This is a genomic window from Arthrobacter sp. CDRTa11 (assembly GCF_026427775.1).
Lineage (GTDB): Bacteria > Actinomycetota > Actinomycetes > Actinomycetales > Micrococcaceae > Arthrobacter.
The window spans coordinates 4,238,144-4,351,355 of sequence record NZ_CP044532.1 but is presented as its reverse complement, the minus strand read 5'-3'; the positions used below and the strand labels follow the sequence as shown (position 1 = coordinate 4,351,355).

At 64.6% G+C, this 113,212-nt stretch carries 107 protein-coding genes and 1 tRNA gene (2 of these 108 cut by a window edge); 49 read left to right on the top strand and 59 right to left on the bottom strand.

The window, feature by feature from the left end; translation table 11 throughout:
• Positions 1-476 carry the beginning of an L-2-hydroxyglutarate oxidase gene (gene lhgO, locus F8G81_RS19780; RefSeq protein WP_267276336.1) on the bottom strand. 760 nt of this gene lie to the left of the window's left edge, so the window shows 476 of its 1,236 coding nt (coding positions 1-476); it begins with the start codon at positions 474-476; its stop codon lies beyond the left edge, outside the window.
• Between the two features lie 142 nt (positions 477-618).
• On the opposite strand from lhgO, the gene F8G81_RS19775 reads away from it, so the two are divergent.
• From F8G81_RS19775 to F8G81_RS19760, 4 genes are all read left to right on the top strand, one after another.
• Positions 619-1,653, top strand: coding sequence for an LLM class flavin-dependent oxidoreductase (locus F8G81_RS19775; protein WP_267276335.1), 1,035 nt, complete (start codon positions 619-621; stop codon positions 1,651-1,653).
• A 100-nt stretch (positions 1,654-1,753) separates the two neighbouring features.
• A complete protein-coding gene (locus F8G81_RS19770) occupies positions 1,754-1,957 on the top strand; it encodes a hypothetical protein (protein WP_267276334.1) in 204 nt (67 codons plus the stop codon).
• A 213-nt stretch (positions 1,958-2,170) separates the two neighbouring features.
• A complete protein-coding gene (locus F8G81_RS19765; RefSeq protein WP_267276333.1) occupies positions 2,171-3,268 on the top strand; it encodes a ferredoxin reductase in 1,098 nt (365 codons plus the stop codon).
• Between the two features lie 13 nt (positions 3,269-3,281).
• Complete coding sequence (locus tag F8G81_RS19760; RefSeq protein ID WP_267276332.1) at positions 3,282-4,451, top strand: fatty acid desaturase family protein; 1,170 nt, start codon at positions 3,282-3,284, stop codon at positions 4,449-4,451.
• Positions 4,452-4,555: 104 nt separating this feature from the next.
• On the opposite strand, the gene F8G81_RS19755 is transcribed toward F8G81_RS19760, so the two are convergent.
• The 5 genes from F8G81_RS19755 to F8G81_RS19735 all read right to left on the bottom strand — a co-directional run bounded on the left by F8G81_RS19755 (position 4,556) and on the right by F8G81_RS19735 (position 8,476).
• Positions 4,556-5,392 carry an alpha/beta fold hydrolase gene (locus F8G81_RS19755; protein WP_267276331.1) on the bottom strand — a complete coding sequence of 279 codons (837 nt, stop codon included), beginning with the start codon at positions 5,390-5,392 and terminating at the stop codon, positions 4,556-4,558.
• 102 nt (positions 5,393-5,494) lie between these two features.
• On the bottom strand, positions 5,495-5,692 hold the full coding sequence (locus F8G81_RS19750) for a hypothetical protein (RefSeq protein ID WP_267276330.1): 198 nt from the start codon (positions 5,690-5,692) through the stop codon (positions 5,495-5,497).
• A 98-nt stretch (positions 5,693-5,790) separates the two neighbouring features.
• Positions 5,791-6,528, bottom strand: coding sequence for a fumarylacetoacetate hydrolase family protein (locus tag F8G81_RS19745; RefSeq protein ID WP_267276329.1), 738 nt, complete (start codon positions 6,526-6,528; stop codon positions 5,791-5,793).
• Positions 6,529-6,572: 44 nt separating this feature from the next.
• Positions 6,573-7,595 carry an NAD(P)-dependent oxidoreductase gene (locus F8G81_RS19740; protein ID WP_267276328.1) on the bottom strand — a complete coding sequence of 341 codons (1,023 nt, stop codon included), beginning with the start codon at positions 7,593-7,595 and terminating at the stop codon, positions 6,573-6,575.
• The gene (locus F8G81_RS19735) at positions 7,595-8,476 is read right to left on the bottom strand and encodes a cyclase family protein (protein ID WP_267276327.1); all 882 of its coding nucleotides are present in this window, start codon (positions 8,474-8,476) and stop codon (positions 7,595-7,597) included. The genes F8G81_RS19740 and F8G81_RS19735 overlap by 1 nt, the downstream gene beginning before the upstream one ends.
• A 263-nt stretch (positions 8,477-8,739) precedes the next feature.
• On the opposite strand from F8G81_RS19735, the gene F8G81_RS19730 reads away from it, so the two are divergent.
• The 9 genes from F8G81_RS19730 to F8G81_RS19690 all read left to right on the top strand — a co-directional run bounded on the left by F8G81_RS19730 (position 8,740) and on the right by F8G81_RS19690 (position 18,115).
• Positions 8,740-9,540 carry an IclR family transcriptional regulator gene (locus tag F8G81_RS19730; protein ID WP_267276326.1) on the top strand — a complete coding sequence of 267 codons (801 nt, stop codon included), beginning with the start codon at positions 8,740-8,742 and terminating at the stop codon, positions 9,538-9,540.
• A gap of 130 nt (positions 9,541-9,670) precedes the next feature.
• Positions 9,671-11,176, top strand: coding sequence for a sugar ABC transporter ATP-binding protein (locus F8G81_RS19725; RefSeq protein WP_267276325.1), 1,506 nt, complete (start codon positions 9,671-9,673; stop codon positions 11,174-11,176).
• 7 nt (positions 11,177-11,183) lie between these two features.
• Entirely contained in the window at positions 11,184-12,290 is a 1,107-nt protein-coding gene (locus tag F8G81_RS19720; protein WP_267276324.1) for an ABC transporter permease, read from the top strand.
• Positions 12,291-12,380: 90 nt separating this feature from the next.
• Positions 12,381-13,526: a substrate-binding domain-containing protein gene (locus tag F8G81_RS19715; protein ID WP_267276323.1), complete on the top strand. Its 1,146-nt coding sequence runs from the start codon at positions 12,381-12,383 to the stop codon at positions 13,524-13,526.
• 168 nt (positions 13,527-13,694) lie between these two features.
• Positions 13,695-14,633: an NAD(P)-dependent oxidoreductase gene (locus F8G81_RS19710; protein WP_267279305.1), complete on the top strand. Its 939-nt coding sequence runs from the start codon at positions 13,695-13,697 to the stop codon at positions 14,631-14,633.
• Complete coding sequence (locus F8G81_RS19705; RefSeq protein ID WP_267276322.1) at positions 14,630-15,400, top strand: SDR family oxidoreductase; 771 nt, start codon at positions 14,630-14,632, stop codon at positions 15,398-15,400. The genes F8G81_RS19710 and F8G81_RS19705 overlap by 4 nt, the downstream gene beginning before the upstream one ends.
• Entirely contained in the window at positions 15,400-16,560 is a 1,161-nt protein-coding gene (locus F8G81_RS19700) for an L-idonate 5-dehydrogenase (protein ID WP_267276321.1), read from the top strand. Before F8G81_RS19705 ends, F8G81_RS19700 begins: the two co-directional genes overlap by 1 nt.
• Entirely contained in the window at positions 16,557-17,087 is a 531-nt protein-coding gene (locus F8G81_RS19695) for a gluconokinase (protein ID WP_267276320.1), read from the top strand. Before F8G81_RS19700 ends, F8G81_RS19695 begins: the two co-directional genes overlap by 4 nt.
• Before the next feature lie 17 nt (positions 17,088-17,104).
• Positions 17,105-18,115: a sugar-binding transcriptional regulator gene (locus F8G81_RS19690; RefSeq protein ID WP_267276319.1), complete on the top strand. Its 1,011-nt coding sequence runs from the start codon at positions 17,105-17,107 to the stop codon at positions 18,113-18,115.
• Here F8G81_RS19690 and F8G81_RS19685 read toward each other — a convergent pair.
• A complete protein-coding gene (locus tag F8G81_RS19685) occupies positions 18,105-19,148 on the bottom strand; it encodes an FAD-dependent oxidoreductase (RefSeq protein WP_267276318.1) in 1,044 nt (347 codons plus the stop codon). The genes F8G81_RS19690 and F8G81_RS19685 overlap by 11 nt on opposite strands.
• 36 nt (positions 19,149-19,184) lie before the next feature.
• Entirely contained in the window at positions 19,185-20,699 is a 1,515-nt protein-coding gene (locus tag F8G81_RS19680) for a GntP family permease (RefSeq protein ID WP_267276317.1), read from the bottom strand.
• Between the two features lie 255 nt (positions 20,700-20,954).
• Here F8G81_RS19680 and F8G81_RS19675 point away from each other — a divergent pair, with 255 nt between their 5' ends.
• Positions 20,955-21,521: a VOC family protein gene (locus F8G81_RS19675; protein WP_267276316.1), complete on the top strand. Its 567-nt coding sequence runs from the start codon at positions 20,955-20,957 to the stop codon at positions 21,519-21,521.
• 162 nt (positions 21,522-21,683) lie between these two features.
• On the top strand, positions 21,684-22,241 hold the full coding sequence (locus tag F8G81_RS19670; protein WP_267276315.1) for a DUF488 family protein: 558 nt from the start codon (positions 21,684-21,686) through the stop codon (positions 22,239-22,241).
• 99 nt (positions 22,242-22,340) lie between these two features.
• Here the strand turns inward: F8G81_RS19670 and F8G81_RS19665 are convergent, their stop codons facing one another.
• A complete protein-coding gene (locus tag F8G81_RS19665; protein WP_267279304.1) occupies positions 22,341-23,084 on the bottom strand; it encodes a GAF and ANTAR domain-containing protein in 744 nt (247 codons plus the stop codon).
• Positions 23,085-23,379: 295 nt separating this feature from the next.
• Here F8G81_RS19665 and F8G81_RS19660 point away from each other — a divergent pair, with 295 nt between their 5' ends.
• Both F8G81_RS19660 and F8G81_RS19655 read left to right on the top strand, forming a co-directional pair.
• The gene (locus F8G81_RS19660; protein WP_267276314.1) at positions 23,380-23,958 is read left to right on the top strand and encodes an adenylate kinase; all 579 of its coding nucleotides are present in this window, start codon (positions 23,380-23,382) and stop codon (positions 23,956-23,958) included.
• Between the two features lie 50 nt (positions 23,959-24,008).
• Positions 24,009-24,881 carry an NAD-dependent epimerase/dehydratase family protein gene (locus F8G81_RS19655; RefSeq protein WP_267276313.1) on the top strand — a complete coding sequence of 291 codons (873 nt, stop codon included), beginning with the start codon at positions 24,009-24,011 and terminating at the stop codon, positions 24,879-24,881.
• Between the two features lie 3 nt (positions 24,882-24,884).
• On the opposite strand, the gene F8G81_RS19650 is transcribed toward F8G81_RS19655, so the two are convergent.
• The 9 genes from F8G81_RS19650 to F8G81_RS19610 all read right to left on the bottom strand — a co-directional run bounded on the left by F8G81_RS19650 (position 24,885) and on the right by F8G81_RS19610 (position 33,199).
• Complete coding sequence (locus F8G81_RS19650) at positions 24,885-25,547, bottom strand: GntR family transcriptional regulator (RefSeq protein ID WP_267276312.1); 663 nt, start codon at positions 25,545-25,547, stop codon at positions 24,885-24,887.
• Between the two features lie 43 nt (positions 25,548-25,590).
• Entirely contained in the window at positions 25,591-26,274 is a 684-nt protein-coding gene (locus tag F8G81_RS19645; RefSeq protein ID WP_267276311.1) for a GntR family transcriptional regulator, read from the bottom strand.
• A 75-nt stretch (positions 26,275-26,349) separates the two neighbouring features.
• Positions 26,350-27,480 (bottom strand): FAD-dependent oxidoreductase, encoded by a 1,131-nt coding sequence (locus F8G81_RS19640; RefSeq protein WP_267276310.1) that lies wholly within the window; start codon positions 27,478-27,480, stop codon positions 26,350-26,352.
• A gap of 71 nt (positions 27,481-27,551) precedes the next feature.
• Complete coding sequence (locus F8G81_RS19635) at positions 27,552-28,484, bottom strand: ABC transporter substrate-binding protein (RefSeq protein ID WP_267276309.1); 933 nt, start codon at positions 28,482-28,484, stop codon at positions 27,552-27,554.
• A 46-nt stretch (positions 28,485-28,530) separates the two neighbouring features.
• Positions 28,531-29,937, bottom strand: coding sequence for an NAD(P)/FAD-dependent oxidoreductase (locus F8G81_RS19630; RefSeq protein ID WP_267276308.1), 1,407 nt, complete (start codon positions 29,935-29,937; stop codon positions 28,531-28,533).
• A 34-nt stretch (positions 29,938-29,971) separates the two neighbouring features.
• On the bottom strand, positions 29,972-30,706 hold the full coding sequence (locus F8G81_RS19625) for an SDR family NAD(P)-dependent oxidoreductase (RefSeq protein WP_267276307.1): 735 nt from the start codon (positions 30,704-30,706) through the stop codon (positions 29,972-29,974).
• Between the two features lie 50 nt (positions 30,707-30,756).
• Positions 30,757-31,860, bottom strand: coding sequence for an alanine racemase (locus tag F8G81_RS19620; RefSeq protein ID WP_267276306.1), 1,104 nt, complete (start codon positions 31,858-31,860; stop codon positions 30,757-30,759).
• Between the two features lie 142 nt (positions 31,861-32,002).
• Complete coding sequence (locus F8G81_RS19615) at positions 32,003-32,488, bottom strand: RidA family protein (RefSeq protein WP_267276305.1); 486 nt, start codon at positions 32,486-32,488, stop codon at positions 32,003-32,005.
• Positions 32,489-32,503: 15 nt separating this feature from the next.
• A complete protein-coding gene (locus tag F8G81_RS19610) occupies positions 32,504-33,199 on the bottom strand; it encodes a haloacid dehalogenase type II (protein ID WP_267276304.1) in 696 nt (231 codons plus the stop codon).
• A gap of 372 nt (positions 33,200-33,571) precedes the next feature.
• Here F8G81_RS19610 and F8G81_RS19605 point away from each other — a divergent pair, with 372 nt between their 5' ends.
• The gene (locus F8G81_RS19605; RefSeq protein ID WP_267276303.1) at positions 33,572-35,386 is read left to right on the top strand and encodes a S8 family serine peptidase; all 1,815 of its coding nucleotides are present in this window, start codon (positions 33,572-33,574) and stop codon (positions 35,384-35,386) included.
• Between the two features lie 121 nt (positions 35,387-35,507).
• On the opposite strand, the gene F8G81_RS19600 is transcribed toward F8G81_RS19605, so the two are convergent.
• From F8G81_RS19600 to F8G81_RS19575, 6 genes are all read right to left on the bottom strand, one after another.
• Positions 35,508-35,723, bottom strand: coding sequence for a hypothetical protein (locus F8G81_RS19600; protein WP_267276302.1), 216 nt, complete (start codon positions 35,721-35,723; stop codon positions 35,508-35,510).
• 14 nt (positions 35,724-35,737) lie between these two features.
• On the bottom strand, positions 35,738-35,947 hold the full coding sequence (locus tag F8G81_RS19595) for a hypothetical protein (RefSeq protein WP_267276301.1): 210 nt from the start codon (positions 35,945-35,947) through the stop codon (positions 35,738-35,740).
• Between the two features lie 208 nt (positions 35,948-36,155).
• Complete coding sequence (gene mmsB, locus F8G81_RS19590) at positions 36,156-37,466, bottom strand: multiple monosaccharide ABC transporter permease (RefSeq protein WP_267276300.1); 1,311 nt, start codon at positions 37,464-37,466, stop codon at positions 36,156-36,158.
• A 5-nt stretch (positions 37,467-37,471) separates the two neighbouring features.
• Positions 37,472-39,001 carry a multiple monosaccharide ABC transporter ATP-binding protein gene (gene mmsA, locus F8G81_RS19585; protein ID WP_267276299.1) on the bottom strand — a complete coding sequence of 510 codons (1,530 nt, stop codon included), beginning with the start codon at positions 38,999-39,001 and terminating at the stop codon, positions 37,472-37,474.
• 113 nt (positions 39,002-39,114) lie between these two features.
• A complete protein-coding gene (chvE, locus tag F8G81_RS19580; RefSeq protein WP_416377071.1) occupies positions 39,115-40,239 on the bottom strand; it encodes a multiple monosaccharide ABC transporter substrate-binding protein in 1,125 nt (374 codons plus the stop codon).
• 279 nt (positions 40,240-40,518) lie between these two features.
• Complete coding sequence (locus F8G81_RS19575) at positions 40,519-41,643, bottom strand: DNA alkylation repair protein (protein ID WP_267276297.1); 1,125 nt, start codon at positions 41,641-41,643, stop codon at positions 40,519-40,521.
• A 215-nt stretch (positions 41,644-41,858) separates the two neighbouring features.
• Between F8G81_RS19575 and F8G81_RS19570 the strand changes: the two genes are divergently transcribed.
• The gene (locus tag F8G81_RS19570; protein WP_267279303.1) at positions 41,859-42,563 is read left to right on the top strand and encodes a phosphatase PAP2 family protein; all 705 of its coding nucleotides are present in this window, start codon (positions 41,859-41,861) and stop codon (positions 42,561-42,563) included.
• A 6-nt stretch (positions 42,564-42,569) separates the two neighbouring features.
• Complete coding sequence (locus F8G81_RS19565; RefSeq protein ID WP_267276296.1) at positions 42,570-42,881, top strand: MmcQ/YjbR family DNA-binding protein; 312 nt, start codon at positions 42,570-42,572, stop codon at positions 42,879-42,881.
• Between the two features lie 17 nt (positions 42,882-42,898).
• Here F8G81_RS19565 and F8G81_RS19560 read toward each other — a convergent pair whose 3' ends face one another.
• The gene (locus F8G81_RS19560; RefSeq protein ID WP_267276295.1) at positions 42,899-43,219 is read right to left on the bottom strand and encodes a MerR family transcriptional regulator; all 321 of its coding nucleotides are present in this window, start codon (positions 43,217-43,219) and stop codon (positions 42,899-42,901) included.
• Positions 43,220-43,357: 138 nt separating this feature from the next.
• On the opposite strand from F8G81_RS19560, the gene F8G81_RS19555 reads away from it, so the two are divergent.
• The 3 genes from F8G81_RS19555 to F8G81_RS19545 all read left to right on the top strand — a co-directional run bounded on the left by F8G81_RS19555 (position 43,358) and on the right by F8G81_RS19545 (position 44,950).
• Complete coding sequence (locus F8G81_RS19555; RefSeq protein WP_267279302.1) at positions 43,358-43,780, top strand: Hsp20/alpha crystallin family protein; 423 nt, start codon at positions 43,358-43,360, stop codon at positions 43,778-43,780.
• 187 nt (positions 43,781-43,967) lie between these two features.
• Positions 43,968-44,513 (top strand): J domain-containing protein, encoded by a 546-nt coding sequence (locus F8G81_RS19550; protein WP_267276294.1) that lies wholly within the window; start codon positions 43,968-43,970, stop codon positions 44,511-44,513.
• Between the two features lie 59 nt (positions 44,514-44,572).
• On the top strand, positions 44,573-44,950 hold the full coding sequence (locus F8G81_RS19545) for a hypothetical protein (RefSeq protein WP_267276293.1): 378 nt from the start codon (positions 44,573-44,575) through the stop codon (positions 44,948-44,950).
• Between the two features lie 87 nt (positions 44,951-45,037).
• On the opposite strand, the gene F8G81_RS19540 is transcribed toward F8G81_RS19545, so the two are convergent.
• Entirely contained in the window at positions 45,038-46,567 is a 1,530-nt protein-coding gene (locus tag F8G81_RS19540) for an AAA family ATPase (protein ID WP_267276292.1), read from the bottom strand.
• Positions 46,568-46,832: 265 nt separating this feature from the next.
• Between F8G81_RS19540 and F8G81_RS19535 the strand changes: the two genes are divergently transcribed.
• Positions 46,833-48,389, top strand: a complete 1,557-nt coding sequence (locus F8G81_RS19535) for a glycoside hydrolase family 1 protein (RefSeq protein ID WP_267276291.1) — start codon at positions 46,833-46,835, stop codon at positions 48,387-48,389.
• Positions 48,390-48,443: 54 nt separating this feature from the next.
• Here the strand turns inward: F8G81_RS19535 and F8G81_RS19530 are convergent, their stop codons facing one another.
• The 3 genes from F8G81_RS19530 to F8G81_RS19520 all read right to left on the bottom strand — a co-directional run bounded on the left by F8G81_RS19530 (position 48,444) and on the right by F8G81_RS19520 (position 51,157).
• Entirely contained in the window at positions 48,444-49,589 is a 1,146-nt protein-coding gene (locus tag F8G81_RS19530; RefSeq protein WP_267276290.1) for an App1 family protein, read from the bottom strand.
• Between the two features lie 100 nt (positions 49,590-49,689).
• Complete coding sequence (locus F8G81_RS19525) at positions 49,690-50,421, bottom strand: DUF72 domain-containing protein (RefSeq protein WP_267276289.1); 732 nt, start codon at positions 50,419-50,421, stop codon at positions 49,690-49,692.
• A 1-nt stretch (position 50,422) separates the two neighbouring features.
• Entirely contained in the window at positions 50,423-51,157 is a 735-nt protein-coding gene (locus F8G81_RS19520; RefSeq protein WP_267276288.1) for a GAF and ANTAR domain-containing protein, read from the bottom strand.
• 159 nt (positions 51,158-51,316) lie between these two features.
• On the opposite strand from F8G81_RS19520, the gene F8G81_RS19515 reads away from it, so the two are divergent.
• The 3 genes from F8G81_RS19515 to F8G81_RS19505 all read left to right on the top strand — a co-directional run bounded on the left by F8G81_RS19515 (position 51,317) and on the right by F8G81_RS19505 (position 54,251).
• Positions 51,317-53,125 (top strand): glycoside hydrolase family 15 protein, encoded by a 1,809-nt coding sequence (locus tag F8G81_RS19515; protein ID WP_267276287.1) that lies wholly within the window; start codon positions 51,317-51,319, stop codon positions 53,123-53,125.
• A 191-nt stretch (positions 53,126-53,316) separates the two neighbouring features.
• Complete coding sequence (locus F8G81_RS19510; RefSeq protein ID WP_267276286.1) at positions 53,317-53,532, top strand: hypothetical protein; 216 nt, start codon at positions 53,317-53,319, stop codon at positions 53,530-53,532.
• The gene (locus F8G81_RS19505) at positions 53,532-54,251 is read left to right on the top strand and encodes an HAD family hydrolase (RefSeq protein WP_267276285.1); all 720 of its coding nucleotides are present in this window, start codon (positions 53,532-53,534) and stop codon (positions 54,249-54,251) included. The genes F8G81_RS19510 and F8G81_RS19505 overlap by 1 nt, the downstream gene beginning before the upstream one ends.
• Positions 54,252-54,284: 33 nt before the next feature.
• Here the strand turns inward: F8G81_RS19505 and F8G81_RS19500 are convergent, their stop codons facing one another.
• The 5 genes from F8G81_RS19500 to F8G81_RS19480 form a co-directional block, all read right to left on the bottom strand.
• On the bottom strand, positions 54,285-54,638 hold the full coding sequence (locus F8G81_RS19500; protein WP_267276284.1) for a hypothetical protein: 354 nt from the start codon (positions 54,636-54,638) through the stop codon (positions 54,285-54,287).
• 155 nt (positions 54,639-54,793) lie between these two features.
• Positions 54,794-55,606 (bottom strand): bifunctional allantoicase/(S)-ureidoglycine aminohydrolase, encoded by an 813-nt coding sequence (locus tag F8G81_RS19495; RefSeq protein WP_267276283.1) that lies wholly within the window; start codon positions 55,604-55,606, stop codon positions 54,794-54,796.
• Positions 55,607-55,622: 16 nt separating this feature from the next.
• A complete protein-coding gene (locus tag F8G81_RS19490; RefSeq protein WP_267276282.1) occupies positions 55,623-56,897 on the bottom strand; it encodes a DUF6986 family protein in 1,275 nt (424 codons plus the stop codon).
• A gap of 3 nt (positions 56,898-56,900) precedes the next feature.
• A complete protein-coding gene (gene aceB, locus F8G81_RS19485) occupies positions 56,901-58,514 on the bottom strand; it encodes a malate synthase A (RefSeq protein WP_267276281.1) in 1,614 nt (537 codons plus the stop codon).
• Between the two features lie 75 nt (positions 58,515-58,589).
• Positions 58,590-60,047, bottom strand: coding sequence for an NAD-dependent malic enzyme (locus tag F8G81_RS19480; RefSeq protein ID WP_267276280.1), 1,458 nt, complete (start codon positions 60,045-60,047; stop codon positions 58,590-58,592).
• A 204-nt stretch (positions 60,048-60,251) separates the two neighbouring features.
• Between F8G81_RS19480 and F8G81_RS19475 the strand changes: the two genes are divergently transcribed.
• Both F8G81_RS19475 and F8G81_RS19470 read left to right on the top strand, forming a co-directional pair.
• The gene (locus F8G81_RS19475) at positions 60,252-61,007 is read left to right on the top strand and encodes an IclR family transcriptional regulator (protein WP_267276279.1); all 756 of its coding nucleotides are present in this window, start codon (positions 60,252-60,254) and stop codon (positions 61,005-61,007) included.
• Positions 61,008-61,155: 148 nt separating this feature from the next.
• Complete coding sequence (locus tag F8G81_RS19470) at positions 61,156-61,404, top strand: SCO4226 family nickel-binding protein (protein WP_267276278.1); 249 nt, start codon at positions 61,156-61,158, stop codon at positions 61,402-61,404.
• 90 nt (positions 61,405-61,494) lie between these two features.
• Here the strand turns inward: F8G81_RS19470 and F8G81_RS19465 are convergent, their stop codons facing one another.
• Both F8G81_RS19465 and pucL read right to left on the bottom strand, forming a co-directional pair.
• On the bottom strand, positions 61,495-63,000 hold the full coding sequence (locus tag F8G81_RS19465; RefSeq protein WP_267276277.1) for a nucleobase:cation symporter-2 family protein: 1,506 nt from the start codon (positions 62,998-63,000) through the stop codon (positions 61,495-61,497).
• Between the two features lie 199 nt (positions 63,001-63,199).
• A complete protein-coding gene (gene pucL / locus F8G81_RS19460; RefSeq protein WP_267276276.1) occupies positions 63,200-64,108 on the bottom strand; it encodes a factor-independent urate hydroxylase in 909 nt (302 codons plus the stop codon).
• 358 nt (positions 64,109-64,466) lie between these two features.
• Between pucL and F8G81_RS19455 the strand changes: the two genes are divergently transcribed.
• Positions 64,467-64,664 carry a hypothetical protein gene (locus F8G81_RS19455; protein WP_267276275.1) on the top strand — a complete coding sequence of 66 codons (198 nt, stop codon included), beginning with the start codon at positions 64,467-64,469 and terminating at the stop codon, positions 64,662-64,664.
• Positions 64,665-64,806: 142 nt separating this feature from the next.
• On the opposite strand, the gene ligD is transcribed toward F8G81_RS19455, so the two are convergent.
• Together ligD and F8G81_RS19445 are read right to left on the bottom strand one after the other, a co-directional pair.
• Positions 64,807-66,051 (bottom strand): non-homologous end-joining DNA ligase, encoded by a 1,245-nt coding sequence (ligD, locus tag F8G81_RS19450; RefSeq protein WP_267276274.1) that lies wholly within the window; start codon positions 66,049-66,051, stop codon positions 64,807-64,809.
• Positions 66,052-66,174: 123 nt separating this feature from the next.
• The gene (locus F8G81_RS19445) at positions 66,175-67,548 is read right to left on the bottom strand and encodes an 8-oxoguanine deaminase (protein WP_267276273.1); all 1,374 of its coding nucleotides are present in this window, start codon (positions 67,546-67,548) and stop codon (positions 66,175-66,177) included.
• A gap of 416 nt (positions 67,549-67,964) precedes the next feature.
• On the opposite strand from F8G81_RS19445, the gene F8G81_RS19440 reads away from it, so the two are divergent.
• From F8G81_RS19440 to F8G81_RS19410, 7 genes are all read left to right on the top strand, one after another.
• A complete protein-coding gene (locus F8G81_RS19440; protein WP_267276272.1) occupies positions 67,965-68,459 on the top strand; it encodes a nucleoside deaminase in 495 nt (164 codons plus the stop codon).
• Between the two features lie 14 nt (positions 68,460-68,473).
• Positions 68,474-69,973: an NCS2 family permease gene (locus F8G81_RS19435; RefSeq protein WP_267276271.1), complete on the top strand. Its 1,500-nt coding sequence runs from the start codon at positions 68,474-68,476 to the stop codon at positions 69,971-69,973.
• Between the two features lie 107 nt (positions 69,974-70,080).
• Positions 70,081-71,424: an XdhC family protein gene (locus F8G81_RS19430; protein WP_267276270.1), complete on the top strand. Its 1,344-nt coding sequence runs from the start codon at positions 70,081-70,083 to the stop codon at positions 71,422-71,424.
• Positions 71,415-72,353, top strand: a complete 939-nt coding sequence (locus F8G81_RS19425; RefSeq protein ID WP_267276269.1) for an FAD binding domain-containing protein — start codon at positions 71,415-71,417, stop codon at positions 72,351-72,353. The genes F8G81_RS19430 and F8G81_RS19425 overlap by 10 nt, the downstream gene beginning before the upstream one ends.
• A gap of 3 nt (positions 72,354-72,356) precedes the next feature.
• On the top strand, positions 72,357-75,239 hold the full coding sequence (locus F8G81_RS19420; protein WP_267276268.1) for a molybdopterin-dependent oxidoreductase: 2,883 nt from the start codon (positions 72,357-72,359) through the stop codon (positions 75,237-75,239).
• A 7-nt stretch (positions 75,240-75,246) separates the two neighbouring features.
• Positions 75,247-76,227 carry an aldo/keto reductase gene (locus tag F8G81_RS19415; protein ID WP_267276267.1) on the top strand — a complete coding sequence of 327 codons (981 nt, stop codon included), beginning with the start codon at positions 75,247-75,249 and terminating at the stop codon, positions 76,225-76,227.
• A gap of 3 nt (positions 76,228-76,230) precedes the next feature.
• Positions 76,231-76,881, top strand: coding sequence for a uracil-DNA glycosylase (locus F8G81_RS19410; RefSeq protein WP_267276266.1), 651 nt, complete (start codon positions 76,231-76,233; stop codon positions 76,879-76,881).
• Here F8G81_RS19410 and nboR read toward each other — a convergent pair whose 3' ends face one another.
• Complete coding sequence (nboR, locus tag F8G81_RS19405; protein ID WP_267276265.1) at positions 76,882-77,496, bottom strand: nicotine blue oxidoreductase; 615 nt, start codon at positions 77,494-77,496, stop codon at positions 76,882-76,884. It abuts the gene before it with no gap.
• A gap of 134 nt (positions 77,497-77,630) precedes the next feature.
• On the opposite strand from nboR, the gene F8G81_RS19400 reads away from it, so the two are divergent.
• The gene (locus F8G81_RS19400) at positions 77,631-78,392 is read left to right on the top strand and encodes an SDR family oxidoreductase (protein ID WP_267276264.1); all 762 of its coding nucleotides are present in this window, start codon (positions 77,631-77,633) and stop codon (positions 78,390-78,392) included.
• 9 nt (positions 78,393-78,401) lie between these two features.
• Here the strand turns inward: F8G81_RS19400 and F8G81_RS19395 are convergent, their stop codons facing one another.
• From F8G81_RS19395 to F8G81_RS19385, 3 genes are read right to left on the bottom strand one after another with little or no spacing between them, the layout of a single operon-like run.
• A complete protein-coding gene (locus F8G81_RS19395; protein ID WP_267276263.1) occupies positions 78,402-78,779 on the bottom strand; it encodes a sterol carrier family protein in 378 nt (125 codons plus the stop codon).
• A gap of 42 nt (positions 78,780-78,821) precedes the next feature.
• Positions 78,822-79,838: an asparaginase gene (locus F8G81_RS19390; RefSeq protein ID WP_267276262.1), complete on the bottom strand. Its 1,017-nt coding sequence runs from the start codon at positions 79,836-79,838 to the stop codon at positions 78,822-78,824.
• Between the two features lie 36 nt (positions 79,839-79,874).
• Positions 79,875-81,452, bottom strand: coding sequence for a molybdopterin-dependent oxidoreductase (locus F8G81_RS19385; RefSeq protein ID WP_267276261.1), 1,578 nt, complete (start codon positions 81,450-81,452; stop codon positions 79,875-79,877).
• A 91-nt stretch (positions 81,453-81,543) separates the two neighbouring features.
• Between F8G81_RS19385 and purD the strand changes: the two genes are divergently transcribed.
• Positions 81,544-82,857 (top strand): phosphoribosylamine--glycine ligase, encoded by a 1,314-nt coding sequence (gene purD / locus F8G81_RS19380; protein WP_267279301.1) that lies wholly within the window; start codon positions 81,544-81,546, stop codon positions 82,855-82,857.
• Position 82,858: 1 nt separating this feature from the next.
• Positions 82,859-83,812 carry a phosphoribosylaminoimidazolesuccinocarboxamide synthase gene (locus tag F8G81_RS19375; protein ID WP_267276260.1) on the top strand — a complete coding sequence of 318 codons (954 nt, stop codon included), beginning with the start codon at positions 82,859-82,861 and terminating at the stop codon, positions 83,810-83,812.
• Between the two features lie 6 nt (positions 83,813-83,818).
• On the opposite strand, the gene F8G81_RS19370 is transcribed toward F8G81_RS19375, so the two are convergent.
• On the bottom strand, positions 83,819-85,084 hold the full coding sequence (locus F8G81_RS19370; protein WP_267276259.1) for a helix-turn-helix domain-containing protein: 1,266 nt from the start codon (positions 85,082-85,084) through the stop codon (positions 83,819-83,821).
• A 132-nt stretch (positions 85,085-85,216) separates the two neighbouring features.
• Here F8G81_RS19370 and F8G81_RS19365 point away from each other — a divergent pair, with 132 nt between their 5' ends.
• Entirely contained in the window at positions 85,217-85,432 is a 216-nt protein-coding gene (locus F8G81_RS19365) for a hypothetical protein (RefSeq protein WP_267276258.1), read from the top strand.
• A 187-nt stretch (positions 85,433-85,619) separates the two neighbouring features.
• Here F8G81_RS19365 and F8G81_RS19360 read toward each other — a convergent pair.
• From F8G81_RS19360 to F8G81_RS19340, 5 genes are all read right to left on the bottom strand, one after another.
• Positions 85,620-85,696, bottom strand: a tRNA-Pro gene (locus F8G81_RS19360).
• A 90-nt stretch (positions 85,697-85,786) separates the two neighbouring features.
• Positions 85,787-87,622, bottom strand: coding sequence for an ABC transporter ATP-binding protein (locus F8G81_RS19355; protein WP_267276257.1), 1,836 nt, complete (start codon positions 87,620-87,622; stop codon positions 85,787-85,789).
• A complete protein-coding gene (locus F8G81_RS19350) occupies positions 87,619-89,439 on the bottom strand; it encodes an ABC transporter ATP-binding protein (protein WP_267276256.1) in 1,821 nt (606 codons plus the stop codon). The genes F8G81_RS19355 and F8G81_RS19350 overlap by 4 nt, the downstream gene beginning before the upstream one ends.
• Positions 89,440-89,581: 142 nt before the next feature.
• Entirely contained in the window at positions 89,582-90,529 is a 948-nt protein-coding gene (locus tag F8G81_RS19345) for a metallophosphoesterase (RefSeq protein WP_267276255.1), read from the bottom strand.
• 6 nt (positions 90,530-90,535) lie between these two features.
• The gene (locus F8G81_RS19340) at positions 90,536-92,809 is read right to left on the bottom strand and encodes a transglycosylase domain-containing protein (protein WP_267276254.1); all 2,274 of its coding nucleotides are present in this window, start codon (positions 92,807-92,809) and stop codon (positions 90,536-90,538) included.
• Between the two features lie 37 nt (positions 92,810-92,846).
• On the opposite strand from F8G81_RS19340, the gene F8G81_RS19335 reads away from it, so the two are divergent.
• The 3 genes from F8G81_RS19335 to F8G81_RS19325 are packed head-to-tail and all read left to right on the top strand — an operon-like array spanning position 92,847 to position 94,464.
• On the top strand, positions 92,847-93,002 hold the full coding sequence (locus F8G81_RS19335) for a DUF4177 domain-containing protein (RefSeq protein WP_011693223.1): 156 nt from the start codon (positions 92,847-92,849) through the stop codon (positions 93,000-93,002).
• Positions 93,003-93,004: 2 nt separating this feature from the next.
• Positions 93,005-93,538, top strand: a complete 534-nt coding sequence (locus tag F8G81_RS19330) for a RidA family protein (RefSeq protein ID WP_267276253.1) — start codon at positions 93,005-93,007, stop codon at positions 93,536-93,538.
• A 14-nt stretch (positions 93,539-93,552) separates the two neighbouring features.
• Positions 93,553-94,464, top strand: coding sequence for an NUDIX hydrolase (locus F8G81_RS19325; protein WP_267276252.1), 912 nt, complete (start codon positions 93,553-93,555; stop codon positions 94,462-94,464).
• Between the two features lie 5 nt (positions 94,465-94,469).
• On the opposite strand, the gene F8G81_RS19320 is transcribed toward F8G81_RS19325, so the two are convergent.
• The 3 genes from F8G81_RS19320 to F8G81_RS19310 form a co-directional block, all read right to left on the bottom strand.
• Positions 94,470-95,642 (bottom strand): pyridoxal phosphate-dependent aminotransferase, encoded by a 1,173-nt coding sequence (locus tag F8G81_RS19320; protein ID WP_267276251.1) that lies wholly within the window; start codon positions 95,640-95,642, stop codon positions 94,470-94,472.
• 37 nt (positions 95,643-95,679) lie between these two features.
• Positions 95,680-95,847 (bottom strand): hypothetical protein, encoded by a 168-nt coding sequence (locus F8G81_RS19315; RefSeq protein WP_267276250.1) that lies wholly within the window; start codon positions 95,845-95,847, stop codon positions 95,680-95,682.
• A gap of 262 nt (positions 95,848-96,109) precedes the next feature.
• Positions 96,110-96,787, bottom strand: coding sequence for a Crp/Fnr family transcriptional regulator (locus F8G81_RS19310; RefSeq protein WP_214961308.1), 678 nt, complete (start codon positions 96,785-96,787; stop codon positions 96,110-96,112).
• A 263-nt stretch (positions 96,788-97,050) separates the two neighbouring features.
• Between F8G81_RS19310 and F8G81_RS19305 the strand changes: the two genes are divergently transcribed.
• Positions 97,051-98,235 carry a MarP family serine protease gene (locus F8G81_RS19305; RefSeq protein WP_267276249.1) on the top strand — a complete coding sequence of 395 codons (1,185 nt, stop codon included), beginning with the start codon at positions 97,051-97,053 and terminating at the stop codon, positions 98,233-98,235.
• Positions 98,236-98,280: 45 nt separating this feature from the next.
• Here the strand turns inward: F8G81_RS19305 and F8G81_RS19300 are convergent, their stop codons facing one another.
• From F8G81_RS19300 to F8G81_RS19275, 6 genes are all read right to left on the bottom strand, one after another.
• Positions 98,281-99,357: a DUF2332 domain-containing protein gene (locus F8G81_RS19300; protein WP_267276248.1), complete on the bottom strand. Its 1,077-nt coding sequence runs from the start codon at positions 99,355-99,357 to the stop codon at positions 98,281-98,283.
• A 3-nt stretch (positions 99,358-99,360) separates the two neighbouring features.
• Complete coding sequence (gene aroQ, locus F8G81_RS19295) at positions 99,361-99,825, bottom strand: type II 3-dehydroquinate dehydratase (RefSeq protein ID WP_267276247.1); 465 nt, start codon at positions 99,823-99,825, stop codon at positions 99,361-99,363.
• A gap of 95 nt (positions 99,826-99,920) precedes the next feature.
• The gene (locus tag F8G81_RS19290; protein WP_267276246.1) at positions 99,921-102,155 is read right to left on the bottom strand and encodes an alpha-galactosidase; all 2,235 of its coding nucleotides are present in this window, start codon (positions 102,153-102,155) and stop codon (positions 99,921-99,923) included.
• A gap of 134 nt (positions 102,156-102,289) precedes the next feature.
• On the bottom strand, positions 102,290-103,630 hold the full coding sequence (locus F8G81_RS19285; RefSeq protein WP_267276245.1) for an ABC transporter substrate-binding protein: 1,341 nt from the start codon (positions 103,628-103,630) through the stop codon (positions 102,290-102,292).
• A gap of 85 nt (positions 103,631-103,715) precedes the next feature.
• Positions 103,716-104,660 carry a carbohydrate ABC transporter permease gene (locus F8G81_RS19280; RefSeq protein WP_267276244.1) on the bottom strand — a complete coding sequence of 315 codons (945 nt, stop codon included), beginning with the start codon at positions 104,658-104,660 and terminating at the stop codon, positions 103,716-103,718.
• Positions 104,661-104,670: 10 nt separating this feature from the next.
• On the bottom strand, positions 104,671-105,546 hold the full coding sequence (locus F8G81_RS19275) for a carbohydrate ABC transporter permease (RefSeq protein WP_267279300.1): 876 nt from the start codon (positions 105,544-105,546) through the stop codon (positions 104,671-104,673).
• 301 nt (positions 105,547-105,847) lie between these two features.
• Between F8G81_RS19275 and F8G81_RS19270 the strand changes: the two genes are divergently transcribed.
• Together F8G81_RS19270 and F8G81_RS19265 are read left to right on the top strand one after the other, a co-directional pair.
• Positions 105,848-107,050 (top strand): Gfo/Idh/MocA family protein, encoded by a 1,203-nt coding sequence (locus F8G81_RS19270; RefSeq protein WP_267276243.1) that lies wholly within the window; start codon positions 105,848-105,850, stop codon positions 107,048-107,050.
• A 14-nt stretch (positions 107,051-107,064) separates the two neighbouring features.
• Positions 107,065-108,084, top strand: a complete 1,020-nt coding sequence (locus tag F8G81_RS19265) for a LacI family DNA-binding transcriptional regulator (protein WP_267276242.1) — start codon at positions 107,065-107,067, stop codon at positions 108,082-108,084.
• Here the strand turns inward: F8G81_RS19265 and F8G81_RS19260 are convergent.
• A complete protein-coding gene (locus tag F8G81_RS19260) occupies positions 108,081-108,869 on the bottom strand; it encodes a DeoR/GlpR family DNA-binding transcription regulator (protein ID WP_267276241.1) in 789 nt (262 codons plus the stop codon). The genes F8G81_RS19265 and F8G81_RS19260 overlap by 4 nt on opposite strands.
• 94 nt (positions 108,870-108,963) lie before the next feature.
• Complete coding sequence (acs, locus tag F8G81_RS19255) at positions 108,964-111,039, bottom strand: acetate--CoA ligase (RefSeq protein WP_267279299.1); 2,076 nt, start codon at positions 111,037-111,039, stop codon at positions 108,964-108,966.
• 411 nt (positions 111,040-111,450) lie between these two features.
• Here acs and F8G81_RS19250 point away from each other — a divergent pair, with 411 nt between their 5' ends.
• Positions 111,451-112,902: a hypothetical protein gene (locus F8G81_RS19250; protein ID WP_267276240.1), complete on the top strand. Its 1,452-nt coding sequence runs from the start codon at positions 111,451-111,453 to the stop codon at positions 112,900-112,902.
• 188 nt (positions 112,903-113,090) lie between these two features.
• Positions 113,091-113,212, top strand: partial view of an endonuclease III gene (gene nth, locus F8G81_RS19245; RefSeq protein ID WP_267279298.1) — the beginning only. The gene runs 649 nt beyond the window's last position; the window shows 122 of its 771 coding nt (coding positions 1-122); its start codon is at positions 113,091-113,093; its stop codon lies beyond the right edge, outside the window.

The window sequence follows — 113,212 nt, the reverse complement described above, 5'->3', positions numbered from 1 at the left end:
AGCTCTGCCAGCTTGAGTGCCAGCGCCCGGTAGTCCACGATTCCGGTGCTGGGAATCAGGAGGGCACCAAGTCCGGCTACATGGGGCTCGCGCCGCGCCAGCTCCGCCTGGTCCAGGCGCTCAGAGCCGAGGCCGTGGATGGCCGCCCGCTCTTCCAGGTCATCCAGGCGCCGCCGCTCCAACTCCGTGGTGGCCACCAGCAGCTTGCCCGGCTCCTGGTACCGCAGGCCGTGCTCGCGGCAGAACTCCCGGGTCTGTTCCGCGCCGGCCTTGCTGAACCGGGCCTTCAGGCTGCCCGGCGGGTAGTAGATCCCGGAGTGGATGACGCCGCTGTTGTGGCCGGTCTGGTGCGAGGCCAGGGTTTCGGCAGCTTCCAGCAGGACCACGGAGGCGCCCGGGTTCTTGCGGAGCAGCTGGTAGGCCGTGGCCAGTCCAACAATGCCTCCGCCCACCACACAAAAGTCGAAGTGCGCCACAGGCCAACCACCTTTCCACGGCACGGCCGCTTTCCCCAGGTTCTTCTCCGTTGCCGATGCTCCTGAGATTCTCCTGTACCCGGGCAGGGATGGGAATGGCTGGCGCGGGAATGCCTGGCGGCCCCTGAAGGTTGGTCCTGACATGCAGCGCATCGGATTCCTCTCTTTTGGCCACTGGGGCCCCGGCCAGGGTTCCCGCACCAGGACCGCGGGCGAGGCCCTGGTCCAGGGCATCGAACTTGCCGTCGCGGCGGAGGAGCTGGGCATCGACGGCGCGTTCTTCCGGGTCCACCACTTCGCCCGCCAGCAGGCCTCCCCGTTCCCGCTCCTGGCTGCCATCGCTGCCCGCACCAGCCGGATCGAAATGGGTACCGGCGTGATCGACATGCGCTACGAAAACCCCCTTTATATGGCAGAGGAAGCTTCCGCCACGGACCTGATCAGCGGAGGCCGGCTTCAGCTCGGTATCAGCCGGGGTTCACCCGAACCGGCCCGCAACGGAGCTGCCGCCTTCGGGCACCTGCCGGAGCCCGGCGAGACCGACGCCGATATGGCCCGCAGGCACACAGACCAGTTCCGGCATGCCATTAGCGGCGCAGGCGTGGCGGAGGCGGATCCGCGCTATGCCGGTGGTGCCAGCGGGCTGCTGCCCGTCCAGCCGCAGTCGCCGGGGCTGCCGGAACGCATCTGGTGGGGAGCCGGGAGCCGGAAGACGGCAGTGTGGGCGGCCGGTAAGGGGATGAACCTGATGAGCTCCACCCTGCTGACCGAGGACACAGGGGTGCCCTTTGACCAGCTCCAGGCGGAGCAGATCCAGCTGTTCCGGGAGGCCTGGGCGGCGGCAGGCCACAAGCACCAGCCACGGGTTTCGGTCAGCCGCAGCATCCTGCCCATCGTGGACGAGGAAGACAGCCGCTACTTTGCAGGCAGTGCGCTCCGGGACACCCGGGACCAGGTAGGCATCATCGACGGGCTGACGGCGCGGTTCGGAAAAAGCTATGTAGGGGCTCCGGACGTCATCGCCGCGGAACTCGCAGGCGACGCCGCTGTGCAGGCGGCGGACACCCTGCTCGTCACGGTCCCCAACCAGCTCGGCGTGGACTTCAACGCCAAGCTGCTGGGCAATATCGCCCGGCATGTCGCGCCGGCCGTCGGCTGGAGCCGGGCCGGCTCCTGACAATTGCTGAAACGGCTGGGTGTTCGGTGAAACAGGGAATATCCTGAGAGGGTTCGCGCCACTGCGGCCGGGCAATCCGTGACGACCCCGGGAGGCACCCATGTCTGACAAGCTCCATCTGACGCCGGAAGAAGATTTTCCGGCAGACCTCTCAGCAGTGCCTGACCTGGAGCTCCAGGTTCTGGATAGCCAGGTCCAGCGCCAACTCGACTATGAATACGTGTCTGAAGGCGGGCCGAACCCCGAGACAGAGTTCCGGCACTTCGATCTCGATGAGGAATTCGAAGAGCGCGACGCCCGCTGATCACCGACGCCAGTGCTGTCCGGCCGACCGGGAGTGCATGTTTGGATTTTGATCAGTTGGCTTACTAATATCAATGGGGGAACCATCGGCGGATGGAAGCCGTTAGGCTTATAGCGGCTTTGGGGGCTTAGCGTCCACCATTACAGCGTGACTGCGGAACGGTCATGTGACGGGAGAGAGAAATATGGCTCGCGCCGCTTTAGGAACAACGGCATGATCCGGCTGCGTCAGCTGGCCCAGGCGGCCTCGGTTTTGACCACGCCCTTGGCGCCCGAAGATATCCTTGCGCTCTTTAATCCGGTCTTCTCCGCCCGGCAGCTCCGCGGCGTGGTGACCCGTGTTGTCCAGGAGACGGCCCAGTCCGCCACCATCTTCTTCCGCCCCGGCCGCGGCTGGCATGCGCACCTGGCAGGCCAGTGGGCGCGCATCGGCGTCGAACTGGACGGGGTCCGCCATTGGCGGTCCTACTCGCTCAGCGCCCCCGCCGGCAAAGATCCCGCCATCACCGTCACCGACGTCGGGGCAGTGTCCGGGACGCTGGTCCGCACTACCCGTCCCGGGGACGTCCTGTTCCTGGCCCCACCGCAGGGTGACTTTGTCCTCCCGGAGCACCCCCGGCCCCTGCTGATGGTCACCGCGGGCAGCGGCATCACTCCGGTGATGTCCATGATCCGTACGCTGGTGCCGCGCCGCCCGGATGCCGACGTCGTCCTGATCCACTCTGCCCGTACCCCCGGCGAGAGCCTCTTCCGGGAAGAACTGGCCGAACTTGCGGACCAGTTCCCCAACTTCCGGCTTGCCCATTGGTTTACCGGGCAGCAAGGCCGCCTGGATTTCACCACCACCGCCGAGCTTGAGGAGATCTGCCCGGACTGGAAGGAACGTTCGGCATACGCCTGCGGCCCGGACAGCTTCCTGGACGACGCCGAGGCGCTCTGGAAACAGGCTGCCCTCACAGCAGGTGCCCCCGGTTCGGATGTGGCGCTCCCCGGCGACCCGGGAAACCTGATGATCGAACGCTTCAATACCGCCTTCGCCGGCGGTGTGGGGCACGACGGCGGCCTTGTCACCTTTGAAGCGTCGGACCGGGAAGTGGACGCCGACGGCGATACTCCCCTTTTGGACGTGGGTGAGGACGCCGGGGTACTCATGCCCAGCGGCTGCCGGATGGGCATCTGCCACAGCTGCCTGACCCCGCTCCTGGCCGGACAGGTCCGGGACCTCCGCACCAACGAGGTCCATGGTGAGCCCGGCCAATTGATCCAAACGTGTGTCTCGGCAGCCGCCGGACCCGTCAACCTCGAACTCTGAGGAGCAGCACCGTATGTCAGTAATTTCAGCAAGCAAGGCAACCTCGACCGGCGGGACACGGACACGCCCCGGAGCGTTGGCCGAGTCCGGCAGTCCTACGGTGCGCCCGCCCGCTGCGGCGCACCTGACAGACGAACAGGTAGCTGAGCTGGGCCGCGAACTCGACGCCATCCGCGACGAGATCCTGGCCAAGCGCGGAGCCTCGGACGCCGCCTACATCCGGCGCATGATCAAGATCCAGCGCGGGCTGGAGATTTCCGGCCGCGCGGCTCTGCTGGTCAGCAAGAACAAGGCCGCCTGGGTTACCGGCACCACGCTGTTGAGCCTGGCCAAGATCCTGGAAAACATGGAGTTGGGCCACAACATCCTGCACGGCCAGTGGGACTGGATGCGGGACCCGGACATCCACTCCACCACCTGGGAATGGGACTTCGTCACGCCGTCGCGCTCCTGGCAGCACACCCACAATGACCTGCACCACCGCTGGACCAACGTGCTGGGCAAGGACAACGACGTCGGATACAACCTCCTGCGCATGGACGAGAACCAGCCGTGGAAGCCCATCAACCTGGCCAACCCGCTGTTCAATGCCATCCTGGCGCCCATTTTTGAGTGGGGCATTGCCATTTACGACCTCGAGCTGACCGAGTACAAGGAAGGCACCAAGTCCAAGGAAGCACTGCATAAGGACCTCAAGGCCCTGGGCCGAAAGGTGATCACGCAGTTCACCAAGGACTATGCGGCCACGCCCGCCGTGGCAATGCTCACCGGATCCGGCAAGCAGGCACTCTATGGAACCCTGGCTGCCAACGCTGTCCGCAATGTGTGGGCCCACGCAGTGATTTTCTGCGGCCACTTCCCCGAGGGCACGGACACCTTTACCGAGGAGATGGTGGAAGGTGAAACACGCGGCGACTGGTATGTCCGCCAGATGATCGGCTCGGCCAACATCTCAGGTTCCAGGTTCATGCACCTGATGACGGGCAATCTCTCCCACCAGATCGAGCACCACCTCTTCCCCGATCTGCCGTCCAACCGGTACGCCGAAGTGGCGCCCCGGGTCCGTGAGATCTGCCAGCGCTATGGCCTGAAGTACACCACCGGTCCGCTGCTCAAGCAGGTTGGATCCTCCTGGGCCAAGGTGTTCAAGCTGGCACTGCCGCCCAATGCTGCCAGGGCCTGACCAGGCAGCAGTTTCCGCACCAGCAGCAGAGGGGCCCGGTTTTTGTGAACCGGGCCCCTCTGCTGTGTCGCCGGATGCCTTTCCGGCGGCTTGCCTGCTACATGCTATTTGGCGAGGAACCGCAGCAGGGCCTCGTTGACCTCAGCGGCGTGCGTCCACAGCAGCCCGTGCGGCGCGCCGTCGATCTCCACATATTCAGCGCTCGGGAGGGCCTTGGCGAACAGCCGTCCGGTGGAGTCGATGGGCAGGATGTTGTCCGCCGTGCCGTGCAGAATCAGCGCCGGAACCTTGATGTTGGGAATGTCCGCCCGGAAGTCGGTGAGCCAGGTGGGCTGGGCTTCCACGGAGGCGGTGGCTCCGGAGGCTGCCGCGAGGTTCCAGCTGGCGCTGAGCGCTTCCTGGCTGAGCCGCGGCGTGCCCAGGAACGTATCGGTGTTGTAGAAGTTTTTGAAGAACTCGGTGAAGAACGCGTAGCGGTCGGCGGTGACGGCCTCGGTGAGCCCGTCGAAGACAGACTGCGGAACGCCGTCAGGGTTGTCCTCCGTCTGCAGAAGGAACGGTTCCAGTGATCCCAGGAAGGCGGCCTTTGCCACCCGCGCCGGACCATGGGTGGTGAGGTAGCGGGCAACCTCGCCGGTGCCCATGGAGAAGCCGACCAATACGGCGTCGTTCAGGTCCAGGGTGGTGAGAAGGGTATTAAGGTCGGCGGCGAAAGTGTCGTACTCATAGCCCGCCGTCGGCTTGCTGGACTTGCCGAACCCGCGCCGGTCATAGGTGATAACGCGGTAGCCGGCGTCGAGGAGCGCGGCAGCCTGTTTCTCCCACGATGAACCGTCCAAAGGGTACCCGTGGATCAGGACCACCGGCTGGCCCGTGCCGCGGTCTTCATAGTAGAGCTCGATGTCAGTGCTGTTTTCGGTTCCAACGGTGATGAAAGCCATCGCGGCGGTCCTTTCGAGACTGGAGGATCGATTCGGGTGCGGACGCGGCCGCACCCGGCACTCCCTACTCTAGGGAAGGATCACCGAAGGCACACCCAACAGCTACTGTGACGGCTGAGGCAGTTCACACTGAATCTGCGGGTTGGCTCCCATGTAATTCAGCGGTCCGGCGACGATGGTCACCGCCACGGTGCCGATCTCCGCGCAGGTGGTGCCTGCTCCGCCGAAGTATCCGCGCTGCCAGGCGGCGAGGCCTCCGATGATCAGCCAGATAACAATGAGCGCTCCGAGAATCCGCATGGTGTCCTCCTCTGCAGGCCGCCGCCTGTGGATTCAATTATGCGCCGTTAACCGGAATCGTCACAGGCCACCCACACTCCCTCAGGTGTAACGTGCGTTTACGCGACCCTGTTGGAAAGCCTTCCGATGCCGCCCAGGTCGATGTCCACCCGGTCACCTGGCTCGACCGCGACTGCGGTGCCGGGAGCGCCGGTCATCACCACGTCTCCGGGCTCGAGGGTCAGCCATGATGTCACGTAAACAAGGCACTCCTCCACCGACGACGGCAGGTTGAACGAGCCCGACTTCGCCTTTACTTCGCCGTTGACAATCACATCAATCCCCACCAGTCCGGGATTCGGAATGTCGGTCTCGATCCAGGGGCCAAGCGGGGTATAGTTGACGCCGGCCTTGCCCTGGAAGTTGCGCTCGTCCACCGCACCCTGGTCCACGTTGGTGACGTCGTTGACGCAGGTATACCCGAGGATGTGCTCCAGGGCGTTCTCCACGGTCAGGGCCGTGGAGGTCTTTCCGATGACGACGGCGAGTTCCCCCTCAACGTTCACCGTGCCCCGCCCGCGTGCGGCCAGGATCGGAGCGTCCGGGTCCGCGAGCGTGTGGACCGATTTGAGCCACGCCTGGATGGGCAGCGGGTGGTTGTTGTTGGTGAGGTTGTGGGCAATCCCAACAATGACTGCCGGCCTGACGGGCGCAAGGAAGACGGCGTCGGCGTCGGCTGTTGAGGCCCCGGTATAGGTCAAAGGCCGGGCAAAGGGATCGGCTATGTGGTCCCAGCTGCCGTCGCGCAGGATGGCGTGCTGCGGACCTTCCGGTGTGGTTATTCGTGCGATGCGCAAAGAGGGCTCCTCGTGGTGTAAGTGCCCCTTCAAGGGGCAACGGCCTAGCGTGCCTGGAGGCTGAGCCTGTCCTTAAAGGCCGCTGAATCCAGTACCTCCCGGTTGATGACAAATGTAGGGGTTCGCCCGTTGGCAACATCCACGATGGCCCGCACGCAGCTGCCGCCGTTACCCAGGGACATCTCGTCGGTCCAGGACAGGCAGTGCGGCGACAACGTGACATTCTCCAGTCCAAGGAGCGCATTGTTGACGGGTTCTTCTTCGAAGACGTCCAGCCCGGCCCCTGCAATGCGTCCGCTCTCCAGTGCAGCAATGAGGTCAGGCTCGTTGATGATGGGTCCGCGCGCCATGTTGATGACAACGGCGGTGGGCTTCATCCGGTCCAGGATGCCGGCGTCGACGATGTGCCGGGTCTGGTCCGTCAGGACGGCCATCACAACCAGCGCGTCGCAGCACGCCGCCACGTCTTCGAGTTCCATCAGTTCAACGCCGAGTTCGGCGGCCCGCTCCGGCGGGCAGAAGGGATCATAGCCAACACAGCGGACGCCGAACGGGGCGAGCAGGCGGATCAGTTCGCCGCCGGTATTCCCGACGCCGAGCAGGCCGACGGTCTTTCCCGTCAGGCCGGTGCCCATGAAGTTCTCCCGCAGATCCCAGCGCTGGTCCCTCACCAGCCGGTCCTTGGTCACTGTGTGGTGCAGGACTGACAGGAGCATCGACAGGGTGGCAGTGGCCACGGGGCCGCGGGCGCCGTCGGGGGTAATGGTGGCAACGGTCCCTGCTGCGGTGCAGGCGGCGAGGTCCACGGCGTCATAGCCGACGCCGAACCGGGCCAGGATCAGCGGTGGATTACCGACGCCGGCGAAGGAATCCGCGGTGACGGCGGGCGCGGCGTAGAGGATGGCATCGTACTGTTCCATCTGGGCCGGCATGAGCGCTTGGGCCTTCTCCTTCATGTACTCCCACGCGATGCCGGCCTGGTCGAGGCCCGCCAGGCCGATGTCGCCCCAGACGTTGTTGCCGGCGGTGTCGAGGAAATCGGGGGAAATTCCTACTGTGAATTTCATTAGAAGACCGCCAAGGGGTTTACGGGCGAACCTGTGCCGCGGGGAATGTTGAGGGGTGCAACAACGAACATGAACCGGTAGCGGTCCTCTTCGGCGCAGGCCGCGCCGAGTGCTTCGAGGTCGAGGTTGTCCAGGAGGGGCAGGCCCATCGCGGTGATGGCCAGGATATGGATGGGCGAGTGGATGCCCGGGGTGGGGGAGGGGCGGACGTCCGAGTCGCCGTCGCCGCCCAAAACGCTGATGCCGCGCTCGGCCAGCAGCGGCATGCAGTCAACGTGCAGTCCTGCGCTCAGCTCTGAGGAGTCCCAGATGCCCAGCTCGTGGGCGCGGCGGAAGTGCCCTGTCCGGATCAGGACGGCGTCGCCGGCGGTGATCTTCACGCCAAGCTTTGCCTCCGCGGCGAGGATGTCCTCCGCGTGGATGGCGGTGCCGGGTTCCAGCCAGGGAACGTCGAACAGGACGGTGAAGTCCAGCAAAACGGCCGGCGTGACCAGGGAGCCCAGTGAGCTGACCGAGCCGAAGTCTGCGCCCGTAGCGGTGACAACCTCCTTGGAGGTTTGCCCGTCGTAGAGGAGGCCCTTGTAGGCAATGTGGCTCAGGGCATCCAGGTGGCTGACGGCCTTGCCGTGGTAGTCGACGCCGATGAAGTCCTTGTTGCAGGACGGCTCCGGCGCCTCCCGCACGCCCAGGTCCGTCATGTAGTGCAGCGCAGGATTGGCGTTGGAAGGTCCGCTGACTGTGTTCCAGGGCAGGGCGGTGGGAACCACCCGGCCGCTGCGGACCAGCGAAGCCGCTTCCACAATTGAAGCAGGCGTGACTGTTTGCCACGCCCCGGCAGACGGGTCCGGGTAGGTGCCCCAGGTCTTCACCTGTTCGAACACCTCTTCAAAGGCCTCTTTGCCAACAGGGGGCCCATTCCTGGCCTCGGCTGGGTAAAGTGGACTAGGCCTGATTTCTTCCGCGCACACGGTGTACTCCTTGAAATTTGGGAACCATTCCGGACTGCCGGGCTGGACGCCGGCGAAACGCCCGGGCGGCCATACAAGGTGCCACCTGTCCCGCAGAAGGGCGGGGAGGGGTGACTCCGCAATGATAAGCCAATATACTGGCTGAAAGTCAATATTTTGGATAGGGGCAGGAAAGCATGACGGCAGAGACGGCAACAGAAGCGGGCGTCAGCGGGCAGAGCTCGGTTCCGGCAATCACACGGGGGATGGCCATTCTGGAACTGGTCGCGGCAGCCGGACAAGCGGGCGCCAGCGTTCCTGAGCTCGCAAAGTCAATGAATCTCGCCAAGTCTTCCACCGCCAACATCTGCGCAGCCCTTGAAGGCGAGGGCATGCTGAGGCGCTCGGACGGCCGCCTGACCCTGGGGCGGCGGATCCTTTCGCTCGCCGGAGACTACCTCCGCTCTGCCGACCAGCTCGCCGAGTTCTATGCGTTGTGCCGCCGCTCCCGGCTGATATCCCGCGAGGCCGCGCGCCTTGCACTGCTGGACGGCACCGATGTCCTCTATCTCGCCCGCTATGAGGGCACTAATCCCATTCGGCTGACTGCCAACATCGGCGACCGGTTCCCCGCCCACGTCACAGCCACGGGCAAGGCGGTGCTGGCTACCCTTCCGGACGCCGTGGTGGAAGACCGGTACCGCGGCAAGACCTTTGTGCCGTTCACGCCGAAATCCCTGACCAGCCTGACGGACCTCATGGGGGAGCTTCAGACGTCCCGGCAGCGCGGTTATTTCATGGACGACGAGGAAACGAACATCGGCGTCGTCTGCTTTGCGGTGCCAGTGGTGAACCTTCCCGGCGAGCCGGCGCAGTTTGCCATCAGTGCCACCCTGCTCAAGGCCCGTGCTGACGAGCTGGATCATGCCGAAATCGTTGGCGAGCTGCAGCATATTGCGCGCGCACTCGCCAATCCCTTGAGTGCCCACTCGCTCTAGGCGGGTTCCCCAGGGAACACTTTCTGACCAAGCCTTGACCAATATGTTGGTCTTAGTACAAGATGTTGGTCAGCAGGTCATTGGTGACCACCCAGAAATTTAGGCAGCACTGGGGCTGCAAGGAGCGAACATGGGACTCAACCCTCCCGCGATGCCGCTGATTCAGATCGACCAGTTATCCAAACGCTTTGGCGTCAATGCGGCCCTGCAGGACGTCAACCTCACGCTGGAAGCCGGCAGCATCCACGCCTTGCTTGGCCAGAACGGCGCAGGCAAGTCCACACTGATCAAGATCCTCTCGGGGCTCTACACCCCCACCAGCGGCAGCATCACGGTGGCGGGCCATCCGCTGGGAACGCCGGAAGCCAGCGCCGGCATGGCCTTTATCCACCAGGACCTTGGGCTGGTGGACTCCATGACCATCGCCGAGAACATTGCCTTGGGCACGGGCTTTGGACGCAGGGGCGGTTTTATCTCCTGGCGCCAGGTGCGTGACAGCGCCGCGAAGGCGCTGCAGACCGTGGCCTCGCACCTCGAGCCGGACCGTTACTTGTCCGAACTGACCAGGGCAGACAAATCCCTTGTCGCCATTGCCCGGGCGCTGGCCTCCAACGCCTCGGTCATCGTCCTGGACGAACCAACGGCGAGCCTGCCGGCCGCGGATTCCCGCCGTCTCTTTGATGTCCTGGAGAAACTGCGGAGCAATGGGCATGGCCTGTTGTACGTCAGCCACCGCCTGGACGAAGTCTTCGCCATCTCGGACACCGTCACGGTGCTGCGCGACGGCCGGCTCATCCACAGCGGTCCCATCGGCGAGAAATCCCCACGCGAACTTGTGCTGGATATCGTGGGCCACAAACCCGTCAGCTACACGTCCGGAAGCGGCATCCAGCAACAATCGGTCCGCCTGGAAGTCAACGAACTGACCACCTCGCAGACAAGGGCCATCTCCTTCTCGGTCAGTGCCGGCGAAGTTGTGGGAATGGTAGGGCTCACCGGCGCAGGGCACATGGAGCTGGGACGCGCACTGGCAGGGGCGCACAGGATGACCTCCGGGAGCGTCCTGCTCGACTCAAAAGACTTCCACCCCCGGACACCGGCGGAAGCCGTGGACGCCGGCGTCGGATTCGTCACCAGCAACAGGATGGAAGAGGGCTGCGCTCCCGAACTGTCGCTCCGGGAGAACTTCCTGCCCAACCCGAGGATCCGCTCCCGGAACCCCTTCGCCTGGACCAGTCCCCGCAAGGAACGGCAGCTGGCAGCGGAGCTCGTGGAGCGTTACGGAGTCCGGCCTGCCCTGACGGAAGTGGCGATTGCCACACTGTCAGGCGGCAACCAGCAGAAGATCATGATCGGCCGGTGGCTCAGCACGCGCAGGAAGCTCATCATCCTCGAGGAACCCACCGCCGGAGTGGACGTCGGCGCCAAGGCAGACATCTACACGCTGCTGGAAGAGTCGCTGGCTGCCGGCCTTGCCGTCCTGATGATCTCAACCGACTTCGAGGAAGTCGCCAACGTCTGCCACCGTGCACTCGTTTTTGTCCAGGGAACCGTCACCGCGGAGCTGTCCGGCGCTGACCTGACCATTTCAAATCTCACTGCGGCGGCCTCCGGTGCTGCTCTCACTTCGGAGTAATCCTCACATGACCCAGCTAAAGACCAACCGCCAGCGCGGCGGCGCGGCGCACCTCCTCGGGCCCTATGGGCTCGTCCTCATCCTGGTGGTGCTGTTCGCGGTATTTGCCCTGATCCTGCCGCAGACCTTCCTCTCCGGCCGCAACTTCAACGCCATCCTCAGCAACCAGGCGATTCCGGCACTGCTGGCGCTGGGCGCCATGATTCCGATCGCCACGGGAAAGTTCGACCTCTCCATCGGCTACGGCCTCGGGCTCTCCCACGTCATTGTCCTTAAGCTCATCGTGGACGGAAGCATGCCGTGGGGCATCGCCGCGCTTGTGGCCATTGCGGTGATGGCACTGGTGGGTGTGATCAATGGGCTGCTGGTGGAATTCGGACAGATCGACTCCTTTGTTGCCACCCTGGGAACGGGAACCGTGCTGTACGCCATCACCGGAGCCATCACCAACGGTGCCCGGGTGGTGCCGGGTGACGGCGGCCTCCCGGTCTCCTTCAAGGACCTCTACGATTCCAAGATCGCCGGAGTGCCGATCGTTGCCGTGTACCTGCTGATCGTCGCCGTGATCCTCTGGATCCTCTTCGAACGGCTGCCGCTGGGCCGCTACTTCTACGTGCTGGGTTCCAACCCGCGGGCAGCTGCCCTGATGGGCATCCCCACCAAGCGGTACTCCATCTACGCCTTCGCGTTCTCGGCAGTGGTCACCGGCGTGGCCGGCGTGCTGCTCGCCTCGCAGCAGCAGATCGGAAACCCCAGCGTCGGCATGGACTACCTGCTGCCGGCGTTCGTCGGGGCGCTGCTGGGAGCCACCGCCATCAAACCGGGACGTGCCAACGTCATCGGCACCCTGGTTGCTGTGATCACCCTCGCGATCGGCTTGGCCGGCATTTCGCAGCTGGGCGCCCAGTTCTGGGTCACCCCGCTTTTCAACGGCGTCACCCTGCTGATCGCCGTCGGCCTGGCCGGTTACTCAGCCCGGCGCAAGCTCCGGGCGGGTGCTGTTGCCGCCCCGCCGCCCACCCAGCCCAAGGCGGACGACGCCGGACCCTCGGCTCCCGCCGGACCGGCCAGTACCGCCGCACTTCCGCCGGCTCCGGCCACCACTGCTTCCTGACCAGCACGGCTTCCTGACCAGCACTGCTTCCTGACCACCTGCACCAAGGCATCACCTCAGGCACTTTCCTTATGACCGAAAGGCTTCACCATGAACCAAACCGCTCCCCGACTGCTGCTTGCGGCCGGCGCCATCATGGCCCTGGGGCTCACAGCCTGCACCAGCGGTTCCTCCGAATCCGCCTCGGCGGGCTCAGCTGCCGCGGGGGACAGCGGCTGTGCAGACGTCGTTGCCACGGCCCAGAAGGCCGTAGATGCGGCATCCAAGACCGATACCCCCTGGGACGGACCCACCACAGGCCCCAAGGCTGTGGCGGGAAAGACCCTGGTCTATGTGGCCCAGTCCATGACCAACCCCGGCGTGGCAGGCGTGGCGAAGGGCCTGCAGGAAGCTGCCACGGCCATCGGCTGGAACGTCAAGGTCATCGACGGGCTCGGCACGCCCGCCGGGATCCAGAGCGCATTCAGCCAGGCCCTCACCACCAAACCCGACGGCATCGTGATCGGCGGGTTTGATCCCAAGACCACCGCCGCCCAGGTGGCCGAGGCCAACGCCGCCAATATCCCGCTGGCCGCCTGGCAGGCGCTCTCCACACCGGGTCCCAGCACCGACCCGCTGCTGTTCACCAACATCACCACCAAGGTAGAGGACGTCGCCAAAATCAGCGCCGATTACGTGATTGCGAAATCGAACGGCAATGCCGGCGTCGTGATCTTCACGGACTCTTCCATCCCGTTTGCCGAAGGCAAATCGCAGATGATCAAGAAGGAACTGGAAACCTGCTCCGGCATCAAGGTACTGGAATACGACAACGTCCCGCTGTCCGACGTCAGCGCCAGGATGCCCCAGGAGGTGTCCTCGCTGCTGAGCAAGCACAACGAAGCCTGGACCTACTCCCTGGCCATCAATGACGTCTACTACGAAAACGCGGCGGCAGCCCTGCGCGCCGGCGGCGTGAAGGCCGGCGGCGCACCGTTCAACGTGGGCGCGGGCGATGGCGACTCCTCAGCCCTGCAGCGGATCAAAGCCGGCGAATACCAGACCGCCACCGTTCCCTCGCCGCTGAAATCCGAGGGGTGGCAGATCGTGGACGAACTCAACCGGGCCTTCAACAATCAGCCCGCCAGCGGTTACGTCCCCCAGATCCACGTCTCCACCAAAGAAAACACCACTGTCACCGATGCCTGGGATCCAGTAGGTTACCAGGACGCTTACCGCACCATCTGGGGCAAGTAAGCCCCGCATTCCAGTAAAGGCGTCACTCCAGTAAACGGGCCCCGGCCCGAGAACCAAGGTTGGAAATTGCACAACACTAACAACCCCCAGGCCCCCGGCCCGACGGACAGCAAGGCCACTGCCTTGAACGGCACAACACGCAGTGCCGGCTTCGTCGGGCTGGGGCTGATGGGTGCTCCCATGGCCGCCAATCTGCTGAAAGCCGGGTGGGCGGTCTCGGCCTGGAACCGCTCCCCGGAAGCAGTGGACGACTTCGTGCTGCTCGGCGGAACCCGCGCGCCAAACGTCGCAGCCCTTCGGGACCAGCCGGTGATCATCTTCATGCTCCCGGATCTGTCCTTCATCGAGGACGCGGCGTCCGCTCTCCTCGATGAATGGCGGCTGGTCCCGCCGGCACCGGGAACCCTGGTGGTAGTGATGAGCAGTGTGTCCCCCGTGGGGGTCAGGGCCTTCGGCCTTGCCGTTGCGGAGGCCAGCGGCGGGAACGCCACCGTGCTGGACGCGCCGGTCAGCGGCGGCACCGAAGGTGCACAGCTCGGAACCCTGGCCATCATGGCCGGCGGCCCGGCCGAACATTTCCTGCGCCTCCGGCCCGTCCTGGAGGCGATGGGCACCACCGTCCGGAGGCTGGGCGGGCTGGGTTCCGGGTCGCTCGCCAAGGCGTGCAACCAGCTGATTGTGGGAACCACGACGGCGGCGCTCGCCGAGGCTGCAGAACTCGCCGAACACTCGGGCATGGACGTTGCATCACTCTTTGAGGTGCTTTCCGGCGGCCTCGCAGGCAGCCGGGTGCTGGATTTTGTGGGCCCCCGCCTCGCTGCGAAGGACTACGCGCCCACCGGACCGGCAAAGTTTATGCACAAGGATCTTTCCTTTGTGCTGGCGAGTGCCGCCGCTGTGGGGGCGTCCGTGCCGATGGCGACAGCCGCCGTCGGACTGTACGGCGAACTGAAGGACCAAGGCTTGGGCGATCTGGACCTGGCCGTGGTGCGGCAAACCATTGCCAACCTCAGCGCCTCCGCCGCAGTTGACGCCGCAGTCGACGCGGCGTCAGCTCCCGCTGCAGCCGCCCGCAGGACAGCAACCGTTCAGGAGACAACACCATGAGTTCACTTTTTGACCTGACCGGGCGGATTGCCCTGGTGACAGGTTCCAGCAGGGGGATCGGCAACGCCTTGGCCCGCGCCTTGGCGGATGCCGGAGCCACGGTGGTGCTGAATGGTATTAACGCCGAGCGTCTCAAGGCCGCCGAAGTTGCCCTCGCCACGGATTTTGCGCCGGGCCGGATCCACAGCTGCGCTTTTGACGTGACAAAGGATTCTGAGGCCGCCCGCGGTGTGGCCTGGGTCGAGGAGAATGTTGGCCCGCTGGAAATCCTGGTGAACAACGCGGGAATCCAGCACCGGGTGCCGATGCTGGACCTTGACGTTGCGGACTGGGAACGGGTCATCAGCACGGACCTCACCAGCGCCTTCCTGGTGGGACGTGAAGCCGCGCGGTTCATGATCCCGCGCGGACACGGGAAGATCATCAACATCTGCTCGGTCCAGACAGACCTGGCCCGTCCCACCATCGCACCGTACGTTGCCGCGAAGGGTGGGCTGCGGAACTTGACCCGTGCCATGACAGCGGAGTGGGCTGCCTCGGGTTTGCAGATCAATGGCATAGCTCCGGGCTACATCCACACCGAGATGACCCAGAACCTAGTGGACGACGAGCAGTTCAACTCGTGGATTTTGGGCCGCACCCCGGCGAACAGGTGGGGCACCGTCCAGGACCTTGCGGGCCCCGCGGTGTGGCTGGCGTCGGATGGCTCAAACTTTGTGAACGGCCAGACCATCTTCATCGACGGTGGAATGACGGTGGTGGTCTGATGGCGACGCCTGTACAGCTTCCCTCAGCCGGGCTGCTCCAAGCACCGCTGCCTGAATCCGGTCCGGCCGTGGTGGCCCACGCCGCCGGGGACCTCCGGATTGAGAACATCCCTTTGACTTCACCACACCCTGACCAGGCTGTCGTCGAAATAGCTTATGGCGGCATCTGCGGCTCCGATTTGCACTACTGGCTGCACGGAGCGGCCGGGGAGTCGGTGCTGAAGGCACCCATGGTGCTGGGGCACGAAATAGTGGGTGTGGTGGCCCGCGCGGCGGCAGACGGATCAGGTCCAGCAGAGGGCTCCGCCGTTGCCGTGCACCCGGCAACGCCGGGTATAAGCGCGGGGCCGGGAGCCGGCCCCGGCGTCGTCAAATACCCCGAGGACCGGCCGAACCTGTCCCCGGGCTGCACGTACCTGGGCAGCGCAGCACGGTTCCCGCACACTGACGGGGCCTTCAGCCGCTACGCCAACCTTCCGTCCCGCATGCTGCGCGTCCTGCCGGAGAGCCTGGACCTGAAGACGGCCGCGCTGATTGAACCCGCCAGCGTGGCCTGGCACGCGGTGTCCCGCGCCGGCGACGTGCGCGGCAAGACTGCTTTGGTGATCGGCAGCGGGCCCATCGGCGCGCTGGCCGTGGCTGTCCTGAAGCGGGCCGGCGCAGCCCGCATCGTGGCGGTGGACATGCACCGCAGACCGTTGGAGATCGCGCAGGCGGTGGGCGCCGATGAGGTGTTGGAAGCCGCAGCGGTGGAGGCCATTGAAGCCGTGCAGGCCGACGTCGTCATTGAATCCTCCGGCAGCCACCACGGCCTGGCTTCTGCCATCAAGGGTGCGGTGCGTGGTGGGAAGGTGGTCATGGTTGGGCTCCTGCCGTCAGGGCCGCAGCCGGTCCTGATTTCCCTTGCCATCACCCGCGAGCTGGAGCTGCTGGGATCGTTCCGGTTCAATGACGAGATCGACGACGTCATAACGGCCCTCGCGGACGGTTCCCTGGTGGTGGACCCGGTTGTCACCCACGTCTTCCCCTTGGAACGCGGCCTTGAAGCGTTTGAAACGGCCAAGAATTCCGCCGAGTCCGGCAAGGTGCTGCTCAGCTTTGCACCAGCCGGCCAGGGGCAGGACCCGCAGGCCTCCTCCAGGGGTGGGGGAAAGCCATGACCGGGGGACTCCGGCCCATGGTGGTGATGGGTGTTTCGGGAAGCGGCAAGAGCGTCCTGGGGAAAGCCCTGGGCGAAAGCCTTGGCATCCCCTTCATCGACGCAGATGATCTTCACCCGGCATCAAATAAGGCCCTGATGGCAGCCGGTACTCCGCTGACCGATGCGGACAGGATCCCGTGGCTTGGGGTGGTGGGGTCAGCCATCGCCAAGGGGGTGAGTGAGGGCCATGCCAGCGTGGTGGCCTGCTCTGCCCTCAAGCGGTCCTACCGCGACCTGCTCCGAAGCCACGTACCTGATCTGCTCCTGGTTTACATTGACGGGGCCGCGGAAATCATTGCCCGCCGGCTCGAAACCCGGGAGCACGAATTTATGCCCGCCACGCTGCTGGCATCGCAGCTGGCAACACTGGAACCGCCCCAGGCCGACGAGGCACACATCCGGGTTCCGGCCGAGCTGACGGTGGAGGAGGCCGTGGAACTCATACGAAGCACACTTCAGCTGTCCGCGTCGCCTCCGCCGCGCTGACCCCGGACTGACCGGGCGTGGGCCGGGCGGACGAGGACCTGCACGACGACCTCCTGGCACGGGTATCGCGCAGCTACTTTGTTGACGGCATGCGGCAAAACGATATCGCCGCGGCGGAACATCTGTCCCGTCCCAGCGTGTCGCGCCTCCTGGCGGAGGCGCGCTCGCGGGGCGTGGTCCAGTTCAGGATTGGCCCGCCGGTGGACCGGGTCCAGGAGCTGGAAACGGAATTACGACGGCGGACGGGCCTGCGCCGGTGCCTGGTTGCCAATGGAAAACCCCGGGCGCTTTACGGGAATTCGAGCAGGCTCGGCTACGTGGCGGCCCGTTACCTGGAATCCCGGCTTTCAGGCGAAGTACTCCTGGGGGTGGCGTCAAGCAGGTCGTTGTCCTCTGTGCCCGATTCCATGGCCGCCGCCCACCGCCCCGACCTGACGGTGGTTGACCTTCTGGGCTGCCTGCCGGGAGGGAGACCGGTTGGTTCCGGCAAAGCGGGGGAAGCCGGCCGTGCCCCGGATGGCGGCGGACCCAACACGGCAGAGCTTATTGCGGTGCGCCTGGGTGCTTCCTTCCGGGCCCTCCCGGCACCATTCGTCTACCGGTCCGGATCCGCACGGGACGCAGCCCTGGACTCGGAGGAGGTCCGTGAGTCGCTGGAACTGGGGCAACGCTGTGACCTGGCCCTGGTAGGAATTGGATCCATGCAGCGTTTTGACGGCACCGGCGTCTACAGCCCGGTGCCTGCCGAGGAACTGGCAGGGCTGGCGTCGCAGGGTGCCGTGGGGCATTTGTGCGGCCATTTCCTCCGTGCGGACGGCTCACTGATTGACGCCGGGCACGCACCGTTCCTGCTGGGCATCGGGGCCGATGAGCTCCGGCATATTCCGCAACGGATCGCCGTGGCCGCGGGCCGGCATAAGGTGGCTCCGATAGCCGCAGCCATTAGTGGAGGCATGATTTCCGAACTTGTCACGGACAACACCACCGCCGCCGCGCTGCTGGCACTTCTGCATGAGATCAGGAAATAAGCGGCTTCATCAGCTTCCCGATCGTACCGATTACCGCGTTTCGGGCCTGAACCCCGGTACGCATCATGGCGAATCTCCCCATCAGGCGTGAGGAACGCACCAGCCGCTGCGACCGCGCGCGCCGCGCCCTGTCGTAGGCGGCCAGGCCGGCGTCGAGCGTGGAGGCCTTCGCCACGGCCCGCCCAAGCGCGGCCCCGTCCACAATGCTTTCGCACGCACCCCGGCCAAGGAAGGGGGCCATGGCATGGGCAGCGTCGCCCACCAGTGCAGTGTTCCCCCTGGTGAACGACGGCAGTTTGGGCGTCTCGAAGAGCCCGTGATGCAAAATGCCGTCTTCCTCGATCCTGTCCATCACGTCCCGGACGGTGCCACGCCAGGATCCAAAACGCTCCGTAAGGCGCGGCAGGTGCGGAGCATCAAACGTACTGTCCGCGTTGATGCAGGCATACCAGTTGGTGGCATCCGGACCTGCCGGCGTAATGCCGAACAGGGCACCAGGCGCCCAAATCTCGCCGTGTTCCCGGACGCTTCCAGGGACTGTGCCCCGCCAGGCGACAGCTCCCAGCGGACGGGCGCTGAAGCGGTCCCCGAACATCCGGTGCCGGCTGCGGCTGAAGGTGCCATCCGCGCCGACAACCAGGTAGGCATCCTTGTACAGGTCCGGGTCATCCACCCGGGTATCAAAGCTGATGTCCACGTCCCTGGCCAGCGCGGCCAGGAGTGCGGGCCGGGCGACCAGGTTCAGGTCTGCACCGCCGGGGGCGGACATCAGAGTCCGCCCCTCGGGGGTCCACAGCCGGGTGCCGGCACCGCCGGAAATATGGGCCCAGCCCCCGCTGCTGCGTGCGGCTTCGCCCGCGCCGATGGCGTCAAGCGCGCTAACTGCCTGTGGCCACATCCCCAGCATGGTGCCGGTGCTTGGCAGGGCGGAAGCCTGCTCGAGCACTGTGACGGACCAGCCGTGGCGTGCCAGGGACCGGGCCGTGCTCAGGCCGCCTATTCCCGCACCGATGATGACCGCTTCGTTTCGCACAGCCCAAGACTACTGAACCACGCTACTGAACCGCGGTCAGGACACCGCAAGCCACAGGAGCGAGGCGATGGTTGCCGTCACGCAGCCCATGATGGTGACCCCCACGGTCCAGGTCTTGAGCATGACCTGCTCGCTGATCCCGAAGTAGCGGGAGAGGACCCAGAAGCCTGCATCGTTGAAGTTGGACAGGCACATGCCGCCTGCGGAGACGCCTACGGCCAGCAGCGCGAGCTGGCTGGGGTTCAGGCTTGTGGTGTCAAAGGACTGGGCCAGCAGCACCGCCACAAAGGTGACCGCCGCCGTCGTCGTTCCCAGCGTTGCCCGCAGGATCGCGGCGAGCACAAATCCGAACAGCACCAACGGAAGGTGGATGTCCGCCAGGGTGTCCAGGAGCTGCTTGCCCACACCGGAAGCGCCGATGATGGAGCCGAACGCCACGCCGCCGCCGGTGGAAACCAGGATTTCACCCACCGGCTTCATGCCCTGCATTCCGAAGAACGAGATGCTCTCCCCGCGCCGTACCTTGGGCGTCAGCAGCAGTCCGTAGGCACAGAAGACGGTGATGGTCAGAGCCAGCCAGGGTGTGCCCAGGAACGCGAGGATATCCAGCACCGTCTGGGCCGGGCCGCCGATGCGGAAGGAACCGGCCAGGGTCTGGATCAGGATCAGCACGATGGGGAGCAGCAGGACAAACAGCAGTTTCCCGACGGCGGGACGCTCGTGCCCTTCCAGCGCCGTCAACGTGGTGGACCGGGCAGGCGCCGTCGCGATGGCTGTGGTCCCCGAAGTAGTGTCCGCGCTTCCTGACGGCGCACCGTCAGTCCCGGAGACCGGCGTCGTGCCTGGCTGTTCTGTGCTTTCCTCCGTCCCTTGGGCGGTTCCGCCGTCGTACGCCGCGTCCAGATCGATGGTTCCGTTCGCCGTCAGTTTCCTGGCCGCCCACTGGGAGTAGAGGAACGCGATGGCCACGCCGGGCAGCATCGCCAGCAGCCCGTACATGATCAGCAGCCCGAAGTTCACGTTCAAGGCGGTGGCGATGGCTACCGCGCCGGGGTGCGGCGGGACGATGGAGTGCATCCCCAACACGGCGATGGCCATGGGGATCGCGAAGAAGATGATGGACTTCTTTGATTGCCTGGCGACGGCTATTGTCACGGGAGCCAGCAGGATTACCGCGGTGTCGAAGAAGATGGTGCTGCCCACCAGGAGGCCGCACATGGTCATCGCCAGCGGGCCGCGTTTGTTGCCGATCCGCTGCAGCATCTTTTCGCCCAGCACTTCACTGCCGCCGGAGCGGCGGATGATTTCGCCAATCACGCAGCCGAGCGCAACCAGGGGCACCATGTGGCCCAGCTGTTTGCCCATGGCGGGTTCCATCACGGCGAAAATGCCGGTTTTGGGATCGATGAGCGGCACTCCCATCGCCAGGGCAAGGCCGACGGCGACAACCGTCATGGTGATAAAGGGGTGGATCTTGAGCTTCACAATCATGAAGAACAGGACAACGATGCTGAGGACCACCATCGTCATGGAATACCAAATCGGATACATATCGCTCCTTCGCGACAAGGCGGCGGCCCGGTGGCTGCAATGCCATTCGGACGCCGAAAGAAGGTTTCGGGCCGACCTGATCCAACTCCCGGCAGCACAGCGTGGTCAATCATTGGCCGGGAACCTGAACATCGGTTCCAAAACCTCCCAATTTGGTCCTGCCACAGCACGATCCGGTTCCCGCGAGCCAATACTGGAGGTTCGTTTTACCCGCCGGCCTCACCGACGAACCGGCTGAAACAGGAAGGATCCTCCATGCGCCAAAACCAGCTGTTGAAGACCAGGACCAGGGAACTGCCGGCACGGACCATGAGCATGCACCACGTGTGCCTTGTGGTCTCCGACATCGCAGCCACCCGCGACTTCTACATGAACGTCCTGGGGTTCGAGGAGATCCACCGGCCCACCGACTTTGTCTTTCACGGCGCGTACTTCCACAACGGCGATGTTGAAGTGCACGTGGTCCAGGAATCCCAGCCAGGCCGGCTTGCCCGTCACGCCCCCGAGTGGGGTGGCGAGGAGCTGCGCACGGGCCTGTGCCACCATTTTGCCGTCATGGTGGACTCGTTCGAACCGTTCCTGGCCGCCATGCAGGAGCGAGGGCTAGAGCGGGTAGGCGGGCCGCGGGTCCGCGATGACTACGTGGAACAGATTTACATCGCCGATCCTGACGGCCACGTCATTGAGCTGCTGTACCAGCACAGCCCGGAGGCCGGCCACGCCCGGCGGATCGAGATCTTCGACCTTGGCATCGCCGTTCCTGTCGCTCCGGGCCACCATGTCCTGGACCCGCGCGCCAAATACGGCCTGTGGTCGGCCTGACCTAGCCCCAGACGCTCTCTCACTTAATGCAGAAAAACGGCGATCCCTCTCTCACCGGGTGAGAGAGGGATCGGGGAAAACCCGCATTAAGTGAGAGAGCGTGCCACTGGGCCGACGGCGGGCGGGTCGCCATTGGGGGGTGCCCTGTGGAAGGGTGGGATCATGGCGGGAACGACCATGGCTGACATGAAGGTGCGGCTGGCCACGGTAGGCCACGGAACCTCCAGCGAGGAGGATTTCGGAAAACTACTGGCGGCGGCGGGGATCCGCTTGCTGGTTGACGTCCGCATCGCCCCCGGAAGCCGGAAATTCCCGCACTTTGGTAAGGACCTGCTGGCGCAATGGCTGCCCGCCAGGGGGATCGCGTACCGCTGGGAAAGGCGGTTGGGCGGCTTCCGGAAGCTTCCGCCGGATTCGCCGGACACCGCCCTGCGCAACGATTCGTTCCGGGCTTACGCGGCCTACATGCGGTCTCCGGATTTCTCCCATGCCCTCGGGGAACTGATCACCGAGGCTTCTGAGCGGCAGGTGGCGATCATGTGCAGCGAAACCCTCTGGTGGCGCTGCCATCGCCGGCTCATCGCCGACCATGCCCTGCTGCTGGACGGCGTCGATATCCGGCACCTGATGCCCGGTGGAAAGCTGGTTCCGCACCAGCCGACGCCGGGCGTCCGGGTGGCAGGAAATGACCTGGTTTATGACGTGGTGCCCGACGCCTGAGCCTGGGCAGCCGGCCGTTCGCCGGGATTTCTTCCGGTCCTTTGACCGTACATCGAAGGGCGGTGGCCGGGCTCCCCCCAATAGGAGCCCGGCCGTTCGCTACCCGTCGTAGTGGGTCCGAGCAGGCCCCTGGCCCAGCGCGTTGACCACCGCTGCCGCCACGTCATGGAGTTTGGAGTTGCGGGTACTGGACGCCGTCTTGAGGATCCCGAAAGCTTCGTCCTGGCTGCACCGGTTCTGGGCCATGATGATGCCCACAGCCATGTCGATCACCGTGCGCGACTCAAGCGTGGCCCTCAGGTTCGCCGCCGACTCGCTGTAATGCGCAAAGCGCACGGCCAGCCGCAGCGCCAGGGAGGTCTGGCTGACGAAGTCCTCGGCGAATTCCAGGATCCGCCCGCTGAAACGGAACGAGCGCTGGGAGTAAAGCAGGAGGGCGGCTTTGGTTTCCCCCTCCAGCTGGAAGGGAAGGGCCAGGACCGAGCGGACACCCTGGGCCAGGACAGCGGCGGAATACTCGGGCCACCTGCCGTCATCCTCGACATCGGGCAGATGGACTGTCACCTGTTCCACCGAGGCGGCCATGCTGGGACTGTCACTGAACTGGTATTCCACTTGGCCTATCGCCTGTGCCTCCGGGCCGCTGCTGGCCACGGTGGCCGCCTTCCGACGACGTAAAAGGGTAATGCTGCAGAGTACCTCGTCATCCGGCTCGGACAGATTACGCGCGGATACGCGCGCGAGCTCGTTAAGGAAGTCCTCAACGTCGGAGCTGTTGAGGACCAGTTCATGCAGGTGCTCGGTGATGGATGTATCAGTTTTAGCTGTTGACTCGCTGGCCACGATTCTTGGTGCCATTCGCTCAGGTCAAACGAGCCGGCAACCTACTGCCCCCTCCGCGAACGGAATAGGGGTGATAGAGGTCGCTGGATCGACGAACTTCCCAACGGCCTGCTGCTAAACCGATATCGAGAAGTATATACGCGCCGGGAGTGTCCGAATGGTCACACTGCCGCCATCCCGCTGGAACTCAAGGCTGGCGGTGCGCACATTCTTGTGGGCAGAATAAATAACGCGCCGGCGCTGCCTGCGACGGACCCGAAAACAGCGGCAGCCGTGCCGTGAAGGGACGTAGAAGATGACCAGACTGCTCATTATCGGTCCGCCCGGCTCCGGCAAAGGCACGCAGGCCGAGCACATAGCACGGCATTTCAACATCCCGGCCGTATCAACGGGGGAGATCTTTCGGACCAATGTCAGCCAGGAGACCCCCCTCGGCAGGGAGGCGGCCAGGTACCTGGACGGCGGGGACTTCGTGCCGGACCACCTCACCAACGCCCTGGTCAAAGAGCGGCTCCGCGACTCGGACGTGCGCCCCGGCTTCCTGCTTGACGGCTATCCGCGCACCGCGCCGCAGGTCTCGGAGCTGGACAATATGCTGGCATCCCTGGGGCAGCGCCTTGACGCTGTCATCGAACTCCTGGCGCCTGATGCCGAGCTGGAACAGCGGATGCTCCAGCGGGCCAAGGACCAGGGACGCAAGGACGATACCGTGGAGGTATTCCGGCGGCGGCTGGACCTCTACCACCGTGAAACGCATGAGGTAGTCTCTGTTTACGCGGGCCGGGGGCTAGTGGTGTGCATTGACGGCAGCGGCGAACCCAGCGAGATCACCAAACGTGCGATTGCCGCCGTCGAAAAGTTCCTCACAACGTAGCTGGCCAGGCACTGACGCCGCACCCAAACCCACCACAACAGGAGTTCCTTATGAAGATTGCCGTAACCGGTGGCAGCGGAAAGCTGGGACGCCACGTCATCCGCAGGCTGACCGGGGACGGCCACACGGTGCTGAACCTGGACCGGGCAGGGGAGCGCAGCCCGGAGCTTGCCATCGTGGACCTGCGCAACTACGGCCAGGTACTTGATGTGCTCCTGGGCCTTGATGACAGGCACAGCGGTTTCGACGCCGTGGTGCACCTGGGCGCAGTTCCGGCGCCAGGGATCATTCCGGACGCTGCCACCTTCGAGAACAACATGCTGTCCACTTACAACGTGTTCCAGGCGGCCCGCCGGGCGGGCATCAAAAAAGTGGTGTACGCCTCCAGCGAGACGGTGCTGGGGCTGCCCTTCGACGTCGACCCTCCCTACATCCCGGTGGATGAGGAGTACCCGGCCCGGCCGGAGAGCACGTATTCGCTGGTCAAGCACCTGGAAGAGCAGATGGCCGCGGAGCTCACGCGCTGGGATCCCGAGCTGAGCATCGTGGGGCTGCGGTTCTCCAACGTGATGGACGTGGAGGACTACGAAGCGTTCCCGTCGTTCGATTCCGATCCCAGGCTGCGCAAATGGAACCTGTGGGGCTACATCGACGGCCGCGACGGCGCACAGGCAGTAGCGCGGGCCCTGGATAATGGCCGGCCCGGTTTCGAGGCCTTCATCATCGCCAACGCGGACACCGTTATGAGCCGTTCCAGCGCCAGCCTCGCCGCGGAGGTCTTCCCCGACGTCAAGGTGACCAAGGACCTGGGCGAGCACGAAACCTTGCTGTCCATTGGGAAGGCCCGGCGGTTGCTCGGATTTGAACCCGAACACTCCTGGCGCACCTACCACTCCAACCGGACGACACCCACCGAAGACTGACGCCTATGATTGGTTTTGGCTTTCGCCGCTGAGCGCGTTGTGGAACTGGCTGGCCATCTCCTGACGGAACGATTCGATGTCACCGTTGAGGGCAAGTTCGGCCAGTCTCTCGTGCTCGACGGCGATTTCATGGAGGTTGCTGTACGTCGGATGGTCCGCCGCGAAGTAGAGCCGCAGCTTGTTCTCCCAACCGTTCCACAGGCTTTGCAGTGCGGAGTTCCCCGAAAGTTCGTAGAAGAGCCTGTGGAAGCGAAGGTGGGCATCAACGCTTGCCGGGATATCGTTGGTGTCCGTGGCCCGGTACAGTTCCTCGATGGTCTGCTTCAGCCGAAGCCGCTCAGGACCACGCAACGTTGGTGCCGAGAGCTCAGCAGCGTAAGGCTCCACAAGCATGCGGATCGAGGCGATCTCGGCGACGTCGCGGGCACTTACCTCCACAACGAACGATCCCTTGAAGGGGATCTTCACCACCAGCCCCTCCTCTTCAAGCTTGGTCAGCGCCTCCCGCAGCGGGGACCGGCTGATCCCCAGATCGGCAGCAATGTGCGTCTCGCGCAGCTGTTCCCCTGGAGCCACCGTGCCGTCCAGGATGGCTGTACGCAGCACGCGGTAGACGCCGTCCGGTGTCGTCGTCCGCTGTTCCTGCCATGCGAATTTGCCGTCCATGGTTCCCCCTCTTGTCGATTGTCGATTATACACCGCACGCACATCATGGCTTGTCTTGCCGAGGTGTCGTGAGGTCCTCGACGGCCGTTTCCAGGTGGCGTTTGATGGCTTTGTCGAGTCCTTCCTTGTTCCCGCTTTCGAGCAGATCGAGCAGCATCTGGTGTTCCTGGACCAGGACGTCCATGCGTGGATAGGCGACGGCCAGGTTGAGGATGCACATCCTGGATTCCGCTGCCAGTGTTTCGTAGATCCGGATCAGGCGTGTGTTGCCTGCCCCGGCCACAAAGGAGGTGTGGAATTCCATATCGAGCCGGGCAATCGCCTGCCAGTCCGAGACCGCGACCTGCTTGGCCATGTCAGTGACAATGGCCTGTAGTTCCCGGCAGGTGTCCTTGACCTGGTCCTGGCCGGCATCGAGCAGCACGGCAGCGGCAGTTGATTCCACAGCTTGGCGGGCTGCGTAGATCTCCCTGATGTCATGGGAAGTCAGCTCAAGGAGGAAGACACCCTTGTTATGGCGTCTGACCAGGATTCCCTCCTGGCACAGCCGCTGCAACGCTTCACGGACAGAGCCCCGGGAAGTGTCAAGCTGGCTTGCCAGGACAGATTCATTTATCTGCTCTCCGGGACGGAACGCACCCTGAACGATTTGTTCACGCAGCTGATCGGCGATCAGCTGCGCGGTGGGCCTTCCCTCCAGTGCAAGGAGTCCTTCCGATGCTGCCATGGATGTCCCCTCATTCCTTCGTTGCTTACTGCATGTTTGCTGCGGGTTCTTAGGCGGTAGCCGCTGCGGACTGGTCTAGGTCTGAAACCGTTGGGGCCGGACGAAGTCCAGGCCGTCAAAGGTGCGTTTGCCGAGGGCTTCGTATGCGGCGATCTGGCCGTAGCCGGTGGCATTTTTGAAGCCGCCGCCGGAGAAGCCGGTGGCGCAGTAGACCCTGCTGCCATCGCTGAACCGGCCCACCAGGGGGTTGCGGTCGGTGGTAAAGAGGTCAGGAAACGCGTCCGACCGCACGATGTTGGGGATGAGGCCGGGGAGGAAGTCGGTGACGGTTTCGGTGGTTTCGGCTATTTCCGCGGGCGTCAGTTCTCTGGGCAGGGCGCCCGGGTCCGGTGTTGGTCCGCCGCGGCCGTCCAGGGTCGCCTTGACGGTGACCCCATCCACCGCGGGCGCCCCATACATGGAGCGGCCCTCGTGCACACGGCTGAAGGTGGGGAACTTCTCCGGGGTAAATTCGGCCCCGTCTTTGGCGACGAACCAGGTCAGGAAGAGCCGTTTGGTTTGCGTTGCTGCCTTCAGGTAGTCGGGCATAAGCTTCCGGGACCAGCCGCCGGAGGCGACGATCACGTTCTCGAAGGTCCAGGACTTCTCGCCGGAGGTGATGAGGACGCCGTCGGCGGTTTCGGTGATGCTGTCGATCGGGGTGTTGCTGTGGATGGTTGCACCGTTGGTTTGGGCTGCGGTGATGGCGGCCGTGACGGCGCGGTCGGTGCGCAGGGCACCGGCGTGGGGGTCGTAGACGGCGATGTCGTCCGGGCGGAGGTTGTGCTGGGGGTAGCGTTGGGCCATTTGTTCGCGGCTGAGGATTTCGTGCTCGGCCCCGGTTTGTTGGGTGGTTTCCAGGAGGGCTGACAGGTAGGGGCCGTTTTTGGTGCCGATGGAGAGTCCGCCGGTGTGGGTGAGGATGTTTTGGCCGGTTTCGGCTTCGAGTTCGGCCCAGAGCTGGCGGGAGCGTTCCAGGATGGGGTAGAGGCTACGGTTGCCGCGGTAGATCATGCGGAAGAGCCGGGTGTCCCCGCCCACGGCGCTGCGGCCGTGGGCGGGGGTGTGGGCTTCGAAGCCGGTGACGTTGTCGGTGAGTTGGCTGGCTTGCCAGAGGGCCATGGAGCCGATGCTGCCCAGGCCGATGACTGCGAGTTTTCCGTCCATGGCTTAGAGCACCTGTTCCAGGAAGGCCTGGGTGCGGGTGAAGCCCATTTCGTGGCTGATCGGGTCAGCCATTAGCGGATTGCGGCTTCGGTGATGGCTGATTCGCCCAGGCCCCAGTACTCCAGGGATTTCTTGTATTCGGGGGTTTCCAGGACGGACTGGATGGCCTTCTGCAGGGCCGGGGTCAGCGCTGAGCCCTTTTTGACGCCCATCGCGACGTTGGTGTTGGTGCGGGTATCCATGCGTGGTTCGAGGATTTTGAAGTGGTCCGGCTGCTGTTCGTTGGCCCAGGCCAGGGCGGAAGCGTCGTAGAAGACCCCGTCGATCCGCTTGGAGTCCAGCTGGGTCAGGGCTTCCTGGACGTTGGGCAGGGTGATGGCGTTGATGGCGGGCTGGCCCTTTTCCTCACAGGTCCACTTCGAGACGTTGGGCAGGTGCTTGAGCTGCTGGGTGGAGCCCTTGGTCACGCCGATGTTTTTCCCGCACAGGGTGTCGTTGGTCAGGTTGTTCGGGTTGCCCTTGGGTACGGCGACGGCCGAGCCGCCCTTGAGGTAGTTGATCATGTCCAGGACCTTGAGCCGATCTTCGGTGGCGGACATCGTGGTGGCGGTGAAGTCGTACCGGCCGCCGTCGATCCCGGGAATGATCGTATCGAACGCGGTGTTTTCGAACTTCAGCTTCAGGCCCAGCTTCTTCGCCACGAGCCGGGCGAGGTCCGGGTTCAGCCCGATCGGGGTGGTGTTGTCCTCGGCGAGGAACGTCATCGGCGGGGAACTCAGATCCATCGCGACCGTGATCTCGCCCTTGGACTTGAACGACTCAGGCAACAACGCCACCGCCGCCGGATCCGGCTGGACACCCTCAGAAACATCCCGGGTGTTCTGCGTCTTCGAAAGTTCCGCCGCGGGTGCTGAAGTGCCCGTTGCCGCGCCGCCACAAGCGGACAGGACCAACACAACGGCGAGCCCGGCAGCCGCCGTCTGGAATTTATTGATGGTCTTCATGATGCTTCCTTCTAAGGGGGTTCAGGTGAAAGTTTTGGTTGGTGGACTATTCGTGAAGTCCGGCGAGTCTGCTGCCGAATTTCGCCAGCAGTGAGGTTTTGGGGGAGTCCCGGCGTTCTTCCCATTGGTCGGCAAGTCCGAAGAGCCGGTACATGCCGTGGACGCCGAGCCAGCGGAGGGGTTCGGGTTCCCACTTCTGTGAGCGGTAGCCGACCCAGGGGAGTGTTGTCCGTGCTGTTTTTTGTTCGAATGCGAGCTCCGCGAGGGTCCTGCCGCCGACGTAGGCTGCCGTGACGCCGTGTCCGGCATAACCGGTGGAGGATCCAATTCCAGTCGCCTGGTCCCAGTGCACGCCGCCGTTCCAGTCACGGGTAACCCCGAGGACTCCGGACCAGGCATGGTCCACTTCGAAGGGGATACCCGGGAAGAAGGAGCGAAGCTTAGTGGAGATCAGGTCAATGGTGGACTGGGGTGTTGAACCGGCGCCTCCTGTGCCTGAGCCGTAGCGGTAAGGCGCTCCGCGGCCGCCGATGGCGATCCGGCCGTCCGCTGTTCGCTGCGAATAGATGAAAGTGTGCGCGGAGTCGTTTAGGCACTGCGGCCCGTTCCAGCCGATCTGCTGCCATGCCTCTTCCGAGAGCGGCTTGGTCACGATCATTGAGGAATTGATCGGTATCAGGGTCCTGCTGCCAAGCAGCTCTCCGGAATACCCTTCGGTGCAGATGAACGTCTTGGCCGCGGTCACCCGCCCGTTGTTCACAGTGAGGGTCTTGTTCTCGACGCCGGCTACCCGGCTGCCTTCATAGATGCTCACCCCCATTGAGGTCAGGGTCCCAGCAAGACCGTAGACAAGCTTCGCCGGATTTATCCGCGCGCAATGCTTGTAGAAGAGCCCGCCGTGGACGGTGGAGATGTTGATCTCGCTCTGGAATTCGTTCCGGTCGAGCAGATGGACATCGTCTTCGGTCAGCCCGTACTTCCAGTCGGTGTCACGCCTGGTCACCAGCCGGCCCAGCCCCGCCCTGGTGTGGGCAGCCACCAGCGCGCCGCCCTTGTTCTGATCCGCATCAATGCCCTCGGCCCGGAGAATATCCAGGACGGAATCGACGCCGGCGACAAACTCCTGCTGCAGTGCAATGCTGGCGTCCATCCCGCCGCCGGATACGCGGGCGAAGGTGGCCCGGTTTCCGGGAGGCATTGCTGAGAGCCAGCCGCCGTTGCGCCCGGAGGCGCCGTAGCCAATCTGTTCTGCCTCAAACACCGCCACCTTGAGTGAGGGTTCGAGTTTCTTGGCGAAGTATGCCGCCCACAGGCCGGTGTAACCGCCACCGATGATTGCCAGGTCCACAGAGTCCTGGCCGGTGAAGCGGGGGTAGGTGGGCCTGCTGTCCGCGAGTCCGGCCATCCAAAAGCCGAGCTCTCCGTTCCGGGGAGTAGCCGCAAGAGCTGTCATGAGTTGTCCTTCTTTGTCTGGGAATCGTTGGTGTTCAGGCGGCGGTGTATCCACCGTCGACGGGCAGGACCGCGCCGGTGATGTAGGACGATTCCGGGGACGCCATGAAGAGGATGGCGTCGGCGATCTCTTCGGGGGTGGCCAGGCGCTGGAGCGGGATCTGACCCTCACGCTGGGCACGGTAGGACTCGGGGTCCTCCCTGCGCTGGAACGATGCTTCAATGATCGGGGTCGCAGTCAGGCCCGGTGCGACGACGTTGACGCGGATGTTGCGTGACGCCCACTCAATCGCCGCGCCCTTGGCGAGCATGATCAGGCCACCCTTGGCCGCGGAGTACAGGACTTCATCGGGCTTGCCCACCATGCCCAGCCTGGAACTAACGAGGACGAACGAGCCACCCGTAGCGGGCATCAGCGGCGCGAAGTGCTTCATCACCAGGAAGGAACTGAGCAGGTTGCTGTGGAGCACGTTCTTCGCATCCTCATAGGCCATTTCCGTCAGCGGGCCGCTGACCTGCAGGCCGTGGTTAAGGACGACGACGTCCACGGTGCCGAAGGACTCGGCCGCCTGCCGGGCGAGTCCTTCGACGAACGCCTCGTCGTTGAGGTCTCCGGGGACGTACAGGTCATCGGGCTGGGCGCTGTCGAGGTGCTCCCTGCGGCCGGTGAGCAGCAGCCGGGCACCTTCGTTACGGAAGTGGGAACATACCGCCTGCCCGATTCCGCTGTTGGCGCCGGTGACCAGGGCCGTGGTCTTATCAAGTCTCATGTCAGTCACTCCATCGTGGGGTTGGTTCTTGGGGTTGCGGCTGGGGGCAGTCAGTTGAGGAATCCGCGGGCGTCGACAGGCCACCGTTCCAGCGTTGCGCCCGTGCTGTCAGTGACGATGTATTCCTCGAAGTTCACGACGACGGGGCAGACGTGGTTGGGGACCACCGGAAGCACTGTCCCGATGCTGGGGCGGAATCCGGCCGGCAGGGGAAGGAATCCGTGGTATTCGTTGAGCTTGGATAGGACGGCGTTAGTGCCGGCAATGGCGCCGTAGCCGATATCGGGCTTGCCTTCGCGGCCGAGGGCTTTGGTGCCGATATCGAGGATGACCTGATCAGGGACCCAGTCGCTGACCACAGTGCCGGCGACGAACAGCGCGATCTGATCCTCGGTGCAGGCACCGAGCCTGGTGTTGTTCAGGTCGTTGAACACGTACTCTCCGGGCCTGATCTCGGTGATGACACTATTGGTGGCGAACTCCACGGTGGGTGTGGAACCGGCACTGACCACCGCCGGAGTGATCCCCACTGCGCTGAGGCTGCGTACCGCCGTGACGAGCGCGGCATTCTGGTCCTCCGCAGCACGCTTGCGGGCGTCCGGACCGGCGCTGCCGTGCCCCGGGTAGGTAAAGACGCCAGCCGGGACCAGGCCGCGGTTGCGCGCCGCAAGGGCGAGTTCGCCCGCTGCCTCGGCAGGAGCCCCGGAACGGCGCGCCCCGCAGTCGACCTCGATCACGACCTGCAGCAGCCCAGGGTTGTCCCCCATCGCGTCGGCGAGAGCATTGATCGCCGCAACGTTATCGACGCCGACCCGCAGCCGGGTGGTTTCGGCCAGTTTGCGGATCCGCGGACCTTTCGTTCCGGCGGCCCAGACCGGGTAGGCGATGAAGATGTCATCGAACCCGGCCGCGGCGAAGACCTCGGCCTCACCCACGTTGCCCGCGGTGATTCCAACAGCCCCGGCCTTGACCTGGCGCCGACCGATTTCCACGCACTTGTGCGTCTTGACGTGCGGCCTGACGTCCAGGTTGTTCCGGGTAGCGAAGGCCTGCATCCGGTCGATGTTCTCCTGCATCACATCGGCCAGCACGATCGGTGCCGGGGTGTCGATCCGCTCGAGGAGAGCCTCGAGTGCTGATTGAATGCGGTTCACGCTGTACTCCTAGTAATTCTGTTTATGAATCGAGGACCGCGTGCTGGCTTCCTCGAATGCTGAATGTGCGGGACCCGCATCAGCGGGCCCCGCACACCACCACCGCCGCCGTACCGCCGCCGTACCGCCGTCGTGCCCGTGGCTAAACGGCCGTGCAGATCATCTGGATCTCGACCGGAGTGTTCAACGGCAGCCCGGCGACACCGATAGCGGTGCGGGCGTGCCGCCCGTTCTCACCCAACACCTCGATGAGCAGTTCACTGGCCGCGTTGGCGACCTTCGACTGCAGACCGAAGTCCGGCCCACTGGCCACGAAGACCAGCATCTGCACGATCCGGACCCGGTCCAGATCTCCCACCGCCTGCACAGCGGCGGCCAGGCAGTTCAGCGCGCAATGGCGGGCGAGCTCCTGCGCCGTCTCCAGGTCCACGTCCCGGCCCACAACCCCGGTGCCCAGCAGAACGCCGTCCTTGAACGGCAGCTGGCCCGAGATATGGATGCTGGAATCCACCGCCCGGTGGTCCACGTAGTACGCGTTATCAGCGAGGACCGGCAGCTCCAGACCAAGGGCCTGGAGCCGATCCAGAGCCGAGTCGCCCTTTACGGTTTGAGGCAGTGGCAGACTCATCTGTACAGGTCTCCCTTAGGAGGCAGCGGGACGCGGCAGTCCGAAAAGGACGGGCAGTTCGGCGATGTCGGTGATCCGCTCGTAGCCGAGCCAGTGCTCGTCGTGCTCGAAGCCGCGGTCGACATACACCTTGTTCTTGATGCCCAGGATAGCCGCGGAGCGGTGGTCGTACATCGGGCTCGCGGAGACGTGCACGATCTCATCCGGGGTCACGCCGAGCTTGTCGAACATGTACTCAAACGCACCGAGCCGCGGCTTGTACATCCCCATCTCCTCGGCGCTGATGATGACCTCGAAGGGGGCCTTGAGGTTCGCCGCAAGGAGCGCAGCATCCGCGGTGTCGCTGTTGGTGATGATGACCAGCGGGATTTCTTCAGCCAGGCGGTTCAATGCCTCGGTGACCCCTGGGTACGGGCCCCAGGTGGGGAGAATCTCGTAGACCGCCTGGGCATCGGCCTCACGGTACTCAAGGCCGAGTTTGCGCGAGGCGCGTTCCATGGAGTTGGCGATGATCTGGCGGAACGGCTTGTACTCGCCCATGCATTCATCGATGCGGTACGCCTTGGTGGCCTGCAGGTACTCGTCGGCGATCTCGGCCGGCAGCCGGTCGCCCAGGACCTTACGGGTGGCGTCGGCGATAGCGAACTTAATCAGCGTTCCGTTCATGTCGAACGTAGCGAACTTCGGCTTGGTTTCGAATTCGAAAGCCATGTGATCCTCCAATTGCTCGATGTCTCGTCGATTGTCGACGAGAGCTTTAGGTGTGCTACGACTCTAAGGGGAATGCTCTACCGCTGTCAAGAGTTGATAACTGAACTGTTCAACAGTTGCAGCTGTCGGTCCAGGAGCGGCCAGAGGGCCGGCACACCTAAGTTTCGACGTGTAATGGCGCAGGAATTTCGCCAGGTTCTCGCGGGGAAATCGCAAGAGTCCAAGGGTTGCCGCAGGATCCTGCAAAATCCCTGTTATGGCGGTGGCGGGCTCCTATTCTTTTGATAAGGCCAGTGGACGTCCCGCCCCTGGCAGCCCGACCGCCAAGTCAGTGCCCATACAGAGGACCCCGAAATTCGCAACTCATATTTTGTGCTGCCCGCCGCCGTTTTGGCTACCGCCGCTGCCCTGGCAGCATCGGCTGTTCCAGCCGCAGCAGTTGCCCCGGCAGATGCCGGGGCCAGCTCCCGTTACATCGTCAGGTACTCGGCGGATGCGGACCCCGCGGCCGAGGCAACAGCCCACAAGTCGCAGGGCATCGGGGTGGGCCGGACGTTTTCGCACGCCTTCAAGGGCTCGGTGGTGACAGCAACACCGGCACAGGCTGCGGCGCTGGCCCGTTCAGCCCGCGTCGCGGCGGTGGAAGCGGACGCCCCCGTGAGCATCTCGGGAACCCAGCAGCCCGCTCCCTGGGGCCTGGACAGAGTGGACCAGCGACCCCTTCCCCTCTCCGGCTCCTACACCTGGACGGCGTCCGGAGCCGGCGTCAGCGCCTACGTGGTGGACACCGGCGTCCTGCCCTCCCATGCCGAGTTCTCGGGCCGGACCACAGCAGGCTGGACAGCCGTTGCTGACGGCCTCGGCTCGGGTGACTGCAACGGCCACGGCACACACGTGGCCGGCACGGTGGCCGGCTCCACGTACGGCGTGGCCAAGAGCGCAACCGTGGTTCCCGTCCGGGTCCTCGATTGCAACGGATCAGGCTACAACTCCGACGTCGTGGCCGGGCTCGACTGGATCGCTGGCAACCACACAGCGGGAACGCCCGCGGTGGTAAACATGAGCCTCGGGGGAGCAGCCAGTGCGGCCGTGGACTCCGCACTCCAGAGCGTTATCAACGACGGCGTAACTGCCGTCGTTGCCGCAGGCAACTCCGCCGTCGACGCGTGCGGAAGTTCCCCGGCGCGCCTCTCCGCAGCGGTGACCGTGGCGGCCAGTGATTCCGCCGACAGGCAGGCTTCCTTCTCCAACTTCGGCTCCTGCGTGGACCTTTATGCCCCCGGTGTTGGGATCGTCTCTGCCCACCACACGTCGGCCTCCGCCACTGCTTCCATGTCCGGTACCTCCATGGCCGCACCCCACGCTGCCGGTGCCGCTGCCGTCCTCCTGTCCCAGAATCCGGCACTCACCCCAGCCCAGGTCGCGGGAACCATCGCCTCGAACGCCACCTCCGCCGCCATTACTGCCGCCGGACCCGGCACCCCCAACCGGCTGCTTTTTTTTGCGGGAGCGGCTCCGGCCAGCACCGAGCCTCCCCCCAGCGCCGTCGCCCCTACCGTCACGGCAATGTCACCGGCTCCCGCTTCGACGTCGGTGGCTGTTGGCAGCAACGCAACAGCAGTGTTCGGCACCGCGGTCCAGGGGGTGGGGGCAGGAACTTTTGTCCTCAGGAACTCCGCCGGCACCATCATCCCCGCCACTGTCAGCTACAACGCCACCACACGCACCGCCACCCTGGACCCAACATCGAGCCTGGCTGTTGACGGCACGTTCACCGCGACCCTGGTGGGTGGGACCGCTGCCATCCGAGACGCTGCGGGAACCCCCTTGGCCACCACCAGCTGGACGTTCGTCACCGGACCGGCTCCAACGCTCACCGCCTTGACGCCCCGGATCAACGACACCCTGGTACGGCGGAGCAACAACGTCACCGTGACGTTCAGCGAGGCGGTCCAGGGGGTGGGCACCGGAACCTTCACGTTGAAGAACGCTGCAACAGGCGCAGTGGTCACGGCGGCTGTGGTGCGTAATGGGAGCACCAACCAATGGATCCTGGATCCGCAGCAGGCCTTGGCCGCGAAGACCAAGTACACGGTGACCGTCTCCGGCGGACCGGCCGGGATCCGCGACCTGGCCGGTAACCAGCTGGCCACCAGGACCTGGCAGTTCACCACCGGCTCGTTTTAGCCGTACTGTCCCGGCAGGTTGGTGACTCGGGCATTCCTGACCGGCATTGGGGGCGGACAGGAAAAAGGAGGCCGACGGCGGCAGTTGCCTGCCGCCGTCGGCCTCCTTTGCGGGAAGCTTCCTACGTCCCGAGGCCGGTTTCGCGAATCGGCAGGACTTCATAGCCGTCCGTCTTGGCCACCATCTGGCGTCCGTGGTTGCCGTTGAACCTCAGCCACATCACTGACGAGTCCGCCGTGGCAGTCTCAACTTCGCCGGTGCGGATGACGCTCCCCCCAGAGCGCAATTCCACCCAGCTGCCAATGAGCTGATGCCAGTCTTCAGTCGGCTCGTCCACGGATTCGCCGGTCCTTAGGAAACCAGTTCGCGGGTCATCCCAAACGGAACCTGGTCTGACAAGGTTGCGGTGTAACGGCCGGGTCCTACCCGGGTCACCAGAATGCCGTGGGTGCCGGCAAGGAGGGCCACTTCCTGAAGGCGTTTGACGGCGGCGTCGAGCTCTTCGTCCAAAAGGTGCCGGCTGGCAACTTCGATATCAATGCGGTCTATGGGGGTAGACATGGTGTTCCTTATTTTTGTTGGGGTTATGTTGCTTTGGAGGGATAAATATTTGCGGATCCATTGTGAGCGCTAACTACAAGCGGCAGGGCGCTTTCCGCCGTGATAGGTCGGAAAGCGCCTCGCCACCGGCAGCGAGTTTCATCTGTGCAGGTCAACCCAGATCTGTGGGCGTGACCGGTCACTCTTGCTTATTCGGGCTTGGCCCAGTTTACTCCGGCTTCGCCACGGGCACGGGGACAGGCCGGTCCTGCGACTGGCCAGGGGTAGCCGCGGGTGCCTTGGATTCGGTGATGGCCGGCGGGGAAGTCCTGAACTTGAACTTCTTGCCGATGGTGCTTCCGCCGCCACCTGTGCGGTTCTTGTTGAAGATGTCGAATCCGACGGCCAGCAGGAGGACGAGTCCCTTGATGAGCTGCTGGTAGTCGGTGCCCAGGCCGAGGATGGACATGCCGTTGTTCAGCACGCCCATGATCAGGCCGCCGATCATTGCTCCAGCCACGGTGCCGATGCCACCCTGGACGGCAGCGCCGCCGATGAAGGCAGCGGCGATGGAATCCAGTTCGAAGCCGGTGCCGCCGGCAGGCTGTGCGGAGTTCAGGCGGGCAGTGAAGACCAGGCCGGCGAGGGCGGCCAGGACGCCCATGTTGACGAACAGCCGGAAGGTGACGGCTTTGGTTTTCACACCGGAGAGCTCTGCTGCATGCAGGTTTCCGCCGATGGCGTAGACGTGGCGGCCGAAGACGCTGTTGTTCATCAGCGCCGTGTAGCCGATCACCAGGACAGCCAGCACGATGAGAACGATGGGTGTACCCCGGTAGCTGGCCAGGAGGAACGTGATGATCAGCATGAGCAGGGCTACGAAGGTTGTCTTGGTAGCGAACCAGGCCATCGGTTCGTTCTCGAGATCGAACTTCTTGCGGATCCTGCGTTCCTTAAGGGCCTGAATGATCAGTGCCAGGGTGGCTCCCACGCCCAGGATCACGGTCAGCCACTCCAGGACGGAGGTGCCGCCGGAAATGTCCGGCAGGAAGCCGCCACCCAGCGCTCGAAGCTCAGACGGGAACGGGGTGATCTGCTGGTTCTTCAGGGTGATCAGTGTCAGGCCACGGAAGATCAACATGCCGGCCAGCGTGACGATGAACGCCGGGATGCCAACGTACGCGATCCAGTAGCCTTGCCAGGCTCCCACCAGGGCGCCCACCAGGAGGCAGGCAGGGATGGCCAGCCACCAGGCCCATCCCCAGTGAACCATCATGACGCCGGCAACGGCGCCGATGAAGCCGGCGATCGACCCAACGGAGAGGTCGATATGGCCGGCGATGATCACCATGACCATGCCTATTGCCAGGATGAGGATGTAGCTGTTCTGGACCACAAGGTTGCTGACGTTCTGCGGCTGCAGCAGGATTCCGTCGGTGAGCACCTGGAACAGCAGGACGATCAGGATCAGGGCAACAAAGATGCCAACCTGCCGGAGGCGGCTTGTCAGGAACCCGAGGGATTCTCGTAGGGCGGACATGGTGGCTATTCCTTCTCTTTGGTCATGTAGTGCATGAGGGATTCCTGGGATGCTTCGGCGATGGGCACCTCGCCGGTGACGTGGCCCGCTGACAGGGTGTAGATCCTGTCGCAGATGCCAAGGAGTTCCGGCAGTTCGGATGAGATGACGATGACTGCCTTTCCTTCCGCTGCCAGTTTGGCGATGATCGTGTAGATCTCGAACTTGGCGCCGACGTCGATACCCCTGGTTGGCTCATCAAGGATCAGCACATCAGGGTCGGAGAACATCCATTTGCTCAGCACTACCTTTTGCTGGTTTCCGCCGGAGAGTTTGCCGGTGATCGCGGCAACGGAGGGAGCCTTGATGTTCATGCTCTTGCGGTAGCTGTTGGCCACCACCGTTTCCTGGTTCTTGTCTACCCAGCCGCCCTTGACCAGCTTGCGCAGGGCTGCCATGGAGACGTTCCGCTGGATGTCTTCGATAAGGTTCAGGCCGTAACGCTTGCGGTCCTCGGTGGCATAGGCGATGCCATGCCGGATGGCGCTGGAGACCGTGGAGGTGTCGATTTCCTTGCCGTACTTGAACACTTTCCCGGAGATGGCGTTGCCGTACGTGCGTCCGAAAACGCTCATGGCCAGTTCCGTCCGGCCTGCCCCCATCAGGCCTGCCAGTCCCACCACCTCGCCCTTGCGGACATTGAGGCTGGCGTTATGCACCACAACGCGGGAGTGGTCCTGGGGATGCTGGACGGACCAGTCCTCGATCCGCAGGACTTCCTCGCCGATCTTCGGGTCGCGGTCCGGGTACAGGCTCTCCAGGTCACGGCCCACCATGCCGCGGATGATGCGCTCCTGGGTGATCTGGCCTTCATCAAGCCGGAGCGTCTCGATGGTCTTGCCGTCGCGGATGATGGTGACGGCGTCGGCCACCTTGCGGATCTCGTTGAGTTTGTGGCTGATGATGATGCTGGTGATTCCCTGGCCCTTAAGGTGGAGGATCAGGTCCAGGAGATGGCCGGAGTCTTCATCATTGAGAGCCGCCGTGGGTTCGTCCAGGATCAGAAGCTTGACTTCCTTGGACAGGGCCTTGGCGATCTCAACCAACTGCTGCTTGCCCACGCTGATGTGCTGGACAGGGGTAATGGGATTTTCGGCCAGCCCCACCCTGGCCAGCAGCTTTGCGGCCTCCAGGTTGGTCTTACGCCAATCCACCCAGCCATTTTTGGCCTGTTCGTTACCGAGGTAGATGTTCTCGGCGATGGAGAGGTAGGGGCTCAGTGCGAGCTCCTGGTGGATGATGACAATGCCGCGCTTTTCGCTGTCATTGATGGTGGAGAAGTTGCAGGGTTCGTTTTCGAAGAGGACGTCCCCTTCGAAGGAGCTGTGCGGGTAGACACCGGACAGGACCTTCATGAGGGTGGATTTCCCGGCCCCGTTCTCACCACAGATGGCGTGTACCTCGCCGCGGTTAACATCCAGGGTGACATCCTGCAGCGCCTTGACGCCCGGAAAGGTCTTGGTGATTCCTCGCATTTGAAGAATGGGTGTATTCATCGTCAATTCCCACTGACTGGTCGGAAACTGGGCTGGCCTGCGGCTGCAGGGGCCCTATGAGACGGGTTGTGGCCGGGCCTTGCCGGGCCCGGCCACAACCCCGCGACGTTCTCTTACTTTACGTCTGCGTCGGTGTAATAGCCCGAGTCAATGAGTTCCTTCTTGTAGTTGTCCTTGGTGACGATCACGGACTTCAGCAGGTAAGACGGAACAACCTTGACCTTGTTGTTGTAGGTCTTGGTGTCGTTCACCTCAGGCTCCTGGCCCTTCAGCACGGAGTCGACCATCTTGACGGCCTGTTCACCCAGCTGGCGGGTGTCCTTGAAGATGGTGGAGTACTGCTCGCCGGCGATGATGGACTTCACGGCGCCCTTTTCGGCGTCCTGGCCGGTGACCACCGGCAGGGTGTCCTTGGTGTAGCCGCCACCGCTGATCAGAGCGGAGATGATACCGAGGGAGAGTCCGTCGTACGGGGACAGCACGCCTTCAAGCTTCGTGCCGGAGCTGTAGGCCGAGGTCAGGATGTCTTCCATCCGCTTCTGGGCAACGGGGGGTTCCCAGCGGAGGATGGCTGCCTGCTCGAACTTGGTCTGGCCGCTGGGGACCTTCAGGGTACCGGCATCCAGGTATGGCTTCAGGGTGTCCATGGCGCCGGTCCAGAAGAAGTTGGCGTTGTTGTCATCCGGGCTGCCGGCAAAGAGCTCAACGTTGAACGGGCCCTTGCCTTCGACCTTCTTGCCGCTGGCGTCAACCAGTCCAAGGCCGGTCAGCAGGGATGTGGCCTGCTGCACTCCCACGGTGTAGTTGTCGAAGGTGGTGTAGTAATCCACATTCGGGGTGCCGTTGATCAGGCGGTCGTAAGCGATGACCTTGACGTTGGATTCCTTCGCCTTGGCGAGGACGTCGGTGAGGGTGGTGCCGTCAATGGCAGCAATGATCAGGGCCTTGGCGCCCTTGGTCAGCATGTTCTCGATCTGGGAGACCTGCGTGGGGATGTCATTATTCGCGAACTGGAGGTCTGTCTTGTAGCCCAGGTCCTTCAGCGACTTCTCGACGTTGGCGCCGTCAGCGATCCAGCGTTCCGATGTCTGCGTCGGCATGGAGATGCCCACCAGGGAATCGCTCGGGTTCGCAGTGCCCGTGGAGGTTGCTTCCCCGCCACGGGTTCCGCAGCCAGAGGCCCCCACAGTCACTGCGAGGACGACGGCGACCGCGCCCAGGAGTTTCTTAATTCTCACGTTTATTTCTCCTTCCGCGGACGGGTTGGTCCGCGAAGTGGTACTTGAGCAGGCAAGCATCTGCGCTTACCGGCGGGTATAGCAGCCAGTATTACACCTGTCTTAATGGCAGGACCGGAAGCTCCTGCCATTTGTCGAGAACTGCATTGACTGGCGGGGCTGAGTTCGTACTTTTGCCAGTTTTTGCGGGTTCTCTTTAAGCTGGTATCTTTGTTAGCGCTAACAAGTAGGAGCTTACTCGCTGCTATTGGTGTGAGTCAAATCACTTTTTTGCAACGCTTATGGGATCACGCGTTCCGCTTCCAGCACGAATTCTGTCCGTGAGTGGCGTATTCCATTGATTTGCAGCTCCAATGCGTGCACTCCCGGATGGTGCACCCTGGTGGTCATCGGCTTGAAGGCGTGCCGCTTTGACAGGGTTTTGGTCTCCCCCGCGCCCAGGGTCAGTGAGGTCATCTTGAAGACCTTGGCCGAATGGCTGCCGTTGGCCTTGAGGTAGTGCACCACGTAGTCCACGGCCAGCCGGGCATCAGTGCTGCCGATATTCGACACGTCAAAATCGAAGGTCAGCTCGGCCGGCATGGTTACCACCCGCCGGTCCAGCCGCGGTGCGGTAACGGTCACCGAAGCGGGGGCGAAACCAAGTAATGCCAGCGCTTCCGGGTGCGCCTTCTTGATCAGCGTCCTCAGTCCCTGGCGGACCAGGCCTGGAGTGTTGGCGTCCGGCGCCGCAAGCCAGCGTGCCGCCGTCGATACCACCACGCCCGGCGCATGCCGGGCCAGATCGTTGAGGTGGTTGGCAACCGACCGCCGCACGTACTCCGACGGGTCGCGGTAGAGGGCGTCCAGGATTGGGAGGGTCGCTTCCGGGGTGCGGATCAGTGAAGGCACACGCACCGCCCACGGAAGGTAGGCCCTGGTGCCCTCGCTGGCCAGGCGCCGGACGTGTTCGTCGGGATGCGACGTCCAGTGGCGGATGGTGCGCAGTGCACGGTCCTGATCGCGGGCCAGCAGGCGGCGGACGGCGAATTCGCCGGTGAGCCTTGGGGTCAGTTCGGCCAACAGGGCCAGGCAGTCGTCGAAATCCTGGTCCGAACCCGATTCCAGCGCGAGCGTGACAGCAGCTTCTGATACCGGCCACAGGACCCAGCCGGTGAACGCGGGCCTCCGGAGGGCGCTCCGGAAGATGCGGGCCGCCGTCGGATAGCCCGGTTGAGGCAACTGGCGCAGGTCCTCCAGTAAAGCGTGGCTCACGTGGTCCGTGCGTTCGCGCAGGCCAAGCGGGCTGAGTCCGGCTGCCGCGCCAGCGAGGTGTTCCCAGTCCTTCCCGGGGGAGGCCTCGGCAAGTAATTCGGCCAGGGATTCCACGCCTTGCGCATTGATGAGTTCATTCATGACGCCCATCCCGTCAGGCTACCGTGGCGGGCCGACAGTATGGTGGCCGCGGAACCATGCCAACGTACGCTGTGCCGGGATAATGTTCCGGTAGGAAGTCTTTGGCGGCACAGGACGGATTCAGGGTGGCAGAGCGGTCAGGAACACGAAAGTCCGGAGATCCGGGCACCAGCCCAGGCCGGTGGCGGGCCTTCCACGACAAGTTCGTGGTGGAGGAACGCTATATGGAACCTGGAGCCCGAAAGAGGCTGTACCGGACTGCGGTGCTCCTCATCGGGCTGGGTGTTGTCCTGTTCGTCGCCACCCTGCTGGGCGTACTGCAGGGGAACGGGCTGGCGGCAGTGGACGGATCGGTCCGGGATTGGCTGCTTACGCTCCGCTCCGAACCGCTGACCGGCGTGATGATCTTCCTGGCGGTGATCTTTGGGCCCGTTGCCCTGCCAATCATTGTCCTGGTGGTCAACGTGGTGTGGGGGTTTGCCGCAAAGCATGCCTGGCGTCCGATTGTCCTGGCTGCCGCGATGCTGTCCGGCGTGCTCATATCGCAGATCATCCTGCAGATCGTGAGGCGCTCGCGGCCGCCCGTGGAGCTGATGCTGTTCGGGGCAGACCATACGTTCTCGTTTCCGTCCGGCCACGTCCTGGGCGCCTGCGACTTCCTCCTGGTCACGGCGTTCCTGATCTTCTCCCGGCGGAAAAATCCCCGTGCCGCAGTCCTGGGTTTTGTGGGAGCAGGCGTGGGGATAATCCTCGCGGCCCTTAGCCGGCTATACCTGGGCTACCACTGGCTGAGCGATGCCCTCGCCTCCATTTCGCTGTCCCTGGTGATCCTGGGTGCCGCCATCGCCTTGGATACCTGGCGTACCGCCCGGATTCCAGGCGAACGGATCACGGGCGAATTGTCCAAGGCAGACGCGCCAGGCGACTGAGGATTCATGGCCACTGAAGAGGACGTTCGCCGCATCTGCCTGGCGCTGCCGGGCGTTAGTGAGCGCAGCAGCTGGAACCAGCCTGCCTGGTTCGCGAGGACCCTGATGGCCCGCATGTGGGAAGACGGTGTGTTGACGGTGAAGACGGCGGAGCGGGAGGCCCTGGCCGGGACCGATTCCGGAACCTACTTCTGGACGCCCCATCATGAGCGGTCCCCGCAACTGGTCCTGATCCGGCTCTCCCGGATTGACGTAGAGGAGCTCGCGGAGGTGCTTGAGGAGTCCTACCTGCTGGCGGGCGGACGCGGACCTTCTTGAGCTTTCCGACCTTCCTGTTACGGTTCCGGGCGCGCCTGCGCGCGTTTGAGGGCACGGTGCAGCTTCGCGTTGGCAGCCTCCAGTTCAAGGACCTTGGCCACGCCGGCAAGATTGAGCCCTTGGTCCAGGAGCTCTCCGATGCGGAGCAGCACGGCGATGTCCGAATCGGTGTATTGGCGGGTTCCGCCGGACGTCCGGACCGGTGTGAGCAGACCCCTGGTTTCGTAGAGCCGAATGTTCTGCTGGCCCGTGCCGGCCAGCTTGGCCGCCACGGAAATGGCATACAGCGCACGTCCTGCCCTGGGTTCCGGCACCCGTCCCGTTGGCCCATTGTTCATGTCCGCTCCAAAATTTTCACCGGCTGGTATTGCCTCAGTCTCCCACAGGTGCTATAAAAAATCTATATCCACCACCATAGATAAATGAGTGGATATGCGAGTGGATTCAACATCGAGAAGTTGAAGGAGTGGGAAATGATGTTGATGCGTACGGACCCGTTCCGTGAGCTGGACCGGCTCACCCAGCAGGTCTTTGGAACTGCAGCCCGGCCAGCCGCCATGCCGATGGATGCCTGGCAGGAGGATGGCACCTTCGTGGTCGCCTTCGACCTCCCCGGCGTCAAGATCGACACAGTAGACCTTAATGTCGAACAGAACGTCTTGACAGTCAGGGCTGAGCGCAAGGATCCAACCCAGCCGAATGTTGAGCTGGTGGCCTCCGAGCGGCCGCGCGGCGTCTTCAGCCGCCAGCTGATCCTGGGCGACACGCTGGATACCGACAACATCAAGGCAAGCTACGACCAAGGCGTCCTGACCCTGAGGATCCCCGTGGCGGAGCAGGCTAAGCCGCGCAAGATAGAAATTGAAACCAAGGGCCACATGCACGAGATCGGCACCTAGCCCAAGCAACACTCTGGGCGCAGGCAGCGCGTACGCGCCGCCTGCGCCCGGCCGTCCGTCCACTGGCGGCACGGTTCACCGGTGGCACGGTCCACTGGTGAACCCGTCCAGCGAAACCGTCCGCTGATGACATAGCCCCTGGTGAGACAGTCCACGATGACATCGTCCGGTCTTGAAGGGTTCCGGCATGGAGAGCCTGCCCGACTACTACGCAGTTTTGCATGTGGGACCTGCTGCCACTCAGCGGGAGATCTCGCGCGCCTACCGTGCCCTGATGCGTACCCACCATCCGGACGTCGACGGCAGCGATGCTGCGGACCGGAAGGCTCAGGACAACAAACTGCTGGGGATCATGCAGGCCTTCGCCGTCCTCCGTGATCCGGTTCGGCGGGCCGACTACGACCGCAGTGTCAGGGGACAAAGCGTCAGGGAACAGGGCGCTAGGGAACAGGGCGCCAGCGGGCAGGGCAACAAAGGATACGGCGGCACGTCCCGCGGCCGTGGGGAGCAAGAAACTGCGGAGCAAGAAACTGCGGGGCAAGAAACTGTTGGACGGGAAACTGCGGAGCAAGGCAGCAGCGCCCAGGCCGGCGGACGGCGGTTCAGGGCGCAGAACACAGGCGATTCCGTTCCGCAGGACATCCCGGTCCGCAAGGTCCGCAGCCGTGCCGAGCGTTCGGGCCACACCATTCGGATTACCCCTGTCCGGTGGGAAAGCGGACCCTGGGCCTGAGACGGCTTACCCGGCCACGGCTTGGAATGACACAACCTGGAAGGAAAAGGACACCGACCATGAGCGACTGGCGCCGCTATGACTCCCACCTGATCCCCGCATTCCATGAGCGTTTCGAGGAGCGGTGGGGAAAGGGAACAGCACCGTTCCTGGATCCTGAAGCACACGAGCAGCCGGTTCCCCGGGCCCAGTGGATCAATCCCGCCACCGGGGCCGCCCTGGCGGTTGTTCCTGTGTGGACCGTGGACGAGGGGCAGCAACGCTCTTTCGGGGTGTTCTATCTTCCGCCTACAGGTGACATCTGGGTACTCCGGCCGGGCTACACCGGCTATCTTGAACCGGCAGACGGGGAGACAGAGCACCTCGTGACGCTCCGGAACGACGCTTTCCGGAAAGCGGTGGCGCACGCCAAGGAGTTCCTTTTCGGCTCCCAGTAACCGCCCGTCCCAAGACGGACTATGCAGGCATTGGGCAGGCATCGGGAGGGAAGTAGGCAGGAATTCGGCTAGAATGCCAGGCAGGAATCAGCCCGGCATGACCGGCCCCGGACCCATTCCGCCTGCACTCGAAAAGCCCGGCCCGGGGGACTCCGGACCCATAACTGCCGGACCCTTAACTGCCGCACTCGTAACTGTCTGACCGGGGATGCCCGCTCCGGCCCATCCTGCCTCCTCGGCCGGGTTTCCGCTGCCAAGTAGGCTGCGTGTCAGCGATTCGGCGTCGGCCATGAGATCCTCCGCTGCCGCCGACAAATGGGCATCCGACACAAGCATGTCCTCCAGCGCCGCCCCCACTACAGCCCGTCTGACCAGTTCCCGGGCGAATGAAGCTGTGGTTCCGGCCGTCTTCCCGGCGGCTCCGGCCAAGGCCTCCGGGCTGAACGCCACATGTTGCCCGTACAGCTTCAGCAGGGCAACGCGTTCCGCAAAGGCAGGCAACGGGATTTCCACCGCCAGGTCCACGCGGCCGGGACGCTGCGCCAGGGCACGCTCCAGCATGTCCGGGCGGTTCGTCGTCAGGACGAAGGCGACGTCGGCGTCGTTGTCCAGCCCGTCCATGGCATCGAGCACTTCAAAAAGCAGGGGCTGCGGCCCGTGTCCGAAGCTCCGGTCCTCGGCGATGAGGTCGCAGTCTTCCAGCACCACAATCGATGGCTGAAGTGCCCTGGCCATACGGGCCGCCTCGGAGATCCTGGCGAGCGAACCGCCGGAGAGGAGGATCGCCGTCGACCCCTGGCTTTGGCTGAGCAGGTAACGCACGGTGTGCGTCTTGCCGGTCCCCGGCCGGCCATAGAGGAGGATTCCGCGCTTGAGGTGCTGGCCGTGCCGTTTGAGGGATTCCCGGTGGGTGGCTATCCCTACCGTATGGTCAGCCACCTTCTGCAGGAGTCCGTCCGGAAGGATGACATCTGAGGCGGGCAGCGCCGGCCGGTGATGGAAGGTGACCCCTCCGGTACGGGGACCGTATTCGCCCATGGTCAGCGAGATGACCTGGCCCTTGAGTACACTGCGGGTCTCCATCCGGCGGCGGAATTCGGCCAGGAACGCGGAGCCGGCCCGAGGCTCCGGGGCAACCACTTCCAGCGAGGCGGCCTGCCGCCCTGAACGCGGATCGGCGTCGCGCTGCAGTACCGCCAGCGGGCTGCCGTCAAAGGTGAGGAGCCACAGGCCCAATGCCACGGCCTGGCGTTGTTCCCCCGGCCCCACTGCCAGGTTGGTGTAGTCAGGCTGCGCCAGCGGAAACTGCGGGAAGAGCTGGGAATGCTGGACCATGTCGCTGAGCGACTGATGGTGCCGCTGGCCACCCCCGCCGATGCCCACCAGGCGGCTGTCCGGATCCTGGCCGGCGAACTCGGCCATAAGGATGTCCGCGTCCACGAACCGGTGCGGCGGGATATCCTCCACTACAACGGCGAGGCCTTCTGCCGGTGCACCCAGATGCTCGGTCAGGGCCTCCAGAAGCTGCTTGCCGGGCTGCTGCCTGTGGTTCCCTGCCTGCGCCAGCTGGACCAGAGCGGCAAAATCGTCGATGAACTTCCCCAGTTTTTCATCCATCCCCAGACCCTAACAGGACGCGCCGTCACCGCGGCCGTTACCACCGCCGCGGCCGCGGAAGCCCGCCCGCAGCGAACGAAAAGTATGCCCTCGTCAGGGGCCCTGCCGTATGCCATTCTGAGACTTATCCACCGGGGATATCAGCAAAGGAGCTGGCCATGTTCACGCCACAAGGATGGGGAATCATGCGAGGATATGGTCCGGATACCGCGTGGTTCAAGGGCCCCGCGTGCAACTTTCCCTCCGTCATTAAGGGCTGATTTTCATGCATATCACCGCCAAGGAGCTGGCCGGGCTCATTCCGCCGGGATTCACACTGGGTGTGGGCACCGCCGCTTTCCAGATCGAGGGTGCCTTGGAGGAGGATGGCCGGGGGCCAGCAGGGTGGGATGTTTTCGCGGCCAAGCCCGGAGCGATTGTGGGTGGCCACAGCCCGGCCGTGGCCTGTGACCATTACCACCGGATGCCCGGTGACGTGGCCCTCATGAAGCAGCTGGGCGTGGACTCCTACCGGTTCTCGCTGTCCTGGCCACGGATCCAGCCCAACGGCAGCGGGGCCGTTAACCGTGCCGGCCTGGACTTCTACGACCGGCTGCTGGATGAGCTGCTGGCCAACGGGATCTCACCCATGGTGACCCTCTACCACTGGGACACGCCGCTGGCCTTGGACGATGCCGGCGGCTGGCTCAACCGGGACACGGCCTACCGTCTGGGCGAGTTCGCCGCTATCGCCGCCGCTGCCTTCGGGGACAGGGTTGCCCGGTGGGTGACGATCAACGAGCCTGCCACAGTCACGACCAACGGCTATACCCTGGGGCTCCACTCGCCCGGCGAAGCCCTGCTGCTCAACGCGCTCCCAACCGTGCATCACCAGCTGCTGGGCCATGGCCTGGCGGTCCAGGCACTGCGCGCGGCGGGAGTGCCTGGCGAAATAGGCATGAGCAACGTCTACTCGCCGATGGTTCCCAATTCCTTCAACCCGCTGGACAAGCTCAGTGCAGGGCTCATGGACCTTGCGCAAAACCGGCTGTATGCGGATCCGGTGCTCACGGGAAAGTACCCGGACCTGATCCGCGCCGCAAAGTTCTTTGGCTCGTTCGACCACCCGGACGGGGACATGGAGATCATCTCCCAGCCGCTGGACTTCTACGGGCTGAACTACTACATGCCCACCAAGGTGGCAGTGGGCGCCGGTGAAGGCGCCGTCCCGGCCAGCATGGCCGAAGCCCTGGGCGATGACCTGACATCGGCCGCCGGCGGCGGGACGCCTTTCCACGTTGTCCCTTGGCCGGAGGCAGACATCACGGCCTACGGCTGGCCGGTGAAGCCTGACTACATGGCCGTGGCCCTGCGGGAAATGGCAGAGCGGTATCCCAACCTTCCCCCAGTGATCCTCACCGAGGGAGGCGCCAGCTTCGAGGACATCATCGTCCGCGACAAGTCCACCAACCGGACGTTTATCCCCGATGAGCGGAGGCTGAAGTACCTTTCGGACCACATCGAGGCCGCGCTCCGGGCTACAGCTCCCGGTGGTGAAGCGGAGGCGGTGGACCTGCGGGGGTATTACGTGTGGTCGCTTATGGACAATTTCGAGTGGTCCGCTGGCTACAACCAGCCGTTCGGGCTGCTGCACGTGGACTTCGAGACCCTGGAAAGGACCCCCAAGGCGTCCTACTTCTGGCTGCAGGAACTCATTGAGGAACGGAACCTCGCGGTGTCGGCGGCCTCCGCCATCGCCAAGGCCGTGGGGCCGGCGCCCACAGATTCTGAAGACACGGAAGCCCCCGACGACGGCGTTGCCGCGCTGGATGCCACCGCCTAGATTCGCGGAGGTGCTGCAGCCGGGTCAGGAATGCTGTGTTTTAAAGGCTGTGCCTTAAAGGAGGTCAAGGGTGGTGAGCTGCTTGGCCATTCCGGCGCCGTCGGGGGAGTAGATCCAGGGCACCGCCGAGGCGGTATGGTCGCCGGTTTCGGAGTGTCCGCCGGCGAACACTGATTCGCTGATGGACAGCTGCCGGATGGCGATGGCAGCCACCCTGGCCGAGTGCTCCCGCGCGAACCCCGAATAGATCTCCTCGTCGTGCTGGCCGTTGTCACCGATCAGGAGCCAGCGCATGTCCGGGAATTCCTTCGCAAGGCGCTCCAGGTTGCGGCGCTTGTGTTCCTGCCCGCTACGGAACCAACGGTCGTGGGTCAGGCCCCAGTCTGTCAGCAGCAGGGTGCCCGCCGGGTACATGTTGCGGTTCAGGAAACGTGCCAGGGTGGGGGCGGCGTTCCAGGGCCCCGTGGACAGGTAGATGACGGGGGCATCCGGGTGCTCGATGGTCAGCCGGTCCAGGAGCACGGCCATGCCCGGGGTGGCCATGCGTGCCCGCTCGCTCAGCACGAACGTGTTCCACAGCGCCAGGAAGGGACGGGGCAGGGCAGTGACCATCACGGTGTCGTCGATGTCGGAGATGATGCCGAACTTCACGTCCGGTGCAATCACCCGGATGAGTGCCTCCACGGGCTCGGTCCCTGCGGCCCGGAGGATAGCGGTATGCCATCCCGGGGCAAGCTTGACGTCAACCACGGTGTCGATCAGCCCGCCGCGGTCGGCCCGGGCATGTGCCACCACGCCCCCGATGGAAATTTCCACGTCCGTGAACTGCACCGGGACGCTGGTGAAGGCGCGCCAGCCGCGAACGTTCTGGGTGCCGTTGCGGGCTGCGTGTTCCGCCCGGCTTCCCGGAGCAGGTTTCTTCGTCAGCACAACACGGCCAAGCACCCTGACCCAGTCTGTGGATCCGTAGCCCTGGTACGCCACCGTTTGCGGTTCGAAGTTCCAGCGCTTGGCCAGCTGAATGCGGGTGCCGTTGACGCCGTCGGAAAGCTTGTGGGCCAGGCGGAACATCTGGCCGCCCGACACTATGGTGCCGTGCGCGCCGGCAGTATTGTCGGCAGCTTCGCCGTGCCGTTCGTTCTGTTGCGATTCGTTGTGGTTCGATTCGTTGTGCGGAGTGTCCTGGGGAGCCCTGTCCATGCCTCCACTCTGCCACAGGCGGGGCTCCGGTGCGGAGGACTGTGACATGCCTTTGGTGTCCAGAGGGGAGAGCAGGGGTCAACGGGCAAACCCGCCGGCGTCAGCCGTCTCCAAGGATCCAGCGGAGGGTTTCGGCATTCCGCACGGCGTTCCCGCCGCCGTCGTTGTTGAAATAAACAAAGACTTCCTGGCCGTTACCGGACCACTCCCGGATCCGGTCCGCCCACCAGTGCAGGTCCGTATCCGAATACGATCCGCCGTACAGGTGCTGATGGTCAGGTCCGTGCAGCCGCACGTAGACGAAAGGCGCGGTTGTCCGCAGGATGCAGGGAAGGTTCGCTCCACTCATGATGCAGTAGGCCGCCTGGTGCCGCTCGAGCAGTGCGAACACGTCCGGATGCTCCCAGCTGGCATGCCTGAACTCCACGCTGACCCGGATCCACCAGGGGACCTTGGACAGGAAATACTCCAGCCTGGCGTCATCCCGGGCCATTTGGGGCGGCAGCTGGACCAGCAGGATGGCGCGTTTGTCTCCCAGTTCATGCCAGCAGCGCTCAATCCGTTCCAGCCACACCTCCGGCGCATAGAGCTTCTTGGCGTGCGTCAGTCCGCGGGGTGCCTTGACGGACATGGTGAAACCCTGGGGGAGGCGCTGGCGCCAGCTGGCGAAGGCCGTATCCCTGGGCCAGCGGTAAAAACTGGCGTTGAGCTCAACGGTGCCGAAGCGGGAAACATAATGCGCCAGCCTGTCCCTGGCCGGGAGGCCGGGGGGATACAGCACGTTCTCCCAGTGGTCATAACTCCACCCGGACGTTCCGACATGGACGGCCAAGTCAGATGAAGTGGGTCTTGACAGGGCCGCCCCCGGCCGATTCCACAATGGCCGCGGCCACTTCCCTCAGTTTCACGTTCCGGGTGCTTGAGGCGGACTTGATGAGTTCGATTGCCTCGTCCTGGCTGCAGCGGTTCTGCGCAATGATGATGCCCACTGCAGTGTCAATCACGGTGCGTGAATCCAGTGCAGCCTTGAGGTTGGCCGCTGCTTCGGAATGCTGGGCGAGCCGCACGGCCAGGCTTAGTCCCTTGGAGGCCTGGGCGACGTAACTGATGGCATGCTCTACTGCGCTGGCATCGAAGGCGTTCGGCCTGTCCGAGTAAAGGTTGATGCCTGCCTTGGCCTCCTGGCCGGACAGTTCAAAGGGAATTGCCAGCACAGACCTGATGCCGTGGTTCAGCACGGCCTCGCAATACTCCGGCCACATCGTTTCCGTCTTGAAGTCCGGGACGTGGACGATCACCCCTTCACGGGCGCACTTGAGGCACGGGCCGTCTTTGTAGCCGTATTGGATTTCATCGAGCAGGCGGGCCCGTTCGCTGCTGCTGGCCACGGTGGCCGCGGTGCGGTGGCGAAGCAGTGTGATGCCGCAAAGGACTTCCCCCCGGGGACTGGAAAGGTTCTGGGCCGAATACCTTGCCAGTTCATTGAGGAAATCCTCAACATCCTGCGTGTCCAGGAGGAGGTCCTGGACGTTTTCGATAACCAGGCTGGGGGTTGAAGCTTCTTGCATAGGTGCCTCCGGTGGTGCTTGTCCGGCACTTGAAACTCGGACGGAGCGAACAGTTTTTCAGTCGCCAACGAGGGGTTTTTCGGCAGCTGCATTACCGTCATTTCAGGCTACACCCCTTTACCCGGTGTCCTGAGGGAATCCATGTGGCAGGGTATGGGAATGGCACGAATTGAAGATTATGCGGTGCTGGGCGATCTCTATACCGGGGCCCTGGTAAGCACGGAGGGGTCCATCGATTGGCTCTGCCTTCCCCGGTTCGACTCGCCGGCATGTTTCAACGCCCTGCTGGACACCCCGGATGCCGGGCGGTGGCTGCTGGCCCCGGAGGCCGGCGGCCAATGCAGCCGGCGCAGCTACCGGGATGGAACGCTGGTTCTTGAGACGGAGTGGGAAACCCCGGAGGGTTCGGTCCGGGTGATTGACTTTATGCCGCCCCGGGACGAGGTGGCGGACGTTGTGCGGATCGTCGAAGGCATCAGCGGAACGGTCAGCATGCACAGTGAGCTGACCCTGAGGTTCGATTACGGCCATATTGTGCCGTGGGTCAGGAAGGACGACCAGGGCCTGCACGCCATTGCAGGCCCCGATGCTGTCTACTTCATTACCAAGGCACCCCTGCACGGCGAGAACATGCACACAGTCAGCGATTTTTCGGTGTCAGCCGGCGAGCGGATCCCCTTTGTGCTGACGTGGGCCCCCAGCCACAAGCCGCGACCGGAAACTGTTGATGCCGAGAAGGTGCTGGGCACTACGGCCGCCTTCTGGCGCGGCTGGGCGTCGCAGTGCACCGTCAAGGGCAAGTACCAGGAGGCGGTGCTGCGCTCGCTGGTAACGCTGAAGGCCCTGACCTATGCGCCCACGGGCGGCATCGTGGCGGCAGTGACCACGTCCCTGCCGGAAGAGCTTGGCGGTACCCGTAATTGGGACTACCGCTACTGCTGGCTGCGGGACGCTACCATGACACTCCAGGCCCTCCTGGCGGCCGGCTACACGGCCGAGGCGGCAGCGTGGCGGGACTGGCTGCTCCGGGCGGTGGCCGGGGACCCGGCAGACCTGCAGATCATGTACGGCATCCACGGGGAACGCAGGCTGCCGGAGATGGAGCTTCCGTGGCTCGCCGGCTACGAGAACTCGGCACCGGTCCGGATCGGCAACGGGGCCGCGGAGCAACTCCAGCTCGACGTCTGGGGGGAAGTGCTGGACTGTCTGTCGCTGACTCGGAACTCCCTGCTCAAACACACCGATGAAGCCTGGGATGTGCAGGTGGAGCTGATGAAGCACCTGGAGAGGATCTGGGACCAGCCGGATAATGGACTCTGGGAGATGCGCGGCCCACGCCGGCATTTCACGCATTCCAAGGTCATGGCATGGGTGGCTGCAGACAGGATGGTCAAGGGCGTCCGGGAATCGGGGCTGCCCGGGCCGGTGGAACGCTGGGAAGCGCTGCGGGACACCATCCACCGGGACGTGATGGCCAATGGTTTCGACGCCGCGCGCAACACTTTTGTCCAGGCCTATGGGCGTCCCGAACTTGACGCCAGCCTCCTGCTCATTCCGCGGGTGGGGTTCCTGCCTCCGGACGATCCAAGGGTGCTGGGGACCATCGACGCCATCCAGCGCGAGCTGACCGAAGACGGCTTTGTGCTGCGGTACCGTCCGGAGGTCAGCGACGACGGGCTACCGGGAAGCGAGGGTGTTTTCCTTGCCTGTTCATTCTGGCTGGTGGAGGCGTTGCTGGGTGCCGGCCGCCGCCAAGAATCCACGGAACTGTTTGAGCGCCTCCTGGAACTCCGGAACGATGTTGGTTTGCTCAGCGAGGAATGGGCCGTCAGGGCGGGGCGGCATCTGGGAAATACGCCGCAGGCATTCAGTCACTTCGCGCTTGTTACCAGCGCCCTGGAGCTGCATCAGGACAGCGTCCGCAGGAGCGATACACCCATTCCGCCGGAGACGGAGCGGGTGGGCTAGCGCCCCCTGAGGGCCCCGGCTTTTACTCGGCCGAAGAGGTAAGTATACTTACTAATACTTCATGGTGTGCTTACCAAAGCACAGCGCCGTGACTGACGAAGGGGTTGGTAGGAATGGCCGGTTATTTCGAGCTTGTAGATGCACCTGATGGTGGTTATAGGATCAGGATGCTGGATGGTTCAGGTAACCTGATGGCCATTTCAGTTACCTTTCCGACCAAACGCGCGGCTGTGGCCGGCGTGGCCATGGCCCGTGAAATCGCAGGCACTGGTTTGATTCGGGACCGCAGCAGCGATGGCGCAGGCTCCGTCCTCAGGGAGCGGGTACGCCAGGTGAGTTCGCCGAAGGTGGACGCGGCGTCCCGCAAGAAGAAGCTCTCCGGAGCCAGGCGGGCTGCGATTAGCTGATGGGGCCGCACGGAAACGGCCCGACAGGCCCTGGACCGCGCCGGGGAGTCCTCTTTGACGTGGATGGGACACTGGTGGATTCCTCATACCTCCACACGCTTGCCTGGTGGCAGGCCTTTCGGCAGCAGGGGTACGACGTCCCGATGGTTTCCATTCACCGGTGCGTCGGCATGGGCGGGGACCGCTTGGTGGACGCCCTCCTGCCAGCAACCCGCGACAAGGACGGGGACGGCGAAATCATGGCCAGCCATGCTGCCCTCTTTGCCGTGAACTGGCCGGCGCTCCGGGCATTTGACGGAGCCCGGGACCTGCTCGCGCAATGCCACGCCGGCGGGCTGGCTGTAGCCCTTGCCTCGTCTGCCCGCCGGCAGGACCTGGATGCACTACGGGCGGCCCTGGGGGCTGATGCTTATATCGACGCCGCCACCAGCGCCAATGATGCGAAGGAGAGCAAGCCCGCGCCCGACATCCTGGTGGCCGCCCTGGAGGCCGTAGGCGTCGACGCAGCAGATGCCCTTTATGTGGGCGATGCAATATGGGACCTGCAGGCCGCAGCCGCGCTGGGCATCCCTGTGGTGGCGGTCACGTGCGGCGGGACCAGTGCGGCTGAACTTCGGGATGCCGGTGCGATTGAAGTCTACGAGGGCCCCCGGGATCTCCTGGAGAACCTGCAGGCCAGCGCCATCGGCAGGCTGTTCCCGCAGGTGTCCAACGCCTGAAAGCGGGGCTAGCTAACGGGCTAGCCAAGCCGGTCACACGGAACTGCTGCCGCCCGTAGTGCCGGGATGCCGGCTGGTTCCATCGCTGGAGACAGTATCCCTGGAGACAGTATCCCTCGAGACAGTGGTGGCATCCGCCGCAGTTTCCGCGGCAAGGTCATCGGCCGCCAGGTCATCCGCAAGCGCGGGCTTGGCCCACGACACCGCTACCTTGACGGAACCGTCGTCGTTCCGCTCAACATCCGTAACCACGTCCGAGACCCTGGCGCCCATTGCCAGGATCTTGGCCCGGTACGTCGTTACCAGTTCCTCCAGGCTCGATTCCGTCCATTCCCCGGGGCGTATCCGGGTGGAAATCTCAACAGGTTCCGGCTGGTAGAGCGACATGACGGTCCTTCCTGACTCTGATTCCTGGGCGCAATTCTGTGAACCCAGCGCTGTCTTGGTTCCAACGCTATGAGGGTTGGTCCGCCATCTCAAGCAATTTCGACAGCCTGCTTACTTTTTCTGGCCAGCACCGTCCAGGCAGATCTTCAAATTCACTATGTCAGGCGGATCTGCCGGTTGACGTCCTTATAGAGGAGGTAGCGGAACGGGCCCGGACCGCCGGCGTAGCAGGCCTGCGGGCAGAAGGCGCGAAGCCACATAAAGTCGCCGGCCTCCACTTCCACCCAGTCGTTGTTCAGCAGGTACATGGCCTTGCCTTCGAGCACGTACAGCCCGTGCTCCATCACGTGCGTTTCCGGGAAGGGAATGACGCCACCGGGCTGGAAGGTCACGATGTTCACGTGCATGTCATGCGCCAGGTCGTTGGGGTCCGCGAAGCGGGTGGTCTTCCACGCGCCGTCCGTGTCCGGCATTTCACGGGGCTCCACTTCCTGGTCACTGGTGACGAAGGATTTGGCCTCGTACCCTTCCAGCCGTTCGTACGCCTTGCGGATCCACTGGAAGGACACCACGTCGTCGGAGACATTTTCCAGTCCCCACTGTGAACCGGCAGCCAGGTAGGCGTAGCCGCCCTCCTCCAGCCGGTGCAACTCACCGTCCAGGGTGAGGTTGACCTTGCCGCGGGTAACGAAAATGACGCCTTCCACACCGGCCTCGAACTCAGCCTTGGGCGCGCTGCCGCCGGGACCGATCTCCACGATCAGCTGCGAGAACGTGGTGGCGAACCCGGAAATGGGCCGGGCAATGATCCAGGCGCGGGTGCTCGAAAAGCCCGGCAGGTTGCTGGTCACGATGTCCGTCATGACGCCTTTGGGGATGACGGTGTAGGCCTCGGTGACGATGGCGCGCTCGGTGGTCAGGTGGGTCTGCGGCGGCAAACCGCCTTGCGGGGAGTAGTACTTGCCCATGGTGAAATCCTTTTGTTTATGAGTTGGAAGGGGCCAGCCGCGGATGCGCCAGCGCAGTGAGCCGGGAAAGCCCGACGCCGGCAAGCGCCTGGACTTCGTCGACGCCTACGGCGCCGCACTGGACCCCGCGCAGCACAAACGCCGCCAGGGCCCGGGCCGTGGCGGGCTCGTCCATCACGCCGCCGTCGGTCTGCTCCACATAATTTCGCAGCCGTGCCGCGGCAGCCGGCAGTCCGTGCCGGTAGAAGCCGTACGTGGCCGCGAAACGGCTGGGCAGCTGGGCGGGATGCAGGTCCCAGCCCTGGTAGTAGCCGCGTTCCAGGGAACGCTGCACCAGCCGGCCGTGGAGCCGCCAGGCGCCCTCCACGTTATCGCCCACAGGGATGATGTTGGTGGAGCCGTCGGAGAGCCGGATGCCTGTCCCGGCCACCGCCAGCTGCATGGTCTCCTTGGCAAAATCCGCCACAGGGTGCTCCATGGACTGGTATTCGGCCGAGATCTGCAGCGAGGCACTGTAGTCGTAGGTGCCGTAGTGCAGGGCACTGATGCGCCCGGGCACAACATGCGGAAGCCGTGCCAGCGGGGACGTGCCGTCGGGGCCCAGGATGAGCTGGGGCGTCTCCACTTGCACTTCAAAACGCAGCCGGCCGTGCGGCAGGCCGTGGACTTCCTCCAGCCTGGCGACTGCGTAATCCATCGCCTGCACCTGCGCCACCGTGGTGACCTTGGGCAGCGTCAGCACCAGGCCCGCCGGCAACTCTCCGGCGGCAGCCAGGGCAGAGACGAAGAGGTCCAGCGTCCTCAGGCCGCGGGCGCGGGTGGGGGCCTCAAAACATTTGAAGCGGATCCCGATGAAGGGCGGTGCGGTCCCTGCCGCGACGGCCTCGGCAACCAGGCCGGCGGCAGCAACGGCGTCGGCGTCCTCGGCCACGTCCCCGCGGTCGCCATAGCCGTCCTCGAAGTCCAGCCGCAGGTCCTCGATCGGTTCGTTCGCGAGCTTGTGCGCAACCCGGGACGCGACGGCGGCACCCAGCTCCGGCGATTGGCCCAGAAGCCGGGCGAGCCTTTCCAGGCCCCCGTGCCCGTCCGCCGTCGCGATGGCCTGCGCACCCCAGTCGGCGGCTAGCGACGGCGTGAAACGGTCTGCGGGCACATAGACCGTGTGGATGGGTTGGCGGGAGCCGTCGTCGCCGGGGTAGTGCAGCTCCAGCAGGCGGTCGGTGTCCGCCAGCTGGGAGTCAATCCTGGCAAGGTCCGCAGCGGCGAGGGCCTGGGTGGGGGATGCCGCCACGTCTCAGTCCACCAGTTCGTAGGCCGGAGTGGTGAGGAAGTCCGTGTAGTCCTCCGAGAGGCAGATGTCCGCGATGAGCCGGCTGGCCGGACCGTAGTACAGCCGGAAGGCTTCGTCGCCGAACTCGGTGCGAAGCCGTTCCGTTTCCTCGCCCAGGATGCGCTCCACAAGTTCCCGGGTCACAGTGTTCCCGGTATCCGCCAGGACGGACTTGTTCCGGATCTGCTGCCACACCTGGGAGCGTGAGATCTCGGCCGTTGCCGCGTCCTCCATCAGGTTATGGATGGCCACAGCACCGTTCCCGGACAGCCAGACGGCCGTATATGCGACGGCAACATACAGATTCAGCCGCAGCCCGGCCTCGGTGACCTGGCCGTCCGCCGAGGCGATGTCCAGCAGCTGCCCTGCCGTCACCGACACCTCGGGGCGCTGTTTGTCCAGCTGGTTGGGCCGGCCGCCGTTTTCAGGGTCGCCCAGGACGGCGTCGAACACCTCGCGGCAGATCGGGACCAGGTCCGGGTGGGCCACCCAGGAGCCGTCAAACCCGTCGTTGGCTTCGCGGGTTTTGTCGGCCCGGACCTTGGCGAAGGCTGCCTCGGTGACCTCGGGGTGCCGGCGGTTGGGGATGACCGCCGCCATGCCGCCCATGGCGAAGGCCCCGCGGTGATGGCAGGTCTTGACCAGCAGCTCGGTGTAGGCGCGCATAAACGGGGCCGTCATCACCACCGAGGCGCGGTCCGGCAGGACGAACTCCTCGCCGGCGTCGCGGAAGTATTTGATGATGCTGAAGAGATAGTCCCAGCGGCCGGCGTTCAGGCCAGATGCGTGATCGCGCAGCTCGTACAGGATCTCGTCCATTTCGAAGGCCGCCGGGATGGTCTCGATCAGCACCGTGGCACGGATGGTGCCCTGCCCCAGGCCCAGGTAGTCCTGGGCAAAGACAAACACATCGTTCCAGAGTCGGGCCTCAAGGTGGCTTTCCATCTTGGGCAGGTAGTAATAGGGGCCGTGGCCGTTGAGGACCAGCTGCTTGGCCACGTGGAAGAAGTGCAGGCCGAAGTCCACCAGCGCACCCACTGCTGGTTCGCCGTCGAGCAGCAGGTGCTTTTCCGGCAGGTGCCAGCCGCGCGGGCGGGCCACCACCACGGCCAGCGGCGCGTCGGTCCTGAGCGTGTATTCCTTGCCCTCGTCCGAGGTGTAGCTGAGGGTTCCCTGCGCGGCGTCACGCAGGTTCAGGATGGAGTCGATGACGTTGCGCCAGGTGGGGGTGCTGGCGTCTTCAAGATCGGCCAGCCACACCCTGGCGCCCGAGTTCAGGGCATTGATGGCCATCTTGGCCGGGGAAGCCGGGCCGGTCATTTCAACCCGGCGGTCCTGCAGTGCCGCCGGTGCAGGCGCCACTTTCCAGTCGCCGTCGCGCACGTCCCGGGTCTCCGGCAGGAAGTCCAGCTTGCCGGTGTCCGCAACCCGCCGGCGCTTGACGCCGCGGGCGGCGAGCAGCTCATTGCGGGTGCCGGCGAAGCGGTTGTGCAGCTCTTCGATGAAGGCCAGGGCCTTGGGGGTGAGGATCTCCTCCGCGCGTTCGATCGGCCGGGGGTCTGTAACGGTGATGGCCATTTCTGGTCCTTTCGTGTGACTGGAAGTCTGGCTGCGTATGCTTTGGCTGCCTATCTGGCAGTAAATCCGGCGGAATCAGGCGGAGGCGAAGGCAGTTCGGGCTTCCGCACCTTCGGGCTGTGCGGTTGCGGGCGGGGTAACTGCCGCTGCCGGGTTTGCGGCCGCGTGGGCAACCGCACTGGCGACATCGGCGGCTACGTGGGGATCGAAGACGCTGGGGATAATGTAACTGGCATTCAGCTCATCGTCAGCCACCCGGTTGGCAATGGCCTCGGCGGCGGCCACCAGCATCTCCGGCGTGATATCCGATGCGCCGGCATCCAGGAGGCCGCGGAAGAAGCCGGGGAACGCCAGGACGTTGTTGATCTGGTTGGGGAAGTCGCTGCGGCCGGTGGCCACCACGGCGGCGTACCTGGACGCGATGGAAGGGTCGATTTCCGGCGTCGGGTTGGCCATCGCGAAGACGATGGCCTTGTCTGCCATCGATGCGACCTGCTCCTCGCCGATCACGTGCGGTGCGCTGACGCCGATGAACACGTCCGCTCCCTCGAGGGCCTCGTGCAGGGTGCCGGCGAAGCCTTCCTCGTTGGTGTTGGCGGCAATCCAGCTGCGGTGTTCGTCCCCGTACTTTTCGCCGGCGTGGATGGCGCCGGAGCGGCCGGCGGCGATAATGTGCTGCGCGCCCTGGGCTTTGAGCAGCTGGATGATGGCGGAACCTGCAGCGCCCACGCCCGAGACGACGATCTTCACGTCGCCGAGCTTCTTGTCCACCACCCGCAGGGCGTTGACCAGGGCGGCGAGGGTGACGATCGCGGTGCCGTGCTGGTCGTCATGGAAGACCGGGATGTCCAGTTCCGCCCGCAGCCGGTTTTCGATTTCGAAGCAGCGCGGGGCCGCGATGTCCTCGAGGTTGATGCCGCCGTAGACGGGGGCCATGGCCTTGGCGATCATGATGATTTCTTCGGTGTCCTGGGTGTCGAGGCAGACCGGCCAGGCGTCCACGTTGGCGAACTGCTTGAACAGTGCAGCCTTGCCCTCCATCACCGGCAGGGCTGCGGCGGGGCCGATGTTGCCTAGGCCGAGGACCGCGGAACCGTCAGTGAGCACGGCGATGGTGTTGCGCTTGACCGTGAGGTTGCGGGCGGCGGACGGGTCCTCGGCGATGGCCAGGCAGACGCGGGCGACGCCGGGAGTGTAGGCACGGGAGAGGTCGTCGCGGTTGCGCAGGGCTACCTTGGGGACCACTTCGAGCTTGCCGCCCAAGTGCATCAGGAAGGTGCGGTCCGAGACGTGCTGGACCGTGACGCCGTCGAGCGCGTTCAGGGCATCCTTGACCCTGCCGGCGTGTTCGTCGTCGGTGGTGTTGCAGGTGACGTCCACTACCAGCGTCTCGTGATGGGACTCGCTGACGTCCAGGGCGGTGATGGCAGCGCCGGCCGCTCCGACGGCTGCGGCGAGCTCACTGGTGGCGGAGAAGCTGGACGGGGCCTCCACGCGAAGGGTGATCGAGTTTCCGGGGCTGGGATTCGCCATTGAATGTCCTCCTGTTGGCCCTGGCGGGCTGTGATCGTGCTGGATTGTTTTCGTATTATGGATATTATTATCTGCCTTGTGGAATTACAAGCCCACGGACCCGTCGACTGCGAAGAGTGCCGTGAGGTATGTTGGGTTATCTAGGCCAATTCTTTTCACGATGCGGATAAGAGTTGTCGGAACCGAGCCGCAGGAGACTGGTACATGGCTGAAAAAAGCCCCGGAGGCGTGCAGTCCGTAGAGCGCGTTTTTGAACTTTTGGAACTGATCACCGACGCCGGTGGAGACGTCACATTGAGTGAACTCTCCTCCTCCACGGATCTTCCGCTGCCCACCATCCACCGCCTGCTGCGTACCCTGGTGACGCTCGGCTACATCCGCCAGCTCCCCAACCGCCGCTACGCGCTCGGTCCCCGGCTCATCAGGCTGGGCGAAGGAGCAAACAAGCAGCTTGGTGCAGTGGCCCGCCCGCAGCTCAAATCCTTGGTGGACCGGCTGGGGGAGACCTCCAACATGGCCGTGCTCGATTCGGACATGGTGATCTACGTGGCCCAGGTGCCCTCCTTGCACTCCATGCGGATGTTCACCGAGGTTGGACGCCGCGCCCATACGCATGACACCGGGGTGGGTAAAGCCATCCTGGCCCAGCTGGACGACGACGCCGTCCGCGGCATCGTGGGCCGCACCGGCATGCCCACCCCCACCGCCAAGAGCATTGGCGACATTGATTCCCTGCTCGCTGACCTGGGCCGGATCCGTGAACGTGGCTACTCCATCGACGAGGAGGAGCAGGAACTGGGTGTCCGCTGCTTCGCCATGGCCGTGCCGAACGCCCCCACGCCAACGGCCATCTCCGTTTCCGGTCCGGTGTCCCGAGTGGACCAGTCCTTCGGCGAACGTGCCGTGCCGCTCCTGCGCGAAGCCGCCCAGGCCATCTCGAACGAGCTCAACCGCAACTGACCGAACGGACACTTAAGCCCCTTCTCCTCTGGCGCGAACGGACACTTAAGTACCGTTGCAAAGGGCTTCCGGCTGCCCATTGACCGTGCGGGGGTGCGGGCGTACTATCGGCCGCATCCCATCGGATTCGGAGCCGCCGGAGGCTATCATGGCAACTTTCATGGATGTTCACCACAACATGGTTGGAATCACCGCTGAGCAATTGCAGGCGGCCCATAACGCGGACCTGGCGATCCAGGATGACGAGCATGTTGACTTCAAGCAGGCGTGGGCGGATCCGGAATCAGGCCTGGTCTATTGCCTGTCCGAAGCCCCTTCAGCGGACGCGGTCAGGATTATCCATGAACGCTCCGGCCATCCTGCCGACGAGATCCATCCCGTCCCGCTTGCCGTTTGATCCCTATCACCCGCGCGAACTGTCAGCTAATACCCTCAAATTCCACATTTGGGGGTATTTGCTGCCAGTTCGCGCTGTTGGGTGGCGGGGCTAGTGGTCAGACTTCGACGACGACTCCACCGGGACTTCCTTGCCGTCGCAGTCGATGAGCTTGCCGCCTTCGTAACGGTCGCCGTCGGCCAGGCACTTCAGATCCTCCTCCCGGACCACCCGCCCGGTGCCCGCCACAAACACTGACTGGTTATCAGAGTTGCCGGCCTTGAGGTGGTTGAAGAGCAGGTTCAGCAGGATGGCCATGACGGCCGCCGAGCTGATCCCTGAATGGAAGATGGTGCCGAACCAGGACGGGAACTGGTCGTAGAAGGCAGGCGCCGCGATCGGGATCATGCCGAAACCAATGGACGCTGCCACGATGATCAGGTTCATGTTGTTCCGGTACTCCACCTTGGACAGTGTCCTGATGCCGCTGGCGGCAACCGTTCCAAAAAGTACGACGCCGGCACCGCCCAGGACGGGCGTCGGCACCGCTGCGACCACCCGGCCCAGGACGGGCAGCAGCCCGAGGACCACCAGGATGACGCCGCCGGCGGTCACCACGAAGCGGCTCTTGATGCCGGTGATGGCCACCAGTCCCACGTTCTGGGCAAAGGCGCTCTGGGTGAAGGAGCCGAAGAGCGGTGAGACGGCGCTGGAGAGCATGTCTGCCCGGAGGCCGTCGCCGATCCGGCGTGAATCAACTTTGGTGCCCACGATCTCGCCGACGGCAATGATGTCCGCCGAGGTCTCTGTAAGCGTCACCAGGATCACGATCAGCATGGAGATGATGGCCGCAAGATGGAAGGTGGGCGGGCCGAACGCGAACGGAGTGGGGAAGGCGACGATCTCGCCCTGTCCCACCTTGGAGAAGTCAGCCATGCCGGTGACGAAGGCGATGGCCGTCCCGATGATCATGGCCAGCAGGATGGACAGCCTGGAGATGGTGCTGCTGCCCACCTTGCTGAGCAGCAGCACGATGCCCATGGTGGCTGCCGCCAAGCCGATGTTGGCCACACTCCCGTAGTTGGGCGCCTTGCTGTTGCCGCCCATGGCCCAGTTGGCCGCCACCGGCATCAGCGTCAGGCCGATGGTGGTGATGACGGTGCCCGTGACCACGGGCGGGAAGAACCGGATGATCTTCGAGAACAGCGGCGTGATGGCCAAGCCAATCAGGGAGGCCACAATGACCGAGCCGAAGACCGACTGGATGCCTCCGCCCCCGTGGACGATGGCCACCATGGTGGAGACGCCGGCGAAGGAGACGCCTTGGACCAGTGGAAGCTTTGAGCCGAAGAATGGGATGCCCACGGTCTGGAGGATTGTCGCCAGGCCGCCCACAAAGAGGCAGGCGGCGATCAACAGGCCGATGTCCTGTGAGGACATCCCGGCAGCTGCGCCGATGATCAGCGGCGGTGCAATGATTCCGCCGTACATGGTGAGGACGTGCTGGAATCCGTAGGCGAAGCTGCTGCCGATGGACAGACGCTGGTCTTCAGGGCGGGCAGAGGGCTGGCGGCCGGCTTTGGCGGCCGGGCTCGAGGACTTTTTCTTAAGGTTCACGGCAGACTTTCTGGTTCATGGCAGACGTCTTTGTCTGGCTAACGTGGTCTGGCTATTGCTGGGGTGCTTTATGGTCGCCCGGCCCCGGAGTTTTTGGTCAGATACGGCGGGTTCAGGGGTCTGAAGTCGCCAGAAATGGACAAAAACTCCGGGGGTAGGGCTGGGTGGGTTTGGAAGGTGTGGAGTTGTTGCCGGAGGTTTAGCAGAAGCCCGCGATGCCGGACCAGGCCATGTCCGCCGGGCTGGCGTCGTCGCGCTGGACCGTGGCCTCGATCAGGCCGTACGGGCGGTCGGCCGCGAAGAAGACCTCGTTGGGGTTGTCCAGTCCGAAGGGGGAGAGGTCCACCAGGAAGTGGTGCTTGTTGGGCATGGAGAACCTGATCTCATCAATCTCGCTGTGGGCTTCCAGGACCTTGGTGCCCATGTCGAAGAGGGTCTGCTGCAGGGCGTGCGAGTACTTCTCGGTGAAGCCTTCGAGCAGGAGGGCCTTGACGTCGTCGTAGTTCTTGTTGAAGTCCAGTGTGCGGAAGTCGGTGCCCGTCTTGTAGCGCCAGCGGGCGGAGACGTCGGTGGCCAGGATGCGGTCGGTGGTTTCCGGGAGCGTGGTGTATTTGTCCTTGGGGTAACCCACAAAGCCGGACTGGGTGGACTTGAGGACCGTCAGGTCCTTCAGCCCCGAGATGAGGTGGGCCGTGCCGCCGTCGCGCACCAGGACTGCGGTCCTGACTTCCTGGCCGTTGCGCACAAACGAGTGGTCGTGTTCGCTGCCGTGGGCCTGGATCCGGTCCCAGCTGTACGATTCCGCCTCCCATCGGCCGCCGGTCACCCACTCGAAGCTGGAGGTGAAATGCTCGCCGAGGCGCAAAAGGAAGGCCTCCGGTGAGCCGACACCGTCCCGGGCGAAGGCGTAGATGGTGTTCTTTTGGGTGTCCGTGGCCACCACGTGGGCGTTGTCGCCTTCACGGTGGGCGGCCTCGAAGTCGCCCCGCAGCTGCGAGGTGACGTTCAGGTCTTCAATCTCGTGGCGGTCCGTGTTCCGGGTGATCTTGACGACCCGGACTTCGGCCTTTCCGTACTGGTTGTGGCCGAGGATGATGTTGCTGCTCATGGTCAGATTCCCAACTTCAGGTATGTGGGACCAAAGTTCCACATAGAAATTAAGCGCGCGTTTCCCACGCGTTTCTTGTGCCGTCGGCCCAACAAAAAATGAGCCGACATCAATAGATGTCAGCTCATTACGACCCTGCCTGCTGCTCCCAGGTTACGTGACGTGCGCCACGAGTTGAGTCCCAGAATAACCCAGCGAGGCTGGTGGTGTACATCACAATCCGAAAATTCAATTTGTGACTGGCAGCTCCTTGGGGCGTTGACGGGCGGGGATATGGTCGCTTAAGCTATTTCCACATAGCAAGATTTAGTTTCCGTTTTACGGAATTTCCGACCACTTACCCTTGAAGGAGGATCAGATGTACCTGCAGGACAACGCGCAGCTTGCACCGACGAATACGGCGGCACCCCTAGTCCAGGAGTTCTACCTCCCCCTCGGAGGCGGAACGGATCCGGACTTCCATCTGCCCGAAGACCGGGAGCACGTCCCTGGCCGCTTCTCGCGCTGGATCCATGGCCTGCCAGGTTTCGGTGGCCAACGTTCGTCACGCAGCTGACGACACGCTTCGTCACTGAGGACTCGGAGAAACCTTGGCGACACCCGAATTTGGGTGTCGCCAAGGTTTTTGCGTGTCGCCAGATCTTTCGCGGGTCGCCAGGGATTTCGCACGTCGCCAGGTAATTTGGGTGTCGACGGCGTCAGGACGCCGGGCGGCCCGGCCACTCCTTGCCAGCCCAGGGGTCATAGTCCGCGATGAGTTCCTCCTGCGGCGGCCGCTCCGCTTCGGGGACGTGCTGCAGGTTCACCCGCACCCGGTACCAGAGCGAGCTCGATCCGCGCATCCCGTCGATCATCACATCGGCCGGGTGCAGGGCGGGTACGACGTCGGCGTGCCGGGACTTCCACTCGTCAAGGGCCGCGTGGGCCTCCGGTTTGGTCTTGGTGCGGGCCACTTCGATCAGCGGCATCACGGACTGGCGGCGGCCGGAACCGTCACCGCTGCGTGGCGCCTTCTCGGCGGGGCCAAGCTCAGCCGCCAGCGCGAGGAGCCCGTCCAGGCTGCCGGCCGCGTCGTCGATCCCGGCGTGGGGATCGCCCGCCTCGGCAAAGCGCCCCGGGACGGTGCGCACCGTGAATTGTTCCGGCCGGGTGGAGCGGACCTCGTCCCACGAAATCGGCGTTGAAACCCGCGCATCAGGCAGCGCCCGGACCGAGTAGGCCGATGCCACCGTGCGGTCCTTTGCGTTCTGGTTGAAGTCCACGAACACGCTCTCGCCGCGTTCCTCCTTCCACCACCGGGCGGTGGCGAGACCCGGGGCGCGGTTCTCCACCTCGCGGGCGAGGGTTTCCGCGGCGAGCCGCACGTCGCGGTATGACCACTGCGGCGCGATCCTAACCAGGATGTGCAGGCCGCGTGATCCGCTCGTTTTTGGCCACCCCACCAGCCCGACGTCGTCGAGCACTTCCCGCGCTACATACGCCACATCAACGATCTGTGACCAGTCCACTCCCGGCATCGGATCAAGGTCCACTCGGAGCTCGTCCGGGTGCTCAAGGTCCTCGGCGCGCACCGGGTGCGGGTTCAGGTCCAGGCAGCCAAGATTCACCACCCACGCCAGGCCGGCGGCATCACGGATCACGGCCTCTTCGGCTGACGTCCCGGACGAGTAGTGCAGGGTTGCCGTGTCGATAAACTCTGGGTGGTTCTCGGGGACGCGCTTTTGAAAGAACGGTTCCGAGTCGATGCCCTTCGGAAAGCGCTTGAGTACCATGGGACGGCCGCCGGCGCCGCGCAGCGCACCGTCCGCGACGGCCAGGTAGTAGCGCACCAGGTCCAGCTTGGTCAGCCCGGGCTCGGGGAACACCACCTTGTCAGGACTTGAGATGCGGACCTCAGCGCCGTCAATGTCCAGAATCTCAGCCGGGGTCTTCGACGGGTTCATGCCGCCACGCTAGCAACGTCTGCTGCCGCCGCATAGGCCCCGTTTCAACGGTTTCCCTGGCATGCACGACGGCGGGACGCTGAGTCGTGTGCGCAGGGAACCGTCGAACCGGCGGCGACGTGCCTAGCCCGCCACCAGCCGGCGGGCCGCCGCGGAGTGCTCTGCGATGAGCCCGGCGACATCCAGGCCAGGGATCTGCCCGTCCACCACCCGCCACTGGCCCCCAACCATCACCCGGTCTGCCCGGTCCGCCGCGCACAGCAGGAGCGCGGCAATGGGATCGTGGCTGCCGGAGAAGCGGAGGTCATCCAGCCGGAACAGGGCGAGGTCCGCCTGCATCCCGGGTGCGAGCTGGCCCAGTTCCGGGCGGCCCAGCACCTCCGCCGAGCCCCGCGTCGCCCAGCCAAGCGCGCGCTCCACCGGGACGTCCGCGCCGTACCGGAGACGCTGCAGGTAGAGCGCCTGGCGCGCTTCAAGGATCATGTTGGAGGCATCGTTCGACGCCGAGCCGTCCACCCCCAGCCCCACGGGGACTCCCGCGTCCTCCAGCTCCAAAATCCGCGCGGTGCCGGACGCCAGCCGCATGTTTGAGGTGGGGCAATGCGCGACGCCGGTGCGCGCGGCTCCCAGCCTGGCGATCTCGGCGTCGCTGAAGTGGATGCCGTGGCCCAGCCAGGTGCGGTCGGTCAGCCAGCCCACGCTGTCCAGGTAGTCAACGGTGCGCAGGCCGAACATTTCCCGGCAGAAGTCCTCCTCGTCCAGCGTTTCGGCCAGGTGCGTGTGCAGGCGGACATCAAGCCGCCCGGCGAGCGCCGCGCTTTCGGCCATGATCTCCTTCGTCACCGAGAAAGGGGAGCAGGGTGCCAGCGCAATCTGGATGACGGCATCGCCGCCCCGCTCGTGGTACTGGCCGATCAGTCGTTCACTGTCCGCCAGTACCACCTCCGGAGCCTGGACGGTGGACTGAGGCGGCAGGCCGCCGTCGTCCGTTCCCAGTGTCATGGAACCGCGCGTCAGCGTGGCCCGCATGCCAAGCCGGCGCACCACGTCCACTTCCACGTCGATGGCGTGTTCCAGGCCGTCCGGGAACAGGTAGTGGTGGTCGGCCGCGGTGGTGCACCCTGAAAGCAGGAGTTCGGCCAGCGCAACGGTGGTGGCCAGTTCGAGGTCCCGCGGAGTCAGCCGGGCCCAGACGGGATACAGGTTCTGCAGCCAGGGGAACAGCGGCGCGTTTGCCACCGGACCCCAGGCGCGGGTGAGGGTCTGGTAGAAGTGGTGGTGGGTGTTGATCAGGCCTGGCAGCAGCACGTGGTTTCCGGCGTCGAAGACCTGCTGGCAGGGTGCCGCAGGTTGCTGCCCGGCGGCAAGCACCTCCACGATGACGCCCCCGCTCACCACAAGTCCGCCGGAGGCGTCCAGGGCATTCGCGGTGAAGGCGGCCTGCGGATTCCTGATCCAGAGGCGGGGAGCGGGGGTGGCGGGAAGGGGGTGGGTCATGGCTGTCCTTGTCTGAGCGCGGTGGCGGTGTTTCCAGCTCAGTGAGGCCCTGTCTGCTGATCCAGGTACCCGCGGCTGCGGAGCGGCGGCGGGTTGGCATCAGCCTAGGGAACGATCCTGACCTGCGTCAACGACCGGAGAATGTGACTGCGGGTCCTTGGACAGTGCAGGGAACAGTGAAGACCACGAAACATGGATTTCACATTGCGAAATTAAAATTCCAGAAAACTATGGCGCAGGCCACACCGTGGTGCTAATCTCGAACTTGCCAAAGGCGGGCACCCGGACTGACGGGAAGCTATCTACCAGGCGCAACTAAACCTTCACAGCACATGCTGAAGCCTGGTAACCGTCGCACCTGGTTCTACTGGTCCTGCAAGCGGCAACAGGCTTCCCGGCAATAAGGAAGTCGCATCATGAGTACCACCGTCACGGCCGAACAGTATTTGGCCAGATCAATCCGGCTGGCAACGGCCAACGTCCTGAACAGCGGCGGGCCCTTCGGCGCCACGATCGTCACGGCTGACGGACAGTCGTTCGACGGCGTCAACCGCGTCACTGCCGACAACGATCCCACAGCACACGCCGAGGTCACCGCCATCCGCACCGCCTGCCGGGAACTTGGCACCTTCGACCTCAGCGGCGCCATCCTCTACACCAGCTGCGAACCCTGCCCCATGTGCCTGTCCTCGGCGCTCTGGGCCCGGGTGGAGCGCGTGGTGTTCGCCGCAGACCGGCACGACGCTGCCTCCGTCGGCTTCGACGACGCCGTCTTCTACGAGTACTTCGAGAACAGGGACCGGGATTCGCTGATGCCGGTGGCCAAGCTCGCGCTGGACGATCCCCGGGGGCCCGCGCCGCTGGAGCCGTTCAATACGTGGAACACACTCGAATCCAGGATCGACTACTAGGGCCGGCGGCAGAGATGACCATCCTGGATCAATCCCACGGGGAGCATCCGGCTCCACAGCCCGCACGCAGGCCCCAGCCGCCGACGTTGAACGTCCTGGACCGCTTCTTCCAGATCACCCAGCGCGGTTCCACCCTGGCCCGCGAATTCCGCGGCGGCCTGGTGACCTTCTTCACCATGGCGTACATCGTGATCCTCAACCCGCTGATCCTGGGCGGCTTCACGGCGGACAATGCGCCCACCGACGTCGCCGGGGGCTGGCTCTCCGCGGCCCAGGTCGGCGCGGTCACCGGACTGACAGCCGGCGTGATGACCATCCTGTTCGGGCTCGTCGCCAACCTTCCGTTCGGCCTGGCCGCCGGGCTCGGGATCAACTCGTTCCTTGCCGTTTCGGTGATCCAGGAAGTTACCTGGGCCGAGGCTATGGGCCTGGTGGTGATCAACGGCATCCTGATCGTGCTGTTCGGCATCACCGGGGCGCGGACGGCCATCTTCCGTGCCGTGCCCAAGGAACTCAAGGCCGCCATTACCGTCGGGATCGGCCTGTTCATCGCCTTCATCGGCTTTGTGGATTCCGGCTTCATCCGTGCCACTGCCGGCGGCCCGCCCGTGCAGTTGGGCGACGGCGGCTCCATCACCTCCATCCCCACCCTGGTATTCGTGGTGGGCCTGCTGGCCATGGGCATCCTGGTGGCCCGCAAAGTCCAGGGCGGCCTGCTGATCGGCATCGTGGGCACTACCGTGCTGGCCGCCGTGGTGGAAGCCACCCTGAAGATCGGCCCCGCCAGCGCCACCAACCCGGGCGGCTGGCACCTCAATACCCCAGTCCTCTCCGGGCAGCTTGTCTCCGCACCGGACCTGGGACTCGTTGGCCAGTTCGACATGTTCGGAGCCTTCGGCAGGATCGGCGGCCTGGCCGCCACCATGCTGGTCTTCACACTGGTCTTCACCAACTTCTTTGACGCCATGGGCACCATGACCGGACTGGCCAAGAGCGCCGGCGTGGCCCACAAAGACGGCACGTTCCCCCGCCTCAAGCCGGCCTTCATCGTCGAAGGCCTCGGGGCTGTGGCAGGAGGCGCCACCTCAGGCTCCTCCAACACCGTCTACATCGACTCCGCGGCTGGAATCGGCGAAGGCGCACGTACCGGCCTGGCCTCGGTTGTCACCGGTGTGCTGTTCCTGGGCTCCATGTTCCTGACGCCGCTCACCAGTGTTGTTCCGCTGGAGGTGGCGGCAGCTGCCCTGGTGGTGGTGGGCGCCATGATGATGGCGCAGATCCGCGAGATCAAATTCAGCAAGTTCTCGGTGGCCCTGCCGGCGTTCCTCACCATTGTCACCATGCCGCTGAGCTACTCGATCGCCAACGGCATCGGCGTGGGCTTTGTCTCCTGGGCCATCATCGGCGCGGCGTCCGGCAAGGCGAAGAAAATCCATCCGCTGATGTGGGTGGTCAGCGCCGGCTTCCTGGTGTACTTCGCCCGCGGACCCATCAACGTGCTGCTGGGCGCCTGATTTTCGCGCCCCTGCCGACGTGCCGGCATCGGTAGGGGACAGGCGATGCTTGGCCCAACCCCCGATAAGAACGAGAATATGGACACCACTGCGGAAGGAGTGCCGCCATGCTCGACCTGATTCCTTCTCTCAACGGCTGGACAGCAGGCCTGACCGGTAACCGCTGCGCCGTAGCCACCATCGTCCATGTCAGCGGTTCCGTTCCCCGGCCGGTAGGGACGTCCATGCTCATCTCGGAGTCGGGTGCCGTACTGGGCAGCCTCTCCGGCGGCTGCGTGGAAGGGGCGGTGGTGGCGATGGCATTCGAAGCAATGAACGACGGCGGCACCCGCCTTGAGAGGTTTGGCTACAGCGCGGCCGATGCCTTCGCCGTCGGGCTCACCTGCGGTGGTGAGCTGGAGGTGCACATTGAGCCCTGGCCCGGCGGGGGAACCCGGCCAGATGCCGGCGCGGAGACGCTCCAGCATCTGCGCCGGATTCCGGCGGACGGGCCGGTGGCGGTGATCCGGCGGGTGGACGCCAATGGCCGCGGGCTGGTGGTGGTTCGTGATCCGGCGACCTTCCAAGTGGCCCAGTCTGCCGGAATCGCCCGGCTTCTGGGGGCGGCCCCGGACACGGTCCCGGACTCCGCCACCGGCCGCGGCAGCACCAGTACCCCGGGCGATGCCCTGGACGATGCCCTGCTTTCGGCAGCCGCGCAGCTGGAACCGCTGCTTCGCGGCGGCCGGACAGGGCTGGTCAGGCTGGCACCACTTAACGGCTGCACAGCGTCTCCCTCCGGCATTTCACAGGGGCACTCCCCAGCGCCAGAACCTGTCACGTTGCTGGTGGAGAGCCGGCTGCCGCCGCCCCGGCTGCTGGTTTTTGGCGCCAACGATTTCAGCGCCGCGCTGCTGCCGGCCGCCAAACTGCTCGGCTACCGCGTCACACTGGTGGATGCCCGGGCCGCCTTCGCATTGCAGGCCAGGTTCCGGGCCGCTGATGACGTTGTCACAGACTGGCCGCACAGGTACCTTGCAGCGGAAGCGGCGGCAGGACATCTGGACCCCCGGACGGTGATCTGCGTCCTGACCCATGATCCCAAATTCGACATCCCGCTCCTGGAGGCTGCTTTGGCCCTGGACGTTGCCTTCGTCGGCGCCTTGGGATCCCGGCGCAGCCACCTCCAGCGGGTGGACGCCCTCCTGGCTGCCGGCGTGCCCCCTGAGCGAATAGCGCAACTGCATTCACCCCTTGGCTTGGACCTTGGGGCGGTGACGCCGGCGGAGGTGGCCGTATCCGTTGCTTCGGAAATCATCGCCGCGCGCAACCCGGCCGCCAGCCACCAGCCCCTCAGGGAGACCACGGGCCCCATCCATCAGGCGCCCATCCATCAGGCGCCCATCCATCAGCAGGCCGCCACCCGGCCTGCCCCGAACCCCGTTGTACAGCAGGAGACAGCATGGACATGAACACCATCGAGGCGGTGGTCCGCACCGCGGACCCGGCCGACTGGCGCGACGGCGATGCCTGGCTGGCAGGCGGCACGGTCCTCTTCTCCTATGGCAGCTATGCCTTCGGCCCGCAGCCGCCAAGGCGCCTGCTCGATCTGGGCGCGGCCGGGTGGCCTGCGGTGACGGTGGACGGGGAATCCGGCCCCGGCCTCGAGCTGGCTGCCACCTGCACCGTGGCGGATCTCTACGGGCTGCAGGACACCCTGGCATTCCGCCGAACAGACTGGCCCGCCCTTGACCTCATCAGGCCATGCTGCGATTCCTTTGTGGCGTCCTTCAAGGTCTGGAACATGTCCACAGTGGGCGGCAACCTCTGCACCTCGCTGCCGGCCGGGCCCGTGATCTCGCTGTGCGCCGGCCTGGACGGGGTGGCCACCATCCTTGGCCCGGGCGGCGCCAGCCGCACGGTTCCGGTGGCCGGCTTCGTGACCGGGGACGGGCAAAATGGCCTGGCACCCGGCGAACTGCTGCGCAGCGTCCACCTCCCGGCGTCGGCCCTTTCCGCGCGGGTGGCGTTCCGCCGGCTGTCCCTGAGTAACCTGGGCCGGTCGGGAGTGCTGCTGATCGGAAGGCTCGACGGCGGCACCTCCTTTGTCCTGACCGTCACGGCGGCCACCAAGCGGCCTGTGCAGCTGCGCTTCGGCCAGCTGCCGGATGCTGCCGGGCTGGCCGCCGCCCTGGACGACGCCATCCCTGAAGGCCTGTATCACGACGACATCCATGGCCTGCCTGCCTGGCGGCGGGACATGACCCACCGGCTGGCCGAAGAAATCCGGGCCGAGCTGGCAGCCCCGGCCGACACGGCGCCCGCCACTGTCTCGGGGGATTTCTGGCCGCCACAGCCAACAGCTGCCGATCAAACAGCTGCACCACAGGAAGGGGCCTGAGGAATGGCTATCGAAATTAACGGCACACCGGCGGCGGCTGAACCGCGCCCCGGGCAGTGCCTGCGGACCTTCCTCCGGGAGCAGGGCAACCTTGGCGTTAAGAAGGGCTGCGACGGCGGAGACTGCGGAGCGTGCACAGTGCATGTGGACGGCACTCCGGTCCACAGCTGCATCTACCCGGCCGTCCGGGCCGAGGGACATGCCGTGACCACCATCGAGGGCCTGGCCGCGAGCACGGGGGCAGGGGGCAGCAGCCTTCACCCCATGCAGCAGCAGTTCCTGGAGCGCCAGGGTTTCCAGTGCGGCTTCTGCACGGCCGGGATGGTGATGACGGCCGCCACCTTCACCGAGGACCAGAGGGACAACCTGCCCCGCAATCTCAAGGGAAACCTGTGCCGCTGCACCGGCTACCGGGCCATCGAGGACGCCATTTGCGGCCACGCCGGGCATCCTGATCCGGCAGGGCAGGGCTCCGGCATCGGCGGCGAAGGCCAGCCCGCGCCTCACCCCGGGCAACTGGGTGACGACGTCCCGGCTCCCGCCGGCCGCGCCATCGTCACCGGCACGGCCCGTTACACACTGGACGTTCCGCCTGACCGGTTCCAAGGGGACCAAATGCAAGGGGGCCAGCCGGATGGCGATCAGCTGCAAGGGCTGCTGCACCTGAAACTCGTGCGCTCGCCGCACGCCCACGCCAAGATCCTCTCGATCAATACCGAAGCTGCGCTGAAAGTGCCCGGTGTGGTGGCTGTTTTCACGCACCAGGACGCTCCCGCCCAGCTGTTTTCCACTGCCCAGCATGAGTTGTATACCGATGATCCGGACGACACCCGGGTGCTGGATGATGTGGTGAGGTTCATCGGGCAGCGCGTTGCCGCCGTCGTGGCCGAATCCGTGGCCGCAGCCGAAGCAGGCGTCCGGGCCGTGAAGGTGGAGTACCGGGAACTTCCGGCCGTCTTCACGCCACAGGATGCCATCCGTCCCGGCGCCCCCGCGCTCCACGGGGAGAAGGACGCCGCCACCGCGCGGATCGCCAGGCCGGAGCAGAATGTGGTTGCCGAGCTGCACTCCGAACTGGGCAGTGTGGAGCAGGGTTTCGCGGCGGCGGACTTTATCCACGAACAGACCTACCGCACGCAGCGCGTCCAGCACGTTGCGCTGGAGACCCACGCCGCCATCGCCTCCGTAGACAAGGAGGGGCGGCTGCAGGTGCGCAGCTCCAGCCAGGTCCCGTTCCTGGTCCGGCGCACCCTTTGCCGGGTCTTCGGCCTTCCCGAGGAGCAGGTCCGTGTGGTGGCAGGACGGGTGGGTGGCGGTTTCGGCGGCAAGCAGGAAGTGCTGACCGAAGACATCGTGGCGCTGGCCGCCCTAAAGCTTGGCCGGCCCGTCCAACTTGAGCTCACGCGCAGCGAACAGTTCACCGCCACCACCACGCGGCACCCTTTCACCGTCCAGCTCAAGGCCGGTGCCAGCAGGGAAGGCAGGCTGACCGCGCTGCAGCTGGACGTTCTGACCAACACCGGTGCATACGGCAACCATGGTCCGGGGGTGATGTTCCACGGCTGCGGGGAATCCCTGGCCGTCTACAACTGCGTCAACAAGAAGGTGGACGCCCAGGCAGTCTACACCAACACCGTTCCCTCGGGGGCGTTCCGGGGCTATGGCCTGAGCCAGATGATCTTCGCCATCGAATCGTCCATGGACGAACTCGCCATCGGGATCGGAATGGATCCCCTGGAGTTCCGCCGCCGGAACATGGTGCGGGAGGGCGACCACATGCTGTCCACCCACCCGGATCCTGAGGAGGACGTCCTTTACGGCAGTTACGGCCTGGACCAGTGCACGCAGCTGGTCAGGGATGCGCTGGAGCGCGGTGCCGAGCGGTACCGCGCAGCGGGACTCGATGACCTCGGCCCGGACTGGGTTACAGGGGAAGGCACGGCACTGTCCATGATTGACACCGTGCCGCCGCGGGGCCATTTCGCCCACTCCAGGCTCCGGCTCCTCCCGGACGGCACGTACCAGGCCGACGTCGGCACCGCTGAGTTCGGCAACGGGACCTCCACCGTGCATGCCCAGCTTGCGGCCACCGCATTGTCCACGGCGGCCTCGCGGGTCCAGGTGCGGCAATCCGACACCGACCTGATCGAGCACGACACCGGCGCGTTTGGCTCCACGGGCACTGTAGTGGCCGGGAAGGCAACCCTGGCGGCAGCCGAGGAGCTGGCCGTCCGGATCCGGGCGTTCGCCGCCGGAATCAAACAGGTCCAGTCCTCCGGCTGCGTCCTGGACGGCGATTCCGTCATCTGCGAGGGCACGCCCGTCCCGCTCGCTGAACTGGCACGCATGGCTGCGGAAGCCGGCGTCGAACTCGCCGCCGAAGGGCGCTGGGGCGGGACGCCGCGGTCCGTGGCGTTCAACGTGCACGGGTTCCGGGTTGCGGTAAACCGGGGGACAGGGGAGCTGCGGATCCTGCAAAGCATCCAGGCCGCCGACGCCGGCGTGGTGGTCAATCCGCGGCAATGCCGCGGCCAGATCGAGGGCGGAATTGCCCAGGCCCTGGGTGCCGCACTGTATGAGGAAGTGGTGGTGGACGACGACGGCCGGGTCACCACGGATATCCTGCGGCAGTACCACATTCCCACCTTCGCGGACGTGCCGCGAAGCGAGGTGTACTTCGCCGATACCAACGACAAAATGGGCCCGCTTGGTGCCAAGTCCATGAGCGAAAGCCCCTTCAACCCGGTGGCCCCGGCGCTGGCAAATGCCATCCGCAACGCCACCGGAGTACGGTTTGCCGAGCTGCCCATCGCACGGGACAGGATCTACCTTGGCCTTCGGGACGCGGCCAAGGTTACCCGCGAGTCAAGTCCGCAACCCATATAGTCGAGGGATGGAACAGCGCAAATTAGGCAAGACAGGACGGAATGTCTCCATCGTGGGCCTGGGCACCTGGCAGCTGGGTGCCGACTGGGGCAACGTGGACCAGTCCCAGGCCCAGGCCATCCTCGCAGCCTCCGTGGAAGCCGGCGTCACATTCTTTGACACGGCTGACGTCTACGGCGACGGCCTCAGCGAGCAGGCCATCGGCACGTTCCTGAAGGACAACCCCGGGCTGGACATCACCGTGGCCACCAAGATGGGCCGCCGGCTGGAGCAGCAGCCGGAGAACTACACGCTGGCCAACTTCCGGCAGTGGGTTGACCGGTCCCGGCACAACCTGGGCACCGACTCGCTGGACCTGGTCCAGCTGCACTGCCCGCCCACCGCTGTGTACAGCAGCAACGAGGTCTACGACGCCCTGGACACCCTGGTCTCCGAAGGTGCCATCCGCAGCTACGGCGTCAGCGTCGAGCGTACCGACGAAGCCCTGGAAGCGATCCGCCACGAGGGCACGGCGTCCGTCCAGATCATCCTGAACGCCTTCCGGCTCAAGCCGCTGGACGAGGTGCTCCCCGCCGCCAAGGCCGCAGGCGTGGGGATCATCGCCCGGGTTCCGCTGGCTTCGGGCCTGTTGTCCGGCAAATACTCGAAGGACACGTCCTTCGCTGAGAACGACCACCGCAACTTCAACCGCACCGGGGAATCGTTCGACGTCGGCGAGACGTTCTCCGGCGTGGACTACGAGCTGGGGCTTAAGGCTGTGGCTGAGTTCGAGCAGCTTGTTCCCGAGGGGACTTCCACGGCACAGGCCGCCATCGCCTGGATCGCCGCCCAGGACGGCGTTACCACCGTGATCCCCGGCGCCCGCACTGTGGATCAGGCCAAGGCCAATGCCGCAGCGGGTTCAGTTGCACTCGGTGAGGAATTCGACGAGGGCGTCCGCTGGATCTACGACCACTACTTCCGTGAGGCCATCCACCCCCGCTGGTAGCGCGTGAGTACACCTTCAGTCAGCGCCTTTGTGGAGGGGCTTTCTTCCGTGCCTTCAGCGCCGGGACGCAACAACTTCTTTGATACCGCAGTCCCTGCCAACGCCCAGCGCCGACGCAACCTGGAAATCTATCTGCAGGAAATGCTGGACCGCTCGCCAAAGGTTCTGCTGCTGGGCGAGGCACCCGGATTCAGGGGCATGAGGATCACCGGCGTTCCCTTCACCAACCGCACCATGTTCGAGGGGCCAGCCAACGGCTTCGGACTCTTCGGGCAGGGAAAGGGCTATTCGCTGCCACCGGATTCGGCAGGCGTCCCATCCGAGCCAACCGCGACGGTGATGTGGGAGGTGCTGGGGGAACTGCAGTTCCTTCCCCTGCTCTGGAGTGCCTGTCCGTTTCACACCCACCTGGCAGGGCGGCCCCGGTCCAACCGCACTCCGACGATGGCGGAAGCAAGCCTCGGAAATGCTTTCTGGCAGGCGCTGACGGAACTGTTCCATATCGAGACTGTGGTGGCCGTTGGCAACGTGGCGCACCGCAGCCTGCTTCGGAGCGGTGTGGTGGCGCCGAAAGTGCGGCATCCCTCCCATGGCGGGCGGGCCGGGTTCAAGCGGGGACTGGAAGAGTTGCTCCTAGGCGGCGCGGCGCAATGACTACCCCAACAGGTGGAGCTGCTCCGGGGTGTCAATATCCTCCCCGCTGGACTGGTCGCTGCAATCCACTTCGTCCACCAACTCGGGGTGGGCCTGAAGGTAGAGGCGTGCGCCGGCGTCGCCCGTCACCGTCTCTGCCACTTCGTCCCTGAGCGCGACGTCGACGAGCAGCGGATGCCCGCGGCGGAGCACGCCTGCGGGGCCGCCGTCGTGATATGCAGCAGCGGTGATCCGCCCGGGCCGGTGGAAAGCCAACAGCCTGCCCACTGTCCGGGTGGTAAGACCTGGCTGGTCCACCAGGGCAATCAGGAGATGGTCCGCCCGATCCGCAGACGTGGCTCCCAGCAGGTAGGAGCTTCCCATTCCGGACTGCCAGTCGGGGTTCACCACCGTCCGGAAGCGGTCAAGGTGGGCTGTTGTGCTGACATCCGCGGCCCTGGCGCCGAGAACTACCACCACCTCACGGCAGCCGCCGTCCAGCAACGCATCGGCGATGGCCTCCACCAGAGGCCGGCCGCGGTAGGGCAGCAGGGCTTTTGGTCCCATGCCGAGCCGTGTTCCCGCCCCGGCAGCCAGCAGGACGCCCGTTGTCCGCGTGCTGCTGCCGTTGCCCATAAGCACACCATAACGGAGTTCCAGCAGCCTTTCCCGGCAGTGGGCTCATCCTTTTTATTTTCGTATCATGAGAGTTACATCTTGCCTATTGAAATCTTTTCGGCAAGGCTTGGGACCGGTACAGAGGAGTATGGATGATCGGCAATCAGAACGGCCCAAGGGTGGCAGTCGTCACCGGGGCAGGCTCGGGGATCGGCCGGGCTGTTGCCCGCCTAATGCTGGCGGAAGGGTACGCCGTTGCCCTTGCCGGCCGCCGGGAGCAGCAGCTGCTCGAAGCCGCAGCAGGCCATCCGCAAGCACTGGCTGTGCCCTGCGACGTCACCCGGCCCGACGACGTCGAGCGCCTCTTTGAGGCAACCCGCGTGCGGTGGGGGAGGGTGGACGTGCTCTTCAACAACGCCGGGAGCTTCGGACCTGCCGGCGGCGTTGACGAGATCTCCCTTCCAGACTGGGAGGCCACCGTGGCTGTGAATCTGACGGGCTCCATGCTTTGTGCGGCAGCTGCGGTCCGGCTCATGAAGACGCAGGACCCCGGCGGCGGGTGCATCATCAACAACGGTTCCATCGCGGCGCATTCCCCGCGGCCGCAGCGAGTGGCGTACACCGTCACCAAGCACGCCATAACGGGACTCACCAAGAGTATTGAACTGGACGGGCGCGGCTTTGGCATTACCTGCGGCCAGATTGACATCGGCAATACGGCCACGGAAATCATGGACAACATCGGAACTGGCCCCGGCGCACTCCAGGCTGACGGCAGTAGGCGGGTGGAACCAACGTTTCCGGTGGAGGAAGCAGCCCGGGCGGTGCTGCTGATGGCAAGCATGCCGCCGTCGGCCACAGTAGGCTCCCTCGTGGTAACGGCGGCAGGCATGCCGTTCATCGGACGAGGCTAGCCCCGGGGGTTAGAGGGGGAGGAGGGCGGAGAGGTCGGCACGGAGTCCGGAGGCCGCAACCCGGCCGGCCTCCACGGCGTCTGCCCACGTCAACTGGCCGGTCACCATCGCAAGCCAGGTGGCGGCGTCGCACTCAATAACGTTGGGCGGCGTACCCCGGGTGTGGCGGGGCCCCTCCACGCACTGGGTGACGCCGAACGGCGGCACCCGCACCTCCACAGAGTTGCCCGGCGCCCGGGCGGTGACCTCCTCCAGCGTGTATCGGACGGCGGTTGCGGTCACGGTACGCGGGACGGAAACGTCCGACGGCGTGGCGGCAGCATCCTGCCAGGCAGCCAGCGCTGCCCTGCCTTCTTCAACGTCAATACGACGGCGCGCTACAGCCATGCGGCCGGCCTCCTGGGATGGGGATTGGGGTCTGGAACGGGATCAGTCGAGGAGTGCCGAGACGGCAGGTCCCAGCCGGATCTTGCCGACCGGGCGGCCGCCGCCCAGCACGGGTTCCACTACTTTCTCCAGGACGCTGGAGACTCCGGGGATGTCTACGGCACCGGCAGCCGCGAGCAGCGTCAGGCCCACCAACGAGGTGGCGCGGAGGTTGCCGTCCAGCATCTTCACGGCCACGGACACACCCTGCGCAGTAGCCATGGCCAGCACGCCTTCCGCACCGATCTTGGCGATGACCTCCAACTCGTCCATGACGATGGTGTTGGCCTCGCCGCGGCCCTGCACAGCCCAGGGGTAGTCCAGCATGGACGTGGCGATCGTGGCGGCACGGGCACTGGCGTTTTTGTCCCCCGGGGCCTTGGCCAGCCGCGAAAACGCACGGGCCAGACCCAGGAGTGAGATGGCCGCTACGGGGGCGCCGCAGCCATCGATTCCCAGATGCGCGATCGGTTCGCCGGCGTACTCCTCGATCACGCTGCGGATGCGCTGCTGCAACGGGTGGTTCGGCTCCAGGTAGCTGTGGGTGTCCCAGCCGTTTTCGGTACAGGCCCAGAGGAACGCGGCATGCTTCCCGGAGCAGTTGTAGGCCAGCTTGGATTTGCCGCGCCCGGAACGGACCAGCCAGTCCCGGGCCGTCTCGTCGTGCGGCCAGGCGTCGGGGCACTGGAGCTGATCCTCGCTGACCCCTGCCGCCTTGAGCATGCCCTCCACCACATCCATGTGGTCCAGGGATCCCACGTGGCTGGCGCAGGCAAGCGCCACCTGGGCGCCGCGCAGCGGCACGCCTGACTGCATGGCAGCCAGCGCCTGCAGCGGTTTGAGTGTGGACCGGGCGTAGATGGGCGTGGTGATGTCGCCAAGTTCGGTCACCACGGACCCGTCGGCTGCCAGCACCACCGCGGAGCCGATGTGCCGGGACTCCACAAAGCCGCTGCGTTCAACAACGGCAAGTTCGACGGCGGAGTCCACGGTAAAGGTGGCATGGGGGTTGTGGGGCATACTGCCAGTCTAGGGGCCGCTATCCGGAATGCCGGGCTACTCCACGGTGACCATGACCGACTGCCAGCCGGAGGCGCCGTCCGGGACAGGATCAGCGCGCTGGTCCGTCTGTACCTCGCCGGTCCCGTCCGTTGCCCGGACCTTGATGTAGTGCGGTCCGGGCGTGGCGTCCCACTCGAAGGACCATTGCCGCCACGTGACCAGGGACGCCTCCGTGGACAGTGTTGCCTCGGCCCAGTCGGTGTTGTCGATCTGGACTTCCACCTTGGTGATGCCGCGGGTCTGGGCCCAGGCCGTCCCGCCGATGGCCATGCGGCCGGCGGGTACCTTGGCGAAGGACTTGGGAACCTCCACCCGCGCCATTGTCTTGATGGGGCCGCGCTCCGACCAGCCGCGCTGGGTCCAGTAGGCCTTGCTGTCTTGAAAGCGCGTCACCTCCAGGTCCACCACCCATTTGGTGGCAGAGACGAAGCCGTACAGCCCGGGCACCACCATCCGCACCGGGTAGCCGTGTTCCAGCGGCAGTGCTTCGCCGTTCATGCCGATGGCCAGGATGGCATCCCGGTCATCCTGGAGGACCTCCAAAGGCGTGGAGGCGCTGAAGCCGTCAACCGACGTCGACAGCACCATGTCCGCGCCGTCCTTCGGGCGGGCGCGCCGGAGGACCTCACGGATGGGCAGGCCCAGCCAGGTGGCGTTCCCGGCAAGGTTCCCGCCCACCGGGTTGGAGACGCAGGTGAGGGTGATGTGCGATTCGATGAGATCGGCGTCGAGCAGGTCCTGAAAGGTGAGGCGGATTTCCTCCTCCACGAGTCCATGGACCCGCAGTTCCCAGTCATCGGCGTTGATCTCGGGCACGCTCAGTGCAGTGTCGATCCGGTAGAAGTCGCTGTTGGGAGTAACCCAGGGGGTGACGCCGGGCGCGGCTGACTGCACCCCGGCTGGAACGGCGGCCGCAGCCTTGACCGGCGCAGGAAGCTGCAGGGCTCCCCGGGCCTGGTTAATGTTGCTGCGGGCAGCACCCAGGAGCCGGCCGCCAACTGCCGCCACCCCGGCGGCTGCCGCCGTGATGCCGGCGGCCGCGAAAAAGCCGCGGCGGCTGCTGGCCGGCCGCTCAGGCTCCTTTGCGCCGGTGTCCGCCGGCGCATCCGGCCACGCCTTCAGCCGCCAGAGCGGCGCAACCAGCAGGCGCAGCACCACCAGTCCGGCCACGGTGCCTGCCAGGGTGGGGATGGCATCCAGCGGCCTCACGCTTGCCCGGGTCACAACGCTCGCCACCATCATGGAGCCCATCAGCAGCACTCCCGCCACGCCGAGCACCCACCGGCGGTAGGCCACCACGCCCAGCACGCAGGCCAGCAGGAAAATGGTCAGGCCCATGCCCACAAACAGCGCAGCCTTGTCGTTGGTGCCGAACGTTGCGATGGCAAAGTCCTTCATCCACGGCGGGGTGAAATCGATGAACGTGGAGCCGAGCGCAATGACGGGTGTTGCCCGCGCCGTAAAGAACGCCCCGATCAGCTCCGCTACGGACAGGACGACGGCGGCAGCCACCACGCCGGCCAGGGCGGCCAGCGTTGGGGGGCCCTTGAGCCAGTTCAGGAGCTTGATCATGCCTCTGGTTCGTAACGGACGGCAGCGGGGATTGCTTCAGCAGGGAGGCAGCTTAGGAGCCAGCCGGGTGGGCAAAGTACGCTTGGAGACTGTGAAGGTACTCGTCATCGGCCCCGGAGGCCGCGAACACGCCATTGTCCGCTCCCTGCTCGCCGACCCCAACGTATCCGAGGTCCACTCAGCTCCCGGCAATGCCGGCATCAGCAAGCTGGTCCCTACCTACAACATCAACGGCAATGATCCGGAGGCCGTGGCCGCCCTTGCCACCAAGCTCGCGGTAGACCTTGTGGTGGTTGGCCCCGAGGCCCCGCTCGCCGCAGGCGTGGCGGACGCAGTCCGGGAAGCCGGCATCCCGGTGTTCGGGCCCAGCAAGGCAGCCGCCCAGCTGGAGGCCTCCAAAGCGTTTGCCAAAGAAGTCATGGCGGAAGCCGGCGTGCCCACGGCCATGGCAATGGTGGCGGCCAACGCTGAGGAAGCAGAGTCGGCGCTGGATACCTTCGGCGCACCCTATGTGGTGAAGGACGACGGCCTGGCCGCAGGCAAGGGCGTGGTGGTCACCAACAACCGTGATGAGGCCCTCGCCCATGCACAGGCATGCTTCGATGCCGGCGGCACCGTGGTGATTGAGGAATTCCTGGACGGTCCGGAAGTTTCCATCTTTGTCCTCTGCGATGGCCGCAACACCGTGGCTCTGTCCCCGGCTCAGGACTTCAAGCGCATCTTTGACAACGATGAAGGCCCCAACACCGGCGGAATGGGTGCCTACACTCCACTGGAGTGGGCGCCTGAAGGCCTGGTCCAGGAGGTCATTGACCGCGTGGCGCAGCCCACCGTCAACGAGATGGCCCGCCGTGGCACTCCCTTTGTAGGCGTGCTGTTCGTTGGCCTGGCCCTGACCTCCCGCGGAACCCGTGTGATCGAGTTCAACGTCCGCTTCGGCGATCCGGAAACGCAGGCCGTGCTGGCCCGCCTCAAGACGCCGCTCGGTGCGCTGCTGTTGGCGGCCGCCAAAGGGGAACTGGACCAGGCGGAAGAGCTGCGCTGGTCCAAGGAGACCGCTGTCGCCGTCGTCGTCGCGTCCGAAAATTACCCGGACACCCCGCGCACCGGTGACCGGATCCGCGGGCTGAAGAAAATTGACGAACTCGAGGGCGTCCACGTGATCCACGCGGGCACCTCGCTGGACGAGCAAGGCAAGGTGGTCTCGGCCGGCGGCCGGGTGCTCGCCGTGGTTGCGCTCGGCAGCGACCTCGTGGAGGCTCGTGAAAAGGCGTACGACGGCGTGGAACTGGTTCAGCTGGAAGGCTCCCAGTTCCGGACGGACATCGGCGGCAAGGCCGCCCGTGGCGAGATCAAGGTAGCCAGTGCAACCGGGTCACTGCCCGTGACAAAGACAAAGGCATAGCATGACTGAAAATTACGAAACCGGCAACGCCGCCAAAGCCGGCCTGCACACGAAGACCTTGGACCTGCCGGGATGGCAGCACGTCTACTCCGGCAAAGTCCGGGACCTGTACGAGCCGGTGGACGAATCCATCCGCCAGCAGGTGGGGCAGGACTGTGTGTTGGTGGTGGCAAGCGACCGCATCAGCGCGTTTGATCACGTCCTGGCCAGCGAAATCCCCGACAAGGGGCGCATCCTCACCCAGCTGAGCCTCTGGTGGTTTGACCAGCTGGACGTGGTTCATCACGTGCTTGCCTCCACGGTGGAAGGCGGGGTCCCCGCCGAGGTGGAGGGCCGGGCCATGATCTGCAAGAAGCTGGACATGTTCCCGGTGGAGTGCATCGCCCGCGGCTACCTCACCGGCTCCGGGCTGCTGGAGTACAACGCGTCCGGTACTGTCTGCGAGATCCCGCTTCCGCCGGGCCTGGTGGACGGTTCCCGTCTGGACAAGGCAATTTTCACTCCCTCCGCGAAGGCTGAGGTGGGCGAGCATGACGAGAACATCACCTACGACGACGTGGTGGCCATGGTGGGGGACGACATTGCAGCACGCCTGAGCGAACTGACCCTCAAGATCTACACCACCGCAGAAAAGATCGCCCAGGAGCGAGGCATCATCCTCGCTGACACCAAAGTGGAGTTCGGCTACGACGCCGTATCCGGCGGGATCACGCTGGGCGATGAGGTGCTCACCCCGGATTCCTCCCGTTTCTGGGATGCGGCCACGTATCAGCCGGGCCAGGCGCAGCCGTCCTACGACAAGCAGTACGTCCGGGACTGGCTGACCTCAGCCGAATCCGGCTGGGACAGGAAATCGGACACGCCTCCGCCGGCGCTGCCTGAGGACGTTATCGGCCGGACGCGCAGCCGGTATGTGGAGGCCTACGAAAAGCTCACCGGTAAAACGTTCTCCTAGGCTGCGCTAGCTGGCCTTGGCGGCTTTGGCGGCGCGCTGCTGGGCCAGCTTGATCTCCAGGACGGCGTCCAATGCCTGTTGGACGCGGTCCTGGGCACCTGCGGCGCTGAAGGCCTTTTGCGCCTCCTCCAGGTACACTAGGGCCTCCTCTGATTCGCCCGCGGCCTTGAGGGACTTCCCGAGCAAAAGGGAAACCTCCCCGGCCGTGTGTTTGGCCAGAGCGGAGCGTTCGGCGTGGATTTCGCGCAGCTTTTCCACGGCGGCCACGATGTCGCCTGTGAGGTAGAGCCAGCGCGCGCGGATGAAGGCCACTTCGAGTTGGTCTGTCTTGTTCCCGCCCACAATGGACAGCGCTAATTCGGCGCGTTCGATGGAGGAGAGTGTTTCCGGCTCCACAATCCCGGAGGACAGCCGGACGGCCGCAGAAGCCTTGTTGAAGCGGGCCCAGAGTTCGATGTCGTTGGCGGGGGAGAGCATCTTGGCGGCACGCTCGTGGTACTTGATGCCTTCCGGGTAGTCATGGCGCATAAAGGCCACGTTGCCGATGACCCAGGCCACTTCGCCGGCGAGCTGGGACATCGAGTGCTCATCCACATGGTCGTTCATGGCCTGGCAGTACTTCCACGCCTCGTCCAGCCGGCCGCTTTCCGCGAGGGCGCCAATCAGTGCGCGGTGGGCGCCGATGATGAGGGTGGAGCCCTTGGGCAGCTGGGCGCAGAGCTTCACGGCTTCCAGGGCATGGTCCACGGCGGTGCTCAGCTGGCCCTGTCCCTGGCAGATGCCCGCGAGCATCTGGCGGGCCCGTACACCCAGTCCCACGGACTCCGTGGCCATGGGATGTTCCAGCAGGTGATACATGATCTTCTGGGCTTCCTGCCAGTTGCCCTGCTTGATCAGGCACTCAGCCTGCATGTAGGTCATGTTCCACCAGGCGCTGGTGTTCTTGCCCTCCAGGGCGATCTGCGCGGCGGTGGCTGCGTGGCTGGCAGCGAGCGGGTAATCCCGCAGGTCCCAGGCCTGCCGCGCGTAGAGCCCGGCCAGGACGTACTCGGCGTCGCTGACTGAAATGGGCTGGCTCCAGGCTTCCAGCGCCTTGGGCGCCAGCTCCAGCCTGCGTGCCAGTTCCTCGATCACTTCGGCCGTGGGTTCCCTCCGGCCGGTCTCGAGCAGAGAAATATAACTAGGGGAGTACAGGTCCTTGCCCAGTTCAGCCTGCGTCAGCCCACGTTCGAGTCGCTCCGCCCGGAGCTTCTCCCCGAATCCGTTGCCCACGGGATTTCCTCCTTATTCCGGACAGTCTTTGTACTCAATGCTTGACAGTCCCTGTGGAAAACATTTTACAATGTATGTCAACAAGGACAGTGCTGACTTTGTAACGAATCCGACTCGTATTGAGGAACTTTTATGTTGAAGAAGATTGCAGCCGCAGCCGTACTGGCTGGGGCCCTGGCGTTTTCTGCGGCGGCTCCGGCCGTCCTGTCTGCAGGTTCCATTGCTGATACCACGGGTAGCGCCGTAGCAGTAGGCAACTGGCCTGATCCCATGTCCAAGCCTGTCAAGGAGAAGGACAAGGACACCACCTACACCACCAACGTCGGCAACTGGCCTGACCCGATGTAATCAACCTTCTTCTTAAGGAGGCGAGGCCCTGGAGCATGTGCCAACCATGCTCCGGGGCCATTCCTTTGCCCGGAAAAATCTTGCCGAAAGATTGTCACGGGACGGTCACAGGAACACAAAAAGGTCACCATAAAACGCTCATAGAGCATACAAAAAGAGGGCCTCCCGGGGGAGACCCTCTTTCGTGTGGTCGGGATGACAGGATTTGAACCTGCGACCTCTTCGTCCCGAACGAAGCGCGCTACCAAGCTGCGCTACATCCCGATCCGCTGCAAAAGCAACTTTACAAGAATAGCCGATGCCGGGTCCGGATGCGAAATCCGTCGGCACTCAGACCGCCGCTCAGACCGGCGCTCAGACCAAAGAGTCCTTCCAGGCGCCATGAAGGTCCGCGAAGCGTCCGCCGCCGCCGATCAAGTCAGCAGGCGTCCCGTCCTCCACCACACGGCCGTCGTGGATCACAAGTACCCGGTCAGCCGTTTCAACGGTGGAGAGCCGGTGAGCGATGATAAGCGCGGTCCGGCCCCCGCGCGCGGGACCGTTGCCGGCGGTTGCCTGCAGCAGCCGCGCCAGCCCTGTCTGGACAAGCCGCTCGGAAGGAACATCCAGGGACGACGTGGCTTCGTCCAGGATGAGGACCGCCGGCCGCGCCAGGAACGCCCGTGCGAAGCTGATGAGCTGGCGTTGGCCGGAGGAGACACGCCCGCCACGCTTGTTGACGTCCGTGTCATAGCCTTCGGGCAGTTCTGTAATGAACCCGTGCGCGCCCACGGCCCGGGCAGCTTCTTCGATCTCTGCGCGGGAAGCCTCCGGGCGGCCCAGGGCAATGTTGTCCGCCACGGAGCCGCTGAACAGGAACGCTTCCTGCGTGACCATCACGATATTCCGCCGCAGGTCGGTGCTGCCCAGGTTGCGCAGGTCAACACCGTCCAGCGTCAGGGAGCCGGAGGAGACGTCGTAGAACCGGGCGATCAGCTTGGCCAGGGTGGACTTGCCTGCACCCGTCTGGCCCACCAGGGCCACCGTCTGGCCTGCGGGGATGTGCAGGTCCAGGCTGGGGATGATGACAGGACCGTCCCCGTAGCGGAACTCCACACCGTTGAAGTCAATGGTTCCCTCGGCGTCCCGGAGCGGCACAGCATTCTTGGGCGGCCGCACGGTGGGGACCTCCTGAAGCAGGCCGGAGACCTTTTCGAGGGCGGCCTGGGCGCTTTGGAAGGAATTGTAGAACATGGCCATCTGGTCCACGGGCTGGAAGAAGCGCTTGGTGGACAGGATCAGTGCCAGCAGAACGCCCACGGCCAGGTCGCCGCTGAGCACACGGAAACCGCCGAACAGCAGTACGCCAGCAACACAGACGTTGCCTATCAGCACCAGACCCGGCTGGAAGATGCCGTTGAGGTTGATTGAGCGGACGGTCACCTGGCGGTAATCCTCGGCGAGCTGGCCGTAGGTTTGGGCATTTTCGCGTTCCTTGCGGAAAGCCTTCACCGCGCGGATGCCTGTCATGGTTTCCACAAAGTGCACAATCAGCCGGGCCGAGACCACCCGGGATTCGCGAAAGGCAATATGGGAATGCTTCTGGTACCAGCGGGACAGGAAGTACATCGGCACGCCGGCGGCCAGCACTATCAGCCCGCTTCGCCAGTCAAGGGCAAAGACTGTGATCGCGGTGAAGACCATAAACAGCAGGCCCGAGGCCAGTGAGCTGACACCGGAATCGAGGAGTTCGCGGAGGGCCTCCAGGTCCGAGGTCTGCCTGGCAATGATCCGGCCTGAGGTGTACTTTTCGTGGAATTCCAGGCTGAGGCGCTGCGTGTGGCGGAAAACCCTGACTCGCAGGTCCAGCAGCATGGCCTGGCTGAGCCTCGCGGTGGATGTCACGTACAGGGCGGTGAGTCCCGCCGTCGCGATCGCCGCCGCCAAATACGCGACGCCGGTCAGCACCAGCGGGAAGTTGTCACCTGCTTGCAGGGCGGGCAGGGCGTGGTCAATGCCGTAGGCGATCAGGGCCGGGCCTGCCACGCGGGCCGCCTGCGACAGGACCACGGTGGCGATGGTGAGCCAGAACCTGAGGCGCACCGGCCGGATCAGGGAGCCCAGCAGTGCCAGGGACCGGCGCCGTACGGTTCTGCTGTCGCTCTTGCTGAGGTGGGCGTTGTCCTCGTTGGCGGTGCCGAAGGTGCTCATCGGTTGATCTCCTCAGCCGCTGCCTCTGCCTCTTCTTCAAGATCCGACAGTTCCGAATCCAGGTCTCGAGGTTCCCGGTCCAGGCTGGCAATCACATACCGGTAGTGGGAATTGCGGGCCAGCAGTTCGGTGTGGGTCCCGACGGCGGTAATCCGGCCTCCCTCCAGGAGCGCCACACGGTCGGCAAGCGCCACCGTTGACGGACGGTGGGCCACGATCAGCGTGGTGGTGTCTGCGAGTACGTCACGGAGCCGAGCCTCCACCAGTTCCTCGGTGTGCACGTCCAAGGCGGAAAGGGGATCATCCAGCACCAGGACCCGCGGCTTGGCTGCAATGGCACGCGCCAGGGCAATGCGCTGGCGCTGCCCGCCGGACAGGCTGAGCCCTTCTTCGCCGATGAGGGTATCCACACCTTCGGGCAGCGAATAAACGAAATGTGCCTGGGCGACGTCCAGTGCCTCCGCCAGGGCTTCCTCGGAGTGTTCCTGCGCGCCGAGCAGCACATTGTCCCGGACTGAATTCGAGAACAGCGTGGTGTCCTCGAACGCCACTGCCACGACGCGGCGGAGCTCTTCGACGTCGAACTCGCGCAGGTCCACGCCGTCGATGGTGATGGATCCGTCCGTGACGTCGTAAAGCCGGGGGACCAGCTGGATCATTGCGCTCTTGCCGCTGCCGGTAACGCCAACCAAAGCCATGGTTTCGCCGGGCCTGATCTCCAGGCTGATGTTCCTGAGGATGGGCTTGTCCAGGGCGTCCTCGAACGCGAAGGTTGCGTTGTTGAAACTGAGCGCGCCGCGCAGTTGCGAAGGCTTGCGGGGCTCCGGCGGGCTGGTGATGGTGTTGGCTGTATCCATCACTTCGTAGTGCCTGTCGATGGCGGTTTTGGCGGTGAGGGCCATGGCCAGCAGCATCCCGGAGAACTCCACGGGGGTGGCTATGACCGCGGCCGTGGCGAAGAAAGCCACCAGGGCTCCGATGCTGAGCTGACCGCTGGCGCACAGCATCACACCCACCACCAGCCCGGCACCCAGTGCCAGCTCGGGCAGCAGGGTGACCACCATGGTGAAGGTAGCCTGGTGCCGTGCCTTGGCGATCTCGGTCTGGCGGAGTTCCTCGGCCTGTTCGTTGAAGGTTTCCAATGCCTCTCGGCTGCGGCCGAAGGCCTTGAGGACCCGGATCCCGTGGACCGATTCCTCCACCGTGGTGGCGAGGTCACCGGCCTGGTCCTGGCTGCGCCGTGTCACCTTGCTGAAACGTGTCCGGAAGCGGAAGCCGTACGCCATGATGGGCACAGCGGCGGCCAGGAAAACCAGGGCGAGCTGCCAGCTCATGGTAAACATCACCACAGTGCCGATGATGACCGTCAGTGTGGTGACCACCAGCATGATCGCGCCGAAGGCCATCCACCGGCGCAGGAAGTTCAGGTCAGTCATGGCGCGGGACAGCAGCTGGCCGGAACCCCAGCGGTCATGGAACGAGACGGTCAGGTCCTGCAGGTGGCCGTATAGGGAGACCCGCATCCTGGTCTCAACGGTGGTTGCCGGGTTGATGACGAACTGCCGGCGCAAAGCCACCAGTCCGGCCTCGGCGATGCCAAGGATGAGGATTACGACGGCGGCGCTCCAGACTGCGCCTGCCTCGCCGCCGGGCTGAAGCGACTCGTTGATCAGGACACGGAGCACCTGGGGGATGGTAAGTGCCACCAGGCTGGCCAGAAGTGCGCACAGGAGCCCCATCACCAGCCGGGGGATAATCGGCTTCACATGGGGATAAAGACGGCTGATGGATCTGAAGAATGGAGTCTGCTTGGCCATGCCCGCTTCTCAAGCTCTTATTCGAAAATGTAGTTTCCCGTAGCAACAACCTTATGCCATCAGGTCAGACGGTTCACGGGATTGCTCAGGCAGGAGACGGCTTGGCCAGTTATTCGAATCCGCAATGAACCCGGCGGGCGGGCTATGAGCGGGCGGTGAGGGTCAGCAGCACGGCCTCAGGCCTGCAGGCAATACGGACCGGGGCGAAGCGGGAGGTTCCGATACCGCCGGAGACGTTGACCGGCGTCGTGCGTCCGTCGAATTCCCAGTCATTGAGGCCCTTGGCCCGCCAGGTGGGGATGTCGCAGTTGGCCACCACTGCGCCGTAGCCGGGGATGCAGATTTGGCCGCCGTGGGTGTGGCCGGCCAGCAGCAGGTCCGCGCCGTCCCGGGTGAAGTGGTCCAGGACGCGCTGGTAGGGCGCGTGGATGACGGCCACGCGCAGGTGCTGGGTCTGGTCCTGGTTCCTGGTGCCGCGCGGCCAGCCGGCGTACCTTTCACGGCGCAGGTGGGGATCGTCCACACCCGAGAAGTCAAAACGCATGCCCTTCAGGACCAGCGACTGATGGCGGTTGGTCAGGTCAACCCAGCCGCCCATCCCAAACCCCGCACGGAGCCGCGGCCAGTCCAGCTCGATGGAATCACGCTTGGCTTTGGACGGACCCAGCAGATAGGACGCAGGGTTCTTCAGGCTGGGGGCGTAGTAGTCGTTGGACCCCGGAACAAAGACGCCGGGGAATTCCAGGAGCGGGCGCAGGGCCTTGAGCAGCGGATCCACAGCCTTGACGTGGCTGAGGTTATCTCCCGTGTTGACCACCAGGTCCGGTTCCAGCGAGGCCAGAGACTGCAGCCAGGTGGCTTTGGTGTCCTGGCCGGGAACGAAGTGGATGTCGCTCAGGTGCAGGATCCGGAACGGCGCCCGCCCTGGGGGCAGGATGGCCAGGGATTCCTCCCGCAGGACAAACTGGTTCTTCTCCCACAGCCCGTATCCGAAGGCTGCAAGACCGGCGGCCGATCCCGCGGCGGCGGTGACGGCAAAGCCGCGCCCGATGTTCCGGACGCGGCTGGCCAGGGCGGAGGTGGCTGCCATGCGCGGCTAGCCGTTGCCGTTGCCGGGCTTGCTGGGCTCAGCTGACGGCTGCGTGGGCGGCTGCGGAGCCTGGCTGGCCTGCGTGGTGGGCGCGGGGGCGGGCTTGGGCGTGCTGCCCAGCAGGTTCGACGGCGGTGCCGGGAACGGATTGGTGCCGTAGGCCGGGGCAACCTGGGCCATGTACTTGGAGAACATGGGTCCGGCGATCATGTAGCCGTCCAGGTTTTCGTAGAACTGGCCGTTGAAGGACAGATTCCGGCCCGGCCGGTTCTGGGAGCCAAGCGGGTCGCCGAACCAGGCCGCGGTGGCCAGGCCCGAGGTGTAGCCAACTACCCAGGTGGACTCGTTGAGGTTGGACGTTCCGGTCTTGGCCGCCACAGGGAAGTTGGTCTTGGTGGAAAGACGCGGTTTGATCAGCGAACCTGAGCCCTGGTTCAGGACTTCCTGGAGCGCATAGTTGACGCCGCGGGCCACCTCAGGCTTGAGCGCGTCGCGGCAGTTGGATGACTGGGCCGGCAGTTGCGCCCCGGTCTGGTCAGTCACGGAGCTGATGGCGATCGGCTCGCAGTACTTGCCGTCGTTGGCGAAGGTGGCGAAGGCGCTGGCCATGGTCAGCGGTGCCGTCTGCCTGGAACCCAGCAGGTTGCCCAGGATAGACATGTCCACCTTGGGGTTGGGGCTCTCGGCTGTGGGGAGGCCTTCGTGCAGCCCCACCGCATCCACAATCTTCTGGATGCCGCAGAAGTCCAACTGCGCTGCCGAAGCAAAGGTGGCCGTGTTGATGGAGTTGTAGAGGCCTTCCAGCACCGTCATGGGGCGGTAGTAGCCTTCCCCGGCATTCTGGAGGTTGTCGGCGGCGCCCAGGCCCTTCTCGGCGGTGTTGTATCCACCGGTGGTGACACCACAGGAGTTCCGCCACCTGAAGTTCAGGGGATAGACACGCTGGGCGGCGTTGACCACGGTGTTCATGGACTTGCCCTCATTGAGCCATTCCGCGAACGTGAACGGCTTCATGGTGGAGCCTGGCTGGGCGCCGCCCAGGCCGTTGAGGTCGTTGCCGTCCTTGTCCAGCTTGTCCACGTTGAAGTTCACCTGAGAATCGAACTTGCCATCCGCGGGGAGGAACGAGGTGTTCTGCGCCATCGAGATGATCTTGCCCGTATTCGGCTGCACGGACACCATGGAGGCGCCCCACTTGTCCGGGTTGGCGCCGGCGGAGGCATCGGCCTGTGCCTGGGCGGCGGCCTGCGCGTTGGGGTCCAGGGTGGTGGTGATGGTCAGGCCTCCCCCGAAGACCCTTCTTTCCCGCTCTTTGGCATCCGCACCGTAGGCCGGGTTGTTCAGCAGCAAGTGCAGCACGTAGTCACAGAAGTACGGTGCCGTGGCGGCGTAGGCGCAGCCCTGCTTGGCCGGGGTGACCTTGGGCTCCACAGGGGTAGCCACGGCGGCGTCGTGCTCTGCCTGGGTGATCTTGTTCTGGCTCAGCATCAGGCCCAGTACCAGGTCCCGCCGCACCTTGGCGTTGTCAGGGTTGGTGAGGGGGTCAAAGGCACTGGGGCTGTTGACCAGGCCGGCCAGGAGGGCTGCCTGGGGGAGCGTAAGGTCCTTTGCGCTGGTGCTGAAGAACAGCTTGGACGCGGCCTCGATCCCGTAGGCGTCGCGGTTGAAGAACACGATGTTGAGGTAACCCTCAAGGATCTGGTCCTTGCTGTATTCCTTCTCCAGCGCGATGGCCAGCTTCATCTCGCGCAGCTTGTCCCCAACGCCCTTGTTGAGGCTGCCATTGAGCTTGATGTCCTCGATGTTTCCCTCGGCCTCGAGGTTGGAGTTAAGGACGTTGTTCACGTACTGCTGGGTGATGGTGGAAGCACCCTGCCTGTTACCGCGGGCCGTGCTGACCAGGGCGCGGAGGATACCTGTGGTGTCCACGCCGCCGTGCTCGTAGAACCGGCTGTCCTCAACGGCGATGACGGCTTCCTTCATAAACGGAGAGATCTGGTCCAGGGAAACCTTGGTCCGGTTCTGCGTGTAGAGGTTGGCGATCACGCTGCCGTCTGCGGCCAGGATGGTGGTGGACTGGCTGGGCGGGTCCACCTTCAGCTCTGCCGGAAGAGCGTCGAAAAACTCGATGGAACCGCTGGCGGTGCTGCCGGAAACAGCCGCGGCCGGAACCAGCAGGCCTGCCACCAGGACACCACAAATAGCGCTCACGCCAAGGAAGCCGAGAATCTTTCCGAGGGTAGTGGCCGTGTCGAAAATGGGGTTCTTACGAGTCACCATGTTTTCCACTTTAGCGGCAAGGACTAGTCTTTAGCTCATGACCAAATGGGAGTACGCCACGATTCCGCTCATTATTCACGCCACAAAGCAGATTCTTGACCAGTGGGGGGAGGACGGCTGGGAGCTCGTCCAGGTAGTCACAGGACCTGACGGCAACGGCCTTGTTGCCTACCTGAAGAGGGAGAAGCAGTAGCCATGAGCACCCCCGCAGACACCACGTCCGGCGCGGCAACGGCGCCCGTTTCCGCCGTCGAGCAGCGGCTTGCCGAACTCGGCCTGACCCTCCCCGAGGTACCGGCCCCGGTGGCCGTTTATGTGCCCGCAGTCATCTCAGGCAACCACGTTTACACCTCCGGCCAGCTGCCGTTTATTAACGGCAAACTCGAAGCAACGGGCAAAGTGTCCACCGGCACCGAAGGCTACGCTGACGAACCCACTGTTTCCCCGGAAGACGCGCACCGCTACGCTGCGGTGTGTGCGGTGAACGCCCTGGCAGCAGTCAAAAGCGTGATCGGCGACCTTGACCGCATCACCCGGATCGTCAAGGTTGTGGGATTTGTCTCATCGGATCCGTCCTTCACCGGCCAGCCCGGTGTTATCAACGGCGCGTCCGAACTCCTGGGCCGGGTGCTCGGTGACGCCGGGCAGCACGCCCGTTCCGCCGTCGGCGTTAATGTGCTGCCGCTCGACTCTCCCGTGGAGCTCGAACTGATCGCGGAATTCAGCTAGGGCCGGTCCTTCCTTTGCCTCAGCTCGCCAGACGCCTTTTTGTACTGCCTCCAGATCTTGAAGGGGCAGCACAAAGCTGGCTCGAACACGGCGAGCGGACTCCGCGTGCCGCCCGCCTTGCGTCGTCGGTAGTCCTGCTGCGCGATTCCCCCACCGGCCTTGAAACCTGGCTTGGATACCGTCCCGGTTCCTCGCCGCTGGGGGTTCTCGCGTTTCCCGGAGGTTCCCTGGACGCGTCCGACGACGACCCCGTCGGCTGGCTGGGCCCCTCACCCCAGTACTGGGCCGAGCAGATGGGAACTGACGACGTCGGCCTGGCCCGCCGCCACGTGGTGGGCGCCATCCGGGAACTCTTCGAGGAAACCGGTGTGCTGCTGGCCGGGCCGGACGCAACCACCACCGTGGAGTCCACATATGTCCAGGAGTGGATGCGCGCGCGGGAGGCCGTGTCAAACCAGGAGAAATCGTTCACCGAGGTACTGGCGAAGCGTGGCCTTTCGCTGCGCACCGACCTCCTGAAATCCCTGGTCAACTGGCGCAGTCCGGACTTCGCGCACTTTCGCTTTGATACCCGCTATTTCGCGGCTACGGTGCCCATGAACCAGGAACCCACCCTCTTGGAGAGCAAGGGAGTGTGGGGACGCTGGGTGAGTGCCTCCAAGGTCATCGCGGAGCGGGACACCACAGCGCTGGGCGACGAAGTGGGCCAGGAGAACACCGTTGGCCTCACCCTGGGCCAGTTGCTGGTGCCCGGATCGGAGATCATGCTGGAGAAAATGGCCGCTGCCAACGGCTGCGTCGCCTACCTCAGCTACAAGCGCAAGGCCCACGTCTACCAGCCCAAGCTGGTGCAGGAAGACGGCAAGCTGATGCTTGAGGTGGAAGCTGCCAAGACCGTAGCAGGCGAGCCGCAGCGGGAACGCTAAAGGCTCTAGGCGCGGCCCCCGGCCTCCCGCACGGCCGCCCTGAACCTGTCGCCCAGCAATTGGATCCGTTCAACAGGCTCGTTGCTGAACACCAGCCGGAGGTGTCTGTCCGCCACCGGCCCGCCCCAGCCCGTCATCGCCGTGGCGGCCACGCCGTGCCGCAACAGGACCCGGGAGAGGTCACCGGGGTCCACGCCATGATGGACCGTATCCACAATTTGTGACCAACCGCCTGCAGCCGGAATCATGGCGAAGCCCTGCAGCGTGGTGGTGAGGGCATTGCGGCGGCGCTCCCACTCGGTAACGCATTGGGCAAAGCTTTCGTCACCGTCGCTGAGGGCAGCAATCAGGCCTGCCTGTGCAATGCCGCCGGGAGTGATGCCGTTGTACATGTGGACGACGGCGACATCGGACATCACTGCCCGCGGAGCCAGGATCCAGCCGATGCGCCAACCGATCATCCGCTGCTCGATCGACGCTGATCCCACAATAATGGTGCGCTCACGCATCCCCGGGTAGGCCACAGGACTCAGGATGGGCTGGGCATCAAAGACGATCCCTTCCATCAGGGACCAGTAGATCAGCCAGATGTCCCGTGCGACGCAAAGGCCCGCAATTGCTGACCATTCGTCCTCGGTGAGACAGTAGCCCGAGGGAAATGACGGGTTCTGGAGGAATATCGCCCGAGTCTTGGGCGTCACTGCAGCCTCCAGCTCACCCAGGTCCAGCCGCCAGGCGCCTGCGGAGACGGTCATGGGTACCAGCCTGGGCACACCTCCGGCCAAATAGACCCGGTTGAGCATGCCCGCATACGTCGGGTCCGTCAGCACGATTTCATCGCCGGGGTCGGTCAGGGCCAGCAGGGCATCAAGCAGGCAGTCTCCATCGCTGGACGTCAGGATGACCTCCGTCGCCGGATCATAGCTGACGCCGGTCCGTCCGGCGACATATCCGGCAACGGCTTCCTTCGCCGCCTGTTGACCCGTGAACGGCAGGTAGGAATTGGCGGAATCCAGGCCGACTGCTGCACGCGTGGCTTCAACCGCTGAGGGCGGGGGCAGCAGGTCCGTGTCCAGATTCTCCAGCCGCAAAATCTCCGGATCGTCACCTGCGGACGCGGCCACGGCGTCAATGTTGAAGCCGGCTACATGGTTCAGTCGGGTGGGCCTGGGTCTCATTGCCTTGCCTCGTTTCGCCTCGGTCCCGCCCGGCATGCTACAGACGGATGGTTGAGTACGGGCGGCTGGGGAGATGGCCTGCCGTCCACGGCCTGACGGAAGGCTCCAACGGAATCTGCCCATGGCCGTCGCGGATCACCAGGACCACCGTGCCGATGACACCGGCCAACGATGCCAAGCCCAAGACGACCAATACGACGATCATTGCCACAGACATTCTGATGCACCTCGTAGCTCAAATCCTACGACTGTCATGGAAGGCTTGGTAGGGGCGGTCAAGTCCGCTGTCCAGCGACCCTTCGCCGTCGCTTAGACACGACGCAAAAAGGGCACCTGTGGTCGCTGAGCGACCTCCGACGCCCGATGCGCCGCGATGCGCTCCTCCACGAAGGCCCGCTAAACAGCTTGATGCTGGACGCGCAAAAAGGCCCTATGGATGGCATCCATAGGGCCTCAGTCGTGAAAACTTAGCGGGAGCGCTGGCGCAGGCGCTGCATGTCCAGGATCACCACGGCGCGGGCTTCGAGGCGAAGCCAGCCGCGCTGGACGAATTCGGCCAGGGCCTTGTTAACCGTTTCGCGGGACGCGCCGACAAGTTGTGCCAGCTCTTCCTGGGTGAGCTCGTGGGCCACCAGGACGCCATCCGTTGCCGGGCGGCCGAAGCGGTCTGCCAGATCCAGGAGGGCCTTGGCAACCCGGCCGGGAACGTCGGAGAACACCAGATCGGAGAGGGAATCGTTGGTGCGGCGGAGGCGCCGGGCCAGGGCCTGCAGCAGCTGCGCGGAAACCTCGGGACGGGTGCGGAGCAGCGCGTTGAGGCTTTCGTTCCGGAGCCCGGCGAGGCGGGTTTCCGATACCGCGGTAGCGGTGGCTGTGCGGGGGCTGGGGTCAAAGAGGGCCATCTCACCAAACAGCTCGCCCGGGCCCAGGATGGCCAGGAGGGATTCCCTGCCGTCCGGGGACGTGCGGCCCAGCTTCACTTTGCCCGAAACGATGAAGTAGAGCTGGTCGCCCTGGTCGCCCTCCCGGAAAACCGATGCACCGCGGGAAAGGTCCACCTCGGTCAGCTCATCCGTCAGCAGACGGAATGCTTCGTCGTCGAGCGTGGCGAAAAGGGGTGCTCGGCGCAGTACCTCGATGTCCATAAAATCTCCTGAGTAATGTGTCGGCTGTGGCGCTTGTGCCATTGTTCCAGAATTTTCAACGTTCTGTGACGTACTTGGCAGCCGAAACGGCCTAAACCAGTGCAGAAAAGTCATTTTCGGACCAGGGGCTACGTGATGCCGGGCACCCTTTTTCTGAACAGGCGAACGTTGCCGGATCGGAATCCGGCCCGCCCCTGTCCCCACAGGGGAATGTCAGGCAGCGCCACTAGAATTGGGTCTCAACCGTTTAATAAGGAGCCTGGGTGTTTGGCTTGACTGTTCTGGACCTGGTGCTGATCCTGGCGCTGCTGTCCTACCTGATCTACGGCCTGCGCAACGGCTTCCTGGTGACACTGGGCGGGATCGCGGGTTTCGCCGCGGGTGCCGTGGCGGCGTTTTTCGCCGTTCCCCTGGTCAGCGAATTCGTGGACGACTCCGCGTGGAGGCTTACTGCCATTGTGGCGTCCACGGTGGTACTGGTTGCTTTGGGGCACGGCCTGGGAACCATGATCGGGCGGAAAATCCGCGGCGCCGTGCGGATCACGCCGTTGCGTGCCGTGGACCGGCTGGTGGGCGGAGCTGCCAGTATGGTGGTCTCAGCCTTGGTTATGTCCATGCTCGCTTTCAGCATCAGTTCCCTGGGCGTACCGTTTGTGTCACAGCCGTTGGCCGAATCCAAGGTGATCCGGTTCATCGATGGGCTGACCCCCAATCCGGTGAAGGCCACCATGGCCCAACTCCGTTCAACGGTGATCGGCAACGGCATTCCTACCCTCCTTGAAGGCCTGGATCAGGGTGCGCCGTTGCCCGTTCCGAACGCCAGCACCGATACTCCTGCACTGAACCGGGCCGCCGAATCCGTGCTGAAAATCGCCGGCACAGCCTACGAGTGCGGCCAGAACCAGACAGGGAGCGGCTTTGTGGTTGCTCCCGGGCGCGTTGTGACCAACGCCCATGTTGTGGCGGGCGTGTCGCAGCCGGTGGTGGAGATCCTGAACGGCGGTGCCATGCCCGGGCGGGTGGTCTACTTCGACACCAAGAACGATCTCGCCGTCCTGGCGGTTGACGGCCTGCCCACGGAACCGCTGGCGCTCAGCCCGGACCTCCCGAACGGGAGCCCGGCTGCCTTCGCCGGATATCCCCATGGCGGCCCCTTCCAGTCCAAGCCCGCCACAGTCCAGGACATCACCACCGTGCTGGTCCCGGATATCTACGGCAACAATTCGTCCCCGGAGGAGATCTACCGACTGGCGGGAGATATCCAGCCGGGCAATTCCGGCGGGCCACTCCTGACCACGGACGGACTGGTTGCCGGGGTGATCTTCGCCAAGGCCACCTCGGACGCTGAGATGGGTTTCGCCATCACCATGGATGACCTCACGCCCGTTGCCGCCCAGGCAGCTGCGATGAACGCTCCGGTGTCCTCCGGACAGTGCATCCAGAAGTAGGCGTCAGGGCAGCACGGCTCCGGATTGATATCGCCTAAGCGGCATTCAGAGCCACTCGAGGCTTTGGCCATGGGGTCCCGTGACAGCCTCCGGAATGCCGTTGTGCGTGAGCAGGAATTTGCCCGCGATCAGCTGCGGATCCACCTCTGGCACCACGCTGGAACCATCCTCCTGGTCGATCACCATATGCCCTTCGTTGGACAGCCAGTGGGATCCCCTTGCTGCCGCCAACTGCCGGACGGTGCTGCGGAACCGGGATCTTCCCTCGGCGCTGAGATAGGCCATCACGGCACTGTGGAAAACCACCAGGGTGGTGTCCGCCGGTGCCTGGGCAGCCACGTCAACCAGCCGGTCGTTCAGGTCGCCAGCTATCAGGAGCGGTGGCTCGTCCCGGGCGATGGCCATAGCCTGGCGCAGCCTCCTGAGGCGGAACTCCTGCTCCGGCCAGATCAGCGCTTCCAGCCAGGCGACGTCGTCGGAATTCCTGATATCCAGCGGGTTCAGGTCAATACCTGCCCGCCAGGCGACGGGCGGGAGCCGGTCCGGCACGGGCACCGGGCCCGCGGTGGTGCACCGCAGGACAGGAGGCTCCACCTCCGTTCGGGACGGCTCCTCTGGGGAAAGCCGCGTGACGGAGGTACCGTCGTCGAACTCGTAGCTGTACCGGTCCGGAAACAGCCCCAGGCCGGCTGAGGCACCCACCTCCAGCAGCGCCAGGGGTCTGCCTTCGGCGGCTGCAATGGCGGCCAAGGAGGGCAGCAGGGTGGCGCAGCGGCCGGCCTCGTTGGTCTGCGTTGAACGAGAGAGGACGATCCGGCTGATGTCCGCCCAATGGTCTTCCAGAAATTGGCGGAACTCCTTGTAGGGTCCCACGCGGGCACCCAGATAGCGTGCGGCGGCCAGCAGCAGGTTGGGTTGGCGCTTATCGTGCGGCCACTGGTCGATCCGGGCGATCAGCTGCGGGTCGTCGGCCAGGCCCACTGTCCACTCGGCGTAGCAGGGGGAGGACCCGGGCGCTTCCACCAAACCAAAATGCCGGTACCAGGCCGCCGTGCGGCTGGCCGATGCGTCCCCGTCCGGGATGGATTCCGGCTCCTGCGGCAGCCCCTGGCCGGTGGCCATTGGCTACAGCGTTTCCGCCAGGTAGTCGATGGCGAGCCGGTAACCGAACACGCCGGCCCCTACGATGACCGCAGTGCAGACCGGGGAGAGGAAGGAGTGGTGCCTGAACTCCTCACGCTGGTGCACGTTGGTGATGTGGACTTCCACGGCGGGCAGCTGCACGGCGGCGAGTGCATCGCGGAGGGCAACGGACGTGTGGGTGAATGCCCCGGCATTAATGACAATTCCGACGGCGGTGCCCCGGGCAGCGTGGATGGTGTCCAGCAGGACACCCTCGTGGTTGGACTGGACGCATTCCGCGGTGAAGCCGTGGGCCTCGGCAGTGGTGCGCGCCAACTCCTCCACGTCTGCCAGCGTGGAGAGGCCGTATTTGTCCGGTTCACGGGTACCCAGGAGGTTCAGGTTGGGCCCGTTAATCACAAGGATGGTGCCGCGGCCGTCCGCGGCGGCGCTGGTGGCTTCAGTCATGGTTGCAAATCTAGCGCCTGGCCCGGCCCGCCGCGCATTCTTACGGCCTGAGTTTTCCATCAGGAGCGAAGGCGCGGCAGGCCAGGGAGCCCGGGCTACAGTGTGGTGAACTTCAGCAGGACGGCATGCTCCGGGTTGAGGATGGGCATGGGCAGGCCCACCTCGGCCAGGAAACGCCCGTTGACCTCGGCCCCGTCATTCAGCCAGGCCGGAGGCTGGACCTGTGTGTAGTTGTGGGCGTAGTCCGCATCCCCCGGCAGGGGGAAGATGGCTTCCACCCGGTAGTCGCGGTCAGGCTCGAGGCCGGGGACGGTGATCCGGCCGGGCTGCTCAGCGAACGCGGTGCGGGTACTGACCAGGGCGAACAGCGCCGCCGTCGTGCCTTGCACCGGTCCGGCCGAGGATGGGCCGGCAGGGGAGCCCGCAACCACACCGTGCAGGAGCAGGGAACCCTCGGCAAGGTCCGCGCGGACCATGCGCCCGGAGTGGATGAGGTCCCGGTGCTCCTTGTAAAGCCCGATGAATCGCTTGAGCTGCTCCCGCTCGGCACCCTGGACCTCGCGGACGTCCCACTCCATGCCGAAGTGGCCAAACAGGGCAGTGATGGCCCGGAAGGACAGATGGTGGGTACGGGCAGTGGTGTGCGAAGTGGTGGGGCCGATGTGCGCGCCCACCAGTTCCGGCGGAACCACCAGCCCGGTCCAGCGCTGGATGGTCTGACGTTCCAGGGCGTCATTGCAGTCCGAGGCCCAGATCCGGTCCGTCCGTTCCAGGATGCCAAGGTCCACGCGGGCGCCGCCCGAAGAGCAGCTCTCGATCTCGACGCCGGGATGCGCCTTCTTGAGCTCGTCAAACAGGCGGTAGGCGGCCAGAGTCTGTTCATGCACCGAGGCGCGTCCGGCATGGCCGTGCTCCATCAGGTCCCTGTTCTGGTCCCACTTGAGGTAGCTGATGTTGTACTTCGTGAGCAAGGCGTCTATCCGGTCGAAAATGTATTGCCAGGCTTCCGGGTTCACCAGATCCAGGATGTGTTGGAACCGCCACTCCAGCGGGAGCCGGCCGCCGTCCTTGTGCGAGAGTGCGGAGGGGCCCACAATCCATTCGGGGTGTTCCCGGGCGATGTCCGAGTCCAGATTGACCATTTCCGGTTCCACCCACAGGCCGAATTCCATCCCTCGCGAGGTGACAGTCTCGACCAGCGGCGTGAGGCCCCGGGGCCAAAGGGAATCGTCAACGTACCAGTCGCCCAGCCCGGCACGGTCCGTGCGGCGCCCGCGGAACCAGCCGTCGTCGAGCACAAATCGCTCCACCCCCAGCTCGGCCGCCGAGTCAGCGAGTTCGATCAGCGTGTCAATGTCATGGTCAAAATAGACGGCTTCCCAAGTGTTAAGCACAACGGGCCTTGCTTTGCCGTTACTGCTCTTGCCGGCAGCGGCGGGTGCGGCAGGCAGGACGTGGTGCGGGCGGGACCTGAACCAGCTGTAGAACGCTTCGCTGACGCCGTCCAGGCCACGGTCAGAGTAGGCCGCGAACAACGCAGGGGTGGTGTAGCTGCCGCCGGGCTGGAGGATGACTTCCGCGGGGCCCAGGAGCTCTGAACCACCGATCATGGTGCGGCCATCGGCGATGCTGTCCGCGAACTGTTCGTGGTTTCCGCTCCAGGCCAGATGCGTGGCCCACACCTTGCCATGGCGGTTGCCGAACGCTTCGGTGCCGGCTGCGAACAGGAGCGAGGAATCGTGCCCGGTGCGGCCGTGCCGTCCGGTCCGCACCCACGTTCCCTGCTGGAGGGAGCGGCGCTGCGGGTGGCGTTCCCGGCACCAGCGTCCCGTGAGGTCAAGAAGCTCGACGGCGTCCGGCGCCACCGGCAGGACCGTGGCCAGTTCGTCGAGCTGGTAGGGGGAGGAGCCGTCGTTGGTGAGTGTGTGGCGCAGCTCCAGCAGACCGCCGTCGTGCAGTTTTATGGACGTCTCAACCGTGATGCCGGCGTCGGGATCTGCTTGGAGGATGGCGGCGGAGGCGCCTTCGCTTGCGGACCCGGAGCTGGCGGAGGTGGTGCGGAGGCGGGCCGAGAAATCGTAGCCGGGGACTCCGTCAGCGATTCGATGGCCGCGGAGTGCCGGCCTGCCGCGCCAGCTGGAGGACGCCTGCGGCAGGAGCCCGGCGGTGACCGTTGCGTCCACAGCCGAGTGCGGGATGGGTTCGCCAAGGATGGCTAAGTCCGGAAGGCTGGCGCCAAGATCGGCGCCCCAATGGATAATCTCGGCCTCCCCGCTGTTGAAGCTGATCACCAGGCTGGTGCCGGTGGTACGGAGGTAGAGCGGATCCATAGGTATGTCTCTTTCGGTCTGGTTGCTGTTGTGTTGCTGTTACGTGTGGTGGTCCGGATGCCGCCGTCGCAAGGAGGAAACGGCGGCATCCGGACCGGGTGGCTGCGGCCACACCCGCAGCCACGATGTGGGCCCTACTTGAAGAGGGCGTTGACCTGCTCGTTCGCCTCGGAAAGTGAGCTAGCAGGCTTCTTGCCGTAGAGCACAGCGTCCATCGCAGGCTTCATGATGCCCGTGACCTTGGCGGACTTGTCTGCGATCGGGAAGAGGAACGTGGTGTCGTCCTTGACGTGGGTGGTGAAGGCGCTGACGTCAATGCCCTTGGCCTCGAACGCCTTGGCGGCAAGTTCGGAGGAGGTGGAGATGGCTGGGAACACTACTGCCTTGGAGGCCACAACGTCCTGGCAGTCGGTGGAGGCGAGGTACTCCACCCACTTGACGGAGGCGGCGGGGTTCTTGGTGCCGGCCCAAATGGAGTCGGCCAGGCCGTTGAACATGCTGGCCCGCTTGCCGTCCGGTCCCTCAGGGGTGGGGGCAATGCCGGTCTCGACTCCCTTGTAGCTGGTGTACTGGCCGATCATCCAGGAACCGCCGGTGTTGATGGCGGCTTTGCCTGCGCCGAAGTTGTCGGACACGCTTGCACCCACGGTGGTCTCAAGTTTGGGCATGTAGCCCTTCTCAACCAGCCCGGCCCACCAGGCGATGGTTTCCTGGAACTTCGGGTCGTCATAGTTGAACTTGGTGCCCCACGGGTTCTTGTCCGTGTGGGTCCAGCCCATGGTGGCGCTGAGGAAGCTCCACTGGGTCTGGCCATCCCCGGCACCGGAGTTTTCCAGTCCCAGGCCGTAAACGGCCACGTTGTTCTTGTCGAAGCCGGCTTCGTCGCCGCGCACACCGTTGCTGTCCACGGTCAGGTGGGCGATGGCCTTTTCGTAGCTGCCGCCATCCTTCGGATTCCAGTCGAGGCTCTTCAGCTGCCCTTCGGTGTAGCCGCCGTCGGCCACCAGCTTCTTGTTGTAGAACATGGCGACGGTATCCCAGTCCTTGGGCAGTCCGTAGCGCTTGCCGTCCTGGCCGACCCAAAGATCGCTCAGGCCCTTGTTGTAGATGTCCAGGTCAAGCTTGTCGTTCTTGACGGCATCGTCCAGCGCGAGGAGCTGCTTCGTGGAGGCGAACTCGGGGTACTTTGCCAAGTGGTCGGTAAAGACGTCCGGGGCGGTTCCGGCAACAAACCCGTTGGTCAGGGTGGTCCAGTAATCGTCCCAGCCGCGCTGGGTGATCTTGACCTTGATGTCCGGGTTGGCCTTGGTGAAATCGTCAGCACACTGCTGGTATGCCGGGAGCTGGTTGGCATCCCAGAGCCAGTAGTTGATCTCACCCTTTGCCTCGGTGGAGGCCGGAGCTGGCGCGCCGCAGGCAGACAGGGACAGGGCAAAGGCGGCGGCAGCAGCGGCGACGCCAAGGGATTTTTTCATGGTGGGCCTTTCGGTTCGGGCAGGGAGTAACGGGGAAATAAACGGAAGGGTGAAACAGCGGAACGGATGGAACAGGTACGGGGGCCTATTTGACGCCGGAGAAGCCGATGGAATTCACTACCTTCTTGCCGAAGGCGATGAACAGCAGGAGAACGGGGAGAGCGGCGATGAGGGTGGCCGCCATGAGGCCGCTCCAGTCGGGAGCACCTTGTGGCGACTGGGACTTGAAGACACCCAGGCCTACAGTGAGGACCCGGACGCTTTCGTCCTGGCCCACCAGCAGTGGCCAAAAGTACTCGTTCCACGTGCCGATGAATGTGAGGAGTGCCAGCGTGGCCAGGGGGGCAGCAGCGTTGGGCAGCACGATCTGGAAGAAGATGCGGAACTTATGGGCGCCGTCCAGCATGGCTGCCTCTTCAACTTCCCTGGACATGCTCATGAAGAACTGGCGCAGGAAGAAGATGGCGAAGGGTGTCATGAACAGGAAGGGCAGGATGATGCCGGCGTAGGTGTTCAGCAGTCCCAGGTTCTTGATCATCAGGAAGTTGGGCAAGGCTGTGAAGATCGGCGGCACCATCATGGTAGCCAGGAACAGGGCGAACACTTTCTCCCTGCCCGGCCAACGCAGCCGTGAGAAGGCATAGGCGGCCATGGCGCTGAAGAAAACCTGCCCGGCCGTCACCAGTGTGGAAACGATGATGGAGCTTCGGAGGTACCACCAGAAGTTGATGGCCGCTCCGGAACCCCCTTCTGCTAGGGCTTCCTCAGGGGTTTGCAGGCCCATGACGCGTTTGAAGGCGCCCCAGCTGAAATCGGCGGGCAGGAGGTTTCCTGCGTTGGAAGCGAGGGAGTGGTTACTTGAAAGGGCCGTGCGAAGCATCCAAAGGAACGGTGCAATAGTGACGATCAACGCGATGACCACAAGGGCCCAGGCGCCGGCGCGGCCCCAGTTGAACGGCTTGCGTGGCTTGATGATTGCAGCCCGGGTTGGACTGCCGGCGTCTTGCAGGGAAGGAGTCGAGGTAGTCATTGCGGGGTCCTTAGTCCAGGTCCGAGTCGTTGCCCTTGAGGAACTTCATTTGCACGAAGGCCACCAGAGCGAGGATGACAAAGAGAATGACAGACAGTGCGGAGGCGTACCCGAAGTCCGACTCGGTGAAGGCCTTTTGGTAGATGTACATCTGGATGACGCGGGAGGCGTTGACGGGACCGCCGCCTGTGGTGATAGCCACTGTGTCGAAAACCTGGAACGATCCGATCACCGTGACTACCAACACCAGCACCAATACCGGGCGCAGGAGCGGGATGGTGATGCCCCAGAAGGTCCTGGTTGGTGACGCACCATCGAGGGATGCCACTTCATAGACGTGCTGCGGAATGGCCTGGAGTCCGGCGAAGATCAGCAGGGCGGTGTAGCCCATGTGGCGCCACACGTTGACGGCGGCGATAGTCGGGATGGCCCATTGCTCGCTTCCGAAGAAGGCGATCCGCGGCAGGCCCATCCAATTGATGACTTCATTGACGATGCCCAACTGATAGTCCAGCATCCAGAACCAGAGGAGCGCAACGATGACGTTGGCCACGAGGAACGGCATCAGCAGGGCGCCACGGATGAGTGTTGACTTCGCCACGCGGTGCATCAGGAGTGCCAGGCCAAGCGCAATAACTGTCTGGAAACCAATGTTGATGGCCACGTACTGCACGGTGACAGCCATGGAGTTCCAGAACAGTTCATCGGCGAAAATCGTGGTGTAGTTCTTGATGCCGATCCAGGTGGGGTCCCCCAGGATGCTGTATTCGGTAAAGCTGAGGTAGACGCCGCGGATGGTGGGGATCAGGAAGAAGACCACGAAGCCGATCATCGCGGGGAGGATGAAAATCAACGCCATCTTCAGGTCGCCCAGTTGATGGATCATGCTCTTTTTGTCTGTACTGCCTTTTTTTCCTGCTTTGGGTCCAGCTGCCCGGCCCGCCGGGTCCCGTTGCTGCTTGGTAAGGGTGGTCATCTTCGACCCTTCCTGACTGTGAGGTGGGTAACAACTAGAGGCGAATCTACACGAGTAGATTTAGTCCAGCAAGTATTTCTTTGGATTTTCTTTGAGAAGTTTTCCCGCCGGTCTTCAGCTGTTGACTCGAGTAGATTCGGGTGAAACACTGGCAAGTCATGGGAGAGCGCTTCCCCGGCAAACACCTGGAATCACTTACGGAAGGCAGACAATGACGTTTTCAATAGGCGTAGTAGGGGTGGGCCAGTTCGGTGGCCAATTCGCCCACCTGTTCCAGCTCCACCCGGGAGTCGACGCCGTGTACGTGGTGGATGAGCTTCCGGAGCGCGCGGCGGAAGCTGCAGACCGCCTGCATCTCACAGGGGTTAAGGCCGATTTCGACGAACTTCTTGCCTCCGACGTCGATGCCGTGGCTATTTTCACGCAGCGCTGGACCCATGGTCCCTTGGTGGAGCAGGCGCTCCGCGCCGGCAAGCACGTCTACTCCGCCGTACCGATGGCCATATCAGAGGACGAGATCGCCCGAATCATCGAGGCCGTCAGGGACACGGGCCTGGTCTACATGATGGGGGAGACCAGCTACTACAACCCCGCCACCGTCTACGCCCGGAAGCAGCTGGCTGCCGGAAAGTTCGGCCGCATCTTCTACTCCGAAGGCGACTACGTCCACGACATGGACCTTGGCTTCTACGACGCCTACCAGTACAGCGGAGGCGAACGGTGGAAGGAAACCGCCAGCTACCCTCCCATGCTGTACCCCACCCATGCTGTGGGCGGCGTGCTGGGTGCCATCCCCGCGCATGCGGTCAGCGTCAGCTGCGTCGGGGTCAAGGACGACCGCAATGATGGCGTTTTCGACAAGGACGTCAGCATGTTCGGCAATGATTTCTCCAATGCCACCGCCCTCTTTGAACTTAACGACGGCGGAGTCATGCGGACCAACGAGATGCGCCGGGTGGGCTACCCGTCCCACATCCGGGAGTCCCGGTTCCGGTTCTTTGGCACGGACGCCAGCTTTGAACAGCTGGCAAAGGTCACGGTGTGGCAGGACAAGGAAAACGTCCATGACATTTCCGAGCAGATGGAGACCCGGCCCAGCATGTCCCTGGACGACCCGTCGCTGGCAAACGTTGCAGCGGAGCTGCGAGACGCCTTTGTTTCGGGTCTCTCGCCTGTCCATGACGCCGAACGGCTTCCCGAGGAATTCCGCGGCGCCCCGAACGGACACGAGGGCAGCCATCACTTCCTGGTGGACGACTTCGTGACGGCGGTTAATAGCCGTACGATGCCGCCCGTCAACGCCTGGGTTGCTGCCCGGTTCACGCTTCCCGGCATCGTGGCACATGAATCAGCTCTCAACGGCGGCGCGCGCCTGCCTATCCGGGACTTTGGCGATGCCCCCGCAAGTCTCTAGCTAGGATCTAAGTCATGAGCAGTCCCACTGTGCAGGCTCCACGCGGCCCGGTAACCCGCAAGGACGTTGCCCGCTATGCTGGCGTCAGTACCGCCGTCGTCAGCTATGTCGTGAACGGTGGCCCTAAGAAAGTGGCTCCGGCAACGGAAGCCAAAGTCCAGGATGCCATCCGGGTATTGGGGTACCGTCCCAATGCCGCCGCCCGCGCCTTGAAGCTGGGTTCCAGTGAAACCATCGGCCTCGTGATCCCGGATAACAGCAACCCGTTCTTCTCCTTGCTCTCCCATGCGGTGGAGGACGCGGCCGCCGAGTGTGGTTATGCCCTGGTTCTGACAAATTCTGATGGAAGCGTGGCAAAGGAGCGACGTCATATCCGAAACCTGGCCGCCCGGCAGGTGGACGGTGTGGTGCTGGCCAGCGTGCTGTTTGAGCCGGACCTTGTTGAGCTGGACAACGCGGATATTCCGACGGTGCTGCTGAACCATGGGGACGCTGCGCCGGGTTTCAGCAGCGTGGGTGTGGATTTGGCCGCCGGCGCTCGGATCGCCGTCGAGCATCTGATTGGTCATGGCCACACTAATATTGGCCTGGCCATGGGTACTAACACAGCCAATGACTTGGACGGCCGTGAAAAAGGATGGCTTGCGGCACTCTCGGATGCTGGACTATTGGAGGGGCCGATCGTGCGCGGGCCCTTTTCACGGGCAGGTGGCTACGCTGCCGGTCAGCGGCTGCTGTCGTCCGCGAACAGGCCGACGGCGATTTTCGCCAGCTCTGACATGCAAGCGATAGGTATTCTCCGGGCAATTCACGAGGCCGGCATATCTGTTCCCGGGGACATCGCGTTGACTTCCTTCGACGGATCGGTCGAAGCAGAGTACAGCTGGCCGGCACTAACCACCGTGGAACAGCCGGTCAAGGCCATGGCCGAAGCCGCCGTCAGTGCCTTGGTAGGGGACCACCGCGGTAAGCCTGCGGGGCACCGGCAGTTTCCCACGAGGCTGCTCATTAGGCAGTCCTGCGGCTGCCCCTAAGCTGACGCGATCCGGACCTTGCCGATTCGCTCGCCAAGGATCCGTTGGGCGTCCATGCCCAATCCGGAGTCGGTGACGATCTCGTCAGCCTCATCCAGGGAGGCGATGCTGCTGATTCCCAGCAGCCCCCATTTGGTGTGGTCCGCGAGGACAACCACCTTGCGGGCGGCGGCCACAAAGGCGCGGTCCGTTTCCGCTTCCAACAGGTTCGGAGTGGTGAAACCGGCCTCCGGGTCCATGCCGTGGACGCCGAGGAACAAGACGTCCAGGTGCAGTTGCTTTAGTGCTCCCGTGGCGATGGGGCCCACCAACGCATCCGACGGCGTCCGCTCCCCGCCGATCAGGATCACCGTGGAGCCGAAGCGGGCTGTTCCGGCCGAGGCGCCGTGATGGAACAGATCCGCAATCCGCATCGAATTGGTCACCACGGTGATCCGCGGACCGTTGACCAGTTCCTGCGCCAGCGCCCAGGTAGTGGTTCCTGCGCTCAGCCCAATGGCCATGCCTTCCTGGACCAGGCCGGCCGCCTCCTGGGCTATGGCCCTTTTCTCTGCCGTCAGCTGGGTGGACTTGAGCTCGAAGCCCGGCTCGTGGGTGCTGGGGTCACCTGGAAGCTTGGCGCCGCCATGGATGCGTTCCAGCCGGCCGCCTTCCTCCAGGAGCTCAATATCCCGCCGCACCGTCATGAGTGAAACACCCAGCTGCTGCGCCAGATCCGAGACCCGCACAACCCGCTCGCGCTGGACAGCGTCCACAATGGCCTGATGACGTGCAGCGGGGAGCATCTAAACATTCCTTAAAGCCAGCGGACGGGGCTGCACCAAGCATACGGCGACGGCGCCGCCCACGATGGTGAGCGACGCCGTCCCCGTCACGCTTCTATTTCCTGAGGCTTGCCGCGATCTGGGCCATGACGGTGTTGTCAGCCAGGGTAGTGGCGTCGCCGGGGTCGCGGCCTTCTGCGACGTCCTTGAGGAGGCGTCGCATGATTTTGCCGGAACGGGTCTTGGGCAGTTCGGGCACCACGAGGATGGTTTTGGGTTTGGCGATGGGGCCGATTTCCTTGCCCACGTGGTTCCGGAGTTCCTGCACGATCGTGTCGCCGGAGTCCACGGCGTCACCGCGGAGGATGACAAACGCGACGACGGCCTGGCCGGTGGTTTCGTCCGCTGCCCCGACGACGGCTGCCTCGGCCACGGAGGGATGGGAGACCAGTGCTGATTCAATTTCGGTGGTGGAGAGCCGGTGACCGGACACGTTCATCACGTCATCCACCCGGCCCAGGAGCCAGATGTCGCCGTCGTCGTCTTTTTTGGCTCCGTCGCCGGCGAAGTACATGTTTTCAAAGCGCGACCAGTAGGTGTCCTTGAAGCGCTGGGGGTCACCCCAGATGCCGCGGAGCATGGCCGGCCACGGCTCGCGGATGACCAGGAATCCGCCGTGCCCGTTGGGGACTGACTCGCCGAGTTCGTCCACGACGTCCACGGCGATGCCGGGCAGCGGTGTTTGCGCTGAGCCTGGCTTGGTGGCGGTGACGCCGGGCAGCGGAGCGATCATTTGCGCGCCGGTCTCTGTCTGCCACCAGGTGTCCACGATCGGGGCGGGATGGTCCTTGCGTTCGCCGTTCTTGCCGGCGTTTGCGCCAATGACCTCGCGGTACCACATCCACGCTTCGGGGTTGATGGATTCGCCTACCGAGCCCAGCACCCGGATGGAGGACAGATCGTACTTGTCCGGGATCTCCCGTCCCCATTTCATGAAGGTGCGGATGGCGGTGGGTGCGGTGTACAGGATGGAGACCTTGTACTTCTCCACGATCTCCCACCAGCGGCCCTGGTGCGGGGAATCGGGGGTGCCTTCGTACATGACCTGGGTGGCGCCGTTGATCAGGGGCGCATAGGCGACGTAGGAGTGGCCGGTGACCCACCCGACGTCGGCCGTGCACCAGTACACGTCCGTTGCCGGGTGCAGATCGAAGACTGCCTTGTGGGTGTACGCGGTCTGGGTGAGGTACCCGCCGGTGGTGTGCAGGATGCCCTTTGGCTTGCCGGTGGTGCCGGAGGTGTAGAGGATGAACAGTGGGTGCTCGGAGTCATGGCCGACGGCGGTGTGCCGGGTTGAAGCGGCCTCAACGGTGTCGGCCCACCAGTGGTCCCGGCCCTCGTGCCAGTCCACGTCCTGGCCGTTGCGTTTGACCACCACCACGTTCTGCACGCTGTGGCCATCGGCGGACAGCGCCTGGTCCACCGCGGGCTTCAGTGCGCTGGGCTTGCCGCGGCGGTACGTGCCGTCGGCCGTGACCACCAGCTTGGCTTCGGCGTCCTCGATCCGGGACCGCAGCGCGTCAGCGGAGAAACCACCGAACACCACCGAATGCACCGCACCGATCCGGGCACAGGCCAGGAGCGTAATGACAGCCTCGGGGATCATCGGCAGGTACACCGCCACCCGGTCACCCTTGGAAACGCCGAGTGACTCAAAAGCGTTCGCGGCTTTCTTGACCTCGTCGGTGAGCTGGGCGTACGTATAGGTGCGCGTGTCGCCGGGTTCGCCCTCGAAATAGATGGCTACCCGGTCCCCAAGGCCGTTCTCCACGTGCCGGTCCAGCGCGTTATAGGCGGCGTTGACCTCCCCGCCCACAAACCACTTCGCGAACGGCGGGTTGGACCAGTCCAGGGCCTGCGTGAAGTCTTTGTTCCAGGTGAGCAGCTCGCGTGCCTTCTGAGCCCAAAAACCCGGCCGGTCGGCGTCGGCCTCTTCATATTCGGCTGCGGTGACAACGGCGTCAGCAGCGAATTCCGGAGTGGGCGCGAAGGCCCGCGTCTCGTGCAGCAGGTTTTCAAAGGCGTCACCTGGCTGATCTGTCTGCTGGCTGCCCTGCTGACTTTCCTGCCGACTTTCCTGGGGTGCGGCGTCGGCTTCGGTAACCGTGGTGCTGGGGTTGTCCTGGGACATGGTGAACCTCATCATTCATCGATTCTTGCTGCGCGGCGTGCCGTCACCGGCCCGCTGCATCGCCACGTGCACGACGGCGGGCAGCGGCTGATCACGGACATTCCGCAAAGAGCTGTTCCTCAATCAACACTAATGCTTGATTCCCCGGCCGTGTGGGCGCTGTCACACAGACCCCCATGAGCGGCGTTTATTAAGCGGTGAATGGTCACCCAGCGCTCCTGCCGATGCCGCCGCTCCGGCCGCTCGGCTAGTGATCGGCCATGCGGTTGACTAGGCTGAAACTGAATTGTGACTTTCCACGGAGCCGTCCGGACGGGCACACCACGTGCCTTCATCCGGCCGGTGCCGCTGTTTCAGACGGCACAGTTTGGGTCGAAACCGTCCCGGGCGCCGCCACGCTAAGGAGAACAAATGAACCAGCAGAGCTTCGGCCAGAAACTTGGCCAGAAACTTGGCCGCGCCACAGAGGCCGGGCCTGGTGGCACGTCCGCAGGCGGTGCGGGTGCAGGAACCGACGGCGGGCCAGGAGCCAGCGGTCCCCGGACCACTGCCAAACCCGGCACCACCAACCAGGCTGTCCTGGGGCCGTTCACGGTTCGCGATCTGGCGGTTTTTGCCGCCACGCTGATTCTCTTCGTGGCTTCGCTGCTGCCGATATTTGGCGGCCGGTTTAACCTCTGGAACGCCGGCAGCCTGTTTTTCCTTGGCCTGGGAATGGTCCTGCCGCTGATCGTGAGCGCACTTTTTGCCGCCCGCCGGCTGGCGCCCGCCACACGGATCCGGATCGGTTCGCTGTCCATTGACCAGTTCGCGTCCGTGGTGGCCTCCTTCGCCGTGGCGTTCTTCTTCCTGACGGTGGCAAGCGCCTACGCCCACAGCCTGCTGGTGGGCCTCATCGGCGCCGTGGTCCTGTTTGCCGCCACCGTGCTGGCCCGGTTCATTCCGTATTTTGCCGGCGACTTCCTGGGCCGTAAGGAATCACCTGCCCACGTGCTGGCCCGGGAATCCGCTGTTCCCCTGCCGAAGCCGCACACGCCGAAGGCTCCCAAGCCTGCCGCAGCTGCCCACCATGAAGCTGTTAATCCGCACGCAACTCCTCACTCCTACGGAACTGCGGGCCCGCAGGCAGCGCCTGTCGCGACCGGTGCTGCCGCCGGAAGCTCTGCGTCACAGGTGGGGGCACCCGCCGCCCACGCAGGATCATCGGCGGTGCCCTCGGCCACTTCCCCCACCGGGGCGGTGCCTGCTGCTGCCGGATCCGGAACCGTCCCCGCCGCGGCCGGGGCGGGAAGTGCTGCGGCAGTATCTTCGGCAGCCGAAATGACGGAGTGGTCAGTTGCGGGTGACCGCACCCCTGCAACCCAGGCAGCCTACGTCGTGCCTCCGGCTTCCAGGGCCTCCGCAGCGGAGGAAACCCAAGCGGGGAACATCCCGACGGCGGCTGCCGGGGCGGCCGCAACAGGTGGAGTTATGGCTGGAACCGCAGCGTCCGGCAGCGCGACTGCCGGCACTTCGGCTTCGGGCACGTCGGCACCAGAGGCTGCCGGATCACCGGCAGCTTGGGAGCCTGCCCCCGCAACCGTGGTGCATCAGCAGGTCCGGAGCCAGGAGCCCATCGGAGCCACAGTGGATCCGGCAAGCCGCCCTGAGGAATCGGACGAACTGCCGGTCCACGAGGCCTTCTGGTTCGCCGTCGCGCAGCACCGAACTGCGTTTGACCCCCAAACCGGCGCCCCGGCGTTTGTGATTGAACCCGGCGGCTGGGTATTGGCTTTGGAGGACCGCGGGCACGAGTTCCTGGTTCAGCACACCGACGGGCGTCTTGGCGTGCTGCGCGACCTCAGCAACATCGAGCGCGGGTAGCAGGGACCGTGCCGGCTTCCCGTACCCCCAAAGCCGCTGCCGCCACCGCAGCTGCCGCAGCGTCCGGCGCTGTGGCGGGAGCGGCAGTGGCCGGTGCAGTGGTGGCTGGTGCGGCCGTGGCCGCTGCGGTTGCCGGCGCTGCAGTTACTGGTACTGCCGGGGCCGGCCCGCGGGTCTCATCGGAGTCCTTGCTGGCCCTCAAGCGCAGGGCGCGACGGATCAACCGGGCCCTGGCAGAGAAGTATCCCTACGCCCACGCTGAACTTGATTTCCGGAATCCGCTGGAACTGCTGGTTGCCACAGTTCTGTC

Coding starts and splice junctions, on each gene's coding strand:
- F8G81_RS19310 (WP_214961308.1), bottom strand. CDS start 96,787: ATGGACATCGAGGTACTGCGCCGAGCACCCCTTTTCGCCACGCTCGAC.
- F8G81_RS19425 (WP_267276269.1), top strand. CDS start 71,415: ATGGACATGAACACCATCGAGGCGGTGGTCCGCACCGCGGACCCGGCC.
- F8G81_RS19760 (WP_267276332.1), top strand. CDS start 3,282: ATGTCAGTAATTTCAGCAAGCAAGGCAACCTCGACCGGCGGGACACGG.
- F8G81_RS19740 (WP_267276328.1), bottom strand. CDS start 7,595: ATGAAATTCACAGTAGGAATTTCCCCCGATTTCCTCGACACCGCCGGC.
- F8G81_RS19755 (WP_267276331.1), bottom strand. CDS start 5,392: ATGGCTTTCATCACCGTTGGAACCGAAAACAGCACTGACATCGAGCTC.
- F8G81_RS19775 (WP_267276335.1), top strand. CDS start 619: ATGCAGCGCATCGGATTCCTCTCTTTTGGCCACTGGGGCCCCGGCCAG.
- F8G81_RS19510 (WP_267276286.1), top strand. CDS start 53,317: ATGGCCATTTCAGTTACCTTTCCGACCAAACGCGCGGCTGTGGCCGGC.
- F8G81_RS19335 (WP_011693223.1), top strand. CDS start 92,847: ATGACCAAATGGGAGTACGCCACGATTCCGCTCATTATTCACGCCACA.
- F8G81_RS19630 (WP_267276308.1), bottom strand. CDS start 29,937: ATGACAGCTCTTGCGGCTACTCCCCGGAACGGAGAGCTCGGCTTTTGG.
- F8G81_RS19265 (WP_267276242.1), top strand. CDS start 107,065: ATGAGCAGTCCCACTGTGCAGGCTCCACGCGGCCCGGTAACCCGCAAG.
- F8G81_RS19625 (WP_267276307.1), bottom strand. CDS start 30,706: ATGAGACTTGATAAGACCACGGCCCTGGTCACCGGCGCCAACAGCGGA.
- F8G81_RS19730 (WP_267276326.1), top strand. CDS start 8,740: ATGACGGCAGAGACGGCAACAGAAGCGGGCGTCAGCGGGCAGAGCTCG.
- pucL (WP_267276276.1), bottom strand. CDS start 64,108: ATGAGCAGCAACATCATCCTCGGCCACAACCAGTACGGAAAGGCCGAA.
- F8G81_RS19675 (WP_267276316.1), top strand. CDS start 20,955: ATGCGCCAAAACCAGCTGTTGAAGACCAGGACCAGGGAACTGCCGGCA.
- F8G81_RS19390 (WP_267276262.1), bottom strand. CDS start 79,838: ATGCCCCACAACCCCCATGCCACCTTTACCGTGGACTCCGCCGTCGAA.
- F8G81_RS19385 (WP_267276261.1), bottom strand. CDS start 81,452: ATGATCAAGCTCCTGAACTGGCTCAAGGGCCCCCCAACGCTGGCCGCC.
- F8G81_RS19290 (WP_267276246.1), bottom strand. CDS start 102,155: ATGGATCCGCTCTACCTCCGTACCACCGGCACCAGCCTGGTGATCAGC.
- F8G81_RS19495 (WP_267276283.1), bottom strand. CDS start 55,606: ATGGGCAAGTACTACTCCCCGCAAGGCGGTTTGCCGCCGCAGACCCAC.
- F8G81_RS19765 (WP_267276333.1), top strand. CDS start 2,171: ATGATCCGGCTGCGTCAGCTGGCCCAGGCGGCCTCGGTTTTGACCACG.
- F8G81_RS19700 (WP_267276321.1), top strand. CDS start 15,400: ATGGCGACGCCTGTACAGCTTCCCTCAGCCGGGCTGCTCCAAGCACCG.
- F8G81_RS19415 (WP_267276267.1), top strand. CDS start 75,247: ATGGAACAGCGCAAATTAGGCAAGACAGGACGGAATGTCTCCATCGTG.
- F8G81_RS19400 (WP_267276264.1), top strand. CDS start 77,631: ATGATCGGCAATCAGAACGGCCCAAGGGTGGCAGTCGTCACCGGGGCA.
- acs (WP_267279299.1), bottom strand. CDS start 111,039: ATGTCCCAGGACAACCCCAGCACCACGGTTACCGAAGCCGACGCCGCA.
- F8G81_RS19725 (WP_267276325.1), top strand. CDS start 9,671: ATGGGACTCAACCCTCCCGCGATGCCGCTGATTCAGATCGACCAGTTA.
- F8G81_RS19420 (WP_267276268.1), top strand. CDS start 72,357: ATGGCTATCGAAATTAACGGCACACCGGCGGCGGCTGAACCGCGCCCC.
- F8G81_RS19355 (WP_267276257.1), bottom strand. CDS start 87,622: ATGAGCACCTTCGGCACCGCCAACGAGGACAACGCCCACCTCAGCAAG.
- F8G81_RS19340 (WP_267276254.1), bottom strand. CDS start 92,809: ATGGTGACTCGTAAGAACCCCATTTTCGACACGGCCACTACCCTCGGA.
- F8G81_RS19270 (WP_267276243.1), top strand. CDS start 105,848: ATGACGTTTTCAATAGGCGTAGTAGGGGTGGGCCAGTTCGGTGGCCAA.
- F8G81_RS19250 (WP_267276240.1), top strand. CDS start 111,451: ATGAACCAGCAGAGCTTCGGCCAGAAACTTGGCCAGAAACTTGGCCGC.
- mmsB (WP_267276300.1), bottom strand. CDS start 37,466: ATGTCCGCCCTACGAGAATCCCTCGGGTTCCTGACAAGCCGCCTCCGG.
- F8G81_RS19655 (WP_267276313.1), top strand. CDS start 24,009: ATGAAGATTGCCGTAACCGGTGGCAGCGGAAAGCTGGGACGCCACGTC.
- F8G81_RS19640 (WP_267276310.1), bottom strand. CDS start 27,480: ATGGACGGAAAACTCGCAGTCATCGGCCTGGGCAGCATCGGCTCCATG.
- F8G81_RS19715 (WP_267276323.1), top strand. CDS start 12,381: ATGAACCAAACCGCTCCCCGACTGCTGCTTGCGGCCGGCGCCATCATG.
- F8G81_RS19505 (WP_267276285.1), top strand. CDS start 53,532: ATGGGGCCGCACGGAAACGGCCCGACAGGCCCTGGACCGCGCCGGGGA.
- F8G81_RS19470 (WP_267276278.1), top strand. CDS start 61,156: ATGGCAACTTTCATGGATGTTCACCACAACATGGTTGGAATCACCGCT.
- F8G81_RS19455 (WP_267276275.1), top strand. CDS start 64,467: ATGTACCTGCAGGACAACGCGCAGCTTGCACCGACGAATACGGCGGCA.
- F8G81_RS19555 (WP_267279302.1), top strand. CDS start 43,358: ATGTTGATGCGTACGGACCCGTTCCGTGAGCTGGACCGGCTCACCCAG.
- F8G81_RS19610 (WP_267276304.1), bottom strand. CDS start 33,199: ATGGCTTTCGAATTCGAAACCAAGCCGAAGTTCGCTACGTTCGACATG.
- F8G81_RS19680 (WP_267276317.1), bottom strand. CDS start 20,699: ATGTATCCGATTTGGTATTCCATGACGATGGTGGTCCTCAGCATCGTT.
- nboR (WP_267276265.1), bottom strand. CDS start 77,496: ATGGGCAACGGCAGCAGCACGCGGACAACGGGCGTCCTGCTGGCTGCC.
- F8G81_RS19550 (WP_267276294.1), top strand. CDS start 43,968: ATGGAGAGCCTGCCCGACTACTACGCAGTTTTGCATGTGGGACCTGCT.
- F8G81_RS19320 (WP_267276251.1), bottom strand. CDS start 95,642: ATGAGACCCAGGCCCACCCGACTGAACCATGTAGCCGGCTTCAACATT.
- F8G81_RS19645 (WP_267276311.1), bottom strand. CDS start 26,274: ATGGCAGCATCGGAAGGACTCCTTGCACTGGAGGGAAGGCCCACCGCG.
- F8G81_RS19350 (WP_267276256.1), bottom strand. CDS start 89,439: ATGGCCAAGCAGACTCCATTCTTCAGATCCATCAGCCGTCTTTATCCC.
- mmsA (WP_267276299.1), bottom strand. CDS start 39,001: ATGAATACACCCATTCTTCAAATGCGAGGAATCACCAAGACCTTTCCG.
- F8G81_RS19330 (WP_267276253.1), top strand. CDS start 93,005: ATGAGCACCCCCGCAGACACCACGTCCGGCGCGGCAACGGCGCCCGTT.
- aceB (WP_267276281.1), bottom strand. CDS start 58,514: ATGGCCATCACCGTTACAGACCCCCGGCCGATCGAACGCGCGGAGGAG.
- F8G81_RS19365 (WP_267276258.1), top strand. CDS start 85,217: ATGTTGAAGAAGATTGCAGCCGCAGCCGTACTGGCTGGGGCCCTGGCG.
- F8G81_RS19480 (WP_267276280.1), bottom strand. CDS start 60,047: ATGGCGAATCCCAGCCCCGGAAACTCGATCACCCTTCGCGTGGAGGCC.
- F8G81_RS19595 (WP_267276301.1), bottom strand. CDS start 35,947: ATGTCTACCCCCATAGACCGCATTGATATCGAAGTTGCCAGCCGGCAC.
- F8G81_RS19575 (WP_267276297.1), bottom strand. CDS start 41,643: ATGGGCGTCATGAATGAACTCATCAATGCGCAAGGCGTGGAATCCCTG.
- F8G81_RS19770 (WP_267276334.1), top strand. CDS start 1,754: ATGTCTGACAAGCTCCATCTGACGCCGGAAGAAGATTTTCCGGCAGAC.
- F8G81_RS19275 (WP_267279300.1), bottom strand. CDS start 105,546: ATGATCCATCAACTGGGCGACCTGAAGATGGCGTTGATTTTCATCCTC.
- F8G81_RS19720 (WP_267276324.1), top strand. CDS start 11,184: ATGACCCAGCTAAAGACCAACCGCCAGCGCGGCGGCGCGGCGCACCTC.
- F8G81_RS19445 (WP_267276273.1), bottom strand. CDS start 67,548: ATGACCCACCCCCTTCCCGCCACCCCCGCTCCCCGCCTCTGGATCAGG.
- F8G81_RS19650 (WP_267276312.1), bottom strand. CDS start 25,547: ATGGACGGCAAATTCGCATGGCAGGAACAGCGGACGACGACACCGGAC.
- F8G81_RS19375 (WP_267276260.1), top strand. CDS start 82,859: ATGACTGAAAATTACGAAACCGGCAACGCCGCCAAAGCCGGCCTGCAC.
- F8G81_RS19280 (WP_267276244.1), bottom strand. CDS start 104,660: ATGACTACCTCGACTCCTTCCCTGCAAGACGCCGGCAGTCCAACCCGG.
- F8G81_RS19750 (WP_267276330.1), bottom strand. CDS start 5,692: ATGCGGATTCTCGGAGCGCTCATTGTTATCTGGCTGATCATCGGAGGC.
- F8G81_RS19345 (WP_267276255.1), bottom strand. CDS start 90,529: ATGGCAGCCACCTCCGCCCTGGCCAGCCGCGTCCGGAACATCGGGCGC.
- F8G81_RS19475 (WP_267276279.1), top strand. CDS start 60,252: ATGGCTGAAAAAAGCCCCGGAGGCGTGCAGTCCGTAGAGCGCGTTTTT.
- F8G81_RS19535 (WP_267276291.1), top strand. CDS start 46,833: ATGCATATCACCGCCAAGGAGCTGGCCGGGCTCATTCCGCCGGGATTC.
- F8G81_RS19695 (WP_267276320.1), top strand. CDS start 16,557: ATGACCGGGGGACTCCGGCCCATGGTGGTGATGGGTGTTTCGGGAAGC.
- ligD (WP_267276274.1), bottom strand. CDS start 66,051: ATGAACCCGTCGAAGACCCCGGCTGAGATTCTGGACATTGACGGCGCT.
- F8G81_RS19615 (WP_267276305.1), bottom strand. CDS start 32,488: ATGAGTCTGCCACTGCCTCAAACCGTAAAGGGCGACTCGGCTCTGGAT.
- F8G81_RS19530 (WP_267276290.1), bottom strand. CDS start 49,589: ATGGACAGGGCTCCCCAGGACACTCCGCACAACGAATCGAACCACAAC.
- F8G81_RS19440 (WP_267276272.1), top strand. CDS start 67,965: ATGAGTACCACCGTCACGGCCGAACAGTATTTGGCCAGATCAATCCGG.
- F8G81_RS19540 (WP_267276292.1), bottom strand. CDS start 46,567: ATGGATGAAAAACTGGGGAAGTTCATCGACGATTTTGCCGCTCTGGTC.
- F8G81_RS19705 (WP_267276322.1), top strand. CDS start 14,630: ATGAGTTCACTTTTTGACCTGACCGGGCGGATTGCCCTGGTGACAGGT.
- F8G81_RS19500 (WP_267276284.1), bottom strand. CDS start 54,638: ATGTCGCTCTACCAGCCGGAACCTGTTGAGATTTCCACCCGGATACGC.
- F8G81_RS19520 (WP_267276288.1), bottom strand. CDS start 51,157: ATGCAAGAAGCTTCAACCCCCAGCCTGGTTATCGAAAACGTCCAGGAC.
- F8G81_RS19670 (WP_267276315.1), top strand. CDS start 21,684: ATGGCGGGAACGACCATGGCTGACATGAAGGTGCGGCTGGCCACGGTA.
- F8G81_RS19430 (WP_267276270.1), top strand. CDS start 70,081: ATGCTCGACCTGATTCCTTCTCTCAACGGCTGGACAGCAGGCCTGACC.
- F8G81_RS19560 (WP_267276295.1), bottom strand. CDS start 43,219: ATGAACAATGGGCCAACGGGACGGGTGCCGGAACCCAGGGCAGGACGT.
- F8G81_RS19260 (WP_267276241.1), bottom strand. CDS start 108,869: ATGCTCCCCGCTGCACGTCATCAGGCCATTGTGGACGCTGTCCAGCGC.
- F8G81_RS19435 (WP_267276271.1), top strand. CDS start 68,474: ATGACCATCCTGGATCAATCCCACGGGGAGCATCCGGCTCCACAGCCC.
- F8G81_RS19710 (WP_267279305.1), top strand. CDS start 13,695: ATGGGTGCTCCCATGGCCGCCAATCTGCTGAAAGCCGGGTGGGCGGTC.
- F8G81_RS19545 (WP_267276293.1), top strand. CDS start 44,573: ATGAGCGACTGGCGCCGCTATGACTCCCACCTGATCCCCGCATTCCAT.
- aroQ (WP_267276247.1), bottom strand. CDS start 99,825: ATGACTGAAGCCACCAGCGCCGCCGCGGACGGCCGCGGCACCATCCTT.
- F8G81_RS19660 (WP_267276314.1), top strand. CDS start 23,380: ATGACCAGACTGCTCATTATCGGTCCGCCCGGCTCCGGCAAAGGCACG.
- F8G81_RS19285 (WP_267276245.1), bottom strand. CDS start 103,630: ATGAAAAAATCCCTTGGCGTCGCCGCTGCTGCCGCCGCCTTTGCCCTG.
- F8G81_RS19635 (WP_267276309.1), bottom strand. CDS start 28,484: ATGAAGACCATCAATAAATTCCAGACGGCGGCTGCCGGGCTCGCCGTT.
- F8G81_RS19515 (WP_267276287.1), top strand. CDS start 51,317: ATGGCACGAATTGAAGATTATGCGGTGCTGGGCGATCTCTATACCGGG.
- F8G81_RS19395 (WP_267276263.1), bottom strand. CDS start 78,779: ATGGCTGTAGCGCGCCGTCGTATTGACGTTGAAGAAGGCAGGGCAGCG.
- F8G81_RS19300 (WP_267276248.1), bottom strand. CDS start 99,357: ATGGCCACCGGCCAGGGGCTGCCGCAGGAGCCGGAATCCATCCCGGAC.
- F8G81_RS19315 (WP_267276250.1), bottom strand. CDS start 95,847: ATGATCGTCGTATTGGTCGTCTTGGGCTTGGCATCGTTGGCCGGTGTC.
- F8G81_RS19565 (WP_267276296.1), top strand. CDS start 42,570: ATGGCCACTGAAGAGGACGTTCGCCGCATCTGCCTGGCGCTGCCGGGC.
- F8G81_RS19570 (WP_267279303.1), top strand. CDS start 41,859: ATGGAACCTGGAGCCCGAAAGAGGCTGTACCGGACTGCGGTGCTCCTC.